This is a genomic window from Namhaeicola litoreus, from assembly GCF_042679565.1.
Taxonomy (GTDB): Bacteria; Bacteroidota; Bacteroidia; order Flavobacteriales; family Flavobacteriaceae; genus Namhaeicola; species Namhaeicola litoreus.
In genome coordinates this window covers 1-115,343 of sequence record NZ_JBHTMY010000004.1, presented here as the reverse complement: position 1 = coordinate 115,343, position 115,343 = coordinate 1, and the positions used below count along the sequence as shown (strand labels likewise).

The following is a 115,343-nucleotide window of genomic DNA, read 5'->3' as shown; positions in this document are numbered from 1 at the left end:
TATTTTTAGGAGGTTTATTACCGTTTATTGCGATTTCACTTATTTTAGTCTTTAACAATAAAGTTGAAACTATTGAGGATATAGAAAAAGTTCTAAACCTTCCGGTATTGGGGGATATACCAAATTCTTTATCTCAAAATAAAGTCATTGTGAATGAATTCGACGCGAGCAGTATAACGGAAGCTTTTAGAATTTTAAGGACTAATATTGACTTCATGTTAAAGAAAAATTCAGAAGAGGGTAATTGTATTTATATTACCTCCACTGTAGCTCAAGAAGGCAAATCATTCATAGGATTGAATCTAGCTGCTACTTTTGCCTCAACCGGCAAAAAAGTTCTGTTGATAGGTGCTGATCTTAGAAAGCCAAAAATCCAGGAGTATTTGGATTTGAACGAAAAGATTGGATTAACAAATTTTTTGAGCAACACGGACATAAGTATAGATGAAATTATACTTAATCAAGTTTTAAATAATTGCGATGTGATATTATCTGGTCCAATTCCACCTAATCCATCAAATTTATTAATTAATGAGCGGTTTGAAGAAGTTATTTCTTTTGGAAAATCAAACTATGATTTTGTAGTCGTGGATACACCACCAGTCAGTTTAGTGACCGACACAATGATAATAAGTCATTTAGCAGATTTAATTATTTATGTAATCAGAGCAAATTTCTTAGATAAAAGATTATTGAGTACACCATCAAAATTAGTGGATAATAAAAGGCTAGAAAATGTTGCCATATTGCTAAATGACACCAACACTAAAAAATTGGGTTATGGTTACTCTTATGGTTATTCATAATAAAGACTGATTTATATCGTTTCAAATATATATTTTTGTTTTTTGATAATGAATCCTTTATTTTAGCCTGTTTAAAAGATATATCGATTATCAACCCTTAACGAAAATAGATTACTGTTCCATTATTATAGCAGACTATTTCTGGTTTATAATAAAAATCAACTAAAACAATAACTTTTACCAAACTAAATTCATGAACGACAATTTAAGAACTGCAATAATGGCTTCTATTGATGGAGGCAAAGAAATATTGAAAATATATAAAAATGATTTTGAGGTAGAATTTAAAGAAGACAATTCTCCCTTAACGATTGCCGATGAAAATGCAAACGCAGTGATCAATAAATATCTACTAAAAACCAATATTCCCATTATTAGTGAAGAAAATAAACAAATTGATTTCCAACAAAGAAAATCTTGGTCGAAATGCTGGATTGTTGACCCATTGGATGGAACAAAAGAGTTTGTAAAACGAAATGGTGAATTCACCGTCAATATTGCCTTAGTCGAAAATGGCAAACCCTTGTTTGGAGTCATTTTTGTTCCGGATCAAAAAGTCTTATATTTTGGAGATGTACGGGCTCATAAATCATTTAAAGCGACGGTTGATTTAGATCATATCAATATTGAAAAAATTCTAAAAGAGGCATTAGAAATAAGCCCGAGAAACCCAAACCCAAAGAATAAAATTATTGTAGGAAGCCGTTCTCATATGAATGACGAAACGCTTTCTTTTGTAGAGTCTTTCAAAAAAGAAGGGGTAAATGTCGATATTGTTTCTAAAGGGAGTTCACTCAAATTTTGCCTGATAGCAGAAGGTGAAGCTGATATTTATCCGCGCTTCGCTCCTACTATGGAATGGGATACCGCTGCCGGCCAAGCTATTTGTGAGGCAGTTGGATTAAAAGTTATTTCGCAACAGACAAAAGAAACTCTGTTGTATAATAAAGAGAATCTGTTAAATCCAGGCTTTTTAGTTTCTAAATGAAAGACAATACAAAACTCCGACATATAGCAAAAACATTCTCATGGAGATTTGTTGCCACTTTAGACACCATTTTATTGTCTTGGATAATTACAGGAGATCCTTGGCTCGGTGTTAAAATTGGATCAGCAGAAGTTTTGACAAAAATGCTGTTGTATTATTTTCATGAACGTATTTGGTTTAAAATAAACTTATCCAAAGATGGTAAAACACTTGAAAGTCGGAAAAGACATATCGGTAAAACGATCACATGGAGAGTTGTTGGCACATTAGATACTATGATTTTATCTTGGGTTATATCCGGCAACCCACTAACTGGTCTCAAAATTGGACTAGCAGAAGTTATTACTAAAATGTTACTTTATTACTTTCACGAAAGATTTTGGTACCACATTAACCTGGGATTGCCAGACAGGAAACATTAAATAGAATGAAAGAAAATATAATTAAACACGAGTATCTGGTCGATAAAACCTCCAGAAATAAATTAAATAAACATCCCTCCTTTTTGATATGGTTCACTGGTTTATCTGGGTCGGGAAAGTCCACGATAGCCAATGCTTTGGAAAAAAGACTTCATGAAGAAGGTTTAAAGACCTACTCTTTGGATGGCGACAATATTAGAAAAGGAATCAACAGTGATTTAACTTTCTCGCCGGAGGATCGTGCAGAAAACATTAGGAGAATTGCAGAAATTGGCAAATTAATGGTCGATGCTGGACTCATAACCTTGGGTGCATTTGTATCACCCTACAAAAAAGATAGGAAATTAATAGAAAATATCGTTGGAAAAAATAACTTTGTTGAAATTTTTGTCGACACATCTATAGAAGAATGTGAAAAAAGGGATGTCAAAGGTTTATATAAAAAGGCTCGTAACGGAGAAATTAAGGATTTTACAGGTATCAATGCACCTTATGAAATTCCAGATCATGCGGCCCTTACAATTGTTACAGACCATTTGACTATAGATGAGGCAGTCGAGCAAGTGTACAGTTTAATCAAGCAAAAAATTAATCATGAATAAATTTTATTTAAATTATCTAGAAGAATTAGAAGCGGAAGCCGTTTTTGTTTTGCGCGAAGTTTATGCTCAATTCGAAAATCCCGTGATCCTGTTTTCTGGGGGAAAAGATTCAATTGTCTTAACACATTTAGCAAAAAAAGCTTTTTACCCAGGTAAAGTGCCATTTCCCCTATTACATATAGACACAGGACATAATTTCCCTGAGACTATGAAATTCAGAGACGACCTAGTATCAACCCTAGGGACTCAGCTATTAGTAGGGTCCGTGCAGGAAGCGATAAATAATAAAAGAGTAATAGAAGAGACTGGTAAAAACGCTTCGCGGAACGAATTACAAATCACTACGCTATTAGATGCTATAGAATCGTACAAAGTGGATTGTGCGATTGGTGGTGGTAGAAGAGATGAAGAAAAAGCCAGGGCGAAAGAACGTTTTTTCTCGCATCGAGATGATTTTGGCCAATGGGCTCCTAAAAACCAACGTCCTGAATTATGGAATTTGTTCAACGGTAAAATGCATATGGGTGAGCATTTTAGAGCTTTTCCAATTAGTAATTGGACAGAAATGGATGTTTGGAATTATATTAAACAAGAAAATATTGCCATTCCTTCTTTGTATTTTGCTCATGAAAGACAAGTAGTAAAAAGAAATGGGAGTTGGATTCCAGTGTCAGAGTATTTGGTAAAACAGGAAGGAGAGGAAATTCACACTAAAAAAATTCGATTTAGAACTTTAGGTGATATTACCATTACTGGAGGTATAGAAAGCGAAGCAGACACTTTAGCTAAAATTGTTGAAGAGGTTGCAGCTATGAGAGAAACCGAAAGAGGAAATAGAGCAGATGACAAAAGATCTGAGACATCAATGGAAGACAGAAAAAAACAAGGATATTTTTAAGAAATCACTATGGAAATTACAAATAACCAATTATTAAGATTTACAACGGCAGGTAGCGTTGATGACGGTAAAAGCACCTTAATCGGACGTTTGTTGTACGATTCTAAATCGATTTTTGAAGATCAAATTGCATCTATCGAAAATACAAGTAGAAAAAGAGGAATGGAAACCATCGATCTTGCCTTGTTTACAGATGGTCTTAGAGATGAACGAGAACAGGGTATCACTATTGATGTGGCCTATCGCTATTTTACAACCCCCAAAAGAAAATTTATCATTGCTGATACTCCTGGGCACATCCAATATACCAGAAATATGGTTACAGGTGCATCAACAGCCAATGTGGCTTTAGTTTTGATTGATGCTAGAAAAGGAGTAATTGAGCAAACAAAAAGACATAGTTATATAGCTTCTCTTTTACAAATTTCTCACGTCATTGTTTGTGTCAATAAAATGGATTTGGTCGATTTTAAAGAAGATGTTTTTAACAATATCGTAACGCAATATGAAGAGATGTCTTCGAAAATGGCAATTAAGGATGTGCGCTATATTCCTATAAGTGCACTTCTTGGAGACAACGTAGTGCACCGTTCAACAAATATGGATTGGTATCAGAATGCACCTTTGCTGCACACCCTAGAGACTATTCACATTACAAGTGATAACAATATGATCGACGCACGTTTCCCCGTTCAGACCGTTATAAGACCTCAAGATAATGAGTTTAGAGATTTTAGAGGATATGCAGGAACCGTCGCTGGAGGAATTTTTAGAGTTGGTGATCCTATAAAAGTACTTCCATCAGGTTTTACTTCAAAAATTAAATCCATTAATAACTATGATAAATTTGAAGACTCTGCTTTCGACGGAATGAGTACGGTGATCGCTTTGGAAGATGATATCGATATAAGTCGTGGTGATATGATTGTTAAAACCAATAATATTCCTGAAATGACACAGGATCTCTCAGCCATGATCTGCTGGTTCAACGAAAATCCTGCAAGAGACAGAGCAAAATACACCTTAAAGCATACTTCTAATGAGCCTAAAGCCATGATCAAAGAAATAGAATATAAAGTGAATATTGACACCTTGAAACGAATTGATGACGACAAGCAAATCAACATGAACGATATTTGTAAGGTAAAACTAAGGACCACGGCACCAATTATGATGGATGAATATGCGAAAAACAGAAGAACAGGTAGCTTTATTCTGATAGATGAAGCAACAAACGAGACGGTTGCGGCCGGCATGTTATACTAATTAATTTCAAGAATTAAGACTAAACCTCGTATTTGTTGCGGGGTTTTTTAATTTTAAATAAAATATAAATGATGAATTTGTATCCCTTAAAATTTGACCCAATTTTTCAATACCGCATTTGGGGTGGCAATAAATTGAAAACTTTTTTAAACAAAAATATCTCCACTGATCATATCGGTGAATCCTGGGAGATTTCTGATGTTTCTGAAAATCAAACTCTCGTTTCGAATGGACCGTTGAAAGGTAGAACCATTCGTGATTTAATTAATACATTTAAAGGAGATTTGGTGGGCAAAAAAGTATATGAAAGGTTTGGTACTGAATTCCCCTTGTTGATCAAATTTATTGATGCCAAAACCCCACTATCCATTCAAGTTCACCCAAGCGATGAATTGGCAAAAGAACGTCATAATTCATTTGGAAAAAATGAAATGTGGTATATCATGGATGCCGAAAAAGATGCTGAAATTATTGTGGGTTTTGAGAAAGAAACAAATATAGAAGAATACCAAAAAGTCTTAAAAGAGGATAAAATACTTGACCTACTTCATATAGAGAATCCAAAAAAAGGAGACACATATTATATCCCAACAGGAAGAGTACATGCCATTGGTGCAGGAATTCTATTGGCAGAAATACAACAAACCTCAGATATAACCTATCGTATTTACGACTATAATAGAGTTGATACAAAAACTGGTAAAAAAAGACAATTACATACTTCAGAAGCAATAGACGCTATCGATTTCTCCGTAATTAATAGTTACAAAACATCATATACGAAAAAAAGAGATTTTAAAAACGAATTAGTAAATTCTAAATATTTTAAAACCAATTTTTATACCCTAACAAAAAATAGAAGTTTTGACTATACTAATCTGGACTCTTTTGTTATTTTAATCTGCGTGGAAGGTACATTTGAAATACTAGAGTTAAACAAAAATATAAAAGTTATAGCGGGAGAAACCATTTTAATTCCTGCCAACATTGCGAAAATATCCCTTTTAACAACTAACACATCTATCATAGAAGTTACCTTGTAAAACAGTTTATCTACCTTTTAAATCTTCATAAATTTAAGAACAAAAAAAACCGGGTTATTCCCGGTTTTTTTTATAAAAATTTGTGACTATTTCAATCTCTAATTTGAACATATTACCGCATGTGCGATTACCCAGACACCATCGCCATCAGTATCTTTTACGTTAAAATCATACGTAAAAGAATCTGTTCCAGGACTAAATACTTTGGTAAAACCAAATTGACCTGGGGCAATTGTTGTTGGTTTTAAATCATTCGCATAAATATGTAATTCGGACATAGTATAATCAGGAAATATGTTATACGTCACTCTTAAAAGACCAGTCGCACTAACACTTCTCACGATAACATTTCCTACATGAACACCTTTGCTTGTGTCATTTTTACCTGCACCTGCCCAAAGCTCAAATTTTTCTTGCCACCAACCGGGGGCAATATTTGCAGCCCATCCCCATCTTCCTGGAGACAAGTCAAGTGTTGGATAGCCTTCTGGATTACTATTGCTATTGGAAGCGAATACATAACCATCAAACTCACAAATGTCGATAAATTTGGCAAATGCTGTTTCGCAGCCATTAACGTCTGCAGATTCAGTTTTTAACGATTCTTTTTTATTCAACAATTCTTGGTTTTTAGATTCACTTAGGTCCAACGAATCTGATTCACATGCGCTAAACAAAGCTATGATGCTTAGTCCAGCAATAATTTTGAGGGGTTTCATAACAATAATTTTTAAGGGGTTAATAAACAATTACTAATAGTAAATATAATTATTATTTTTTAAAAACCAATTTTATAGAGCATTACAAAATAGATAGAAGAAACGTTATCGAGAATGTGTACTAGAAAACCTCCATTCTTCATTAGTAGATAGCGATACAAAAGATTATTCCAAAAAAAATCTCAAAAACAAATTGGTAAATTCTCCAAAACCAATTTTGATACCCTAACAAAAAGTAGGAGTTTTAACTATACCAATCTGGATTCCTTTGATATTTTAACCTGCGTGGAAGGTATATTTGACATAGTAGATTCAGACGAAAATATAGAAGTTACAGCAGGAGAAACCATTTTAATTACTGCTAAAATTCAAAATATCTCGATTTCACCCATAAAACTACCATCATAGAAGTATCTCTTTAAAACGTACTTAAAAAAGTGATGTGCAGCCCAAAAATTCACTTATCCTAATGGATATGTAAAGTTGGATAAAAACTCCATGTAAAGTATTCTTATTTTGTTAATAAATAATTTCCGAGTACCAAAGCATCTAATCCATTTGAATAGAAACACCTAATAGCATGCACCGGAGATTCTACAACCGGTTCTCCTTGAATATTAAAACTAGTATTTAAGACCACTGGAACTCCAGTCCTTTTGCCGAGCGCAGTAATCAACTCATGATATCTTGGGTTTATTTCCTTTCTTACCGTTTGAAGTCTTGCTGATCCATCGACATGAGTCACAGCGGGTATAACCGTCTTCTTATCCTCTTTAACAGGACAAACCTTAAGCATAAATGGAGCCTCAACTTCCAAATCAAAATAATCTTGATAAGATTCTACTGTGGCAGACGGTGCAAAGGGTCGATAAGCTTCTCTAAATTTAACTTCTGAATTAATCTTGTCTTTCATATCAGGAAAAGCTGGATTTGCTAGAATACTTCTATTTCCTAAAGCCCTTGGACCTATTTCCATAGCACCTTGAAACCAACCTATTATTTTACCCTTAGCCAAAAGATCTGCTGCAACTTCGCAAATATCCTCGTGATAGACATGCTTAAGTTTTGCTCCGTTGAGCACTTTCTTTATTTCCTCATTCGTATAGCTCGTCCCTACGTAAGGATTGTCGTGAACAAATACTCTGGGCTTATTTAAGATTCCATTGTATAAATAATAGGCTGCTCCAATGGCGGTACCATTATCTCCAGCTGCTGGCATTACATAAACATCTTCAAATTTACTTTCTCTTACGATTCTGCCATTCATGACGCTATTCAATGAAACGCCACCACCTATAACAAGATATTTTGTCTTGGTCTTTTCATAAAGAATATCACACATTTCCAATACTCTTTCCTCCAAAACTTTTTGAAATGCAGCGGCCATATCCATATGTCGTTGTTCAAAAGGCCCATTTTTATCGCGTCTTTCACCAAATTTTTTAAAAAACTTTTCAGATAGCAGATTTTTCCATTTAAAATCTTGAAATTGAAAAAGATCTAAATCAATTTTTATATCCCCCTCTTTTGTAACTTTTACAATAGAGGCTATTTCATTAAAATAAGTATCAGGATTACCCATAGGAGCGAGCCCCATGGTCTTTCCCTCATCATAATTGGGTTTAAAGCCACAAAATTGTGTAACTGCTTCGTAAAGTGAGCCTAAAGAATTTGGAAAAAAACTTTCGCCAAATTTTTCAATTGAATTGTTCTCTCCATAGCCAATCCAACTTGTTGCCCATTCACCGGAACCATCTATGCCTAAGATAGCTGCCTTGTCATAGGGTGAAACAAAAAATGTTCCGGGTGCATGACATAAATGGTGTGGAATAAAATGAACTTTCGGTTCTTTTACTCCATTAATAAATATTTTATCATACCAAACATTAAACTCCTTTATTTTGCCTTTATTTCTTAAAATTTCCCACCTGTAATAATGTCCCCACCGCCTTTTGCTTCCAAGGTAATATTTTATTTTTTTGTCTAAGTTATGTGAGGGTTTTATTGAGATTGCAATATGATCGATATCCCCATAATTAATACCTGCGATCTCTAAACATTTGTCGATCGACAAATATGGAAAAGCTTGTGTATGTTTATCTCGATTAAGCCTTTCTTCCTCAATGGCAGCAACAAGCTTTCCATCAATTACAATACAGGCAGTAGAATCGTGATAATAAAAATTCAAACCAAGTACAATCATATAAAATAAGATTTAAACACGAACATTTAGTATTGCCGTAAAAATAGTTATTTTAAAACAATAATTTATCTGGATTATTGTCTGCTTTCTAAAATATCGTATATATTATTTTTCAGTATTTCTTGGATTCGCCCTTCAACATCTGACTTTCTGAAAGGTGAAATGGAGAAAGAAAATCACTTTATACTCAAAAATAACTTAAACTTTTAATTAGCATTAACTTCGATCTATAATTATTAAAATTATAGATTCCAATTTACTCGGTATTTACTTTGAAGATCAATAAGACAATCCATATAGTTAATGTTTAAGCTATTTACAACATCTTTGTTAAATTTATATCTAAAAATAACTTTATCTTTATTTTATATAATTTATTGAAAAATTATTTCTGATTAATTACCACAATATGATAAAAACATTTTTGCACTATACATATCTCTCACTGCTAACTAGATGAATATATGCCAAACGGTAAATCAAAATATTTTTTTATACCTGTTTTACTCATCGATATTATAATACTATCGATTTCTTTTTTTATCGCACATAATTTGTTCAAAAGTGAAATTCTTAGTTTAAACCATTATAAATTAAGTTTTACAATTGCTGCTTTTACATGGATTCTAATCGTCCTAAACCGAAAGATCTATGATATACCGCGATTTTTAAGAATGGATCATATTATGATGGAAAATGTAAAAGCCCTCATACTATACTTTCTTTTAATTAATACACTTTTGCTTTTTTTTGGCATTGCTATATCTCCTAAATTTTATATTTCAATGTTCTTGTCATTTTCATTTTTACAATTAGCGTGGCACATTGCCGTCCTTTTCCAAATAAAAAAAATGAGGATCCGCGGACTAAATTATAGAAAAGTTTTATTGGTCGGCATGAATAAGAATATGGAGGCGATGATAAAAAGAATCCAGTCATCACCTGAAGTCGGATATCAAATTTCTGCTTTATTTACCAACGCTGCTCCAAATGAATTTACCAAAAATCTATATCAGGGCAGACTTGAAGAAGTAAAATCATATTGTGAAAGTAATATAATCCACCATATGATAATAAGTCTGCCTCATAAACAAAGTGCTTTTATTAATGATTTATTGCATTTTGGTGATAATAATTTGATTCGGGTAAAAATAATTCCAGAGTATTCCGAATATCTTTCTCAATCCTTCTATATTGATTATGTAGACTTAATACCAATTTTAAAGTTTAGACAAGAACCTTTAGAGAGCTTATCAAATAAACTGATTAAACGATCTTTTGATTTAATCTTTTCATTTTTTGTCATATTATTTATCTGTTCATGGCTCTTCCCCGTAGTCGCCGTATTTATCAAACTTTCTAGTGATGGTCCTATTTTTTTCGTACAAGAGAGATCAGGAAAACGAGGTAAAATTTTTAATTGTTTCAAATTTAGGACCATGAAAATTAATCGTGAAAGCGATTTAATACAAGCTACAAAAGATGATGATAGAATAACTCCTGTTGGCAGATTTTTACGGAAAACCAGTTTAGATGAATTTCCGCAATTCATCAATGTATTTAAAGGCGACATGTCGGTGGTAGGACCAAGACCCCATATGCTTAAACATACAAAAATGTATAGTCAATTAGTCAATAAGTTCATGGTCCGTCATTTTGCTAAACCTGGAATTACAGGGTGGGCACAAATAAAAGGCTTTAGAGGAGAAACAAAAGAAGTAGAAGATATGAAAAAACGAGCAGAAGCAGATATCTGGTATTTGGAAAACTGGAATTTACTCCTTGATTTTAAAATAATAATTCTTACTGTCTGGAACATTTTTTCGGGTAAAGAGGAAAATGCTTTTTGAAAGTGTTTTTTTAATTACACTTTATATAAATAAATTAATCGCTTCGGCTGCATCTTTATTATATCTTCCTTCCAAAGCTATAAATTGATTGAATACACGATTAAATTACTATTTACCTCCTCCCCAAAAACACCTCCGCCATCATACACCTGGCGCTGCCTCCTCCCGCGGTTTCTATCGTGCTTAAATCACTATATAAAATTGTAGAAGATTTTTCTATGATTGCAATTTGGTGAGGAGTCAAGCATCTAAAAGCCGCTTCGCTCATTACTGTAAACCGCTCTTCATTATAGCCAATAACCTGAAGCATATTCCCGGCAAACTGGTTTACCTGTGCTTCGGTGATGGCGATGATATCTTTTCCAGACTCTTTCAAATGCGCGACGACATTTTTCTTTTCGCTTTGATCATCGATCGAATCCAAACAGATCACGGCAAATTTTTCACCCAAAGCCATCATCACATTGGTATGATAGATCAATTCTCGTCGACCTTCAACCGTTTGATAGGCATGAAATAAGACTGGTGTATATTCAAAATCTTCGCAGAACTCGATGAACAATTCTTCATCGGCTCTGGGCGACAAAGCACAATAGGCTTTTTTATTGACCCTGTCCAGTAATAAGCTACCCGTACCTTCCAGAAAGGTATCTTCATCTTCTGCAGATGTGTAATCTACCACTTCGTCGATCACAAATCCTTGCTCTTCGAGAATTTCTAGAATATCCTCTCTCCTTTCCAGTCGCCTGTTCTCTGCAAACATCGGATAAATGGCCACTGTGCCATTCTCGTGAAAGGAGATCCAGTTGTTGGGGAAAATAGAATCCGGTGTATTCGGGAATGGTTCATCATTCACCACGACCACATGTACCCCGGCACCTCTCAATTTTTTTACAAAATCATCAAATTCTTTCAAAGCTCTTGCTTGCACTTCTTTCGCATCAAGACCGTCCAATTGTTGCTGGTAAAAGTTATTGACAGCAGTTTGTTCATTCATTCTGAATGCCACAGGACGGATCATTAACAATGTATTGGTTATTTGTTGCATCACAGTAGTGGTTTTTTATTTTTATTGGTCATGTTAGTGTCTGTTTCAAACCGTGTTGCCCGAAGTTTACAACTTCGGGAGTTCTACCCTACTTTTTGCTTGATCAAAAAGTAGGCAAAAAATCAAGGCTGATTTTCATTTTCTATGACTTTTGCCATAAAATTTTTATCCGCCGCAGCCTAAGGACGCTTCGCTCTCTGGCTGCTCCTTCGCCTGCCGATGCCGATAGCTATCGGCATCTCTAAAATTTTCTGGAAGCCAGGACGAAAAATAAAATAGGCCAGGCTTTAAAATTCGCAAATCATGCAAAATTGAACAATCTACATTAATCATTCGTATTTCTCTCCTTCTAATTTTCAATCTTTCTCATAAACTGACTCTATCTCCGGCCTCAAAGAAAAAAGTGCTGAGATCAAAATCAAGGCTTAGTAAGACGGAGAAGCTTCGATCCGCTATGAGAAGATCACTCCGCCGCACTTAGCCCTGATGAAGGGCGAAGTACTTTTTTCTTTGCAGCCTTGAATTTTTGCTTCTTTTGTTTCAAGACAAAAGAAGAGAAACAAAATCCCGAAGTCAAAGACTTCGGGTAATACATTAATCACAGTCCAGTTAATCGTAGCCTATACCCACAAGGTGTTTTTTTCTTCGAGACCGGGCTTATAAATCCCTGATAAATAATCATTTCACTATTATCGAACTGAATAACACAGCTCCATTCCTCGCTTTAATGTACCTGTATTTAACGACATCGCTTTCTTCACTCTGTCACTACTTCACTTCTTCACTCTCCCACCGCATAACTGTATAACCGTAAAACCCGCCGAAGGCTGCAATCTCAATTCTAAATTCTCCCATCAACGTCATTTAGGTATCAAGATCAAATCATTCAATATTCATCATTCAACAATTATCATTAAATTCTGCCCTTTCACCTAAACTACCTTCCCCTCCTTTTAGGAGGGGTGGCACAAAGTGCCGGGGTGGTTACGTTTTTAAACGATCTAAATTTTAACCACCTCCCCCTTCGGGTACCTGACTGCCGCAGGCTGGCTCCTCCTAAAAGGAGGAGACGCTTTTTCACTTACAATTCGCACCATTCATCTCACTTCCCACTTCAAACCTCTAACTTCAACAATCAAAATTCAACCTTTGCCAGTACAACTGTAAATCCGCATAACTGTATCACTACAAACTCCCAAACACAACTCAATCCCTTATTAACGGTAAAGTAGAACATCTCAACAGCCCTTCTTGTTTGGATATTTCGGCGAATGGGATCTCCTCGACAACAAAGCCATGTGAGCGAAGCCAGGTATTCAATCTGGTAAAATTCTGTTCTGAAACAACGACCTCTTCAGAAATAGAAAATACATTGGAATTCATTTGATACATTTCTTCCTTGGTGATTTCAAATACATTCTCCTTTCCAAATAAATCTATGAGAAATTGGTATTCTTCTTCTATCAAAAATCCATTTTTGTGAATAATGGCTTTCCCTTTTCCCAAGGGTTGGAAACAACAATCCAAATGCAAGGCATTTTCTTTTGCATTTATATTCGATTTGCGCAATTCAAATTTGACAACTTTTTTATCTGGAAATAGATTTTTCAAAAATTCGATCGCCTCCTTATTCGTTCGCGCTGTGATGAACTGTTTGTAATCTTCTCCCGTATATGTACCTACAAAAATATACTCATTCCAGGGCATCACATCACCTCCTTCCACATGTACCTCCTCCGGTGGAATGATGATATCATTCGGGTCGAGATGGTTGACTATGTATTCAATCGATTGAAATTCTTCCTCCCGATCGGGCAAAATATTTGACTTAATAAATCTGTTCTCAATGACAAAGCCGATGTCACGTGCAAAAATTTGATTGACATCCTCCATAATCTCTGGTCGAAAAACGATCACGTCATATTTTTTTAGCACATTTTCAAAAGCATCCAACTCTAGAATCATATCCTCTTCCTTGGGATATGTTCCTGCAATTACATGTTCTCTCGACTTAGGATCATAACAGTCTTCAACCTTAGGCGTTGGTCCATTAGATTTCGCCGTTCCAAGCACTACAGCTTTAAGCCTGGAAGTCTCATTTTTGATATTTAAATAAAATTTGTCCAAAAAAATAAGTTTTTCACAAAATTAGCTAAAAAAAAATCGCAAAACGAAAATGGTTCGCCTTGCGATTTGTTAAAATTTAGTGAATCTTTATCTTTTGTCCATTGGAACAAACGGACGTAAAGGTTCTCCAATATATAATTGTCTTGGTCTTCCGATCGGTTCTTTATTTAAGCGCATTTCTCTCCATTGAGCAATCCATCCGGGTAAACGACCAATGGCAAACATCACAGTAAACATTTGTACAGGTATGCCCAAAGCGCGATAGATAATTCCGGAATAGAAATCCACATTTGGATATAATTTCTTCTCAGCAAAATACTCGTCTTCTAAGGCTACTTTTTCCAAATGCTTGGCGATGGCCAATACCGGATCAGAAGTACCTAAGTCTTCAAACAACTCATCGGCAGCTTTCTTGATCAATCTCGCACGTGGGTCAAAATTTTTGTATACCCTATGACCAAAGCCCATCAATCTAAATGGATCATCTTTATCCTTCGCTTTAGCGATATATTTCTCAACATCTCCTCCATCGTTCTGAATAGCTTCAAGCATCTCTAAAACAGCTTGATTTGCTCCTCCGTGTAATCTTCCCCAAAGCGCCGATACACCTGCTGAAATTGAAGCAAATAACCCTGCCTCTGAAGACCCAACAATTCTAACAGTAGAAGTAGAACAGTTTTGCTCATGATCTGCATGCAAAATCAATAATTCATCCAAGGCTTTCACGGCAATAGGATTGATCTTATAAGTTTCTGTAGGGATCTTAAACATCATATTCAAGATGTTCTCCACATAACCCAATGAATTATCAGCATAGTTTAATGGCATTCCATGGGTTTTACTATGCGCCCAGGCAGCCAAAACAGGAAATTTCGCCATGATCTTTACGATCCCCTCATAAAGAGCTACTGGATCATTTACATTGACTGTTATAGGGTTAAATGCTGTCAATGCACAAGTCATGGATGAAAGAATACCCATCGGGTGAGCACTTTTAGGATAGCCGTCAATGATGTTTTTCATTTCCTCGTTCAAAAGGGTATGTCTCTTGATATCCTTTTCAAACTTTTCATATTGCGCTTTAGTCGGTAATTCACCAAAGATGACCAAATAAGATACTTCGAGAAAATTAGAACCTTTGGCAAGGTCTTCAATCGAATAACCCCGATGCCTTAATATTCCTTTTTCACCATCGAGAAATGTAATCTTACTCTCACATGCTCCGGTATTTTTGAACCCTGAATCTAGTGTAATTAATCCACCTGTATCTGATCTTAAATTTTTAATATCGATGGCGACTTCATTCTCTGTACCACGAACTACAGGTAATTCATAGCTTTTACCGCCTATTTCTAATTTTGCTATTTCTGACATTCTATGACTATTATTTTATGAGGGTCTAATTTACAAAAATTAACACAGTTTCTTTGTAATGATTGTAGCTAATTTTAACATAAAAAAAACCGGTAAAAACCGGTTTTTATCATTATTATTTTTTCACTTTAAAAGCTTTGAGTTGAGGGAAATAAGCCACATCAGCTAATTCCTCTTCAATTCTTAGCAATTGATTGTATTTTGCCATACGATCACTTCTTGAAGCTGAACCTGTCTTAATTTGCCCTGTATTTAAGGCTACAGCAAGATCCGCAATGGTATTGTCTTCTGTTTCACCTGACCTGTGAGACATCACAGAAGTATAACCGGCATTATGTGCCATGTTAACTGCGGCAATCGTTTCAGACAAAGTACCGATTTGGTTGACTTTGATCAAAATTGAATTGGCAATTCCTTCTTTGATTCCTCTCGATAAACGTTCAACATTGGTTACGAATAAATCATCTCCAACCAATTGAACTTTATCTCCGATTTTATCAGTCAAATCTTTCCAACCTGCCCAATCATTTTCATCCATTCCGTCCTCGATAGAAATAATTGGATATTTTGCTACCAATTCAGCCAGATAATCTGCTTGCTCCTGACTGGTTCTTACTTTTCCATTCGGCCCTTCAAATTTTGAATAATCGTATTTTCCATTTTCATAAAATTCTGCAGAGGCACAATCTAAAGCCAACATAACTTCTTCTCCTCCTTTGTATCCGGCCTTTTTAATTGCGGCTAAAATGGTTTCAATAGCATCTTCTGTTCCGTCAAAAGTTGGGGCAAAACCGCCCTCATCACCTACTGCAGTGCTTAAATTTCTATCGTGAAGTATCTTTTTCAAATTATGGAAGATCTCGGTCCCCATTTGCATAGCATGGGTAAAACTTTTTGCCATGACCGGCATGATCATAAACTCTTGAAAAGCAATGGGTGCATCAGAATGCGAACCTCCGTTTACAATATTCATCATGGGTACCGGTAAAGTATTACCACTTACACCACCTACATATCTAAACAAAGAAACTCCTAATTCATTAGCTGCAGCTTTTGCCACTGCCAAAGAAACACCCAAAATAGCATTGGCACCCAATTTTGATTTATTTGGTGTACCATCTAATTCTATCATTAATTTGTCTATCGCATTTTGTTCGAATACAGAAAATCCTAATAAATGCTCAGCGATGATTTCATTTACATTTTCAACGGCCTTTAAAACGCCTTTACCCATGTAATCTTTTCCTCCATCTCTCAATTCTACTGCTTCATGCTCTCCGGTGGAAGCACCTGAAGGTACTGCGGCACGACCAACATAACCATTTTCTGTAGTGACATCAACTTCTACTGTTGGATTTCCTCTTGAATCTAAGATCTGTCTGGCGTGGATATTTACTATAATACTCATATTTTCTAGTTTTTATTTTATATTGTAAATTTAAGGAACTAAACCCGTTCTGTCCCTGTTTTCATATAATTTATACTCAAACGATTTCGACTGCTATGTGTTTTTTAAACAGTTTTTGTCACATTCATTCGTTCGATAAATTCATCAAACAAATAAGATGAATCATGTGGCCCAGGGCTAGCCTCAGGATGATATTGTACTGAAAAACAATTCTTATTCTTCATTCTCATCCCGGCAAGGGTATTGTCATTTAAATGGATGTGGGTTACATCGAAAAGATCTCCCTCTTCTACTGCCTTTCTATCCACCACAAATCCGTGATTTTGAGATGTAATTTCTCCTTTTCCTGTCAATAGATTTTTTACGGGGTGATTAATCCCTCGATGTCCGTTATGCATTTTATAAGTTGGAATTCCATGTGCCAAGGCAATCACTTGATGTCCAAGACAAATACCAAATAAAGGTTCATCTAACTCTATAATTTGTTTGGCAATTATCTGAGCATTGGTTAATGGAGTTGGATCACCCGGACCATTCGATAGAAAATATCCGTCAGGTTCAAAGGCCTGCATTTCTTCAAAACTCGTATCAAAAGGGAAAACTTTGATATAGCAATCTCTTTTCTCAAAATTTCTCAGGATATTTCTTTTAATACCCAGATCTAAAGCAGAAATTTTATACTTTGCTTCAGGATTTCCAAAGGTATATGCTTCTTTCGTAGACACACTCGAAGCCAGCTCTAAGCCTTCCATTGAAGGTACTTTGGCAAGCTCTGATTTTAAAAAACCCATATCTAAATTAGTAGAAATTACCGCATTCATAGCTCCTTTATTGCGTATATGCCTTACCAAGGCTCTGGTATCAACATTAGAAATTGCAAAGAAATTTTGATTCTCAAAATACTCCAACAAGGATCCGTCAGAATCAACACGTGAATGTTCATATGAAAAATTTCTACAAACTAATCCCGATATTTTGATAGAATCTGATTCTTGTTCTTGATCGTTCACACCATAATTTCCAATGTGCGCATTGGTCGTTATCATGATCTGACCAAAATAAGATGGGTCTGTAAATATTTCCTGATAGCCTGTTGTACCCGTATTAAAACATATTTCACCAACTGCTGTACCGTCTTGACCAACGGCCTGTCCTTCGAATATAGTTCCATCTTCCAAAAGTATAACCGCCTTCTTTTTTGTTTTAAATTCCATTAGCTGTTTGATTTTTTTAAATTGTGTTGTAAAAATTAAATGCCCGTATCATATCAGATTCATCCTTATAAGAAAGTTTATTTTCTTTGATAAATTTTTCAACCTTACCCTTATCATTCCCAAAAAAATCTTCCAAATTCTTCTTGTTGAGCGATATTTTTTTGGGGATGCCACCTTTGATCACATAATAATCCTCAATTATTTTATACCTCGATGGTTTTGTAGTCCCGTCTGTCGGATTGAACATACCTTCAATAATTTCGACTTCATAGTGCTTGATCAAGCTTCCATTTTTCCCTTCAGAAAGTATTTCCTGGATTTTTCCTGAATAATTTGGTTTCAAAAGTTTGTTGTTAATTTTAACCGAATCAAGGCTAGATTTATCAAAGATAAAAATAGAATCATTTGATTTCATCTGACTGAATTCATATGTAGATAGGTCCAAATTGATATTATTAAGTCTTAAGATTTTTCCATTTGCATATAATTCACCTTGATTCTGCCAATTGGGCATAAGGAATCTCGACCCTTCAATTTCCTTTCCGTCAATATGATAGGAAGATTTTCTAAAAAACCCACCTACAACATCATTTGCACTTCCTACCTGACCAGGTGTTTTTCGTTCTTGGGAAGAAGCGACGCAAAAGCTTATCAGCAGGATAATAACTAGAATATGTTTCATAATTTCAATATAAAAAAAAAGGATAAGCTTTTAACAGCTTACCCTTTAATTAATTTAAACACAACCAATAACATAATTATGCTTCATCTTTAGCATCTGTATCCTTTGTTTCAACTTTGCTGTTTTCTGGTTTTGAAGGAGCAGCAGTCTCAGCAGTTTCTTTTGAAGACTTCTTACCTCTTCTTCGGGTAGTCTTCTTCTTAGTTCCTCCTTTAGGATTGTACAACTCGTTATAATCAACAAATTCTACCATCGCCATGTCTGCGTTATCTCCTAAACGACTACCTAATTTGATTATTCTTACATAACCTCCAGGTCTGTCTCCAACTTTTACAGCAACATTTCTAAACAATTCTGTAACTGCTTCTTTGCTTTTAAGATTTTTAAAAACAATTCTTCTGTTATGTGTAGAATCTTCCTTCGATTTGGTTACCAAAGGCTCTACAAACTGACGCAATGCTTTTGCCTTTGCTACAGTTGTATTAATGCGCTTGTGCTCGATTAATGAACAAGCCATATTAGAAAGCATTGCTTTTCTATGCGCAGTTTTTCTACTTAAATGATTTATTTTCTTTCCGTGTCTCATTGTACGCTCAGTATTAACTTCATTCCTTTACGCGGAATAACTATTCTTTATCTAATTTGTATTTAGTCAAATCCATGCCAAAGGTCAAACCTTTCACATTTACCAATTCATCTAACTCAGTCAATGATTTCTTCCCAAAGTTTCTGAACTTCATCAAATCACTTTTGTTAAAAGAAACCAAATCACCCAAAGTATCAACTTCTGCAGCTTTCAAACAGTTTAATGCTCTTACAGAAAGATCCATATCGATCAATCTGGTTTTTAATAACTGACGCATATGCAATGATTCTTCATCATAAGTTTCAGTTTGAGCAATTTCATCTGCCTCTAATGTAATTCGCTCATCTGAGAATAACATAAAGTGATGAATTAAGATTTTAGCTGCTTCGGTTAAAGCATCCTGAGGATTAATAGACCCATCGGTGGTGATATCAAAAATGAGTTTTTCGTAATCTGTTTTTTGCTCTACCCTATAGTTTTCAATGCTGTATTTTACATTTTTGATTGGCGTATAGATCGAATCAACAAAAATAGTACCTAGCGGTGCTGATGCTTTTTTATTTTCTTCTGCCAATACAAATCCTCTTCCTTTGTCTATAGATATTTCCATATCTAGTTTAACAGATTTCTCTAAATTACATATTACCAATTCAGGATTTAAAATTTGAAAACCTGAAATAAAGTTTTGAAAATCTCCGGCAGTAATTTGCTCCTTTCCACTCAATGATACAGATACACTTTCACTTTCTGTATCTTCAATTTGCTGTTTAAATCTAACCTGTTTCAGGTTTAGAATAATTTCAGTAACGTCTTCAACGATTCCTTCAATGGTAGAAAACTCATGCTCTACTCCTTCGATACGTAAAGAGTTGATTGCATAACCTTCTAAAGAAGAAAGTAAAACACGTCGCAAAGCATTCCCTATGGTTAAACCATATCCAGGCTCTAGGGGTTTGAATTCGAATTTACCTTCATAGGCATTCGATTCAATCATTAATACTTTATCCGGTTTTTGAAAATTTAAAATTGCCATAAGTTTAGAATCTGTCTTTAATTATTTAGAGTACAACTCTACAATAAACTGTTCGTTAATATTTTCTGGAATTTGAACTCTTTCAGGAACTTTGATAAATCTTCCTTCTCTGGTTTCAGAATTCCAAGCAAGCCATTCATATACACTTTTGTTGGCAGCTAATGAACGGTCAATCACTTCTAACGATTTCGACTTTTCTCTTACACCTATAATATCTCCTTCTTTTAACTGATAAGACGGAATGTTAACTATTTCACCATTAACTGTAATGTGACGGTGCGATACCAACTGACGTGCACCACGACGTGATGGGGAAATTCCCATTCTGTACACCACATTATCTAATCTACATTCGCAAAGTTGCAATAATACTTCACCGGTAATACCCTTTGTACTTTGAGCTTTCTCAAAAAGGTTGCGGAATTGACGTTCTAAAATACCATAAGTGTATTTTGCTTTTTGCTTTTCGTTCAACTGAATAGAATATTCAGATTGTTTTCCTCTTCTTCTGTTTGAACCATGCTGCCCCGGAGGGTAGTTTCTTCTTTCAAACGATTTGTCTTCTCCAAATAAAGTCTGACCGAATTTTCTGGAGATTTTTGTTTTTGGACCTGTATATCTTGCCATTTCTTTAAATAATTAAGGGATTATGAATTAAGGCAATCCTTCGATAATCTTAATCCTCGTTATTAAAATTTATAATTATACTCTTCTTCTTTTTGGAGGTCTACATCCGTTGTGTGGGATTGGTGTAATATCCACTATTTCAGTTACTTCAATACCACTGTTGTGGATCGTTCTGATTGCAGATTCTCTACCATTACCCGGACCTTTTACGAAAACTTTTACTTTGCGTAAACCAGCCTCATGAGCAACTTTTGCACAATCTTCAGCAGCAGTCTGCGCAGCATAAGGAGTATTCTTTTTTGAACCTCTAAAGCCTTGCTTTCCTGCACTAGACCAAGAAATAACATCTCCGTTTTTATTCGTTAACGATATGATGATGTTATTAAAGGTGGCATTGATATGCGCTTCCCCAACAGCGTCAACTATAACTTTTCGCTTTTTTTGAACTTTCTTTGCCATTTTCTCTAATGATTATTTAGTTGCTTTCTTTTTGTTTGCGACAGTTTTCTTCTTACCTTTTCTGGTTCTCGAATTATTTTTCGTGTGTTGACCTCTCAATGGTAATCCAGATCTGTGTCTGATTCCTCTGTAACAACCGATATCCATTAAACGTTTGATGTTTACTTGGATCTCCGATCTCAATTCACCCTCAATTTTGACTTTGGCTACTTGTTCACGAACTTCTGCGATGTTGTCATCTGTCCAATCCTGAACTTTAATATTCTCGTCAACTTGGGCATTCGCTAAAATCTCTTTAGCCTTACTTCTACCGATACCAAAGATATAAGTTAGTGCTATAGCACCTCTTTTGTTCTTTGGGATGTCAATTCCTGCTATTCTTGCCATAACTTATCCTTGTCTTTGTTTAAATCTAGGATTACTTTTGTTGATTACATATAATCTGCCTTTTCTGCGTACAATTTTGCACTCGGCACTTCTTTTCTTAATTGATGCTCTAACTTTCATAAGTTCTAGTCTTTGTTAACAACCACTATTGTATATTACAACTCCCAATATAACAAGCAGTTAAAAAAATTAATATCTATAGGTTATTCTTGCTTTACTTAAATCATATGGACTCATCTCCAACTTCACTCTATCACCGGGTAGTAATTTGATGTAATGCATCCTCATCTTTCCCGAAATATGCGCCGTTACAATATGCTCATTTTCTAGTTCAACACGAAACATTGCATTAGACAACGCTTCTATAATTGTTCCATCTTGTTGTATTGCAGCTTGTTTTGCCATATACTTTAAACAGTTGTTTTTCTTTTTGCTCCGGTTTTCATCAAACCATCGTAATGTCTATTTAACAAATACGAATTGATTTGTTGCAGTGTGTCTATTGCTACACCCACCATAATCAATAATGAGGTACCTCCGTAAAACAATGCCCATCCGGGTTGTACACCAAATTTGGTAATGATAGCAGGCAATACCGCTAACAATGCCAAGAAAATAGATCCGGGCAATGTTATTTTAGATAATATACCATCTAAATACTCCGCAGTATCTTTACCAGGTCTGATACCTGGTACAAATCCTCCACCTCTCTTTAAATCATCCGCCATCTTATTGGTTGGAATTGTAATGGCTGTATAGAAATAACTAAAAATGATAATCAGAATAGCAAAAACCACATTGTACCAAAATCCAAACATATCTGTAAACGAAATACCGATAGATTTTAAAGTGTTATTCTCAGAATTTGCCAATAAACCTGGAACAAACATTAATGCTTGTGCAAAGATAATGGGCATTACACCAGATGAATTTAATTTCAATGGAATATATTGCCTAGCTCCTGCTACATCTTTTATATTACCTGCAGCTGTTCTTCTTGCGTATTGAACCTGAATTTTTCTAACAGCTGTAACCAATAGTACAGAAGCTAAAATAACAAGTAACCAAATGATCACTTCGATCAATATCATTAATAATCCACCGTTAGATTGAGTTACCCTAGAGGTAGCTTCTTGCATAAAAGATGCAGGAAATCTAGCGATGATACCGATCATAATTAACAAGGATATTCCGTTTCCAATTCCCTTGTCAGTAATTTTCTCGCCCAACCACATAGCAAATACAGTACCTGTAGTTAACAATAGGATTGATGAGAAATAGAACAAAGGACCTCTTCCTAATAAAAATGCACTTTCAGGAATACCCAAACTCGGTAAACTTACAATATAAGCCGGTGCCTGAATGATCAAAATACCAATGGTTAACCATCTTGTAATTTGATTGATCTTTTTCCTTCCACTTTCTCCTTCCTTCTGTAATTTCTGTAAATAAGGAATCGCTATACCCATTAACTGCACTACAATAGATGCTGAGATATAAGGCATAATTCCCAAAGCCATTACCGAAGCATTAGCAAAAGCGCCTCCGGTAAATGCATTCAACAGACCTAACAAACCTCCGGATGTTTTGTCGTTTATACCCGATAATTGTGTCGGGTCGATTCCAGGTAATGGTAAATGAGCTGCCAAGCGATACACCACCATCAAACTTAATGTAATGATGATTTTGTTTCTTAACTCGTCAATTTTCCAAATATCCTGTAGGGTACTAATAAATTTCTTCATTAAACAATACTATTTAAATCGTTTCAGCTTTACCTCCTGCTTTTTCAATAGCGGCTTTGGCAGTTGCTGTAAATTTATGTACCGTGATATCTAATTTTGCGGTGAGTTCTCCACGCCCCAAAATCTTTACCATATCGTTCTTACTTGTCAATCCATTTGCGATCAATACTTCCATATTCACTGTATCAGTGATCTTGCCATCATCAACCAATTGTTGAAGTTTGTCCAAATTGATTCCTTTGTATTCTTTACGATTGATATTTGTAAAACCGAACTTAGGTACTCTTCGTTGTAAAGGCATCTGACCTCCTTCAAATCCTATCTTCTTAGAATATCCTGAACGAGATTTTTGTCCTTTATGTCCACGAGTTGCAGTTCCACCTTTTCCAGAACCCTGACCACGTCCGATTCTTTTTACCGATTTTACTGACCCTTTTGCCGGTTGTAAATTATTAAGTTCCATAACTCTAATACCTTATTAAATTTCTTCTACAGAAACTAAGTGATTAACTGTTTTTACCATTCCTAAGATTGACGGAGTTGCCTCGTGCTCAACCGACTGATTCATTCTAGTCAAACCAAGTGCTTCTAAAGTAAGCTTCTGGTTTTTAGGTCTTCTTATTTTACTTCGAACCTGTGTAATTTTTAATTTCTTCATCACAAATCTATTATCCGTTAAACACTTTTTCTAAGCTAATTCCCCTTTGTTTAGCGATGGTATGTGCATCACGTAAATTTAACAAAGCATCAAATGTAGCTTTTACTACGTTATGTGGGTTAGAAGATCCTTGTGATTTTGATAGTACATCATGAACTCCTACTGATTCTAATACCGCACGTACAGCACCACCGGCAATAACTCCGGTACCGTGTGAAGCTGGTTTCAAATAAACTTTCGCTCCTCCGTATTTACCTTTTTGCTCATGTGGTAATGTCTGGTTCAAAATCGGCACTCTTACCAGGTTTTTCTTCGCATCTTCAATGGCTTTTGCGATGGCAGTCGCCACATCTTGAGATTTACCTAGACCGTATCCTACAACGCCATTCCCGTTACCTACAACCACGATTGCGGAGAATCCAAAAGTTCTTCCTCCTTTGGTCACTTTGGTCACACGTTGTACCCCTACCAAATGATCTTTTAATTCTAAACCGCTTGGTTTTACTCTTTCAATATTTTTATAACTCTTGAACATGACGTCTTGTTAAAATTTTAAACCACCTTCTCTTGCTCCATCAGCAAAAGATTTAACTCTTCCGTGAAATAAATATCCATTTCTATCAAATGAACAAGTTTCAACACCTGCCTTTACCGCTTTTTCAGCAAGCAATTTTCCAACTGCATTTGCCACTTCCACTTTTGTTCCGGCAGTTACACCTTTTTCTCTTGAAGAAGCCGAAGCAATGGTCACACCGCTAGCGTCATCAATTAATTGGCCGTATATTTCTTTGTTACTTCTGTATACAGACAACCTTGGCTGACTTGCAGTTCCTGTAACAATTTTTCTGATTCTCTGTTTAATTCGAGATCTTCTTTCTAGTTTTGATAATGCCATAACTATCCTCTATTAAGCTGTTTTACCTGCTTTTCTTCTTAACAATTCTCCAACAAATTTAACTCCTTTTCCTTTGTATGGTTCAGGCTTACGGAAAGATCTGATCTTAGCCGCCACATGACCCACCAATTGTTTATCATGCGAAGTTAATTTTATGATAGGGTTTTTCCCCTTTTCTGTAATCGTTTCAACTTTTACTTCCGGAGCAATATCAAATATAATATTGTGAGAGAATCCTAAAGCTAAATCTAATCTTTGTCCTTGGTTCGAAGCACGGTAACCTACACCCACCAACTCTAGGTCTTTAGACCAACCTGTTGATACACCTACCACCATGTTATTGATCAGAGCACGGTATAAACCATGTGCTGATTTTTGTGCTTTACTTTCGTCGCTTCTTTCTAAAACCAAAGTATTATCTTCTTGTTTCACTGTAATCCCAGTAATATCCTGAGATAACTCGCCGAGTTTTCCTTTCACTGTGATGTGGTTGTCTTTGAGCTCAACTGTCACACCAGCGGGAATAACTACGGGATTTTTTCCAATTCTTGACATCTTACTAATCTTACAATTTTATTAATAAACGTAACATAATACCTCGCCACCAACATTCTCTAAACGAGCTTTCTTGTTCGTCATTACCCCTTTTGAGGTAGAGACGATGGCGATTCCTAAACCATTTAATACCCTTGGCATTTCAGAAGCACTTGCATACTGACGTAAACCCGGTGTACTTACTCTTTGTAATTTTTTAATTACTGATTGTTTAGTAATCTTGTCATACTTAAGTGCAATTTTAATTTTGTCTTGCACTTTGTTTTCTTCAAACTTGTAGCTAAGAATATAACCCTGATCAAACAAGATCTTGGTCATTTCCTTTTTCAAATTTGAAGCTGGAATTTCGACCACTCTATGCCCTGCTTTTGCGGCATTTCGAATCCTGGTCAAAAAATCTGCTATAGGATCTGTATACATATAAAAAATTTGCGGTTTTGGTTTTTAAGCCCGAGTACTAGGACTTAAACTTCAAACCAATTAATATTCAATTCTAAATTACCAACTCGCTTTTTTAACACCAGGAATAAGCCCGTTGTTAGCCATTTCACGGAATAATACACGCGAAATACCAAACTGTCTCATATAACCTTTTGGTCTACCTGTTAATTTACATCTGTTGTGCATGCGAACAGGTGAAGCATTTTTCGGTAATTTTTGCAATAGCTCAAACTCTCCGGCTTCTTTCAAAGCTTTTCTCTTCTCAGCATATTTTGCAACCGTTTTTGCTCTTTTTACTTCGCGAGCTTTCATTGATTCTTTTGCCATCTCTTAATTCTTTTTAAATGGTAAACCCAATTCGTGTAATAATGATTTCGCTTCTTTGTCGGTATTTGCTGTTGTCACAAAAGTGATATCCATACCTCCAATTCTGTAAATCTTATCGATATTGATTTCAGGAAATATAATTTGCTCAGTAACTCCTAAGTTATAATTACCCCTTCCATCAAATCCTGTGCTTTTCACACCTTTAAAATCTCTTACCCGTGGAAGCGCTACAGTGACCAATCTATCGAGAAATTCGTACATTCTATCAGCGCGTAAAGTTACTTTAACGCCAATCGGCATTCCTTTTCTCAATTTAAAAGACGCAACGTCCTTTTTTGAAATGGTTGTTACTGCTTTCTGACCTGTAATAGCAGTTAATTCGTTAGCGGCATGCTCGATTAATTTCTTATCTGCAATGGCTGCACCAACTCCTCTACTGATCACAATTTTTTCCAATTTCGGAACTTGCATCACATTTTCGTATCCGAATTCTTCTTTCAAAGCATTTTTGATTCTGCTTTGATATTCTTCTTTAAGTCTAGGTGTATATTCCATAACTATATTACTTCATTCGTTTTTTTAGAGAATCTAACCTTATTATCTCCATCTTTACGGAATCCTACTCTCGTAATTTTTCCGTTTTCAACTAACATAAGATTAGAAATGTGAATAGCCGCTTCTTTTTTTACGATACCACCCTGTGGATTTTGTGCACTGGGTTTTGTGTGTTTAGAAACTAAATTAACGCCTTCGACAATTGCTCTGTTCTTATCTTTAATTATCTCGACAATTTTCCCTTCTTCACCTTTGTGATCACCAGAAATTACCTGAACCGTATCTCCGGTTTTTAATTTTAGCTTTGCCATAGTTTTCTATTTTTAAAGCACTTCAGGTGCTAGTGATACAATTTTCATGAATTGTTTTTCGCGTAATTCTCTAGCGACAGGACCGAATACACGGGTCCCTCTCATTTCATTGGCTGCAGCATCTAACAATACACATGCGTTATCATCAAATCTGATGTAAGAACCGTCTTTACGTCTTACTTCTTTTTTGGTGCGCACAACTACTGCTTTCGCTACCTGACCTTTTTTCGCTGTACCATTGGGTGTCGCTTCTTTTACAGAAACCACAATTTTATCTCCAACAGATGCATAACGTCTATTTGTTCCACCTAGGACACGAATTACTAATACTTCTTTTGCTCCGGTGTTATCAGCTACTTTTAATCTTGACTCCTGTTGTACCATGGTTATTTAGCTCTTTCTATAATTTCAACTAATCTCCAACGTTTGTTTTTGCTCAACGGACGAGTTTCACTGATCCTTACCGTATCACCTTCGTTGCAATCATTTTTTTCATCGTGTACATAATACTTTTTTGTATTCAACACGAATTTTCCATAAAGAGGGTGCTTTACTCGTCTAACTTCAGAAACAACAACTGTTTTCTCCATTTTTGCGCTAGACACTACACCTACTCTTTCTTTTCTAAGATTTCTTTGTTCCATCTTTAAATTGAAATAGAATTATTGTAATTCTCTTTTTGTTAATTCTGTAGCCAATCTGGCACAAGTTCTTCTCAACTTTCTTAACTGTATTGGATTTTCTAATGGTGAAATCCCGTGGGCTAATTTCAAGTCGGTATAATTCTTCTTGAATCCTGCTAATTTCTCTTGTAAATCTTCTACAGATAATCCTTTAATTTCAGATTGTTTCATGGTTAAATTTTTTGCAGATTCTTAATTATGCGTTTTCGTAATTACGCGCAACAACAAATTTTGTTTTTACAGGTAATTTTTGAGCGGCCAAACGTAGAGCTTCTTTTGCTACATCCATAGGCACTCCACCTACTTCAAACATAATTCTACCAGGTTTTACCACTGCCACAAAATATTCCGGTGCTCCTTTACCTTTACCCATACGAACTTCTAATGGCTTCTTGGTAATCGGTTTATCCGGGAAAATTTTAATCCATAAACTCCCTTGACGTTTCATATAACGAGTTGCAGCAATACGCGCCGCTTCGATTTGTCTTGAGGTAAGAAGATCTTGTTCTAATGATTTTATTCCAAAAACTCCATTAGAAAGTTGGTGTCCTCTTTGAGAAATACCTTTAAGGCTTCCTTTACCTTTCTGAACTTTACGAAATTTAACTCTCTTAGGCTGTAACATTTTTTATTATTTAAAAAATTATTTTTTACGAGGTTTATTTCTTCCTTCGTTTGCTTTGCCTTTTTTAGACATACCTACCAAAGGAGATAATTCTCTTTTTCCATAAACCTCACCCTTCATAATCCAAACCTTAATACCTAATTTACCATAGGTAGTATCGGCTTCATCAAGTGCATAATCAATATCAGCTCTAAAAGTAGAAAGAGGAATTCTACCTTCTTTAAAAGATTCTGAACGCGCCATTTCAGCTCCGTTCAATCTTCCTGAGATCTGAACTTTAATACCCTCGGCATTCATACGCATTGTTGTAGAGATGGCCATTTTGATCGCTCTCTTATAAGAGATTCTGCTTTCAATTTGTCTGGCGATACTCGCTGCAACCAATTTAGCGTCAAGCTCAGGTCTTTTGATTTCAAAAATATTGATCTGTATTTCTTTCCCGGTGATCTTTTTGAGCTCTTCTTTTAACTTGTCTACCTCCTGACCGCCTTTCCCGATAATAATACCAGGTCTTGCAGTAGTGATAGTAACGGTTACAAGTTTAAGAGTTCTCTCAATGATGATTCGAGATACACTTGCTTTACTCAATCTAGCATGAACATACTTTCTGATCTTGTCATCCTCAGCAATTTTATCGCCGTAGTCATTTCCGCCGTACCAGTTAGATTCCCATCCTCTGATAATACCTAAACGATTTCCTATTGGATTAGTTTTTTGTCCCATGCTATTCCTTAATTGCTTAAATTATTTGTTCCTAATACCAACGTTACATGATTTGAACGTTTTCTAATACGATGTGCTCTACCTTGAGGGGCTGTTCTCAATCTCTTAAGAACAGATGCGCTGTCTACATAGATCTCTTTTACATACAATCCTGCATCCTCGATATTTGCATCCTCATTTTTTGCTTGCCAGTTGGCAATCGCAGATAACATCAATTTTTCTAGGTTTATAGAAGAGTGCTTCGGGTTATACTTTAATATTGCCAAAGCTTTTTCTACTTCAACTCCTCTGACCAAATCTGCAACTAATCGCATTTTTCTTGGTGAAGAAGGACAACCTTTAAGTTTAGCTACATAAGTTTCCTTACGAGCCTCTTTTAATTGCTGTGCTCTCATGTTTTTACGAACTCCCATAACTCCTATTTTTTACCTTTATTTTTAGCACCAGCATGACCTCTAAAAGTACGTGTTGGTGAAAATTCTCCCAATTTATGTCCTACCATATTTTCAGTAACATACACAGGTACAAATTGTCTTCCGTTGTGTACACCAATTGTTTGACCTACAAAATCCGGAGTAATCATAGAGGCTCTAGACCAGGTTTTTATTACTGATTTATTGCCGGAATCTATATTTTTTTGAACCTTTCTATCAAGTTTAAAATGAACAAAGGGTCCTTTTTTTAACGAACGTGCCATAATCAATTCTTATTTTTTTCTACGCACAATAATGTGTTTATTACTCGCTTTTGTTTTAGATCTTGTTTTGAATCCTTTCGCAGGAATACCATTTCTAGATCGTGGATGTCCTCCGGTAGCTCTACCTTCACCACCACCCATTGGGTGATCGACAGGGTTCATTACAACCGGACGTGTTCTTGGTCTTCTTCCTAACCATCTGCTTCTACCAGCTTTACCAGATACAACCAATTGGTGGTCAGAATTGGATACAACGCCTACAGTCGCTTTACAAGTCAATAATATAAAACGAACCTCACCTGAAGGTAATTTTACCGTAGCATATTTTCCTTCTCTCGCCATCAATTGAGCAAATGTTCCGGCACTTCTCGCTAAAACAGCTCCTTGCCCAGGATGTAGCTCGATGCAAGAAATCACTGTTCCCAAAGGAATATCACTTAAATAAAGTGAGTTTCCAACTTCGGGAGCTACTTTTTCTCCGGATACAATTACCTGTCCAACTTTAAGACCATTCTGTGCTACGATATATCTCTTTTCACCATCTGCATAATTCAACAATGCGATATAAGCAGATCTGTTTGGATCGTATTCTATCGTTTTAACAGTAGCAGGAACTCCATCCTTATTTCTCTTAAAATCGATAATACGGTATTTCTTTTTGTGACCGCCACCTAAATAGCGCATGGTCATCTTTCCATCGTTATTTCTACCTCCGGATCTGGTTTTTGATGCCAACAAACTCTTTTCAGGTTTTGAAGTTGTAACCACATCAAAATCAGTAACAACTCTAAAACGTTGTCCCGGGGTTATTGGATTTAATTTTCTTAATGCCATCTCTTTATCTTAGATATTGCTATAAAAATCAATATTTTCTCCTTCAGCCAATTGTACCATGGCTTTCTTATAAGCTCCTTTCATACCGGTCACTAAACCTTGTTTAGTGTACTTTGTATTGCGCTTTACAGGATAATTAACTGTTCTTACACTATTTACCGACACACCATATGCACTTTCAACAGCGTTCTTGATTTCAATTTTATTGGCTTGCTTATTCACCACAAATGAATAACAGTTTCTCAACTCACTGAGGTCTGTAGCCTTTTCCGTAATAATAGGTTTTATTAAAATACTCATAACTATTACTTACTAAAATTTGATTCAATTTCTTCTAAACAACTTTCTGAAAGTACAACTTTATTTGCATTCAAAACTTCGTAAGTTGCTATTTTTGAGCCGTTTACGATATTTACACCTTTCAAATTTCGCGATGACAAATATACGTTTTTATTTGACTCATCCAACACAAATAGAGATTTTTTGTTCTCTATTCCCAATGATTTCAACACATTAACAAAAGATTTAGTCTTTGGCGCCTCGAAATCAAAGTTCTCTACAACCACAATATTTTCTTCTTTTGCCTTCAAAGAAAGTGCTGATTGACGAGCCAATCTTTTCAAACTCTTGTTCAATTTGAATGAATAGTTTCTTGGTCTTGGACCAAAAACTCTACCTCCACCTCTAAAAACAGGAGATTTGATACTTCCCGCTCTCGCAGTTCCTGTACCTTTTTGTTTCTTGATCTTTCTGGTACTTCCAGAAATTTCCGCTCTCTCTTTAGATTTATGAGTTCCTTGACGTTTGTTAGCCAAATATTGCTTAACATCCAAATATATAGCGTGTTTATTTGGCTCTATACCAAATATAGCATCTGAAAGCTCAACGCTTCTTCCAGTATTTTTCCCGTTGATATCTACTACCGCTACTTTCATTATTTCTCAATAATTAAATATGAATTCTTATGACCAGGAACTGCACCTTTTACTACTAAAAGATTTTTATCCTTCACCACCTTTAACACCCTTAGGTTTTGAACTTTTACCTTGTCTCCACCTAATCTACCTGCCATCTTCATTCCTTTGAAAACTCGAGCAGGATAAGAAGCAGCACCAATAGAACCAGGAGCTCTTAAACGGTTGTGCTGACCGTGAGTTGCTTGGCCTACACCACCAAACCCATGTCTTTTTACAACACCGTTAAATCCTTTTCCTTTTGATGTACCGCTTACATCAACAAATTCGCCTTCTTCAAAAAGTTCTACAGTGAGTTCATCACCTAAATTGTACTTTTCTTCAAAATACTTGAATTCAACAACACGCTTTTTAGAAGAAGTTCCCGCCTTTTTAAAGTGACCATTGGCCGCTTTAGTCGAGTGCTTTTCTGCTTTGTCATCGAAACCAAGTTGCAACGCTTCATACCCGTCAACCTCTTTGGTTCTGACTTGGGTAACTACACATGGACCGGCCTGTATTACTGTACATGGAATATTCTTTCCATTTTCATCGTAAATACTGGTCATTCCAACTTTTCTACCTATTAACCCAGACATAATTACATTAATAAATTATTAAACATTCTATTTAAAAAAACAGGGTTAAAATACTTCAACCCTGATGTATTTTTACCGTTTTTCCCTCGCCTAATACTCGGGACATGTCATCGAAAAATTCATTTTCGACGCTTAGCTATTCCAGACGACTCTGGAATCTAACTATACTTTGATCTCTACTTCAACACCACTTGGCAACTCCAACTTCATCAACGCATCAATTGTTTTTGAAGATGAACTGTAGATATCTAAAATACGCTTGTGTGCATTTAATTCAAACTGCTCTCTAGACTTCTTGTTTACGTGAGGAGATCTCAATACTGTGAAGATCTTTTTGTTTGTAGGCAATGGAATTGGACCATTGATTACAGCTCCTGTATTTTTTACAGTCTTAACAATTTTATCAGCCGACTTATCTACCAAGTTATGGTCGTAAGATTTTAATTTTATTCTAATTTTTTGACTCATCGCTTAAATAATTAAGGAATTACCCTATTGCTTTTTTAATCACTTCCTCTGACACATTCGATGGAGTTTCTGCATAATGTGCGAATTCCATAGACGATGTTGCTCTACCTGATGATAATGTTCTCAAAGTAGTTACGTATCCAAACATTTCTGAAAGAGGTACCAAAGCTTTGATTACTTTTGCCCCGGCTCTATCATCCATTGAGTTTACTTGTCCTCTTCTCCTGTTCAAATCACCTACGATATCTCCCATGTTTTCTTCGGGTGTAACCACCTCAAGTTTCATGATTGGCTCAAGGATCACTGCTCCTGCCGCCTTTGCCGCAGCTTTGTATCCTAATTTAGCAGCCAATTCAAAAGATAATGCATCAGAATCAACAGGGTGATAAGAACCATCGATAATTCTCACTTTCATAGAGTCCATTTCGTAACCCGCTAAAGGACCATTTTTCATGGCCGCTTTAAAACCTTTCTCAATGGCAGGTACAAATTCTCTAGGAATATTTCCACCTTTGATCTCATTGATAAATTGTAAACCTGGACCTTTAAAGTCTGCATCTGCAGGACCCATTTCAAACACCACGTCTCCAAATTTACCTCGACCACCTGATTGTTTCTTATAAACTTCTCTATGATTTGCATTTCTCGTAAGTGCCTCTTTGTACTCAACCTGAGGTTGACCTTGATTCACTTCTACCTTAAACTCTCTCTTCAAACGATCAACAAGAATTTCTAAGTGTAATTCACCCATTCCTGAAATTACTGTTTGACCACTCGCCTCATCAGTCTTCACCACAAAAGTCGGATCTTCTTCAGCCAACTTAGCCAAGCCCATACCCAATTTATCAACATCTGCTTTCGTCTTAGGCTCAACGGCAATACCGATAACCGGCTCAGGGAAAGACATTGATTCAAGTACAATAGGTTTGTTTAAATCACAAAGCGTATCTCCTGTTTTAATATCTTTAAAACCTACGGCAGCTCCAATATCACCTGCTGAAATTCTATCAATCGGCTGTTGTTTGTTAGCGTGCATTTGATAGATTCGAGAAATTCTTTCCTTATTTCCTGAACGTGTGTTCAACACATAAGAACCTGAATCTAACTGCCCTGAATATACTCTAAAGAAAGCCAATCTTCCTACAAAAGGATCTGTGGCAATTTTAAAAGCTAAACTAGAAAAAGGTTCAGAAGCGCTAGGCTTTCTCTTCTCTTCTAACTCTGTATCAGGATTCACTCCAACGATCGCTTCAATATCCAATGGTGAAGGCAAGAATCTCATCACACCATCTAACATGGCTTGAACACCCTTGTTCTTGAAGGCAGAACCACAGAACATTGGAATAATCGACATGTCAATTGTCGCCTTTCTCAAAGCAGCAATAATCTCTCCCTCAGTAATTGAATCTTCATCTTCAAAGAATTTCTCTAATAAAGCTTCATCGTATTCAGCCACGGCTTCAACTAATTCAGCTCTTTTCTGAGAAACCTCCTCTTTTAATTCTGCAGGAATTTCGATTACTTCATAAGTCATTCCTTTGTCTTCTTCATTCCATACAATTGCTCTGTTAGAAATCAAGTCAACAACTCCTTTAAAATCAATTTCATCTCCGATTGGCACTTGTAATGGAACAGGATTTCCTCCCAACATTTCTCTGATTTGCGTACAAACATTATAGAAATCAGAACCTTGACGGTCCATTTTATTTACAAAACCAATTCTTGGCACTTTATATTTATCGGCTTGTCTCCATACTGTTTCTGATTGAGGCTCAACCCCATCCACAGCACTAAACAAAGCTACCATACCATCTAAAACCCTTAACGAACGCTCTACCTCAACGGTAAAATCAACGTGACCAGGGGTATCGATGATATTTACAACATAATTCTCATCGTTATATTTCCACTCACAATGTGTTGCAGCAGAGGTAATTGTAATTCCTCTTTCCTGCTCCTGCTCCATCCAATCCATGGTAGCCGCACCGTCGTGAACCTCACCTATCTTATGCGAAACACCAGTATAATATAAAATACGCTCTGTAACGGTAGTTTTACCGGCATCAATATGCGCTGCAATACCAATATTTCTTGTATATTTTAAATCTTTTGCCATTTTATCTTTACCTTAAAATCTAAAGTGAGAGAATGCTTTGTTTGCCTCTGCCATCTTGTGCACATCTACACGTTTTTTAACTGCCGCTCCTTCTTCTTTAACCGCGGCTAAAATTTCACCAGCAAGTCTTTGTGCCATTGATTTTTCATTGCGCTTTTTAGAATAAAGGATCAACCATTTGATGGCCATAGATATTTTTCTATCTGGTCTAATTGGCATCGGGATTTGAAATGTCGCCCCACCAATTCTGCTACTTCTCACCTCTACATGAGGCATCACATTAGACAATGCTTCTTTCCACAACTCTAAAGCTGTTTTCTCTTCGTCTTGCTTTCTTTGCTCAACAATATCTAATGCATCGTAAAAAACCTTAAAAGCAATTGATTTCTTTCCATCAACCATTAGGTTATTTACAAAACGTGTTACCAACTGGTCTCCAAACTTCGGGTCCGGTAAAAGAATCCTTTTTTTAGATAATTTTTTTCTCATTGTTCTCTACATTAAAGTATTTACGTTATTTCTTTGGACGTTTTGTACCGTATTTTGATCTACGTTGGGTACGCCCATTAACTCCTGCTGTATCTAATGCTCCACGAACAATGTGATATTTCACACCAGGTAAATCTTTTACTCTTCCGCCTCTAACCAATACTATCGAGTGCTCTTGTAAGTTATGTCCTTCTCCCGGGATGTAAGCGTTCACTTCGTTACCATTGGTCAACCTTACCCTTGCTACTTTTCTCATAGCTGAGTTTGGTTTCTTAGGCGTAGTTGTGTAAACACGTGTACAAACACCGCGACGTTGAGGACAAGAACTCAAAGCAGCCGATTTACTCTTCTTAGTTATTGTGGCCCTTCCTTTTCGTACTAATTGTTGAATAGTTGGCATTCTATTAATTTAATTTTTTAAAATTTTTTACCTCTTTTTTAAGAGTGTGCAAATGTATAACAAATTTCTATTTATTCAAACTATAATGAATTGATTTTTTTGACTTTAATTTCAACAATTGACTAAAAAATGAAATTTGAGTAATCTAATTATCGCATCGCACTTTTTTTATTTAGCTTTGATTCAAATATATTTATCCCCAAAAATCAGATCAAAAAGCTTTAATTCACTTTGAACTTATTCAAAAAATTGTCACCATTTAAGAATATTTACACCATATATATATATAGTTTTTTCTTCCTTCCTTCTTATCTGGTATATGCACAACAAATGCAATTGCAAATTTTACCTGAAAAACTTCAAGACACGGTCATTTTAAATACCATTGACTTTGAGCAGTTTCATCAGGACAAAGCATCTGTTGTCCAAGAAACCAATTCCATTCTAAGCAAACTGGTTAAAAAAGGTTTTATAGCCTGTGAACTTAAAAATCTAGATCTGAAAGAAAGACTGTATACCGCTTATTTCGATGTAGGATCAAAAGTAGATTCTGTTGTTTTCCAAAGTGAATCCATACTCGACACAAAAACTTTAGAAAAGTTTCAAATAAAAAAAACAAAAAATACATATACCATAACTTATAGTTTACTTGAAGACTTTTTAAACCATCTAAGCAAAAGCTTTTATCAAATAGGTGATCCTTTTGCAACAGTTAAATTATCCAATATAAGGCAAGAAGATAACTTTCTTTTTGCCGACCTTCTCATATCACTTTCAGAAAAGCCCAGAAGGATCGATCAGATTTATATGAAAGGTTATGACAAATTCCCACAGGGTTTTATTGAGCATGGCTTAGGTCTTTCAAAAGGCGATTTATTTACTGAAGAAGTTTTAACAAATTCTGAAGCAATTGTCTCTAGCATTCCTTTTGTTGGGCAGATTAAATCTCCCGAGGTTTTATTTTCAAAAGACTCAACCTATCTCTATTATTTTCTGGAAAAGAAGAAAAGCAGTTTTTTTGATGGAATGATAGGATTCACTTCTGATAATGAAGAAAATAACCTCATTTTTAATGGCTATCTCGATTTGAGATTAGTCAATATTTTTAATTCCGGCGAAACCACCCAAATATTCTGGCAAAACAATGGTCAAAATAGAAGAGAGTTTAAGTTTTACTCCCAATGGCCCTATGTTTTCAAATCAAAATTTTCAACCGAATTACATTTTGATCTTTATCAACAAGACAGTACTTTTAATCAAATTGCGACTTTGGCCGGCCTTAGTTACCCCATTAAACAACATGCCAGGATTGGATTTCTTTTTGATTACTCAAAATCAAACAAATTAGCGTCAACCACCACAGACCAAGTACAGTCTTTCGATAGAATCGGTTTCCGAATACATTATAATTTCCATAGACCACTCGAGAATAATTTATTGTGGAACAAATATTTTCTGGAAACCGAATTGCTGTTTGCCAATAGAAAAGCTGAAACAACAAGCAACGAACAACTATTGTTGCGTTTAAGAAATAATTACACCTTTCAATTGTATCCAAGAGTATATTTATTTACACAATTTCAAGGCGCCTACTTATTTTCGGATGAATTAATTACCAATGAACAATTTCGGATAGGAGGCACAGAAACAATCAGAGGTTTTCAAGAACAAGTTTTTTTTACTGATGTTTATGGTATTATCAATCTCGAAGCCCGTTTCAGAACGAATACTTCAGATTATTTTCATACCGTTACAGATATTGCCTATCTTCAAAATAGTATACTGAACAGCAACAACACACTACTTAGTGTAGGACTTGGATATGTGTTGACAACAAAAATTGGCAAAATCCAACTGATCTATGCCATTGGTAAAACCGACCAACAATCTTTCGATTTCTCAAGATCAGCCTTTCATATCAAAGTACAAAATAACTTTTAGTGAATTATAATTAATGATAGATCAAACATAAAAAATGTTTAATTTTTTAACATTATTATTAAACGCAACCATTGAGATATAATCGTATCTATATGATATTGTGTTAATTTCTTTTACAAAAGTTTAACAACCTTAATACTATTTTTGTTAAATAGTTTGCACTTTAACTTTTTTTTTAGATTTTTGACACCGAAGTATTTCATATTAATTCAAATAATAACAAATGAAAACAAAGTTTAATGGGATTTTAACGCTCTTCTTAGCGTTAATTGTGCAAATCGGATTTGCACAGGAAAGAACTATTTCAGGTACTGTTTCGGACGAAAGTGGTCCGCTTCCTGGAGTAAGTGTTCTGATAGACGGTACAACAAGAGGTACCGAAACTGATTTTGATGGGAATTTCTCTCTTCAAGCAAAATCAGGTGATGTTTTGAGATTTAGTTTTGTAGGTATGACACCTGTTTTAAAAACTGTTGGTACTCAAAACATGATCAATGTAACAATGGTAGGTGCTGACAATACCTTAGATGAAGTGGTTTTAACCGCTTTAGGTCTTCAAGTGAAGAAAGAAGATGACCTTTCATCTTCTACTGCCATCGAACCGGATGTATTAACAAGATCTGGTGAATCAGGTTTGATTCAAAGTATGGCAGGTAAAACATCAGGTTTAAAAATTACAAGAAACACAGGTGATCCTGGATCAGGAGCATTTATCCAGATCAGGGGTCAAAACTCTGTAAACGGTTCTGCTTCTCCATTGATCGTGGTAGATGGGGTTCCTGTTTCGAACAACAGTGTCAACATCAACGGAAATACGGGTGGTGTTGCTGAGCAATCTCGTTTGAATGACTTCAACCCTGAAGATATTGAAAACGTGACGATCTTAAAAGGTGCTGCTGCGGCTGCAGTTTGGGGTACTGGTGCTGCCAACGGGGCGATCATCATCCAAACTAAAAAAGGAAAAGCTGGTAAAATGAGTGTTGACATTACGAGTGCCATCTCTATGGATAGAATCAATGTTGAATTCGAAAAACAAGGAATTTTCGGACAAGGTTCTGGAGGTGCTTATGGAGGTCTTGGTACAGGTGGAAAAACGGGTAACTCTTGGGGAGATAAAATCTCTGAAAGAGCCGGTGGTTCTGACTTATATACAGTTGGTAATGTACGATTTGAGTCGAACACTGGGAACGTGATTTATCCTATCGCTCAAAAAAATGACAGGACTGTTTATAATAAAGCCAATAGAAACCAGGTATTTGGAGACGGTTTTACCTATAACAATGGTGTAAGTGTTAGTTTCTCACATGAGAAAAGCAACACGTTCATGAGTTTCGCAGATTGGACGCAAAAAGGTATCATTAAAGGAAGATCTAACTATAATAGGAGAAACCTTCGTTTAAACCATGAAGTATTCCTAACTGATAAATTTTCTGCCAGATTTAATGCAAGTTATGCCTACATTTCTTCTGACAGGATTCAGCAAGGGTCTAACGTAGCCGGTTTATATTTAGGTTATTTAAGAACTTCTCCTGACTTTGACAACAGAGATTATAAAGGAACTTATTACAACGAAGATGGTGTACCAACACCAAATGCTCATCGGGCATACAGACTACCTGTGGGAGGTACAAACACGTCGGCTTCAACTCCGGTATACAACAACCCTGGATGGACCATCAATGAACAAGATAACCCAAACAAAGTGCACCGTTTCAACATTGCACCTGAATTAAACTACAAGATCACAAACAATGTGACAATCACCGGTAGATATGGTTTGGATTACTACACTGATTTTAGAGGAACTTTCTTTCCAAGATATTCATCTGGTTCTGAACAATTAGGTTCTTACCAGGAAGATAATATTTCTGAAAAAACAGAAACGTTTAACATCTTCGGACAAGGTCAACATGAAGTTTCTGATAATTTTGGTTTCGACTGGATCTTAGGTACGCAATTAGACAGAAATCTATACCAACGTTTATCTGGATATTCAAACGGATTTACTAACGTGGATGTAGGTGACCTAAGAATTTTTGGTAATGCTGAGGCTGCGAATGAGGTTCCAACATCATTCAAATCTGAATCGAGAAAAATGGGAGTTTATGCCGTAGCCAACTTCAATTTATGGAATCAATTATTGATCAGTGCTACAGGACGTTTAGAAAGACCTTCTACTTTAGAAGACAACGTTTTCTATCCTTCTGTTTCTGCGGGATGGAAATTTACTGAGGCTTTTGGCGAAAGTAACTTCCTTTCTTTTGGTAAATTAAGAGCGAGTTATGGTGAAGTAGGTATCGAGCCTGGTGTATATGACAGTAGTACAGTATATTTCCCTGGTGGAGTAACTTCATCTTGGGGTGATTTCTTAGATGCTGCAGCCTATGGTAACCCATTTACAAGAAGTGGAACACTTGGAAACCCAGATCTAACCATTGAAAGAGTAAAAGAATGGGAAGTTGGTGCCGACTTTAGATTTTTTAGAAATAAATTAAGTTTAGGCGTGACTTACTACGATAGAATTACAGAAGATGTAATTTTAGACTTAGATGTTCCTTCTTCTACAGGGTTTAATACAAAACCATCCAATGCAGCTGAAATTACCAACAAAGGTTTGGAAGTTGACATGAACTGGAACATAATTACCTCAGGAGATTTCTCTTGGGATCTTAATGGATTCTATTCATTTAACCGTAACAAAGTAACTGATTTGGCAGGTGTACAATCTGTTTTCTTAGCCGGATTTACCGGAACTTCTTCTAGAGTTGTGGAAGGTGAAGCGATGGGTGCTCTTTGGGGTACTGGTTTCTTGAGAAACGATGCTGGAGACATTGTTACAGATGCTGACGGTTTCCCTGTACTTGACCCGGTAGAAAGAGTTTTAGGAGATCCTAACCCAGATTGGATTGGTGGTCTAGGTACTACTTTGCGTTTTAAAGGATTTAGCTTAAGTGCACAATTTGAAACTTCTCAAGGTAATGACCATTGGGCAGGTACTTCTGGTGTATTGAACACTTTTGGTATTAGTCCTGAAACAGCAAACGAAAGTGTTGCGCCTGTCGATTTAAAAACTTATTTTGGAAGTACTATCCCTGCAGGAACTACCTTTAGAGGTAATGTTGCTGACTTCGGTGGTGGGCCAGTTGCCTTAAACCAAGATTGGTATTCTACTGATGGTGGTGGATTTGGTGGACAGAGTGAACAATTTATTGTAGATGCATCTTGGACAAGACTAAGAGAATTGACCTTTGGTTATGCTATTCCAACAAATTTAATTTCAAGAACTGGATTGAACTATTTTGAAATTTTATTAACAGGTAGAAACTTGGTTTTATGGACAGATGTTGATGGTTTTGACCCGGATATCAACTTAACCGGAGCTACAAGAGGTAGAGGTTTAGATTACTTTACGAACCCTGCGACACAATCATATATTGTAACGCTTAAATTTGGATTTTAATTAATAATCATATATAATCATGAAAAAATTAAAAAATTATATTCTGTTATTCTCTACCGGATTGGCGATGTTGTCTTGTAGTAGTTATACAGATGGGATCAATGTTGATCCGAACAACTTTACAGAAGCCCCAGGGAATTTGTTGGTTGGACAAGCTGAGTTAGAAGTAGTGAAACTAACTTCTAGTAATGCATCTCGCCTTTCAGGTATTTTTACTGACCAGTTTACCGGATCAGACAGACAATACGAAACCATCAATAACTACACTGTTACTGCAGGTGATTTTGATGATGAGTGGGATGATGTTTATGTACAAGGAGCTGCACAAGCCATTCTTGCAAAAGAAGCCGGTTTGGAAAGTGGCGATGACTTATTGGTTGGGGTTGCTTCAATTATGGAAGCATTATTAATGGGAGAAAGTGCTGCCCTATGGGGAGACATTCCTTATTCTGCTGCTTTCGACGTGGTAGATAACCCAAATCCTACTTACGATAGTCAAGCAGAGGTTTTTGCAGATGTACAAGCCTTATTATCTGATGCCGCTTCTAGATTAGGAACTGCTAAAGTAGCTAATGTCTACAACTCTGCATTTGTTTCAAACGGAGCAGTTTGGGCCCAAATAGCGCATTCTCTAAAAGCGAGATATTATTTGATCGCTAAAGATTATACCAATGCTTTGGAACAGGCTAAGTTGGGTATTAGTTCAGCCAATGGAGATTTATTATCTCTTCATTCAACAGTAAATGGTTCAGAGAATTTATACTGGCAGTTTGAGGAAGAGCAAAGAGGTGGTTATTTAACTGCCAATGGTTCTAATTTGGTAAAATTATTGTCTGGAGAAAGAGCTAGATTGTTAGCAACTCCTGGTGATGCAGCTCGTTTAAACGATTATTTCGTTGCAACTCCTGCAGGTCATAGTTTAAATACGGATAGTTACTTTGGTGTTGATGCTCCTTATCCAATTGTTTCTTTTGTTGAAACCAAGTTGATCGAGGCAGAAGCTGCTGCCAGAACAAGTGGTGATGGTCTAACGCCATTCAATGAAGTTAGAGCTTATTTAGCAGAAAAATACAATGGATCTTTCCCTGCCTCTACAGCAAGTGGAGATGCTTTGATCAACCAAATTTTGGAAGAAAAGTATTGTTCTATGCCTGGTTCAATCCAGATATTTAACGATGTGAGAAGAACTAAAAATGTTTTAGGTGTTCCTGTAAAAAATACTACAGCTCCATCTATTCCTCAAAGATTCTTATACCCACAAATTGAAATTAACTCTAATGCAAGTTTCCCAGGTTTGATCGATTTATTCGAACCAACTCCTGTGAATAAATAAAAAAGAGCGAAAGTCACCCTTTTTTAGGCTGACGAATACCTTGATCATTAAAAAACCTGAGAAGCTCGCTTCTCAGGTTTTTTTTTATGCTTCCAAACAACCAAATAATTTTTCTTTTCGTAAAAAATACTTTCATTCAATCATATTCAGAACAAGAGCTTATCAATTTAGTTTAGCGAGACCCTCAAAATTTGATGAGAGCGCACTGAAAGCGCACTGAATGCGCACTGAGATTGCACTGAGATTGCATGAAAAGTGCTTTACAATTGCATATTCCCTGCCATTTGAATACCAATACCATCCTATTTCAATAATGTCTCTATGCAGTGTATGATATACCCGCAATGTTTTTGAGTTGTGCGTTACATCACCACACCAATACAATCGACGGTATATAAACCGATTTAAGCTACATTATTGGATTATGGATGTAACTTAAGTTACTTTACCACCACTCAAAATTCATCGTAAAACGCCTCATTTTTTTAATTTAGCTATTAAAATTAACACTTCAAACCAATATGATTCTCGCGTAAAAAATGGATAAGCATTTAGGCAATTTAAAATGGGCAAGTCTTATACAGAAACGCAAAGATTCAATTGTTACTTGACTTATAGGCGTAAGCCGTAAATAAAAAGTTTTTATGAGTAAAGCGTCATATCAACATTTCCACCCCTCAAAAACAGTTAAAAACCCATGCTTTTCTGTAACATTCGTTAACATTATTTTAAGATTTAGGCGCTGTATTTATTTTCTTTGTCATAAAATAATTTTTGCCATTATTAAGCAACCATTTCATATATGCTGCATCACTTAATTATGTTCACATTTCTTTAACATGATTAACAGTTTTTTTGTTAATAATCTTGCCTGTTTATACTTTTTTTCAGATTTTTGGACACAAATAATTCATATTAATTAAATCATCATAGAATGAAAACAAAGCTTAGTGGAATTTTAACGCTACTTTTAGCGTTAGTGGTGCAGATTTCTTTTGCACAACAGAAAACTGTTTCAGGAAATGTATCGGATGAAACCGGTCCTTTACCTGGAGTTAGTATTCTTATAGACGGTACAACCAGAGGTACCGAAACAGATTTTGATGGTAACTATACAATTTCAGTAAACCAGGGCGATGTATTAAGATTCAGCTTTGTGGGAATGGAAACTGTCACAAGAACCGTTGGAGCAGACAATACAATTAACTTAAGTATGGTTGCTTCAGCCAATACTTTAGATGAAGTTGTGATCGTAGGTTATGGTTCTTCAACTAAAAAGTCTTTTACAGGTTCTGTTAAAACAGTGGATGCTGAAATTTTAGAAATGAAATCAGTATCTAACGTAGCTCAGGCTTTAACCGGTGAGGTTGCAGGGGTTACTGTAATCAATACTTCCGGACAACCTGGTACAGTACCAACGGTTAGGGTTAGGGGTTTTGGTTCTGTAAATGGTAACAGAGATCCATTATATGTCATTGATGGAATTCCTTTTTCGGGAGCTTTAAACACCATCAACCCTCAAGATATTGAGTCTACAACAGTTTTAAAAGATGCAACTGCAACCGCAATTTATGGTGCTAGAGGTGCGAACGGGGTAATCTTGATCAATACAAAAAGAGGTCGTTCAGGTACTTCAACGATTGAAGTTGATTTAAAATCGGGTGTCAATATGCCTTTATTAGAGAGACATTCTCGTATCAAATCTCCTGAAGAATACATGGAAATCGGATGGAATGCTTTGTACAACCAAGGTGTTGTAACAGGTGCTACAGATCCTGCACAATACGCCAATGATAACCTTTTTGGCGGTAGAGGTATCGACCCAAAATACAATATGTGGAATCAAGCCGGTCCAGACTTGATCAATCCTGATACAGGTTTGTTCAATCCGGGTGTTACCCGTAAATACGACCCTGAGAACTGGGAAGATTACGGTTTTCAGACTTCTTTTAGAAGTGAGTTAAACTTAAACTTAAGTGGTGGAACTGAAAAAAGCAATTACTTTGCCTCTATCGGATACTTAGATGATCAAGGTGCGATTATCAACTCAAACTTCGACAGACTTTCTGCTCGTTTGAATGTAAACAGCGAAGTAAAACCTTGGTTAGATGCCATTTTTAATATGGGCTTTGCACGTACAGAGTCAAACAACAACGGTCAATCTGAAGACTCAGGTAGTATTTTCTGGTTTACAGATAACATTCCTCCGATTTTCCCATTATACGAAAGAGATGCAAATGGAAACTTTATACCTGAACCTATCTTTGGTGGTAATAAATATGATTACGGTATCGGTAGAAGTTTTGGTGCTTTGACCAACTCAATTGCAGATGCTCATTATGACAGAAGTAGAACAGAAAGAAATTCTGTTGACGGTAAAGTAGCTTTGAACATCAACTTTAGCGATCACTTATCTTTTGAAAATAGTTTTGGTGGACAGTACTACAGCAGTATTTTTAACAATTTGAACAACCCATTTTACGGTTCTGCAGAAGGTACTTTGGGATCTATCTTTAAGCGTCACGAAGAATTTACAACCTATACCTTGTTAAACTTGTTGCGATACAAAAACGATTGGGGCAACCACAATTTTGAAGCTTTGGCGGCGCATGAAGCAACAAATTGGTTAAGAAAAAGAAGCGACATTTCAAAAGCAAAAGCTGCTGATCCAAATCTAGATGATTTGACCAACTTCATCATCGTATCTTCTCCACCACTAGGGTATACAGATGAGTGGAGTTTAGAGAGTTATTTTGGACAAGTAAATTACGATTACAACAGTAAATATTTCTTATCAGCCTCATTAAGAACAGATGGTTCATCAAGGTTTGTTAACGACAAATGGGGTACATTCTATTCTTTAGGTGCTAGCTGGATTGTTACAGAAGAAAATTTTGCCAACAATTCTGGTTTCTTAAACTACTTAAAAGTAAAAGGTAGTTATGGTACTGTGGGTGAGCAAGCCGGTGTTGGTTTCTACCCTGGATACTACCTATATCAAACAACACTTTTGGGTGATTCATATGCAACGACTGAGCAAGTAATTGGTAACGCAGATTTAACCTGGGAAACTTCAACCATGTTCCAAACGGGAGTTGAATTTACATTGTGGAATTTCTTAGACGGAGCAATCGATTATTATATCAAAGATACTGACGATTTGCTATTCGACAGACGAGTAGGGCCTTCTGTAGGTTATGCATTATTAACCGTAAATGATGGAGCTCTCAGAAACAGTGGTCTTGAATTTGACTTGAATTTTAGAATTATCAATCAACAAGACTATAAATTCAATGTCGCAGTAAATGGTGCGTTCTTGCAAAACGAATTGACCAGAATGCCAATTGACCCTGCAACAGGAGAAGAAAAACTAATTGATATTGCCGGAACTTTTGGTAGATCTAAAGGTCACTCTTTGTATGATTTCTATATCAGAGAATGGGCGGGCGTTGATCCTGCTGATGGAGCTGCTATGTGGTACCAGTATTTCAATGATGAAAATGGCAATGGGGTAGTAGATGCAGGAGAAGGAATTCTGTCCATGTTAGACTTCCAAGATGCAAATCCAGATGCAGAAATTAGCAAAACAACAACGAAAACTTATTCTGCAGCAACTCAGAAATATGTGAACAAATCTGCGATTCCAACCGTAAGTGGTGGTTTTAGATTAAATGCACAAATCAAAAGATTTGATATCAGTACTCAATTTATTTATAGCTTAGGGGGTTACGGTTTTGATGGCAACTACCAAGATTTAATGGATAATGACCAAATTGGTAATAACAACTGGCATACTGATATGAGAAATAGATGGCAAGAACCAGGTGATATTACAAATATCCCAAGACTAGACAACGGTACTTCTACCAATTATGTTTCTACGTCTACACGTTTCTTGACAAAAACAGATTATCTCGCTTTTAACAACTTTAGGGTAGGATTTACTTTAACTGAAAGAGATTTTCCAAAGAGTGGAGTTGATAATGTGAACATTTGGGTTTCTGGAGATAACTTATTCTTAATGTCTGAGAGAGCTGGTTTTAACCCAACACAAAGAGAATCAGGTGCTTCAGAGCGTTATGCCTATGCACCTTTGACAAACTTCAGTTTAGGTTTGAGAGTTAAATTTTAATTAGAAAAATTATAGATCATGAAAAAAATATTTAATTATATCCTAACACTTCTTTTCCTAGGAGGCTTAGGATGGAGCTGTAGCGAAGACTTCTTAGAAGTTTACCCAACAGAGTTTTTATCTGCAGAGCAGTTAGCAGCTGCTTCAGAAAATAACCCGGAACTTTTAGCTGGAAGTTTGAACGGTATTTACACTTTAATGTTTGAAGCAGGAACGGGAGGTACCACAGGTCATGACGATTTTGGTCAAAAAGGTTATGATATTTATGGAGATATGTTGTGTGGAGACATGGCACTTTCTGTAAGTACCTATGGATGGTACAGAACAATAACCCAATTCCAAACGACTACTGACTTTACTTTCCAAGACAATTATCAGGTTTGGAGATATTACTATAGAATTATCCGTTCTGCCAACTTGGTTATTGACGCAGGTGGAGGAAATGATGTGGTGCCTGAATTGGAAGAAAATAAACACATCTTAGGCCAGGCAAAAGCGCTTAGAGCTTATGGGTATTTCTATTTAACTCAATACTTTCAAGAAGCTTATGACCCAAGTGAAGCCATTTTACCCATCTATACAAATCCTAGTGATCCAAATCAGCCTAAAAGTACAGCTGGTGAGGTTTATGCTTTGATCGAAAAAGATTTGACTGATGCCATTAGTTTATTAGAAACTTTTTCTAGAACACAAAAGAATCAAATAAATAAATCTGTAGCACAAGCCTTTTTAGCTTATACCTACGCGGTTACAGGTGAAAATGGTAAAGCTGCTGATTTGACGAAAGATATTATCGAAAATGGTGGGTACACTTTAATGAGTGCAGAAGAAGTTTTAGGAGGATTTACTGATGTTAACACACCAGGTTGGATGTGGGGTCACGACGTTGTTCTTGACAATGGCCTTGATTTGATCTCTTGGTGGGGTCAAATGGATGTCTATACTTATAGCTATGCTTGGGCAGGAGATTACAAAGCAATTGATGCAGATCTATATGCAGCCATTCCAGCGAATGACGTAAGAAAAGGACAGTTTTTAAATAACCCTGCTTCTGGTCGTAATTTACAACCAATCAATAAATTCTATGACTTAGATAGAGTAATTGGAGGTCAGAGAAATATTGAAACAGATTATGTTTACATGCGCGTTGCTGAAATGTATTTATTACATGCAGAAACTGCCGCAAGAAGTGGTGATGAGGGATCTGCAAAAACTGCGTTAAAAATGTTACTGGAAAAGAGACTTGATGACGTTTCATACGTAGACGGCCTTTCTGGACAAGCCTTGTTAAATGAGATTTATTTCCAAACAAGAGTTGAACTATGGGGTGAAGGAAAGAGTTATTTGGCCATGAAGAGATTTAAGGCTACAACCAAAAGAGGTCCTAACCACTACTCTAACATTGGTGAGTCTATTTCTTATGACGATGACAGAATGACTTTTGAAATTCCACAATTAGAAATTCAAAACAATCCATTTATAGATTAAGCAAAATAAAAACCGAGGATAGTATCACATTACTACCTCGGTTCTCAAATTTGCTATTATATCGATAAGATTTACATATCAATTTAAATAATTAGTAAAAATGAAAAAACTCAACATATTAATACTTTTAGCAATTTCATTGATTGCTTTTAGCAGTTGTAGTGATGATGACGAAACACTTAATTACGTCACCTTTGCTGACAAAACCACCACTTTTGGTGTTGATTTGGATGGAACAAATACCAATACATTCAAAGTTTACACAACCAAAATAATGGGTTCAACCAGAACTTTTGACATTCAAGTTTCTCCTTCTTCAACGGCAGATCCTGCATCTTACACGGTACCTTCTTCAGTTTCAGTACCCGGAGGTAGTAATGAAGGATCTTTTGACGTGACTATTTCTGATATCAACATTGGAGAAAATGGTAAAACTCTAATTTTAGAACTAGTGCCTCAAGATGGCGTATTTTTAGGACAACGTTTGGTTCTAAATGTAAAACAAGTTTGCCCTAATAACGAAGTAATTTTAGCCATCGTTTTTGATGAATATCCTGAAGAGTCATCTTGGGCTTTATTCGATGCAAATGACGTCGAAATTGATGCAGGTTCAGATTATGCAGGAGCAGAATCCTTTACTAAGGCCTTTTGCTTGGAAAATGGAACCTATACTTTTGTGATGTATGATGCCTATGGTGATGGTATTAACGCTCCTGGATATTACAGGTTAACCAATAATGGTAATGTGATTGTTGAAGGTGGCGGATTCGAAACTATAGAAAGCACTACTTTTACTGTAAGTAAATAAGTAGTTCAAAAAATAAAACTAAAAACAGTCCAACAATATGTTGGGCTGTTTTTTTTATGGTCTAAACTCTTACCTTTGCCTTATGGAAGAAAGCACTACAATATTTGGCATCAGAGCGATTTTAGAAGCCATTAAAGCGGGAAAAGAGATAGAAAAATTATATCTTTTACAAGATCTAAAAGGTGATTTAGCGACACAATTAAAACAGAGTATTGCAGAAAATAAGATCACAAAAAGCTATGTACCTATTGAGAAACTCAACAAACTCGCAAAAAATCAAAACCATCAAGGGGCAGTGGCCAAAATTTCCGTGGTTAAAACGGTAAATCTGGATAGTCTAATCGAAAATCTGCTCAAGAAAGAAAGTACCCCTCTTGTACTATTGCTCGATCAAATAACGGATGTACGTAATTTTGGCGCCATTTTAAGGACAGCCGAATGCACAGGAGTGGATGCTGTCATTTTTCCTAAACAAGGAAATGCACCTATTAATGCCGACACAGTAAAAACTTCCGCAGGAGCGGCGTTTAACCTTCCTTTATGTCGGGTAGATCATTCTTTAGATGCCATTTATGCCTTTCAGCAATCTGGTTTTAAAGTAATTGCTGTTACCGAAAAAACAGATACATCGTTTTACACATTGACCTTTGAAGAACCTACCGTATTAATTATGGGTTCTGAGGAAAAAGGTATTTCAAATGGCATTTTAAAAATTGTAGATGCCAAAGGAAAACTTCCCTTGTTGGGAAAAATAGAATCGCTCAATGTCTCTGTAGCATGTGGAGCTGCGCTCTACGAAATTGTCAGGCAAAGAGCATTACTGGCCTAATTATTTAACTTTTTTTTTATACTTCTTGCACTTTTACGCACAAAAACAGGCATAAATAGATATATACTAGGTATTTTACTTTGTAAACATTATATCATTTATAACCATAAATAGCTATCCATTGTATTAAATATATATTATTAGCACTTATTTTAAAGAATACCTATTTTTTTTTAGTATTTATTATATAGTGCATTAATTTGCGTATTATTTCTTTAAAAATTGCTTAGTTAACATAAATTTCACATATTTGGCACTTATAAATTTTCTAATTTAAATGTTAAATAATGAAAACAAGGTTTAATGGAATCTTAACGCTAATTTTTGCGTTATTAGTGCATATTTCTTATGCACAAGAGAAAACAGTTTCCGGAAATGTCTCCGATGAATCGGGACCTTTACCGGGAGTAAGTGTTATTGTAGATGGAACTACAATGGGTACAGAAACTGATTTTGATGGGAATTATTCTATTTCTGTCAAGCAAGGGGATGTGCTTCGGTTTAGTTTTATCGGTATGACTTCAGAAACCCGCACTGTAGGGTTGGAAAATGTGATTAACGTAGCCATGGTATCGGGGCAAAACACACTTGATGAGGTGGTTGTAACGGCCTTCGGTTTAACCAGAGAGAAAAAATCTTTAGGTTACGCTACACAAGAAGTAAAAACAGACGAACTAGCAAAAAACCCTGCAAACAACGTGAACAACGCTTTAGCAGGTAGAATTGCCGGTATTCAGGTTAAAGGTGCCAATGGAACCATTGGTGGATCGACCAGAGTTCTGATCCGTGGGGTAAACTCAATTTCTGGTGACAACCGTCCGCTTTATGTGATCGATGGTACTCCAATTCAAAATTCAAACTTTAACTCGGTTTCAACGCAAAGAAGTCAAGGTGGTATAGATTATGGGGATCTTTCTGCTGATATTAATCAAGACGACATTGAGTCTATCAACGTGTTAAAAGGACCTGCAGCTTCCGCTTTGTACGGTTCAAGAGGTGCCAATGGTGTGATCATGATCACGACCAAAAAAGGAAAAGCGAACAGAACAACTGTTGAGTTGAACACAAGTTTAACTTTTGATAACGTTTATGTTTTGCCTGAGTATCAAAATGAATACGGTGGAGGTTATTCTCAAACCTTTTCAACTTTTGATTTTGACCCTTCTCGTCATCCTGCAGAATGGGCTGCTTTTCAAGGACAAAAAATTCCAAATTACGGTGCTGATGAAAGCTGGGGACCTAAATTAGATGGTACTTTGGTAAGACATTGGGATAGCTGGTTACCTGGAGACCCTTCTTTTGGAGAGTTGAGACCATGGACAGCAAACCCAGATAACGTAAGAGATTTTTACGAAACGGGAATTACGCAAAATTACAATGCTGCCATTTCAGGTGGTACAGAAGGCACACAATACAGATTGTCTATGGGCCGCACTGATGAAGACGGCATTATGCCTAATTCTAGCAGAAAAGTAAACTCAATTTCATTGAACGGAACGCATAAAATCAATGATAAATTTACTACCTCTGCCAGTATCAATTATATCTACACTAAAATTAAAGGTAGACCTACTGTTGGTTATGACTTTAGCAACGGTAAAAACGTAGCGGTATCTTTTAACCAATGGTTCCAACGCCAGGTAGACATGAATCGTTTGCAGAGAAAATACAAATCACCAACAGGTGTGGCGCAAAGCTGGAACATCAGAAGCCCTACGGATACAAGACCAAACTACTGGGATAACCCATACTGGATTGTAAACGAATCATTTACAGAAGATGTGAGAGACAGGGTTTATGGTAACGTGAATTTGACATACAATTTGACAGATCATTTAACAATGTCTGTGATTGGTAGAACAGATTTTTACACCTTTACTGCTGAAGACAGAACCGCTTCAGGTTCTTTAGCAACTGAGTATTATTCAGAATATGTGAGACAAGGTCGTGAAGATAACTTCGAATTTTTGACTACTTATAACAACAGCTTCAATGATTTTGACGTAACTGTAAATTTCCAAGCGAATAACAGAACGAACAAATACAAAAATAATGGTGGTGAAACTGTTGGTGGATTTACTGTGCCGGATTTTTACAACCTGAATGCCTCTTTAGATCGTCCAAATATAACTGATTATAAAGAAAAGAAAATCATCAACTCTTTAACAGCTTTTGGTTCTTTCGGTTACAAGGGTATGCTTTATTTGGATTGGTCTGCTAGAAATGACTGGTCATCAACACTTCCAGATGGAGAAAATTCTTATTTCTACCCAGCTGTGAGTGGATCTTTTGTGTTTAGTGAATTGTTACCAAATGACATATTTTCTTTTGGTAAAGTGAGAGCGGGTTGGGCAAAAATCGGTAATGATACCGGACCATATCAGTTATACAATACATATGATTCTGGCACTCCTGTAGGTGGAGATCCAACTTTCTCTGTGCCAAATAACTCTAATAACCCATTATTAAAACCTGAGAATATTGAATCTTGGGAAATTGGTTTGGAGACTGCATTCTTTCAGAACAGATTGTCTTTTGATCTGACCTATTACAACAAAGTTTCTACAGACCTTATTTTACCTATCAGTGTATCGGGTACAAGTGGTTTTACTTCGGTTTGGGTAAATGCAGGTGAAATGACGAATGAAGGTTGGGAATTAGCGGCAAGTGTAACACCAATAAGAACAGATAACTTTAACTGGAACATCGGTTTTAACTGGGCAACCAATAAGAACGAGGTTGTAGAATTAGTTGAAGGCGTTGATAATTATCAAATTACTTCTTACGGACGTTCTATCAATGCCAGAGTAGGTGAAACTTATGGTTTGATGGCCGGTAGTGGTTTTACTTATGACGAGAATGGAACTCAGATATTTCAGCAACTAGCGAACGGAAATATTGAAACAGTGAGAACTTCCAGTAAAACGATTGGTTCTACCATGCCTGATTATACAGGAGGTGTGATCAACTCATTTACTTTTGGAAATTTCTCTATCAATGCTTTGGTTGACTTTTCACAAGGTGGTGATATTTATTCTATGTCTCAGAGATGGGGTACCAACTCAGGTTTAATCAAAGAAACTGCCGGTTTAAACGATAAAGGAAATCCAAAAAGAGATCCAGTTTCTGAAGGAGGTGGTGTGCATATCGTTGGAGTTGATCCTAATGGCAATCCTATTGACGGATACACAGATGCGCAACAATGGTATGGCCATTTAGCAAACAGAGATGAGGCCTTTGTCTATGATGCTAGTTTTGTTAAATTAAGAGAAGCATCCATTACATATAGATTAGATAGAAAATTGCTTGAAAATGCAAAAATCAGCGATGTTTCTTTCTCTGTCATTGGAAGAAACTTATGGTTGATCCACAGCAATGTACCTAATATTGATCCTGATGCTGCTCTGGGTAGTGGTAACATTCAAGGAATGGAATCAGGTCAAATTCCAAGTACAAGATCCATTGGTTTTAACGTGAATTTGAAATTCTAATCAAAAAAGAAATTAAAATGAAAATATTTAAAAACAGAACATCTAGAAAATTGATCAGAAATTTTGCTGCGATGTCCTTGGTAGTAGGTCTTACTGCCTCGTGTAATAATTTTACAGAGAATATCAATGTCGACCCTAACTCGGTAAGTGAGGTTCCAACCTCCTACCTATTGACAAGCGCACAGTCGAATTTGACATTTAACATACTTAACATTGCGGGTTACGACGTATTTGGGTCGATTTACAGCCAACAAATGGCCAATAACACGTATACAGGTACTGATAGATATGATGGTGACCAATCTAGTTTTATTGGATTTTATTCAGGTGGTTTATACAACCTTGAAGACATCATCCGATTAAACACAGAGGAAGCAACCAAGGAAGATGCTGCAGCCTCTGGTGATAATAACAATCAAATTGCTATTGCCAAAATTTTGAGAGCTTGGGCGTTTATGACAATAACAGATACTTGGGGAGATGCGCCCTATTCAGAAGCGCTTCAAGGAACTGAAAATTATCAACCCAAATACGATGCTCAAAAAGAGATCTATCAAGGTGCCATTGCAGAATTAAAAGAAGCGGGTACTTTGATTACTTCTGGTTTAAATCCTATTTTGGGAGATCGCTTTTATGACGGAAATATGGCTAGTTGGAAAAAATTAGCAGGTTCATTATTATTGAGAGCCGGAATGCGTTTTTCAAATACTGATGCAAATTTAGCTCAAGATGCCATCAATGCAGGACTTGCTTTAGGTGTGATTGAGAGCAATGCAGAAAATGCAGGGTTTCAATATGGAGGTGATGCCAGTAGTGCGAGTCCTTGGTACGATGAATTCAATATTGCTCCTTTTAGAATTGACTACAGTTTAAGTCATACAATGGTTAACTTTTTAGGTGATAGAAAAGATCCAAGATTACCTGTATTCGGTAAACCGGTTAGAAATATTAGTTCAAGAGACGATAATTCGAATGATTTCTGGTTGAAATACAAACCTTATGAAGTTAATGGAAACACCTATGCAGGTCAACCTTATGGTTATTTCGAAGCTACGGCACAGTTAATTGCAGCTGAAGAAACTTCATTAATCGGTGATTACTTTACAGAAAATATCGATTTGCCAAGTTACATCATTACATATAGTGAAGTGTTATTCATTATGGCAGAAGCGAAACAGAGATGGGGTATTGGTAGTGGTTCTGCAGAGGACTATTACAATGCTGCTATTGAAGCGAGCTGGGAACAATATGGTATCAGCACAGCCGGTCTAGATACTTATTTGGCTCAGCCTAGCGTGGCCTACAATGCTGACATGTTTGAAAAATCAATCGGAGAGCAAAAATGGGTTGCCATGTTCGCACAAGGATTAAATTCATGGGCAGAATGGAGAAGATTAGGATATCCTGAACTTCAAAGAGCTCCAGATGCTGCAGGTGATGAAGAAATTCCAAGAAGAAGAGCCTATACACAGTCTGAATTTGATTTAAATGAGGATAATGTAAATGCTGCTATCTCAAGAATGGGTGGTAACGAATTGAGTACCAGAACCACTTGGGACGGAGGAAATTAATTTCCAACCTACATTGAAATAAAAGCCATGGTAAAATTACCATGGCTTTTTTTATTTGTTTGGCGTAAAGTTCTCACTAGAAGGATCAATTTCCCAATACCTCTCATCCCCTTCTTCTACCTCCCCCTCTTCTATTTCCCAGCTAAATTGATTTCTTTGCGGACCTTCATTTCTAAAAATCCAAGCAAAGACCAAACCTACCAAAAAACCCGAAAGATGACCTTCCCAGGAGACATTTTCTTCAATAGGTAAAATATACCAAACCATGCTGCCATAAAGAAATATTATGGCCAGAGAAACCGCAATCAACCGGTAATACTTTCTAAAAATACCACTAAAAAATATAAAACTAAAGAGCATATAGACAACCCCACTCGCTCCAATATGGTACGATTTTCGACCAATAAGCCAGGTTAAAAATCCCAGACAAATCATTCCATAGATAAATATTTTGAGCGCCACATCTCTGTAAAAAAACCACAAACTCAGCATAAATAAAAAAAGAGGCACTGAATTATTGTACAAGTGATTGACATCTTTATGGATAAAAGGACCAAAAACAATTCCTCTTAAACCCATAAAATCACGAGGAAGTATCCCATATTTATTAAAACTGACACCAAATTTCAACTCGAACCAATACACGATCCATAGGAAAAGAACGAAGTAAAGTGGCACAGCCAATATCATCGGACTAAATTTAAATGTACTCATACTTCTTTAAAATCATTACACACTAAACAAAATTACACGATCAAAACTACAGTTAAAATATCTATTTTTACCATATGAATGCACCTTTGGCAGAAAGAATTAGACCCAAAACCCTGGAAGAATATATAGGACAGGATCATTTGATCGGGAAAAATGGCATCTTATCCAAACAAATGAATACTGGTTTAATACCCTCAATGATTTTATGGGGTCCACCGGGAATAGGGAAAACTACTTTGGCAAATTTGATAGCCAATAAATTTGACAGACCTTTTTATCAACTTAGTGCCATCCAAGCGGGCGTAAAAGAAGTAAGAGAAATTATTGAATCTGCAAAAAGAAACGAGGGAATTTTTACAACACAAAACCCCATCTTATTCATAGATGAAATTCATCGTTTTAGTAAATCGCAACAGGATTCTCTGCTAGGTGCAGTTGAAAAGGGTATCGTAACTTTAATTGGAGCCACAACAGAAAACCCTAGTTTTGAGGTTATCCCTGCCCTACTTTCGAGATGTCAGGTCTATATTTTAAATTCGTTCGACAAAGAGGCATTGAATGCCATATTATTGAGGGCGATAAACACGGATGAACTCATTAAAAAGAAGCAAATTAACTTAAAAGAAACCGAGGCCTTGATACAAATTTCTGGGGGTGATGCCAGAAAACTACTGAACATCTTTGAAATATTGGTAAGCGATGAAGCAGAAAAAATAGAAATCACGAATGATCTAGTATTAAAAAAAGTGCAAAAGAATGTAGCTCGCTACGACAAAAGTGGTGAGCAACATTACGACATCGTATCCGCTTTTATTAAATCCATCCGCGGAAGCGATCCTAATGGCGCGGTTTATTGGTTAGCCCGCATGATTGAAGGTGGTGAAGATGTAAAATTCATCGCAAGGAGAATGTTGATTCTTGCCTCCGAGGATATTGGCAATGCCAATCCTACAGCGTTCATTTTAGCCAATAATACATTTCAGGCTGTCGCCCAAATTGGATATCCCGAATCCAGATTAATCTTGAGCCAATGCGCTATTTATTTGGCCAATTCACCCAAAAGTAACGCCTCTTATGAGGCCATAGGAAAAGCCCAAGAATTGGTGAGAAAAACAGGTGATCTTTCTGTTCCACTTCATCTGCGCAACGCTCCTACCAAATTAATGAAAGACCTGGATTACGGAAAAAATTATAAATACGCCCATAATTACGAGCACAATTTTGCAGAACAAGAATACCTGCCGGATGAAATTAGTGGCACAAAACTTTATGAACCGGGAAATAATTCACGCGAAAACAGTTTTAGAACTTTTCTAAAACAATTGTGGAAAAATAAATATGGTTATTGAATTATTTTTTGGTAAAAACAACTGTTTCGATATTTCCGTTTTTGTTCACGTCAATTTTCAACTTACCTGACTCATCAAAATAACCGGTAGTCGATTCCATTTTCCCCTCAGGATTTTTCCAATTCACACGAAAAACATTAGGTAAAGAAGTTTGTTGAAAATCTCCAATGACCTCGCCAGGTTTTAATCCATCAACTTTACTCTCTGTGATATATGCCTGGTAGCCATTACTTTTAGGAATAAGCATAAAAGAGACATTGTCATTGGCATAGGTATGTGCAAACGACGCTACTTTTTCTTCTTCCTCTGGTATAGCCGTCACAACTACTTCAGGTTGCAATGGGGCTTGGGGCTGCAATACCTCCTCAGGTTGAGCGAGAACAGTTGGCGCAGCCACTACAGCAGGAAGCTGAGAACTAGTAGATTGCGTATTTTTAAGCGTAGGATTATATTGATAACCTAATTCTTGGACAGACTCAAAAGCATTGCGAAAAGCTTCATGATAACTCTTTGTATAGTCCTTTTCCTTACTTTTTCCCTCACCTGATTCAAAAACTAACTGTTGTTGACAGTCTTCTAACTTTAATTTAACTTTCGTTGTAAATAAATTCGAATCGTCTAACATAGACAAGTGAAGGGCAGAACAAGGGTTTTGAGCAAGATCACCGGGAAACGCCTCCCCTTCTTTTAAAGTTTTAAATCCTTCTTTTTCAAATAAAAACTGAGCCAAAGAATTGACTTGGTATTTGTCTTCTTCTTTTAAACTTTCAAATGTCCTTGGTACAATAATATACTCGTAAGCATCTAAAACGCTCTGAGCGTTCATACTTAGATAGGAGATAAAAAAAACTAGAAATATTTTAATTTTTGACATGTTTTTAATTTATGATCATATTTAAACCTACTTGAACTGATTGATAGTTACTTTCTTTGTAATTGAAGAGTCCTATTAAATTGTCTGCAGTCACAAAAAAGTTAAAGGTATTGAAATGGGTCGAAATTCCCAAGCCAAAATTCGTGTAGGAAAAACTATCTAGGGTATAGGTAGCTTTGGCCGATATATACTCATTTAAAGATCTTGCATAAAAACCGGTTACACCCCATTGAACACTTGCCGGGTGAAACTCTGTAAAAGTCTGAATACCAAATTCTTCGTACAATTCATATTGATCGAAATTGTAAATGGATCGCACATTTCTAAAAACAGAGTTGCCATTTCGTCTATAATTGGTAAGTATATTTCTGCGCTTGATTTCTGTATATAATTTTGGTGATCTGTATACCTGGTAACTTTTATTCAATTTTTGGAGAGGAAGTTGTCCACTCTCATAGTATTTATCATAAAGGTTAAGCCAATAACTCGGCTCACCTTCAAAAGGAGGAGTAAATGCTTCATCTGAAATTTCAAAGTCTTCAGTCACCTCAAAATTTTGGGCATCTGAAGAATATTTCAAATAATCCAAATCCAGCAAACTAGCGCTAAACAACATATGCTCACTAAATTTTCCGGATAAACCCAAATCAATTCCTACCCCATAATTTCCACCAAGAAAAAACAAATCCTGCACTATTTTAGACGGATCATCTCCTACGAATGCATAATTCTCATCCACTGTTCCATAGGAATTAAACACGGCATTTATACCGTTTAGCCTATGCTCATAATCGCCAAAAGCATCTTCTCCTAAACTATAGTTGCCTTCCACATTTCTAAAATCGACATCCATCGCGCCTGAAAGAAATTTGATTTTTGCACCCACTGTAAAGTTTTCGCTTACTTTCTTATTGATCCCTACATAAAATACATTCACTAATTCACCTATCACGAGCAATTCACTCAGATCTCTTCCCACACCAACATCCGGCAAACCATCTTGGTTTACATCGTCTCCATAAAAAAACATCTCCATGGTTGTTTTGGGATATTTTCCGTAAAATTTTGAATCTGTGGTAATTCCAAAAGACAAATAGTAATCGGGATCTCTTAGTCTAAAACCCAAGTTGAGCAATTCCATTTGCGCATTTCCGGTAAAAAAATCATCTTTACTTAAACCTAGGTTAAATATATTCCGAAGTTTACTCAAATTACCATCTATACCTTCCAGTCCTTGATTGATGGCGTTGTAATTAAAATCGCTGTTTGAAACTCCAACCTGAAAGTAAATATTTGATAGTAAAGGAATTCCAAAATGCTTTTCCATCTGAACCTCAGCTCCGGGATTCAAATTTAAAGTTTGAGGTAATCCGTCAAATCCATACAGAATTTGATTGTTTTGCGCAGAAACAAAGTATGAAAATATTAGGCAAGAAATAAATAAAAAACTTTTCTGCATCAGGGGATTTTAGCAGTTTTAAAATCTAAAAATAAACAATATTTTTAAAACTTATTCCGATTGATTTATAAGAACTTCTTCAATTCGATCAAACTTTTAACAGAAATGTTGCCATTGATATTCTTTTCTCCGTTTAATCTGCAATGGATGGCTTGCATCCCTACCATTTTTGCGCCTTCTATATCTGCTTCTGCATTGTCACCCAACATCATGCTTTCTTCCGGTTTTGCTTTAGCCATTTCTAAAGCATAATGAAATATTTTAGGGTTTGGCTTTTTCACACCTACCTGTTCACTCGTAATTACTTGTTTAAAAAAAGGGGTCAATTTAGAACTTTCCATTTTTCTGTACTGGATTTCATTAAATCCATTTGTAATGATGTGTAGTTCGTATCGTTCTACCAAATAAGCTAAAACCTCATAGGTATGCTCAAAAACATGGTTAAAATCCGCCAGATGTTCTATGTAATCAACAGCTAAAATGTCAATCAATTCATCAGACACAGCATAGCTCAAAAGGTCAAAACTTTCCTTTAATCGACCATACCTCAATTCAGCTTTAGACACTTTTTCTTCGCGATAAAGCTTCCAATACCTTTCATTTATCGGATGGTAAATCTCGTTAAAATCATGAACCTTTACCCCTATCGCGTGTTTTTGAAATACCTTTTCAAAAGTCAATCTTGAATTTTTTTCGAAATCCCAAAGCGTATGATCTAAATCAAAAAATATATGTTTTATTTTCATCGGTTCTTATTTATCAAAAAGTGTCTTACTTTGGTGCACTAAAGTAGGACTTAGATTTTGAAGAAAAAAAAACTACACATATTATTCTTAAACAGTTGGTTTCCCTCAAAAATATTTCCATATAACGGAGATTTTATTCAACGCCATGCCAATGCAGTGGCTTTAAAACATGAAGTAACAAGTCTTCATTTTGTAACAGATAAAAATCTAGGTAAAAAATATGTTTCTGAGGAAATTTTAAACCATGTGAGAACCATCATTGTCTATCTTCCAGAAACAAAATTTTTATTACAGAAAATTCTACTGTTTTATAAGGCTTATGTTGAGCAATTGAATAGATTAGCTCCTTATGATTTGATTCAGGTCAACCGGATTCACCCTATTGGCATTTTTGCTTTAATCACGAAAGCATTTAGAAAAAAACCTTTACTATTAATGGAGCATTTTACAGGATATGCCTATCCAAACCTGATTAAAATATGTGGCATTGAAAAATTATCATTAAAATTAGTGGGTAATTACGCCGATGGAATTCTCACTGTCTCTGAGCATCTGGCTCAGGGTATGAGAAAACTGGGTGTTCAAAACAAATTCTATACTATCCCAAATGTAGTTGATACAGCTGTATTTACACCCCGAAATCATCAAAATACTGTTTTTCAGATTTTACATGTCTCTAGTTTAAATGATGCTCATAAAAATATTAGTGGTATTCTCAATGTGGCGCAAAAACTTCTATCAGATAATATAAATTTTCATCTTACCATGTTGGGCGGTGAAGGCAACGAATTTTATATAAAAGTGGATGAATTAGGCCTGCAACACCATATTACCTTTATTCCTCAGGTCGATCATAACAAGGTAGCCGAGTTTATGCAGCAGTCTGATCTTTTACTTTTATTTAGTAACTATGAAAATTTACCCTGTGTCATCCTCGAGTCATTTGCCTGCGGATTACCGGTTGTGAGCACTAAAGTGGGTGGAATTTGCGAATTTTTTCCTGCTGATTTTGGTATTTTGGTAGAGGCGAATAATGAAATCGAACTGTTTAATGCGATTAAAGCCCAAATTAATAAAGGTGCTACAAACAAACAAATCATGCATTCCTATGCTAAAAAATATTTTTCTAAGGAGGTAATCGCAAGTAAGTTTACCGAAGTCTATTTGAACTTAGTGAAAAATGGATAGCATAAAAACCTATATCAAAAACTTTTTATCACGTAAAGGTGGATGGGTTTTCTCATCTATGATCATTGGTAAATTATTTATCTTTTTTAGTTCCTGGATAGCCTTAAAACTGTTACCTCAAGACGATTTGGGCTATCTACTTTTTGCCTTGAATATCATCTTGTTTTTTGTACCCATATCGGGACTTGGTGCAACACATGGCTTGTTGCGATTTGGTTCATTTCAAGAAACTAGTGATTCTCGACAAAATCTGTTACGTGAGGTTCTAATAAAGGGATTCATATTTTCCACGATATTAATGGGTAGCATCATCGTAATGAGTCGTTTTTTAACCATAAAAATGCCAGGGTCCCAGTTTTATCTTCTGGGCCTTTCATTCCTCATTCTCACTTTGTTTTTTTTAGAAGCCATAAAAACATATTACCGAATTATCGGAAAAAACGAGATCTATGCAAAAATCGAAATAACTAATGCCCTCATTTTACTTCCAGCTGTTTTTATCACCTGTTATTTTTTCGGGATTTGGGGTTATCTAAGCACGCTCGTCCTAACACCCATGTTGGCTACCTTGGTCTATTTTCCTAAAAACATAATTCAAACTTCCACTTCAGGAAATAAATTATTAGGAATCGATTTTTGGAAATATAGCGTCTTTACAGGACTATCAAATTCAGTCACTCAACTACTCGCTATAGCCGATATATTCTTGATTGGTTATTTATTGAAAGATCCAGCTCAGGTAACATTCTACAAGTATTTAAGCCTCATTCCTCTTAGTTTGGTGTTGTTGCCAAATGCTTTTTTGATGACAGATTTTGTTTCATTAACCACTCATATAAAAAATAGTCGGTATATTTCTCAGTACATCAAGCAATATATTTCATTATTAATTATAATCCTATTAGGAATCTGGACGATTCATTTTATTTTTATTGAGGATATTTTGAAGTTTTTAGGGCGAGATTTTCTTCCTTATAAAAAAGTTTATCTGTTCCTGCTTTTTGGCGTAACCGCAGTCATATTGTTGAGAATTTTATTTGGAAATTTACTTTCAGCCTTTGGCAAAGCGCGAATTAATTTTTGGATTGCCAGTTTTTCAGTAGTCATCAACCTTTTATTAAATCTGTATTTTATTCCTACACAAGGAATTTTGGGTGCGGCAATTACATCATGCCTTACCATGTGGATAAGCTCCTTACTTTCTATGTTTTGCGTTTACTATTTTTTGAAAAAGTCGGGTAAGTGAAGATTGGTAATGAAAATAGATCTCCTCTTCTACCCCAAAACTCTTAAAAAATGTGGCGATATTTTGGTTCATCGAACCTTCAAAGTCAAAAATTTCAAATTGCCGACTGTAAAAATGCAATGCAAAATCTATGAGAAAAGATAGCGCTTGCTTTTCTCTTCCCTCCACACTTTGAACTGAAAACAAGTAGGTTACACGATTTTGGTGTTTGATAAATATTGCTCCTCCCAATAGATGACTATTCTCGTCAAAAACTCCCCATTGATCAACCATTTGTTTTTTTTTCAAAACCTCAACTAATTTTCTCAATTTTCTCAAATCAAGTTCAGATCGCAACTGATCTTTATGGTAATATTTTTGATGAAGTTCAATTAAGTCTTTACATTCTTCCATCTTAGTGCAATTAAGACCATTTTTTGCACCCTGATTTACTGCACTTTTTCTACCTTTTGAATAACTCCTTATAAAGTACTCATCCTTATTTATAAACTTGATAAAATTCTTTCTTTGAATAGAATCTTCTAATATAAATTTGTTCTGTGCATTGAAAAATACATCGACAAAAAGAAAGTGTCCAGTTAATTGTTTTACAAAAATTTGAAAGATTTTATGAGTAATTGAATTTCGATAAAAAATACCCAATTGTTGCACCCAGGGAGGTAAAAAAACATAGGTGATGCCAAATTTCTTGTGCAGTGGTAAAGGCAAAACCGCTTCATAATTATTTAAAACCAAACAGCCCCATTCTTCACAGACCACATCCAGGTACCAGCTAAAACCATAAATCAGCGAATTTTGAGCGTCAAAAATACAAGCATCATATTTTACCGTATCTAACTCATTTCTGGCAACAAAATTGATTTGTATTTCCTCATTCTTTCTCCCCATTCGCTTTCGCTAAAAACTCTTCAAACTTTTTGTTCCAACCTTTCCACCTACCTGTTCCACTCAGCGATTCGTTGTGAAAAATAGTAATCATTGTTCCATCAACTTTTTTGACTTCATCCAATAACTTACTCATCGTGTCAAAAGATCTTTTTGTAGTGTAATTTAAATAATCCTTGAGTGTACCATCCATCACTGCAAATGGGAAAATTTTCAACGGAGTCTGAATTTCAAAGTCCAAATCATAAAAATAAAATGGCGTACAAGTTCCCGCCCTAAAACCATAATGCTTTGCAAAACCCATGGTGTAATCTTCATTTATCTCTAAATCCAATAAATATTGATACGTTTCCGGCAACTCGATACGCAAATAATGATGTCGTGATTTTTTTACAGGATAGTTCAAAATATTGTCTAAGCGTTTCTTTTCTTCTTTTATTTTTTGTTCATCTTTCATAGAAAAATAAGAGGGATGCAAACCAATAGAAACATAATCCGCCAGATCTTTTATCAATAGTTTAAACCGGCTGTTATTCACAGAAATATTTTTATCGAATGAGGTGTAATTGCTCAGTAAAAAGAAAAATATTAGTTCAATGTCATACTTTTTATGCAGTTCAATTAGATCTTCGTAAATATCATAGGGATCTTTTCTCAAATTAAAGACAATTAATAATCTCTCAACTATTTTTTGAAACTGCAATTGGGCCAAATCCTTTAAAAGGCCTCCCAAATTTCTAATAAAACCTTTATGTCTATAGCAATAGGCCATATCTACATCAATAGTGGAAATAAGTTTAAATTCTCTTTTCTCAAAAACAAAATCAGGAAACCTTTTCTGTAATAGATCCCTTAGTTTATATGACCAAATATCAATAATGGGTTTGTGTAAAAATTTTTGCTGGTAAGCAAAACTTTCTGATGCCGGAAAACGCTCGAACTCATCTTTTACATGCGGTAAATACTCTTCATACCTACTCAATAAATAAAAACTCGCTGAAAATATATCAAAAGGCATCATAGAAGGTGCTGACACCTGAAAGAAAATAGGGATCTCCTCCCATTCTGTTATTTGTGGATCCCAATAATCAATTCCTTGATCAAACAAAAGATCTGTCGAACGGACAAAAAACTCATTCCCTAATTGTTGTCGTCCATAAGACATTTTAAGTCCTTCATGCGCTATAAAATCTTCAATTTTTAAGGTAAAATTTACTTGAACATTTAAAATTCTGGTAAAAATATGCTTGAAAATATAAGTAAGTCTGGGTGTAATTTTATGTGTATATACAAGCAACATAGGGTAATTTCTTTCGCTCAAATGTACGGTTTATTTCAACTTTGGTCTACACTTTAGTCTCTTGGCTCATATTCTTCCTTCATCGGCAAAACTATAAAAATGATTACCTGAAATGATTAGATGATCTAATACCTTTATATCCAGAACCTTGCCTGCTTCTGTTATTTTTTGTGTAAGATTTATATCTGCTTGACTAGGTTTTAATCCCCCTGAAGGGTGGTTATGACATAAAATAATAGCAGTAGAAAAAAGCTCTAACGCCATTTTAAACACAAGACGAACATCCACCACGGTTCCCGTAATTCCTCCAGAACTTATTTTCTGTTTTGAGAGAACTTTGTTCGAATTATTCAAAAAAACTATCCAAAATTCTTCTAATTCTAATTCTCCAATGATAGGTTGCATCAACTCAAAAACGTCTTTGCTCGAAGAAATATTCGCTTTTACCAAAGCATCTTCAAGTCTTCTTCTCCTTCCCAATTCTAAAGCCGTAATGATACTAAGTGCTTTTGCTTCCCCTATCCCTTTGAACTTCATCAGATCAGAAATACCCAATTTTCCTAATTCGAGCAAATTGTGGTTTACACTTCCTAAAATTCGCTGACAAAGTGATACGGCATTTTCCTCTCTGTTACCTGATCCAATTAATATGGCAAGCAATTCTGCATCGCTCAAGGCCTCTTTTCCTTTACTCATTAATTTTTCCCGAGGTTTATCATCGGCCTTCCATTCTTTAATACCTAAAGATTTGTTTGAGAGGATCATACTTTTTTTATGATAAAGATATAAAGGAAAAAGTATACATTTGTACGATATAATCTTTGAGTTTTCAAATTTCATGAAAATTATTATTGCCGGAGCAGGTGAAGTGGGATACCATCTTGCCAAACTTCTTTCTTACGAATCGCACGAGATCACTTTGATCGACGAAAACAAAGAACGTCTGATTTACTCCGACACTAGACTCGATATCAAAACAATTCAAGATAATGCCACTTCTGTATCTTGTTTAAAAAATGCTGACATCAGGAATGCCGATTTGCTTATTGCAGTAACATCTTCTGAAACCACCAACATTGCCATTTGTGTCATTGCCAAACAATTAGGTGCTAAGAAAACGATTGCCCGTATTTCTGATCCCGAATTAATCAGTAATAAAGAAGAAATCGATTTTGCCGCATTGGGTATAGATGAACTTATTTCTACAGAGGAATTAGCCGCGCATGAAATCCAAGGTTTGATTGATAATACAGCCTTTCAAGATTCGCACGAATTTGAAAACGGTGCCTTGATCATGCTTGGGATGAAAATCGCGAAAACAGCGCCGATTGAAGGGAAAACGGTAAAAGAGGCTGCTGATATGTTTGGCGAAATAAATTTTATGCCGGTGGCCATTAAGCACAAAGATTCTCAAGAAACAATTATTCCAAGAGGAGATAGCGTATTTAATCGTGAAGATATTTTATATTTTATCACAACACCAGAAGGGGTTGAGCAAATCCAAAAAATATCGGGTATTTTTAACGAAGAGATCAAAGATGTAATGATTCTCGGTGGAAGCGGAATTGGATATATTACTGCCGTTGATCTGGCAGAAAATGATTTCAACGTTAAACTGATTGAAAGAGATAAATCGAAGGCCATTGGTTTGGCAGAAAAATTACCTGATACACTTGTGATTTACGGAGACGGGCGTGATGTTGATTTATTGACGGAAGAAAATGTTGATGAAATGGATGCTTTTATAGCCGTTACCGGAAGATCTGAAACGAATATTATGGCCTGTCTTGTAGCCAAATCTAAAGGAGTTAAAAGAACCATAGCCCTCGTAGAAAATATCGACTTTTTTAAATTGTCAAAAAATATAGGTATAGATACACTCATCAATAAAAAAATTCTCGCCGCAAATAGCATTTTTAGATATATCAGGAAAGGAGAAGTCTTAGAAATGACCATGTTAAATAATGTTGAAGCAGAAATTTTAGAATTTAATGTACATGAGGACTCAAAAATTACTCGGTCTATCATTCGAGATCTGAGTTTTCCGAGAGATGCCATTATAGGTGGTGTAGTTAGAAATAAAAAAGGACTTATTCCTTTAGGAGGATTTCAAATTCAAAAAGATGATAAAGTAGTCGTTTGTTGTTTACCTACAGTAGTTCCGAAAGTAGAAAAATTCTTTAATTAAGTGCAACGAATAATTAGAAAACTCAATATAAAAATCATCATTCAAATGATGGGTTTTTTACTCATTTTTAATGGTGGTTTTATGCTTATTTCTGCCTTGGTTAGTTTCGTAAATCACGAAGCTGCCACCAGAGGAATCTTGATTTCCGGTTTACTATCTATTGCCATTGGAGGAATTTCTCAATTTGCCACCAAAGGTTTTAAGAAAGAAATCAAAAAAAGGGAAGGGTATTTGGTTGTTGCTTTGGGTTGGATTGTGATGTCTTTTTCAGGAGCTCTTCCATACTATATTACAGAAAATATTCCCAGTTTTACCGATGCTTTCTTTGAGACGATGTCGGGATATACAACCACAGGTGCAAGTATATTAAATGATATTGAATCTCTGCCAAAAGGTTTGTTATTATGGCGCAGCACAACGCATTGGATTGGAGGTATGGGAATTATCGTTATGGCCATCGCTATTTTGCCATTGCTGGGCATTGGAGGTATGCAAATGTTCGCCGCGGAAGCCCCGGGACCTTCTACAGATAAATTACATCCCAGGATTACCGATACAGCAAAACGTTTATGGGTATTGTATTTCAGCTTAACACTTATTGAAACATTTTTGCTGAAACTGGCAGGTATGAATTTTTTCGATGCGATTAATCATGCCATGAGTACCCTTTCCACAGGTGGTTTTTCTACTAAAAATGCGAGTATTGCCTATTGGAACGATCAACCATTGATTCAGTATATTATTATCGTATTCATGTTTATAGCGGGTACAAATTTTGTCTTGAGTTATTATATCGCAAAAGGAAAGTTCAAAAAAGCCTTTCAAGATGAAGAATTTAAGGTTTATTTAATCGGGGTATTCATGCTAACGGCGATTTCCACTTATGTCATTTATAACTTTGCAAATGTTTCAAAATTACCAACCGATATTCAGTTGATAGCGCATCCTATGATTTATGGCGAATTGGAAAGTTCTTTCCGACATGCACTTTTTCAAGTGCTCGCTGTGATTACTACCACCGGATTTGTTTCAGCTGATTTCACCATTTGGTCACCATTTTTAACTGTCATGTTTTTCGTGATGATGTTCTCCGGAGCTTCGGCGGGATCAACTGCCGGTGGTGTTAAAATTGTACGCCATATCATCATGATTAAAAATGGATTTTTAGAATTCAAAAGAACCATACACCCCAATGCAATTATACCTGTTCGCTATAACGACAAACCTGTAACACGAGGCATTGTATTTAACATCATGGCTTTTTTCATTTTATATTTAGTGGTATTTGTCTTTGGTTCCTTAGTTTTTAGCGCCATGGGCATAGATTTTATTACTTCCTTAGGAGCGGCAGCATCGTCCTTGGGTAACGTTGGTCCAGCTTTTGGAGATTTGAGTCCGGTAAACAATTACGATAGTCTGCCTCCTGCAGGCAAATGGTGGTCTTCCTTTTTAATGCTATTAGGAAGGTTAGAGCTTTTTACAGTTCTAATAATTTTTACGCCTGCTTTCTGGAAAAACATCTAAACTTCTGCTTTTTTTTAACATTTTTTTACATTATTATCAACCTGCGACTAATTTTAGGAGCTTTAGGATGGTCAAATTTTGAGTAAATTGCACTTTTAAATTTTCAAGTATGAATACAATGAAGCCCTACCAGCCCAAGCATAAAATTAGAATTGTTACTGCTGCTTCCCTTTTTGATGGTCATGACGCCGCAATTAATGTCATGCGCAGAATAATTCAAGCCACAGGGGTTGAAGTGATTCATTTGGGGCACGACAGGAGTGTAGAGGAAGTGGTGAATACGGCGATACAAGAAGATGCAAATGCCATTGCCATGACATCCTATCAAGGGGGACACATGGAATATTTCAAATATATGTACGACCTTCTACAAGAAAAAGAAGCATCGCAGATAAAGATTTTTGGTGGTGGGGGTGGTGTAATTTTACCTCATGAAATAAAAGAATTGATGGATTATGGCATCTGTCGAATCTATTCGCCAGATGACGGCAGAGTCATGGGACTTCAAGGAATGATCAACGATCTAGTAAAACAATCAGATTTTACTTTGGACAGTTTGCAAATAAATTCGTCTTTAGAAAATTCACTACGAGACAATCCTTCAGGGACCATTGCCAGACTCATCACTTTAGCTGAAAACTATCCTCAAAAATATAAAACTGCAGAGGTTCAATTTAAGAAGAAAGATACGCCCATTTTAGGAATAACAGGAACGGGTGGGGCTGGCAAATCTTCCTTGGTAGATGAATTAGTGAGAAGATTTCTGAATGATTTTCCAGACAAACATATCGCTATACTTTCTGTAGACCCAACCAAAAGGAAAACTGGAGGAGCTTTATTAGGAGACAGAATAAGAATGAATGCCATAAATAATTCCAGGGTTTATATGCGTTCAATGGCCACACGTCAATCCAATTTAGCATTATCAAAGAATGTAAGTGAAGGATTGGATGTACTTAAAGCCGCAAATTTCGATTTAATCTTATTGGAGTCTAGTGGTATAGGTCAATCGGATACCGAAATATTAGATTTTGCTGATGTTGCTTTATATGTGATGACACCGGAATATGGTGCCGCAACCCAGCTCGAAAAAATTGATATGATCGATTATGCAGATGTGATCGCTTTAAATAAATTCGACAAGCGCGGTGCATTGGATGCCTTGAGAGATGTTAAAAAACAATACCAAAGAAATCACTTGCTTTGGACAACAAGTTTTGATCACATGCCAGTCTTTGGTACCATTGCTTCACAATTTAACGATCCTGGAACGCAAAATCTCTATGTAGAAATTTTAAAAAAGATTGAAGCCAAGACAGGGAAAGCATTTCATACTCATCTTAAAACTACCGAAGACAGTAGCGAAAAGCAGTATATAATTCCACCTAATAGAACGCGATATTTGTCAGAGATTGTAGAAAACAATCGAAACTATGACAAACAAGTAAAATTGCAAAGCAAAATCGCCGATCAGTTATTTGGCATCCATCAAACACTACAAACCTTTACAGGCTCTGAAATTTCTTTGAATGAACATGGATTGGACAAAGAATTTTTAAAAGGTATTAAAGAAAGTCAAACTGAACAGATTTGCACCGTTCTTTATGATACTTTTCAGAAATTAAAATTCGAATTAAATCAGACTTATTGGAAAGAAATTTACAATTTCGAAAAAGAGAAAAAACGATACCTCGATAAGGTTTTTTCGTTTCAGGTGAGAGATAAAAAAATTGAAGTTAAAACGCATACCACCTCTTTATCACATATAGAAATCCCTAAAATTTCGGTGCCCAGGTTTAAAGCTTGGGGAGATATTTTATCTTGGATTCAGCAAGAAAATTTTCCCGGAAAATTCCCCTTTACCGCAGGAATTTATCCCTTTAAAAGAACGGAAGAAGACCCAACCAGAATGTTTGCCGGTGAGGGTGGACCAGAAAGAACCAATCGCAGATTTCATTATGTAAGCAAAGATTCTAAAGCAAAGAGGTTATCAACTGCTTTTGACAGTGTGACCTTATACGGAAATGACCCTGATCGAAGACCTGATATTTACGGGAAAATCGGCAATTCGGGTGTGTCGATTTGCTGTTTAGACGACATGAAGAAGTTGTATTCAGGCTTTGACCTTAGTGATCCATTGACATCGGTCTCAATGACGATCAATGGTCCGGCACCTATGTTATTAGGTTTTTTCCTGAATACAGCCATTGATCAAGCCTGTGAAAAATATATTTTTGCTCAAGGACTAGAAACAGAAATCGAGAAAAAAATCTTTCAAGCATACCATAAAAAAGGGATAGAAAGACCTGTTTATCAAGGAGAGTTACCACCTGGAAATAGTGGATTGGGACTATTTTTATTGGGCACAACCGGAGATCAAGTTTTACCTCAACCTATTTATGAAAAAATCAAAGCGGAAACAATTTCTAAAGTAAGAGGAACTGTTCAAGCAGATATTTTAAAAGAGGATCAAGCACAGAACACCTGTATCTTCTCTACCGAATTTGCCCTAAAAATTATGGGCGATGTACAAGCTTATTTTATCGAAAATAATATCCGCAATTTTTATTCTGTCTCAATCTCAGGTTATCACATTGCGGAAGCAGGAGCCAATCCCATTTCACAACTCGCTTTTACTCTTTCAAACGGATTTACCTATGTGGAGTATTATTTGAGTCGGGGCATGGATATCAACAAATTCGGCCCAAACCTTTCATTCTTTTTCTCTAACGGTGTAGATCCGGAGTATGCTGTGATTGGCAGAGTTGCGCGTAAATTATGGGCAAAAGCGATGAAACTAAAATATGGAGCCAACGAAAGAGCTCAAATGCTCAAATACCATATCCAAACTTCCGGGAGAAGTTTACACGCGCAAGAGATTGATTTTAATGACATCAGAACTACCTTACAAGCCCTTTATGCTATTTATGACAATTGCAACTCTTTACATACCAATGCCTACGATGAGGCCATAACAACTCCTACAGAGGAGTCGGTGCGCAGAGCCATGGCGATACAACTGATTATTAATAACGAATTGGGCTTGGCAAAAAATGAAAATCCTTTACAAGGTGCTTTTATCATTGAAGAATTGACCGATTTGGTTGAAGAGGCGGTATATGCCGAGTTTGATAGAATTACAGAAAGAGGCGGTGTTTTAGGGGCTATGGAGACCATGTATCAGCGTTCAAAAATTCAAGAGGAAAGCTTGTATTACGAAGAACTTAAACATTCAGGTGATTATCCGATCATCGGTGTAAATACTTTTTTGAGCAGTAAAGGTTCACCTACCATATTACCACAGGAGGTGATTCGCGCAACTGAAATAGAAAAAGAACAACAAATTAAAACAGTTGGAAATCTTAAAAAATTTAGAGAAGAAATTACTCAAATTCAAATTGAAAAACTCCAGAAAAGTGCCGTTAATAATCACAATTTATTTGAAGAATTAATGGAAACTACCAAATATTGTACATTGGGCCAAATAACCCATGCTCTTTTTGAAGTTGGAGGTCAATACAGAAGAAATATGTAAAATTTTTGTGTAATATATTACATTTGAAAGATCAACTAAACCAATTTCTCACGATGGACAAACTTTATGAATTCCTGAATATCGCCATAGAAAAACTCATTTTTTTTATACCTAAACTGGTTCTGGCAGGAATTATCATTTGGATTGGCCTTAAAATCATTGCCAAATTAACAGAGATGTTGAGATTAGTTCTCGAAAAAGCAGATTTTTCTCCAACCATCTCTCCGTTCATTGTTTCGGTTCTGAATGTTCTACTCAAAATTGGTTTATTGTTTATCGTAGCAGCTATCATTGGAGCAGATCTAACTGGTTTTATTGCCATTTTGGCTGCGGCAGGATTTGCCATAGGTATGGCCTTGCAAGGCAGTTTAGGAAATTTCGCTTCAGGAATTTTGGTACTATCATTTAAGCCATACAAAGTGAACGACTGGATAAAAATTGAAGATAATTTTGGCAGGGTAGATGAAATTGGCATCTTTAATACAAAAATTATCACACGTGATTTCAATACACTCATTGTGCCTAATTCAAAAGTTACTGATTCGATACTTACAAACTATTCTGAAATAGGTACAAGAAGAGTAGCTGTTACCATTCCCATTCCATATACAGAAAGTTTTCCGAGAGTTAAGGAGCTTTTATTGGAGGCGATAAAAGAAATTCCGACCGTCTTAAAAGACCCTGAACCCCTCATAGAAATTGAAAATTTCGATACACACAATGTCATGATTGCCATCAGGCCCTATGCTGAACCCGATAATTATTGGGAAACTGTTCGCGAAACCTATGCAACCGTGAAAAGGGTCTTTCATGAAAACAATATAAAAATTGCTTATGTTGAGGGTTATCAGTTAGGCGAAATTGGTGAGTAGGTTAAATAAATTATCCCAAATATAAAACCATTATTTATGCTTAGAAAAGTACTTTCAATTCTCCTTGTTTTTCTTTCATTGTTCTTTGTCAATTGTACGAAAACCGAAAAAAAATCAGCCACAGAAACTATAAATTTTGTTCAAGAAAACTACACAAAAAAGGAAGTAACTATTACCATGCGGGACGGGGTTAAACTATTTACTTCCATTTATTCCCCTAAAGACAAAACAAAAACTTATCCCATTTTAATGCAAAGAACACCTTATAGCTGTAAGCCCTATGGATTGGATCAGTTTAAAGATAAAATCGGGCCCAATGAGCATTTGATGAAAGATGGCTACATTGTTGTATATCAAGATGTAAGGGGTAGATGGATGAGTGAAGGTATTTATGACAATATGAGAGCCTATATTCCTAACAAAAAAAGTGAAAAAGACATAGATGAGAGCAGCGACACCTATGACACCATTGATTGGTTGGTGAAGAATGTGAAAAATAACAATGGTAAAGTGGGGATTTGGGGTATTTCTTATCCCGGATTTTATTCGACATATGCCACCTTGGATGCCCACCCCGCATTGGTTGCCGCTTCTCCACAGGCTTGTATTGGAGATTTCTTTTTTGATGATTTTCACCATAATGGAGCGTATTTGTTGAGTTATTTTAGAGCGACATCACTTTTTGGTACGATCAAAGACACGCCAACAGATTCCGCATGGTACAGTATGCCCGATCTAAAGACCAAAGACCAATATCAATTCTTTTTAGATGCCGGTCCTTTAAAAAATTTAAACCACTTTTTTCAATATGAAACACCAGATCAAGCTGCTATTCAAGGGAAAGAAAAAATAGATGATATTTTTTGGAAAGAACTCACAGAACATCCAAATTACGATAGCCTTTGGCAGAGCAAGGGTATAATTCAACATTTAAAGAATATCAAACCACACGTAGCTACAATGGTGGTTGGAGGTTTGTTCGATGCTGAAGATCTTTACGGACCTCTTGAAACATATAAAACCATAGAGGCAAATAACCCAGATAATTATAATACATTGGTTTTTGGCCCCTGGGATCATGGGGGTTGGTCTAGAACTAATGTCGACAATAAAGTAGGTAATTATTATTTTGGCGATTCTATCTCATTGAATTTTCAAAAGCATATAGAAGCTAAATTTTTTGATCATTTTTTGAAAGGCACGGGTTCAAAGGAAACCGGTCTTCCCGAGGCATATGTATTTGATTCCGGGAAGAAAGTTTGGCGTAATTTTACCTCCTGGCCTCCCACAAATATTTCTGAAAAGCGTTTTTATTTAAATGAAAAGAATGAATTATCAGAAAATAAGCCTGCGTTAAAAGAAGTTAAATTTTACAGTGATCTCACAAAACCTGTCCCTTATTCAGAAGACATAAAAACCGTATTTACACCCAGAAAATATATGACGGATGATCAAAGATTTGCTGCGAGAAGACCTGATGTTCTGATTTATGAGACCGATGTATTGTCGGATGACTTTACCATTATCGGTGATATAACAGCAGATCTAAATGTAGCTACTACAGGTACAGATGCTGATTGGGTCGTAAAAATAATTGATGTCCACCCACCAGACGCAGAAGATTATGAAGGAATGCAAGACCATTTAAAAATGAGTAATTATCATTTAATGGTGCGCAGTGAGGTAATGAGGGGTAAATTTAGAGATAGTTTTTCTCAGCCAAAACCTTTTGTTCCAAATCAGACCACAGAAGTGCACATCAAGCTCCAAGACGTATATCATACTTTTAAAAAAGGGCATAAGCTTCAAATTCAAGTGCAAAGTACTTGGTTTCCCCTTATCGATCTCAATCCGCAAACGTTTGTAGAGAATATTTTTCAGGCAGATGAAAATGATTTTGTGAACCAGACACACACTGTTTTTACATCGAGCTCAATTAGATTTAATGTTTTAAATGAATAGTCTTGACAAAAAAGAATAGTCCTGACATCATGGGTTCGGCCATGCTAGATTTTTATAGAGGACGGCACAAAGAAGATATCATTACCTATTCATCTATTTCCGGAGAAGATGTATTGCCCCTGGCACATTTATTTCGAAGCTTTGACCAAATGCCTCTTTTAGAGCAAACCGCTTTGTCTTTTGCCAAGGGAAAAATTCTTGATATTGGCTGTGGAGCCGGGATTCATTCGCTTTACCTACAACAAAAAGGTTTTGATGTACATGCCATTGATACATCTAAAGGTGCTATAGAAGTATGCAAATTACGCGGCATAAAAAAGGCTGATCAATGCGATATTTATTCATTAAAAAAAGTAAAATACGACACCATTTATGCTTTGATGAATGGCATTGGGATTTGCGGTAAAATATCAAAACTCACCAACTTTCTCATTCATTTGAAATCATTGCTCAAAGAAAATGGGCAGATCATTACAGATTCATCCGATTTAAAATACATGGTTGAAAATGAAAATTATTTCCTCGAAAAAAGCAATCATTACTACGGTGAGGTCGAATTTGAAATGTTTTACAAATTAGAACAAGGAAGACCTTTTGATTGGCTGTATGTAGATTTTGATACTTTACAAGAGCATGCCCGTAAGGCAGGGCTTTCCTGTACGATGCTAAAAAAAGGCAAACATTATGATTATCTGGCTAAATTGACAGCTAAGAAATAATCATTAACTTTATGCTTTAAAATTGATGATTATGAAACAATGCGAATGTACTTGTGAAGCCTGTAAAAATGGAAATTGTCGAGATTGCACTTGTTCAAATTGTACCTGTGAAAATTGTACCTGCTAATTTTTCAAAGCCAACTGATCGAGTCTTTTGACTATTAAAAATAGAACCATGGCGATGAATAACAGTCCTGCCATCACCATCCATGTTGTTCTAAACTCAAACTTTTCTGTCAATTGCATGCCTATATTCGGACCTAAAATATGAGCAACAGAAAAACTCATGCTGTAAAGCGCCATGTATGCGCCTTTGTTTCCTCTTTGTGCTCTCTGTAAGGCATATGTGTTGGAAAATGGAAAGTTTAAGATTTCTCCTAAGGTCATCAAAACTATCCCCAAAACAGGAATTCCTATCCAAAAAGGAAAATTCATCACTAAAAAACTCAGTAGTAAAAGCAAAGTTCCGAGAATCGTCATGTTCATCATATCTGTTTTTTTAACGACCAGGTGATGAATGATAGGCATTTCAATCAAAAAAATAATTAAGCCATTTAATGCCAATATAGATCCTATTTGTTTTTCAGAAAGATTGTACTCCTCATGAAAGTATAAGGGTACAGTAGCAAAATATTGCATAAAACAAAATCCGATCAAAAACATCCCTAACCAAAATAAAAGATAGGGTTTGTCGCGATAAGGTGATTGATTTATACGTTGAGGTAACTCTTCTATTGGAGCTGTTTTTTTTGGTTTCAACAATTTGAGCAAAAGGACTCCTGCAATAATACAAGTCAATCCATCTGCCCAAAACAATCCCTTGTACCCGATTGCCACAATAATTAAACCTCCCAGTGCCGGACCCAATGAAAAACCCAAGTTAATGGCCAGACGGATCAAGGTTACCGAACGAGTTCTATTTTCTTCTCTACTATGTGTACTCAGTGCAACCCAAAGCGCAGGTCGAAAAACATCGGCGACTAAGGATAGTGCAAAAAAACCGATACAAACCGCCAATAAACTCTGAAAATACTGGAGAATTAAGAATACCAGACCACTCAATAATAAACTGCTGTACATCACTTTATAATAACCTATTTGATCAGACAGCTTACCCCCTAAATAAACTCCCAGCAATGATCCGAAACCAAAGCAGCTCATGATCCAGCCAACCTGGCTTAAAGAAAAGCCGAGATCCTTTGTGAGGTATAAAGACAGAAATGGTATTACCATGGCTCCTGCCCTATTCACAAATGTGATTAGTGCTAAGAACCAAACTTCTTTTGAGAAGCCTTTGTAAGGTGTAATTAGTTTGTCAAACATCTCGCAAAGATAGAAAAGAAACGTTCAGTTATTTAGTCACGATAGGATGGAATGATTGGATGATCAATAAATTATTATCTTTGATAAAATCATTGATATGAAAGCTTTTTTATTTTTATTTTTTGTTTGTATTTATACGATTCAAGCACAACAAAGTACCATCAAAGAGATAAAAAAATTTCAAAAAAAATTAAACGAAGAATTTAAAAATCCAACTGAGAGTCCGCTTACTAAAGAAGGTCTAGCAAACTTTACCGAACTCTCTTTTTTTCCAATTGACACAGCCTATGTAGTGAAGGCAAAAATTGAAAGAATTAAAGATGCTATACCCTTTAAGATGCAAACAACAACAGATAGACTTCCTATTTACGTTTTATTTGCCAAAGCACATTTTATCTTACATGGGAACAGCTACAGTTTAGAGATTTATCGAAACGAAAATTTGATGAATTCTGCCGTAGATAAAGATTATATTTTTCTTCCGTTTACCGACGAAACCAATGGAAAAACAACTTATCAAGGAGGGCGTTACATCGACTTAAAAGTGCCCAAAGGAGATGAATTAATTATTGATTTTAATAGAGCTTACAATCCTTATTGCGCCTACAATGGTAAGTTTTCTTGTCCAATTCCACCAAAACAAAACCATTTAAATACTTATATAGAAGCCGGGGTAAAAAAATACAAATAGTTACATTAATTTGGCGAGATAAATGCCAAAGAATACAGCTGAAATTCCCACAGCAAAGGTTAGTATTAAATAAGGTAGCATCGTAAAATAATCGTTTGCTTTAAAAAATAAATGGTTTTCATAAGCAAATGTGGAAAAAGTTGTAAATCCTCCACAAAACCCTGTGGCTATAAATAAAGTGTGATTTTCATTTAATGTACCGTATTTCGTTAAATAGCCAAAAAAAATACCAATCATTAAACTGCCTAATATATTTGCTAAAAAAGTGCCATATGGAATACCACTTTCGAGATTATTAAGTTTCAGACCGAGAAAATAGCGAAAAACACTTCCCAAGCCTCCACCCAAAAAAACGAGAAGAGCAGCCTTCATCTATCTTAATTTTATTTCGTTAAAATCTCTAAAATTCCACTTACCAATCACTGTACCCTTATTTAGTTCTACAATACCCGGGTTAGCGCGTATGATTGTTTTCAAAGTTGTTTCGTCGCAAAAAAGCAAGTCAAAATCCCAATGATAGGTTTCTTTCAATTTATTAAAATCTTCTTCGGTAGAAGCAGAAAATCCATAAACTACATAGCCTTTTTCCATGGCCTTATCGGTAAATTCCTTTACTTTCTTTAGTCCCCTTTTTTTAGACTTGTCTAAGTTATACATCACAACAAGAAGCAATTTTTCCTCTTTCAATAAATCCTCAGCAATATCTACGCCTTCCTTTTGCATGGTGAAATCATGTATGGGAGGTACATAACCTTCACTAATTAATTTTGTCTTTCTATCAACGAAGGTAGCGCCTTCAATATTCCATGGTTTATCTTCTGAAGTATATTCCTTTACCTCACCATTCACTTCGTACATCCAGGTATCTTCATATACCGCCTCTGGTGCTCCTTCAGGAATAGCCATCCCTTCTACAATACTATTTCCAATGGCATAAGGTCTGAAATCGATCATAGGCAAGTGTCTTAACACATGAAATATGATCCACATACAAATGAACAAAATTACTACGGCCATTCCGTTCACAAATGCCGGACTTAAGACAGATTGAATTTCAAACAACCTAAAAATAAGGTAGATAATAAGTATAATGAGTATAACATTCTTATAAAAAGTTTCCCAGGGTGTTAGGGTTACGGCATCTCCGAAACAACCACAATCTGTTACTTTATCAAAATAGGCAGAATACCATGTTAAAAATAAAAAGATAAGGGTAAGGGCAAATAAGCTCCAGACGGTAAATTTGGGAGCCACACCTAACAATAACATTACGCCGAGCATTAACTCTGCAAGAATTAACAAAACGGCCAAGGGTAATGTATAAGGAAGCAAGAATTCGAGATTCAATACATTTTCTGCAAAATAATCCTGAAACTTATACGCCGAACCTATAGGATCTACTAACTTAACAAAACCTGAAAAAACAAAAGTTATCCCAACTAGTATCCTAATAATTTGTGTGAGAATGTTTAACATGATGGGATCTAGGATTTATTTTCTGACAATAATATCAAAGCAAAAACAGCGTAATTTACCATATCTTGGTAATTCGCATCAATGCCCTCAGATGCAATTGTTTTTCCTTGGTTATTTTCTATTTGTTTTACGCGTAATAATTTTTGCAAGATCAGATCAGTTAATGAACTCAAGCGCATTTCTCGCCAAGCCTCACCATAGTCATGATTCTTATTTTCCATTAATGCTTTCGTCATTTTTACTTGTTCATCATATAATGTTAGAGAATCATCCAAACCTAAATCGGGTTGATCTACAACACCAATTTTGAGTTGAATCAAAGCCATCAAACTATAATTGATAATTCCTTTAAATTCTGACACCTCATCTTCTTCTACCTTTTTTATTCCAGACTCTTGTAATTGTCTAATTCTCTGCGCTTTGATAAATATTTGATCCGTTAAAGAAGGAAGTCGAAGAATCCTCCACGAACTACCATAGTCTTTCATTTTTTTGACAAATAATTCTCTGCACTCATTAATCACAGCATCGTACTGTTGGGATGTCTTTTCCATAAAGGGATCTCGTAAATTGAGGAATAATTCAAAAAACGAATTTATAAAAATTTAGGTAATTAACTATCTTAATCCCTATTTTTACCAACAAATCAAAAACCCGTCGATCAAATTTTCAAGCGTAGCACAAGTCAGAAATAAGAAACCATGTCAACCATCAATTGTAAAGGAAAACTAATCGATCTTTCTCAACCCAGAGTAATGGGAATTCTTAATTTAACGCCAGATTCATTCTATGATGGTGGAAAGTATTCTTCCGAAAAATCTATTCTAGAAAAAGTTGAAACAATGTTGTTAGAAGGTGCTACTTTTATAGATATTGGCGGTTATTCTTCAAGGCCCGGAGCCAAACATATCGAAGAAGAAGAAGAGTTGAAACGAGTGTTATCTGGTATAAACTTAGTGTTAAAACATTTTCCGGAAACGATCATTTCTATCGATACTTTTAGGGGATCTGTCGCGAAAAAAGCAATTGAGGCCGGAGCCGCTTTGGTGAATGATATTTCTGCCGGAAATCTGGATGAAAAGATGTTTAAAACTGTTGCCGAATTGCAGGTACCTTATATTATGATGCATATGCCGGGATCTCCCCAAACGATGCAAAAATTTACGCATTACGAAGACATCATTCAGGACATCATTCTATACTTCTCGAAAAAAATTGTCGAATTACGTGAATTGCAATTAAATGATTTGATTATAGACGTTGGTTTTGGCTTTGGAAAAACCCTAGAACAGAACTACTTACTTTTAAAGAAATTATCGGTGTTTAAAATCCTGGAAGTACCTATTCTGGCTGGTTTGTCGCGTAAATCTATGTTGTATAAAACAGTAGCTATCAATCAGGAAGAAGCTTTAAACGCTACGAGCATAGCCAATACTTTGGCACTTACAAATGGTGCCAATATTTTGCGTGTACACGATGTAAAAGAAGCTGTTGAATGCATTAAAATATTCGAAAAATACAATGCGTAGTTATTATTTAATTTTGTTATTACTTACCCTTTTGGCATGCAACCAGAAGACTGTTGAATTACCTAAATTATCTGTAAAAGGTACAACTGACTTATACAATACCTCACAGATTTGGTTTTTCCTTGAGTTGAACGGACCAGATACGATTGCCAAAGTGAACAGTAAAAATAAAATAACAAATACACATCTTATTTTCAATATTGATAAAAAACTTAGGCTCAAACACATTATCAATCCAATACAAGAAATTCAAGAAAAAGTAAATGCCAGCTCTGTTCATAAAATTGAGGGGATGCACCAATATTTTAGCTATGCCGATACCCTTCATCAAGAATTTTCTCTCTTTGATTTTACAGATACTATTTATATGCTAGATCAAGATTCAATTTCGGAGGCAAATCAAATATTATTGGTTTGCGGAAATGAAATTTTATATAGAGATCAAAAAATTACTTTGAACGAATTAACTAAGCTCAGTGTCGAAATAGGTAATGATACAAATGAAATTGAGTTAAGATTCTGTCAAAACACTTTATATGAAGATTATTTATTTGTCTTAACCACCTTAAAACAATGCAATGTACCGACTAGAAAAGGTCAGGTGATTATCTCAAAAGAATAATTATTACATTTACAAAAACAAGACAATTTGGAATTTTTCGATTTTTTAAACCTGCGATTTTTAGATATACTGGACATCGTCTTGGTGGCTGTACTCCTTTTTTATATCTACAGGCTTATTCGCGGTACAGCGGCATTCAATATTTTTTTAGGAATTGCCATGATCTACTTGATCTGGAAATTAACAGAAGCCCTTCAAATGGGGTTGTTGAGTGATATTTTAGGAAAATTTTTAGGTGGAGGTTTTATTGCATTGATCATTGTTTTTCAGCAAGAAATCAGAAAGTTTTTGTTAATGTTAGGCTCTACAAGTTTTGGATCTAAAAAAGGATTTTTAAAAAATCTCAAATTGTTTAAATCAGATTTTATTCAAACGGCCAATGAGGTAGATGAAATTGTATCATTTTGTGAAGAAATGTCTGCTGCAAGAATAGGTGTGTTGATTGTTTTTGGAAAGAGTAACAGTTTAGATTTTGTAAAAGTAACCGGAGATCCACAACAAATTTTGGTAAACAAACCTATCTTAAAAAGCATTTTTTACAAAAACAGTCCGTTACACGATGGTGCCGTTATTATTGAGGAGAATATGATTACAGCGACCCGTGTAATTTTACCTATCGAAAACTCGGCAGACATCCCTTCTCATTTTGGTTTACGCCATAGAGCTGCATTGGGAATAACCAATAGAACAGATGCTATCGCTTTGATTGTTTCTGAGGAAACCGGTCAGATATCGTATGTGAATAACGGAGTTTTTGTGCTCTTCGAAGATGCCGAAGATCTAGCTGAAATCATTAAAGAAGATCTTACTTATTAACTCGCTTCTTTCTGCAAAAACTGAATGTTGTACAATTTACTATAATAACCCCCTTTTTCGAGTAATTCTGCATGTGTGCCTTGTTCTACAATCAGACCTTTGTCCATCACAACAATTTTATCGGCTTTTTTAATGGTTGCCAATCTATGTGCTATAACAATAGAAGTTCTGTTATTGGTGATTTTTTCTGTAGCTTCTTGAATTAAAATTTCCGAATGAGAATCGATCGATGAGGTAGCTTCATCCAAAATCAAAATACTAGGATTACTTACTGATGCTCTTAAAAAAGCAATTAATTGCCTTTGTCCTGAGGAAAGCATCACACCGCGTTCTTTTACGTTATAATCATAATTGTTAGGCAAACTCATGATAAAATCATGGATACCAATTTCTTTAGCTGCTTTTATTACCTGCTCTCTGGAAATGTTTGGGTTTTTAAGAGTGATGTTATTGTAGATCGTATCTGAAAATAAAAAGACGGTCTGCAATACCACGGCAATATGCTCTCTCAATTCGTGTAATTTGTACTCATTTATAGGAATATCATCAATTTCAATGACACCTTTATTGACAGCATAAAACCGATTTAACAGATTAATAATCGTTGATTTACCCGCTCCGGTTGCCCCAACAATTGCGACGGTTTCACCGGGTAGCACCTCAATATCAATTCCTTTTATCACTTCTTCATCTTTGATATAACTGAAGTGAAGATTCTTTATCGTGATCTTACCCTCAATATTTTCCTTTACAATTTTCCCTTCATCCCACTCTTCATCGTTATTTTCGAGTACATCAAAAACTCTATCAGCAGCTACCATACCCATTTGCAAAGAAGTAAATTTATCTGCGATCTGTCTTAGTGGACGAAATAACATAGTGATCATCATAATAAAACTGATAATGGCACCGGGTTTTATGGAACTATCCGAAATAGCTTGCAAACCGCCATACCAAACAATCAATCCGGTAGCAATAGAAGGCAATACTTCAGCAACAGGAAAAAAAATGGAGTTGTACCAAACTGTTTTTATCCATGCCTTTTTATGCTTATTATTAATTTCTTTAAACTTTTCATATTCAATCTTTTCTCTTGTAAACAATTGAATGATAGCCATACCCGTTAATCGCTCTTGTACAAAAGTATTCAAATTAGCCACTTGGGCCCTTACATCTTGAAAAGCAAATTTCATTGCTTTTTGAAACAATCTTGTGGCGTAAATTAGTATGGGTAAAAGTGCAAAAACAATCAAAGCCAATTTCCAATTGATATAAACCATTACACCGGCTATAACAAACATTTTTAATAAATCGCTGATGATGGTAAAAAGTCCCTGACTAAAAATACTCTCTATGGTTTCAATATCAGAAACAACTCTCGTAACTAACTTACCTACTGGCTGTTTGTTAAAAAAGCTCATTTTGAATTTTACTAGATCATCAAAAAGTTTGACTCTGATGTCATTCACTACATTTTGTCCGAGCCAATTTGCGTAGAAAATAAACAGAAACTGAAAAATAACTTCGCCAAGCAAAACAGCAAACATGATCAATGAAAAATTGAGTAACATTTCCCAGTTTTTATCGGCCAAATAAACATCTATTATTTTTTGAATCAAGAGTGGGTTTACAGCCCCGAGAATAGCCAAGAGCAGAACAGAGATAACCGAAATGGCAAATTCCAGTTTATATTTTTTGGCAAAGGCCATTATTTTTTTAAACACCTGATAATCGAATATTTTACCAGATATTTTTTCTTTAGACTTCTCCATTTGTTGTATAACTATTAAAAGGATACACAATTTTAGTCAAAAAAAGACCATGCGCCTTTACTGATGCTCCTGCTCTACTTCTATCTCCGCTCCTGATTATATTTTCTAAATCCTCCAATGCTAATTTATTTTGTCCGATATCCAACAAGGTTCCAACAATTGCTCTAACCATATTTCTTAAGAATCGATTTGCGGAGATTTGAAAAACAAGCAAGTCGCCTTTTTGTAACCAAAATGCTTCAGAAATATCGCAATCAAATGTTTTTACATCTGTTCTGGATCGAGAAAAACATTTAAAATCAGTATAATTTAATAACGTTTTAGCAGCTTTATTCATCAAAGATACGTCTAAATTCTTAAAAGGAAATTGAAGTAATGTATCCTGATGAAAAGGATCTTTTGTCAACGAAATCCGGTATTGGTACGTTCTTGAAAGCGCACTAAATCTGGCGTGGACATCATTTTCGGTTATAAAAATGGATTTAATGGCAACATCAAGAGGCAAGAAAACATTCAACCTATACTTTAAATCAACCAAATCCATCGGGCTATCAAAATCAAAATGCGCAAAAAACTGTTCGGCATGCACTCCGCTATCCGTTCTTCCGCAGCCAACGACAGAAATTCTATTTTTCAGTAAAATAGTGAGTGCGTATTCTAAAATTTCCTGAACACTTAGCGCATTTGGTTGACTTTGCCAACCGTGATATTTGGTTCCGTTAAAAGAAAACTCAATAAAATATCTCAAAAGCTGTATTTTTATTTGCTGGACAAAGATAAGTTTAATTGTATAATTTAGTCGAATTGAAGATACTACTCCTTTCAGATACCCATGCTTATATAGACGATAAAATTTTGAAATATTGCGCTATGGCGGATGAAGTTTGGCATGCCGGAGATATTGGAAACAGGATTGTTACTGATAGAATAAAAGAAATCAAACCTTTAAGAGCTGTTTATGGGAATATAGATGACAAAGATCTGAGAGCGGAATATCCCATAGATCAAATTTTTACTGTGGAAGGTGTAAAAGTTTGGATGACACATATTGCGGGTTATCCAAAAAGATACAGTGAACGAGTTAAGAAACTACTTAAAGAGATCCAACCCAAATTGATGATTTGTGGTCATTCTCATATCCTAAAAGTACAATTTGATCAAGAAAACAAAATGCTACATATGAATCCTGGGGCGTGCGGAATTTCAGGGTTTCATCAAGTGAGAACTTTATTGCGGTTCGACATAGAAAAAGGAGATATAAAAAATCTTGAGGTCATAGAACTAGGTAAAAGAATCTGAAGTCGATTTTGCAAAAATGGGCACAGAAATAAAGATACTTGTTCCTTCTCCTTTTTTTGTATTGATATTAAAAACGCCATTCATATATTTTAGCCTGGCTTCAATATGACTCAATCCAAGCCCATCCTTTGTTCTTGCTTTTTTTAGATCGAAGCCTTCGCCATCATCAATAATTTGAATGACCAGGGTATTTCCATTTCTTTCTGATAGACTGATGGAGGCATTTTTTGCCTCACTGTGTTTGATAATATTATTGACCAATTCTTCTATAATATTATAAATTTTGATTTCAAATTTTTGATTATAGCGTTTGATTCCATGGTCATCACTTATAAATTCTAATTCTGAATTAGAGTATTTCTGACATAAATCATGAACCGCATATGCTAAACCGAATTTCATCAAGACAGATGAAATCAATTGATGTGAAAGATCTCTAATTTTTACAGCAGCTTCATCAATTATGCCTTGTGCTTTGGTAATTTCGACTGGCACAGTTCCTTTCATATGAGGTTTAGAAGCCTGCAAGTGTAAATTGGCCGAGGATAATAAAGCACTTACACTGTCATGAAGTATTTCTGCAATTTTCCTTCTTTCTTTTTCTTTGGCATCAATGGTTGCGTTAATCACCCTTGATTGGGTTTCGTATTGCAATTGATCAATCTTATTTTGTTGTTTTAATTTGTAGTTTTTATAAAAAATGATTCCTAATATAATAGAAATTAACGTTAAAAAAGCCAACCCATAAAACAGGATTCTTGCTCTTAAAGCTTTATTCTTTTCAATCTCTGTTTCGTGCTCTTGTCTTTCTACATTGTACTTGGCTTCCACCTCAGCAAGGGTTTCAGACAAATTACTATTATTTATTTTATCATTCAAAACATAACTTCTTCGAAGATAGTTGTATGCCTCATCAAAATTACCTAGAGAGTCATACGCAATTGCCAAATTATCATAAATGGTTCTTCTTATTAATTCCGTTTCATAGGTCGTATCGTTCCTCAAAGTTGTTATAGCTACATCATAATTTTTAATGGCTTCTTTAAAATCACCCTGAAAGTGATACAGATTAGCCAAATTTGCTGTTAGCATTGCCACACCAACAGTGTCATTCACTTTCTCCTTAATTTCTAAGGCTTCACGTGCATATCCTTTTGCTAAATCATAATTATCTTCAACTTGTGCAATAACGCCCAAGTTATTAAATGCGTTAGATATTCGATTTTCAGTATTGGTATTAACAGGATAATAAATAACACGCTTAAAATAATATTTCGCACTGTCTAAATTGCTCTTTTTATAGTAAAAACTCCCCATCCTATTAAGGGCAATTAAAAACCCTATAGTATCTCGTTTTACCAAAGGGATATTTAAAACAATCTTATTAAATTGAATTGCTTTATCGATATTATCTGAATTCGCAAATACCTTCGTTAAGAAGTTTAAATAATCGATATATATTTTCTCATTATTATAATTGCTTAATTTTTCAATGTTTCGTAAACAAAGTTCAACAGCCTTTTCTTCTTTATTACTTAAATACAGTACCTGAGCATAACGAAAATCTACTTCGTATTTTTTGACTTCACTATTTCTAAAGGAAAAAGTATTTTCTAAATTGCTAATAGTAGATAAAGCTCTATCATATTGACCAATTTCTATTAAGGAATCTATTACGATTAATTTTTTATCAATATATCGAACCGAAGCTGATTCTTCCTGCGCAAAGATTTGTAATTGGAAAATGAAAATTGAAACACAAAGAATTCGATAGAATGCTAAATGAAAGGTACTAGAAGGTGAATAACTAAAACGAGTCTTATATAACTTCATTTTTTAGGGCAAATATAGCTAGACCAACACTATTTTTTACTTTTAATTTTTTCATTAAATTTTTACGGTGGGTCTCTACGGTGCTTTCACTAATGTGCAACTCTTCTGCAATTTCTCTGGTACTGTATTGCTGGGCAACAAACTTAAGGATCTCTTTTTCTCGTTTGGTCAGGGAGGTCATTAACACGCCATCCTGACTACCCTTGTCCTTTACCGGCCTGTTGAGTAAAGCTTGCATCATTTTTTCTTTGATATCGTCTGTGTAATATTGCTCATCATTGGCAACCTTATTGATCGCGTTAACAATGTGTTCACCGGCAGATTTTTTCGGCACAAAACCCTGGGCTCCGATTTGAAGCACCTCCTTTACCAACTTCACATCATCGTAGCTGGAAAGCACAATAATTTTGGGTTTAACGGATTTTGTTTCTAATACTTTCAACACCTCAATTCCGTCTAATTCAGGCATATTGATATCCAGAATCAATACATCCGCATCGCTTTTTTCAAACCAATCCAATACTTCCTGACCGTTTAAAGAATAGCCAACAACTTCAATATTTTCTTCAAAATTTAATACGGCAATGATTCCATCTATCAAAATTTGATGGTCATCGGCAATGTGGACGGTAATTGTTTGATTCATAATTTTATCGAGTTAGGGCAATAAAAAAATCCGAGTCTGTGTTTGCCCCGGATTTATTCTAACGTAAAATTTTTGAAATTATTGTTATTCCCAAATAATAATACCCCTTGGTCTTTTATCTGGTTCTGCTGCAACTGATAAACCTTCGATAGTAGCTACATCATAATTTCTTTCATAAATATTATTGAAAGCTGTTTCTACTTTTCCATTCACTGGTTCTAGGTCTAAAGTAACCGTTTTTGCTACATCAGATCTACCGTTCTCTAATAAGAAGATCTCGTTAGATTCTCCGATCAAAGCATTGGTAACAATAACGTTCTGATCTACTGAAAAAGTCACAGAAAATTGTCCGTCATTATTTTCAATTACGGCAGGTGATTTTAAAAGTGTTCCATCAATGTCATCTAGAACAGTAGTTGTTTTTCCGGCAAAGTTCACCGTGAATGATGCTAGGATAAGGGCCATGGCACCAACAATCATAAATGTAAATTTTCTCATAATAAATAAATTTAAAGTTGAATGTAAAATTGATTAACATCAGTAAAACTGACTAACCAAATATACTAGCTACAAACAATGATGTCAATAGCGGAAAACAGTATATTAAAGCCTACCCATTTACCATGAATTCTCTACCTAAAAACCACTAATTTATTCGGCTTAAAGGTAGAGAAAAAATAATCAAACATTCAAATTTATATTTATCTCATATGTGTGTTTTAGAACTTTAAAAATTATTAATCAAACAAAATTTGGTCATTATGTTTTTTTTAATTAATTTTACTTTCTATCTTTTAATAGTTTAAATATTTACATTATAGTTTAGAGAGAAGTTATTTGTAAGTTGAAACTATTTATCACTTCTCTCTATCTCCCTTTTTTCCTTTTTCCCCTTAAGAAATAACTTTCCAACAAGAAGGTTATTTCTTTTTTTATAAAAGAGTTAAATAGTAAGGAGAGAAGTTATTTGTAATTTAGCTAATCTTCGAAACTAGGTTCACTCCTCTCCTTTCTCCCCTGTATTTTTGACTCAGTTGAGTATATGTGTTGTTGGAAATTTCGCTTGAAGTCCTTTAAATTTTATAGTAAGGAGAGAAGCTATTTGTAATTTAGCTAATCTTCGAAACTAGGTTCACTTCTCTCCTTTCTCCCCTGTACTTTTTTCATTTATACTTTAAATGAAATGAATCTTTGAAAGAAATAAGCTTCTATAAAATTTGGATTCAAAATATTGTTCGTGGAATTCATAGCAATTTTTTCCAATGTAATTTTGAACTTTTTTTTGAGTTAGGAGAGATGCTTTAAACAAATTCATGTTTACATCTCTCCTCTCTCCCCCCTTTTTTTAATTCTCTATTGAGAATAATATTTTAATGATCGTATACTTATTAACTACATGACAAATATAGGCCCGACATATAAGTTACACAATAGAGGAAAAAAGGATTTTTAAAAATACCCGAAAACCGTTAGTTAAGTTTTTATCAAAAAAAAGCTACTTGATTTTACTCAAGTAGCTCACACACTATAACTAAGATGTTAAGAATTAACGCAACCTATCTACAGATTTTACAAGTCTTTCATCCTTTATAACGGCCTTGTTCGCCAATGATAGCAAAACAATGATCAATAAAGGTAGGAAAGCCCCAATACCCTTCTCTGTTGCCGAAGCTTCTCCAGGTAAAGCTAGTAATTGGTATACAATAATTCCTAATAAAAAAAAGTTGATCAAAATATTAACTCTCGTTAAAACGATTTGATTTTTTCGATTTGAATACAAAAAAACAGTGATGAGTGATAAAAGGGACGACAAAATAAAAAGTCCTCCAATTAAAACAAACCAACTATTTTCGCTTACCAACAATTCAGTTAATTTAAATTCAACACCATTATATATATATGTTGTTAGAATATAACTCAAAACTCCGCTACAAATTGCAGCCATTAGAAAATATAAAGTTTGAATTCTTTGAATCATTTTCGCTTTTAAAACGGCAAAAGTACATCAATCTTTTTAAGAAATAAATATTTTGTTTTAAATTTATTTCGTAATATTGCCACATCGAATCGAAAATTTTTGTAATTTACTTCATCTTACAATTTTTCTTTTACTATTATTATAATACTCAAACAAACTCCCCCTGGTAGTTCATTTCTCAATATATTATTTAACACCTTTTATTTATGATGTTTGAAATCGAAGAGCTCAAAGACAAAAAGCTTTTAGAATTACAAGAAATCGCTCAGAGTGTCGGGGTCCCGAAATTCCGACAATTAAAGAAAACTGATTTAGTTTATCAAATTCTAGACTTACAAGCGGCTAATCCGCAACCCCTTAAAAAAGAGGAATCCATCAAGCCAAAATCGAAAAGGAAAAGAATCCTCGGTTCTGAAGAAAAAGTACCTTATCAGAATAAAGTTTCAGAGCCAAAAGTTGAATATGAGCCAAAAGTTGAATTAGAAATAAAGGAAGAAAAGAATTCTGCTCCGATGAATGAGCCTAATAAACCTGTTGCAAAGGAGTTCGTTCGTCATCAAAAAAGACAAGGAGTTTCAGAAAAAAAATCTTCTGAACCTTCTTCAGAAAAAACTGAAAACAAACCAGTGAGCCACAGAGAATCTCAAAATTCCAATCAGGCCGACAACAGAGAACCAAAGCACCAGCACCACAATAAAGATCAGAAACAAAAAAAGCAGAATCAAGATTATAAAAGTCGAAATAAATACCGCGATCCTGATTTTGAATTCGATGGTATCATAGAAAGTGAAGGGGTTCTAGAAATTATGCCAGACGGTTATGGTTTTTTGAGATCTTCAGATTATAATTACTTATCATCTCCTGATGATATTTATGTATCCCAGTCACAAATTAAATTATTTGGTTTAAAAACAGGCGATACTGTTCGAGGAAATGTCAGACCTCCAAAAGAGGGAGAAAAGTACTTTCCTTTGATTCGTGTATTTCTTATCAACGGATTAGATCCGAGTATAGTAAGAGACCGCGTTTCGTTTGAACACCTCACTCCTCTATTTCCTACCTCAAAATTTAATTTAGCGGAAAAAGGAAGTTCCAAATCAACCAGAATTATTGATCTTTTTTCTCCTATTGGAAAAGGACAAAGAGGTATGATTGTAGCTCAACCAAAAACAGGGAAAACAATATTATTGAAGGATATTGCCAATGCCATTGCAGCCAACCATCCTGAAGTGTATCAAATTATTTTGTTGATAGACGAACGTCCGGAAGAGGTAACTGATATGCAGCGAAATGTTAGAGGTGAAGTAGTAGCTTCCACTTTTGACGAATCTGCAGATAAGCATGTAAAGGTTGCCAATATTGTTCTTGAAAAAGCAAAAAGATTGGTAGAATGCGGACATGATGTTGTGATTTTGCTCGATTCTATTACGCGTTTGGCCAGGGCCTATAACACCGTAGCGCCTGCCTCAGGAAAAATATTATCTGGAGGTATTGATGCGAATGCTCTGCACAAGCCCAAAAGATTTTTTGGTGCTGCCAGAAATATAGAAAATGGAGGGTCTCTTTCTATCATAGCTACGGCATTGACCGATACAGGTTCAAAAATGGATGAGGTAATCTTTGAAGAATTCAAAGGAACCGGAAATATGGAACTTCAGTTAGACAGAAATATTTCTAACAGAAGAATCTTCCCTGCCATTGACCTCGTAAAATCGAGTACAAGACGAGATGATTTATTGCTTGACGAAAACACGATCCAACGCATGTGGATTTTGAGAAAATTCTTGGCAGATATGAACCCCATTGAAGCAATGGAATTCGTAAGTGAAAAGATAAAATACACCCAAAATAATGATGAGTTTTTGATGTCTATGAACGGCTAATCATTAATTAGTATTTTTATTTAATTGAAAGCCAGCAAAATAATTTGCTGGCTTTTTTTATTTTCAAAAACACTTGCTTTCTATTATTTTTATTACGTATCTTTGCCGTCCATATCGCGGGATAGAGCAGTAGGTAGCTCGTTGGGCTCATAACCCAAAGGTCACAGGTTCGAGTCCTGTTCCCGCTACTATAAAGACCAATAAATATTCTATTGGTCTTTTTTTATACCCTTTTACGAATAAATTGCTAGCATAATTTTAAAAAATGTACTTTTATAAAAAAAAAACACTATGAAAAATATTCTATCTCGTTTAATTTTCCTTCTTATATCTGGAATATTCTTATTTTTTCAATCTTGCAGTAGCGATGGAACAGAAGATCTTTCGGGAAATGATCAAATTTTATCAAAGATAAGTATTGAAAAAAATACATGTACAAAAATTAATGATGGCGTTTTATTCTATGAAAAAGGCCATTATTTTGCCGGTGAACCTCTCAGTAATGGATTTGACGAATTTGGTTACAATTACCAAAGTCATCAATTTAAAGGTACATACGCCAATTTATATCTCGGTTTTGCCGGATTTCCTCCATACCAAGGAGATGATGAGGCATATCTAACCGAAAATCCAACAATTTTAAACAATAACTATATTATGACCTATTATTGGCCTTATAGAAAGGCTGAAGTCCATCAAAGTTGGAATGATGCCAGATGGTCAAATAAAGATTGTGATGGCGATGGTCTATTAGACAGACACTTTGGTTTTGAAAATTATCAGGGATCAGGGGCTTGGGAAACATTTACAGTGGTTGGTGAATATGAGGATGAAAATGGAAACACATGCGACTATAAATATAAATATACTTATGTGGCGCCCCCATTAGACGCCTATCAAAAGGATGGATCTTGGTATAATTCTGACGATGAATTGATTGGAAATGTTTTTTATTATTTAGCAGAAATCAAAGAAATAGCTCATGATCCTTGTGGTGGTTTAAATGGCGTTGTATTTAAAAGTCCGTTAGGTCCTGGTTTAGGAAAATTTAAATAATCCTTATCTTTCAAAAATTTAAAATGCCTCAAATGCAACAAGCAATTGAGGCATTTTATCTATAACCAACTAAAACCTAAACTAAACCTGTAAAGCCTAAAAATGCAAGAGAAAGCAAACCTGCTACAAGTAAATTGATAGGTACGCCTTTCAATCCATCAGGAATATTTGCCAACTCTAAATATTCGCGAATACTTGCAAATACAATAAGCGCTAAACCGAATCCAAGTGAATTAGAAAAGGCAAAGAAAACCGCTTTCAACAAACTAGCATTTTCCAAACCTAATGCCAGAATAGCCACACCAAGAACCGCACAATTCGTCGTTATCAATGGAAGAAATACACCCAAAGCCTGATAAAGTGGCGGACTAACTTTTTTCAATATGATCTCGACCATCTGAACCAAAGCAGCGATAACCAAAATGAATGTAATGGTGCGCAAATAATCTAAGCCGGCCGGAATCAAAATATAATTATGCAACAAATAGGTTACCGTAGTTGCTATGGTCATAACAAACAAAACAGCTCCAGACATACCAATAGATGTAGAGACTTTATTCGAAACACCCAAAAATGGACAGATTCCTAAAAATTGTGACAGTACAATGTTGTTGACAAATACCGCCGCTATGAGAATAATGATATAATCCATTTTAAACAGTTTTAACGGTTAGTTTATTAAATATCATTGCCAAATATGCCAAAGCAATAAAAGCGCCCGGAGGCAAAATAAATAAGATAAAAGTATTCGCATCTTCAGAAACGAATTTCATATCAAAGAGACTTCCATTTCCTAAAATTTCTCTTACCGCACCCAAAGCAGAAAGGGCAATAACAAAACCAAGCCCCATACCCAAAGCATCCAAAACAGATGATTTCAGATCATTTTTTGAAGCGAAAGCTTCGGCTCTTCCTAAAATCAAACAATTCACAACAATTAATGGTATAAAGATTCCTAATTGTTCATATAAAAATGGAATATACGCTTCTAATACCATCTCAACTATTGTTACAAAGGAGGCTATAATAATTATAAATGCCGGTATTCTCACTTTACTTGGTATTTGCGTTTTTACCATTGAAACAACTGTGTTTGACATCAACAAAACAAATAAAGTAGCAACACCCATCCCTAAACCATTAAAGGCAGATGAAGTTACCCCAAGCGTAGGGCACATTCCCAGCAACATTACAAACACTGGATTTTCTTTGACAATTCCTTTCAAGAAATTTTGCTTTTGATCTATCGTTTTAGCCATCATTTCTAATTCACAGATTGTTTTATCGATTCTTTATTCTTCATATACTCATCGAAAGCCATTTGCGTGGCTTCACTAAATGCTCTTGTGCTTATGGTAGCTCCGGTTAAAGCATCAACCTCTCCCCCATCTTTGGTAACTTTTAAATCAAAATTAGAGGGATTTTTACCTCGAAATTGCTTTAAAAATTTTTCATCTTTCATTTTAGTTCCTAAACCCGGTGTTTCTTTTTGTTCAAGTACGGCTATATTCTCAATAGATCCATCAGGCTTAAAACCAACCATTAATTTGACCAGACCGCTAAAACCTTTCTCTGATGACCCTGTAATTGCCGCGCCAACAAACTCATTTTCTTTAAAAGCAGGGTACATTTCAATGCTGTCCTTTACCTGTTCTGATTTAATTTTTAATACATCCGCAACTAAATTATTGTCGAAAACCGGTAATACCGTTTTGAGTGCATTGGTTTTTTTAAGCAACTTTGCCTTTTGTTTTGGCTCGAGGGTTAAATCGTTGATAAACCCCAAAGACAAGCCAGCGACGAGGGTAATGACAATTAACGACAATGCCATATTTAAAAATGAAGATTCCTTTTTACTCATAGCTACACAATTTTTACTTTAATTTTTGAACCAAATCTCCTTGGTTTAAAATATCTATTGATCAATGGCACAAAAGCATTCATGATTAAGATGGCAAATGATACACCCTCAGGATAAGCTCCAAATAAACGGATGACCACAGTGATCAACGCAATACCCATAGCAAAAATGACCATCCCTTTCTTTGTAACAGGGCTAGTTACTAAATCTGTGGCCATAAAAAATGCACCCAAAATAGCACCACCCGATAGAATATGAATTACCGGATTGGCGTAATGTTCCGGATCAATTCCCCAAAAAATCCCTGTCATTACGGCCATGGTTGCCAATATAACTACCGGGATATGCCAGGTAATTACCTTGCGTACAATAAGGTAAAATCCTCCTAATAACAAAGCAAGTGCACTCATTTCACCAATCGATCCTCCTGTAATTCCTAAAAACATATCTAAGCCTGAAGGCAAGCTCATTCCAATCTCGGTCATGGTTTGTCCGTATTGCAAACCTTCTTTGATAATGCCCAACGTTGTTGCGCCCGAAACCGCATCAGAAATACTCCAACTATTTTCTACAGCAGTAGGCCAAAGTGTCATTTGCACCGGAAAACAGATCAATAAAAAAACCCTGCCGACCAAAGCAGGATTAAATACATTGAACCCTAAACCTCCAAATGAAAGTTTAGCAATACCAATGGCGACTAAACTTCCTACCAAGACCATCCAAATTGGCAGACCGGCGGGCAAATTAAAAGCTAATAAAACCCCTGTGAGAAGTGCAGAACCATCAGAAATAGTCACATTTGTTTTTAATAGATACTTCTGAATTAAATACTCAAATAATATACACGATAATACGGCGAAAGCGGTTGTAATTAATGCATTAATTCCGAAAACATAAAGCGAAACTAAAAATGCCGGAACTAAGGCAATAATCACATCGTACATCAAGTTTTTTACACTTTTATCTGAATGTACGTGTGGTGAAGCAGATATAATAATTGGTGGACTATCCATACTTAATTTTTAGAAGATTCCAGTTTTTTTGTAATATTTTTTCCAAATCGGATATAATCCAAAAGTGGACGATGAGAAGGACAGATATAACTGCATGAACCACATTCTATGCATGTCATAATATCTTCTTGCGATGCTTTTTCATAAAATCCCTTTTCGGCAAGGTTCATCAATAAATGAGGTTCTAGCCCCATTGGACAAACCTCAACACATTGACCACAACGAACACAATTTTCCGGTTTACCCCTTTGCGCTTCATTTTCATGTATGACCAAAATACCTGAGGTCCCTTTGGTAACCGGTACATCGGTATTTTTGATGGCCTTACCCATCATAGGACCTCCATTTACAATTTTTCGAGTACCCTCTGGCAAACCTCCAACCTCTGCGATGAGATCACTAATCGGCGTACCTATTTTTACCCAAAAATTGGAAGGATCATTTAATTTCTTACCCGTAACGGTAACAACACGTTCTATTAAAGGTAAGTTGTGCTGTACCGCCTGATAAATGGCAAAAACTGTACCTACGTTGTTGACAACAACCCCTACATCGAGTGGTAAACCATTCTTAGGAACCTCTCTATTGAGCAAGGCTCTCACCAATTGTTTCTCACCTCCTTGTGGATATTTCACTTGTAATGCGGCAACTTGTATTTCTTTTTCTGTTGAGGTTAACCTTTTAAAGATATCTATTGCATCTCTTTTATTGTTTTCTATCCCGATGATCGCTTTGTGTACATGTAAAGCTTTCATCAATATTTTGATACCCACCAGAATTTCTTCTGCCTTTTCGAGCATTAGTCTATGGTCTGATGTTAGGTAGGGTTCGCATTCAACACCGTTAATAATCAGACAATCTATGGTCTTATCTGGCTTTACATTTAATTTAACATGCGAAGGAAATGTAGCCCCGCCTAAACCAACAATGCCATAATCTGAAATACGTTTTAGTAGTTCTTCGGCACTCAGTGTGATTTCTTTCTTTAAAGGAAATTCATTTTCCTGAAAATTCGATTCATCTTTTATATCAGTTCTAATGACAATACATTGTTTTTTATAACCACTACTATCAATAATCATATCTAGTTTGGTCACAGTTCCGGCAACAGGTGAATGGATGTTTGAGGATACAAAACCACCCGATTTGGCAATCACTTGTCCAATTTCTACTTTATCTTTTCTATCAACCACGATCTCAGCAGGTATCCCGATATGTTGGGCTATTGGCACATAAACTACCTTAGGTACAGGTAATCTTTTGATGCTTTTTGATGAAGTTAATTTATTTTCTGGGGGATGAATCCCTCCTTTTGGAAATGTCTTAAGCATCTGTTTTACTATTTATTAATTTTTCTTCTTCTGCAGGTTGAACAGGTACTTTTTTCTCTTTTTTAGGTGGAAAATTAGTCTCAATGATAGAATTTGTTGGGCAAACCGGTACACATTTTCTACAAAGCGTACAATATTTTGGATCTATATAGGCTAAATTATTAACCATTGTTATGGCATCTTTTGGACAAACTTCTTCGCATTTTGAACAACCGATACAAGCAACTGAACAGGCCTTTTTCGCAATTCCTCCCTTTTCCTCGTTTAGACAACCTACATATATTTTTAGATCCTTTTTGTTCTTAGGACGCATTTCGATAATATCTCTCGGACAAGCCTCTACACACATGCCGCAAGAGGTACATTTATCTGTAATCACGATGGGCAAGCCAGTAGATTCATCCATGAACATGGCGTCAAACTTACATACGGCAACGCAATCACCGTCGCCTAAACAACCGTATTGACAGTCTGTTTCTCCACTGTAAATCAAAGATGAAATGGCACAAGATTTTGGACCTTGGTATTCTGTGGTTTTTGGTCTTACTTCACAACTACCCTGACATCTTACAACAGCAACAGTCGGATCTTTTTCGGTCACTTCTTTACCCAAAGTTTCTGCTACCATTTTCATCACATCATTACCTCCAACGGGACAGAACAAATCGGAAATATCTTCAGTTACTACTAGTTTTTCTGCAAATGATTTACAACCCGGAAACCCACAACCTGCGCAATTCGCCGAAGGTAATAAATCTTCTACCTGGGCAATTAAAGGGTCTTCATACACATAGAACTTCTTGGAAACAACAAATAGTACAAATGCGATGACAGCCCCTAATGAAACCAGTAAAAGTGTGCTATATATAATAGAATCGGTTATCATTATCTATGCTTTTATGATTGAAATTTTAAAGTTTTTTTTGAAAGAATTCCTCGTCACATAAAGAATCAAATAATAGGGGATTAATATTGTTATGGACAGAATACCTGCCAACCATTCCGCTAAAAAAAATGAGGAAATCAGTAAAGTTAAAATCATGAGTAAAAAAGGAAAAACATAAGCCCAAAATACGGCCTGTAAGCCCAATTCCTTTTTTAACAACACATTGACTGTTTCATTTAGTTTAAAAGCCCCATCAGAAATGGGAACTTCAATTTCTTTTGAAGCGGAATCAGATACGCCACAAGTACCTTTTGCCCGGCAAGACTCACAATGAACATTTTCGCTCAATGAAACAATCAAAGAATGATCTGTCATCTTAGAAATAACACCCGAGTGGATAAATGAATTGGTATTTGATTGCGCTGAATCCATTAAAATTGGCTTTAATACTCTATTTCACCAGGTAAAATTACAATCTTCAATAGGCTTATTTTATGATTTATGTCAGGTGAAGTCTAGATCAAACCAATTTAAATTCAAGCTCATAACTTTATTAAAGTAAATGAAGCAAATCAAAAGTAAAATTAATCTCGAAGTATCATCAAAAATTACCAGATCATTTAAATAATTTCATAAAAAAACCTCGTAAAAACGAGGTTTGAAAAAAATATCTGACTAGCCGTGTAAAACTTTATAAAAATGAATTTTCAACACCTGGTATATATACTTTCTCAGCCTTATTAATTTGTTACCACTTGCTTAAAACACCAATATCTCGGGTTTTCTGGTAGAAAATGGGAATTGCAGGAGCAAGTGATAAATTCTTACATGCTATTAGCCTTTGGTTATTTTACTTTGATTTATTTGTTCAGAATTTTTCCTATCTAATTGTATAGAAGTTGAATATTTATTTTTTGAACTTTTTGAAAAAAGAATCCTCATTCCAAGTTGGTTTTTCTTCTGATACATTGATGAGGTAACTATTCATAAATTGTAATCTCACATAGGTTTTAGCAGCATCAAAATTAAATAGGTTATTTAATTCATCGGACGGTTTATGATAATGTTCTGCTGTAAACGCCTTTATAATAGAATCTAATCCGGTTTCAGAAGTTTCTGTTTTCAAACCATACTTCATTCGTAAGGCTGGTATTCCTTCCAAAACAAAATTTAAATTATCACTTCGTACAAACCTAACTTCCTCTGGAGCGTGGTCAGCATCAATAGTCAAATTCAACTGCTTAGCAGCTCTTTGAACCACATTCATTATGCTGCTTTGCTCTGCACCTAAAGGTTCAATGGATAATAAGGGTGCAATTAAGGTTGGCATATCGGTATTGACATTTGCAATGATTTTTTGTTGCTCCACCGGAGGATTTACAGCAAGGTATTTAGATCCTAACAAACCCATTTCTTCGGCAGTTACCGCAGCAAAAATTACTGAGCGTTTTGGTTTGGAAGGTAAGTTGCTGTATAATCTGGCAATTTCCAACATAGCACTAACACCGGATGCATTATCGTGTGCGCCATTATAAATTGAATCTCCAGCGATAGGTTTACCTATACCAATATGATCTAAATGAGCCGTATGCACAATATACTCCTCTTTTAGGTCGGCACCTTCTAAAAGTCCTACAACGTTGGCGCTTTCAATTTCTTTGAAACTTGTAACTACTTTTCCTTTTAATTGCTGGGTATTTGTTGGCTGCGGCAATGCTGCTCCATTTTCACTGTACGCTTTCCAATTTTCCGAAGTCAATCCGGTAAGTTCTAATAAAAAGGACCAATCTACAAAGCCACCGAATTTTAGATTTTCACCAAAATCAGTTCTTCCTGAAGCTTTACCATCGGGCATGATAACACTATTCGTTCCTTTTTGCGAAACGTTTTCGTAAGCGCCTTCAAAACTACCTCTTCCGTCTGGAGTGATCGCAAATAAAACGCCTGTGGCACCTAACTTGTCAAGAGTTTCTATTTTGGTATTTGTATTGCCTAAATAGGCTCTTTCGCTTGCTGGTAATGAAGTTGGTGCACCATTAAAAACGACAACAATTTTACCCTTTACATCAAGATTTTCAAAGTCGTTAAAGCCATATTCCGGAGCTAATACGCCATAACCTGCAATGACAAGTTCTGCTGAAAATTCGTTTTCTTTTTCATTGGCATTACCAAGATAAAAATATTCGCTGCCAACTTTCAAGGTATCTCGATTGTTTAAAATTAAATAAGATTGGTCCTTGTTTACCAAAGAATATCTTAATGTCAATGTTTGATAAAAAGTGCTTCCCTCCTTGTCGCCTAAAGGCTTAAGCCCAAATTTTTTATATTGACTAGCAACATAGACCATTGCTTTGTCATATTCAGGAGTTCCTGGAAGTCTACCTTTTAGACTATCATCTGCAAGCACCGCAATATGATGTCTAATATCAATAGGGTTTACAGATTCTGAAAATTTAGCCAAGTTTTCGTCATTAAATATGGTTTCCTTTCTACAACTAGTGAAAAGAATGATACTTAAAAAAGGAATCAGGTAAAGATTATTGCTGAATAAATTTTTCATTCTTGATTTTTTTATTTGTTATTCAAACTATCGATTGGTGAAGGGTTATTTACGCGGTTAACTGTTAAATCTTCAAAAACATATCTCATAAAAATTTCCAAGGATTTTGCTTCGCCAGTTCGCTGCCCTCGAAAAGTACGTTTAAAATGAAATTACTTATATCACTTGCTTTAAGGCATTCTTTATTCTATCCTTAAATTCATTTTTTTTGTCAATGTGAAACGCCAAATTCTTGTATTTTCTTTTTCTTCCATAAAGTCCGGACAACGTATTTTCTTCTTTTAAACGGATAACAATATTATGGCTTTCTAACTCTCCCAGAAATGATAGTTTCCTTGTTTCTTTGTTGAATTCTATATCTTTTGATGTAATTTCAATGCTGTCTATATCCTCTAATTTAATTGTTGTTTCCGCCATAATTCCATACCTCAGAAACAGCTGATCATTTTCGATGGATATAGGCCTCTTGTACATGGATTTTAAAAACCCGAAAAGCTGAACCCCAGAATAAATGCTTAAAAATGTCAAAATCCAAGCAGCAATGCTGCTCCATTTTGAAAGTAAAACATGAAATACCACGGTTTCAATTGCTACTATGAATATTATTGCAATAAGTAATGATATTGTTCCGGTGTCTCTGTGATAGGAAAATTCATTTTCTTTCAATTTTCTTATCCTCCAATACAGAAAACCATAATAAAAAACTGCAATTTCCGTAACCACAGGGAATACCGCAATTTTAGGAAGGATTTCATCGCAAGTATTCTTTAAAGTCGTGAAAAAATCAAACGATTCTGTTTTGTTTAACTTGTAGCGTTTTATTCCTTTTCTAACATTGTAGATCACAAATGAGAGAATTGATAATTCCAAGATTGGAAAACCCCAAGTTTTAAAAAGGTTGAGATAATATTGATTTTCTGTAGGAAGTATAAGTGTGCAAGTGACTAAACCTACAATTAAAAAAGGGACAACAGTTGTTTTTGGAATTTTAGTATTCCTGATCAGCAAGAAGTAAACCAAAGGAACTGTTAATAGCAAATCAAACGTTATTCCAATTGATATTTCATTCGGATTATTTACGAACATCGAAGATTTAGCAAGGATTACCATCAGTGCTATAATGAACATTGGTAACCCAAATATGATTAGGCTTTTTTGAATGGTTATTGCTTTGTTCATATTGATCTTTTAATGACTTAACATGATGGGCATATCAAAAATAGGTGATTTCGCTGCACCAGGCTTTCTTTTTAATATCATTTTTCATTTATGCTAGAGTCCATGGTTCTGCCTAATATTGACTATTTTGTATATGCATTGGTAGAAACAGTATTAATCCAATTTTCTATAGTTGTTAAATAATCAGGATGCAATTTGGACCAATAAGGGAAATCACTTTCCCCAACGTAATACATTGAATGAGAGCCCCCTTCTAACAAAACTATTTTAAAATTATCGTTATCTGCCTTTAACAGTGCCTCAGAAATCGTTTCATGACTATCTGTAGGAATTATTTCATCTTTTGTTCCCTGAATAATCAGCAGTGGTTGCTTTGTGTTTTCAAAGTACGGTATGGGACTATAAAGAAGTTTTTTATCTGTTTTGACTTCATCCAGGTTTGGCACCCATACATTGGGAAACCACGAATTTGACTTTTCATTATTTATCGCCATTTCCAAATCTGCTCGAGATAGTTTACCTGCTATAAATTCAAAAACCTTTCGTTGAAATTTACTTGCATCATCAATTTCATTTCCGATCACGCTTGCATTCCTATTTCTCCAATAATTTAAATCACTATCTAGTAATGAAACTCCGGGACAACTTGCGACAATCCCATATTTTAAATGCTTCAATTCACTTAAGATGTATGGTATTTTAGTAGCTCCTTGACTACTACCTTTTATCCCTATTTCATTAAGTGGAATTCCAGTCTTCTTAGAAAAATATTCTATAGCTGTGAGATCATCCGAGATTAGTTCTTCAATTGTTGCAATATTCCAATCACCCTCAGAATTTCCAGTCCCTCTTTTGTCATAATGAAATGTTGTAAATCCCATTTGTGCAAATAGTTTAGCTTCTGCACGTGAAGCACTTCGATCTGAATTTCCAGAAGAAGTTACAATGACAAGGGTTTTTCTGCTATTGCTATTAGGATACCAAATCGTTCCATTTAAAGAAAATCCATTGGATTTAAACCTAATCTCCTCACTTTTTGGAGAAGTGCTATGATCTAATAGTTCTTTTTCTAATGTGTAGTGCGTTATTATTGTGTCAATAGTAAGTGAGCCCTTAAGTTTGCTGTAATTATCAATCCATTTGTTCCTAAAAGCGTAAGTGTAAAAATCGCTTTGTAACTTAAAATTTATTGAATCTCCGTTTACCTCAACATTTTGAAACGGAATTCGATTGGCATTTTGCTCTAAACTCGTAAAGAAAACATTGAAACTTAAAGAATCGTATTCTATTTCAAATAGAATCTTGTCGGAAAAGTTTCCATGTTTAAATGTTCCATTAAAACTCCCTGTCTTTTCATTTTTTTTAATTTCCGAATTGGGGTTACATGACAATATTCCAAATAATATGAATATGACTATTATTCTATTCATGCTATTTTTTTTCTAAATTGTTGTGTATGGTTTCTGTTGTAGAAAAACTAAGTTAGCAAAAAAGTAAGGAAGACACAGTATTTCGTTACAAAACCAAAATCAACCTTTAAACGACATTGACTATTCACAATGTTGGGCATCGTTTATTTTGTTAATTTATCAACGAAATGATCGACCTCTACAATTTAAAAATCATTCTTGATGATTATTGTTGACCTAATAATTTGGCTGGAGTCAACTCCGGAATGATAACTAGGATGTCGTAACCCTTGATGGCTCTAATTAAATTGATATTATCTATTTTTAGCTTATCGCGTTCTATCATTTTACGAATAGGTTCTAGATCAAACATATACCATTCTTCACCCTCTGTAATATTAAAAAATGGTTTTAGGTAACTTAGATAAAATCCACTTTCCGTATCTACTGGATTAGGAGGAAATGATTTAAAAATGGAACCTGTCATTCCACTTTCACCTACAATCATCATGTGGAAAGATTCTTGATAATTACTTTTGGTAATATTTGCCACCATGTTTCCCACATCATAAACCGTAAGAAAGCTTTCTCCTCTGGTCATGTGATTAGCTCCGTATTTAAATAAGTTTTTAGAATCTTTCCATATGGGATAATCTTTCATCAATTGGTTTAGAATCAACTTTATTCTTAAACTATGATTTTGCTCTTTATAAATAGTAATTGACTTTTTCATGTCTGCGATGATTTGATTCTCGGTTTCACTTAAGTCTAATTGTTCAAGTTGAGCAAGATCTTCACCGAAATTGGGCGTCATAAAATACATGGTCATTGGGTTTTTGGTGACCTTGTGAAATTTCTCCAAATACAACTTGGACTGCTCCATTATTTTGGTATAGATTATTTTGGCCTTTGCATTTGTGGTCGTAGTTATCATGTCTTGAAATATCAATTGGTCAGCGAACATAACCACCTGATCTGACCCCAATATTTTTGTGCCTAAATTGGACAAGTGATGCAATAGATCATATTCAGGTTGAAAGGAATAAAAAGAAAATAACTCACCATATTTATTATTAAATGCCTGACGTTGTTCCTCTGTATATTCTGTTAATGATTTCTCAATTATCCTCGTACTATATGGATCTACCTCGATGTAGAAATTATCAAAAGAGGTAACGTCACTTAATGATTTAACGAACAAAGGAATTTCATTGGAAAAATGATCTTCTCCTATTAGTATATTTCTTCTAGTAATTACCTTTTCTTTTATAAAATCCCAACCTTCGCCGCTAAATTGCTTGTTTTCTAATTTGAATATTTTATGATTTTTATAAATAACGTCTAGTAAAAGACTGTCTTGAGCTAGTAAATATTGCGACCAACAACAGAGTAGCAGGGCAACATGCAGTATTTTTAATATTTTCATGGTATGTTCATTTAAATTATGCCCAACGGTCTCGGCTATGATTTCGTTGTGGAATCATCCGCAGGATTATTCCGCCGAAATCCAGCCGTTTGATTTATACTTTTACTTTGATGTGGCACAAAACCACAATGAATTATAGCCATTGTTGCCATTAGTGTTTTATTCCCAAATTAATTCGTCAGTTCCTTTAAGTTTACCTTCTCTAATTATTCCTTTCGTCAATTTTCCTTCATCGAATCTGAAATTGTAACACGTTATTGAAAGACACTTTACAAATTCCAATTTGTCCAATGACTCTGGAAATAAAGCTACATTTTCTGCTCTATATTTATGGGCGACACTTGGATATAGAATTCCATCAAATTTGACCCTCGATAAGTCGTTCACGTTTTTTATATAATCTGAAAAAAAAGATGAAATTTTATAGTCATTTGGACTTTTAATTTCTGATTTAGCGAATTGCTCCGCAAAAAATTCGGAAATCAGTTTAGAGCCTTTTTTTATCTTTTCACTCGAAAGCTGTTCAGCTATAAGTTTGTCGCTTAACTGATTTGCTTTTTGTATGTCTGGTCGATTGTTTTGTGCTAATTCGCTGTCAACAATTGGGACAAGTCTTATTTTTTGATTGTCTTTAACTTTCCAAACTCCCATAGTGAAGTTTTGTGGCTCAAAACGCTGATTTTCTTTGAGGTTTTGGCAACTCTCAAAGAGTGCTAAATCTCCCTCATTTGAACCATAAAATACTGCTTGATTTTCGTTGTTCGCTCTTCCAAATGGTGTTCCCTCTGCTGGTCTTAATCCAATCTTTTTTAACGATTCAAAGGGTTTGTCAAATGTATTATTTAAGTTTCTCCTAACTCTAAAAAGATGATATCTGCTGTCCCATTTTACCTCACCAAAATTAATTATAGGAAAATAGTCATTGATTTTGTCCCGAAGTTCTGCAACAGAAATTTTACTCAAGTCCATTGAATTCAATTCGGCAATTCGTTTTTCCAAAATTTCTAATTCGGGAAATCTGCTTTCTAATTGTTTTTCAAGGTCTGTCATACATTAATGGCAACGGTTATGGTTATGATTTCGGCGCGATTAAGTCTTTGCGTTTGAGCGGCAAGCTGACGAGTTACTATTGTGCTGCGAAAATGCAAAATTAGTTTTGCTCGCTACCTTAATTTTTATTGATTTCTAATTTTTCTACTTTGCTCAAAAACGCGCTGAATTATAACCAGTGTTGTGCATAGTTTACTCAATAACCAAGTTCCTGTTTTTTGGATACTTTACCGAATATTTCAAGTCGAGATCTATTTCTTCGCTTGGATCCAGATCAAGACTCCAGCTTATCTCTCCTGAATTGTCATTAATTTTAGCCTTAGACTTTTCCAGTAGCTCCACTTTGATCTCGTCCATGCGAGATACGGGTACCTGATCGAGGACCAGCATATTGATTCTTTCTGCTTTATTGTTCCTCACGCTAATACGATATTCCCTCAGTTCTTCTTTCTTCGTTCCTACGAACTTTTTGGAGGAAAAATCAGATGTCCTTTCCCTTTTGACTTGTACATTTTTATCTATGCCAAGGGAAATTTCAAGCGTGTCAGATGCATATCTGGTATCGAGAATTGTTTTCCCCACAAAAGTGTTTTCAAAGAAAATATTGGCCTCTCCTTCCAACAAATGGTATTTCTGCCAATCGGTTATACTGGCCAGCAAGAAAGCCTCATTCTGGATCTTGGGCACGCTGTAGTATTGATAATCCGCAGGCAGGTCATAGCGCACCATGTCCACACTGAAGCTTTGGTTGTCGGAGTTTACCGTGTAAGGCTGGTCAATGGCAAAATCAACCGAGGTCTGATTTTCTACCTGCAGAAGTGGAATTTCTTCGGATTCATTCACTTCTAACTCCTGCATGCTGACCCCCGATGCCTTTCCTCTAAGTTTGGAGGACACCCGGGAATCATTACCGCTCGAATAACCCATCACGACGACTTCTTCCAGAGCGTTAGCGCTTTCCTCCAGATAAATGTTCTGGACAGCGGAATTGACCGGTACCGATTTGGTTTCAAATCCGACAAATGAAAATTCTAAAATGCTCGATTCGTTCGGAACCGATAGGGAAAAGAATCCATCAAAATCAGTAGACGTTCCAATAGTGGTACCTTTAACGATGACGCTCGTCCCAGGCAGGGGAAGACGGTCAGAATCGGCGTAAACATGACCTGATACTTCATTGATAGCTTTGTCATATCTTGGCGGTGACGAATAGTAGTCCAGGAAATAGGTTTTCAATTGTGGGGCAACACCCGAAACACTTGGGTTGGCGGATGAGAATTTCAGTTTGACGTCTTGCCAATCGATCTTAGTGTCTTGTCTGACATTCGCCTTGTAAACTACTTTGATGGGTTCGTTCACATTTTTGGCACGGATGTCATAGGATGGATACCAGCTGGCATTGTCTACAAGGTAGGTCAGCTCCAGATTTGGTGAAGTCGACATTTTGGATTCGATTTTCACGTGTACCTCACCCTTGGCGAAGATCTTGCTACTGCTCAAGTTATTGATTTGATCTTCGATATCCTGTTTTTCCCAGTTGATCTTTTCGATTTTTTCCTTTCTTTCAATTTCGGCCATTTTGAGCTCGGTCATTTTTTGACCGTAATAGTTCGTGGCTGATTGCAAGTTTCCAACATCAACGGCCTGGTTTTTCCCCCCAATGTTCTTATTCTCTTTGAGAAAATCAATTTCCTCGCTGATCACTTCCAGATAGGCCTTTTCCTTAAGTAGTTCCTTTTTTACCAACTCAAGCTTGCCTTCTAAATCGACCAGGGCATCGGATTTTTCCAATTTGTCGACGAAGTTCTGATGGTGATTCACAGAAAGAACAGTCACATCTCCCATGGCCTTAATCTGGACGCTTTTAGAGCGAATGAAAGGAGACAAGTCGGTAAACTTCAACAGATGGGTTCCGGGTTGCAGCTGAACTTTCTTTTTTCTTGTGATCTGCGCCCCGTCTAGGTATACGGTGACCTCGTCTACTCTGGATTTTATTTCTTTTTCTTTTATCGATTCCTGGGCATTTGAAAAGGAAACGGTCAATACCGCAATAAGGATGGAAAAGGTTTTTCTCATGTTCAATTTTATATAATTAAATGATCTTGTTTAAATTATGCACAACGGTTTAGGCTATGATTTCGTTGTGGACTTGACAGTTTTGTATGGCGTGAGTTTGGCTGTGCCGAAAGCTGACCGCACCAACATGTGAGGCACAATTAGGCAGACATACAAAACTGAATTTAACATTTTTCATAGCTTTATTAATGTTTCTTTTGATTCTAATTTATCTTTTAAACGATAAACCACAATGAATTATAGCCTGTGTTAGCGGTAGTTTTTTTCATATCGAATTCTATATGTTTTAATCAAATTTTCCAATTTTTTTGGGGTAATATTGAAATCATCTGTTTTGATTTTTTCATAACCCTCATTATATTCATAAATTAGAAAAGTTGTTGATCTTTTACCCGAAATTTCATAAATAATTTCTTCTCCTTTAATTTCTTTCCAACTCTTAAAATCTGTTTGAATCGTTTTGATACCTTTATTGTCAATAATAATTTGAGGTTCCGTATTTGTTGCCTGTTTATATTCCTTAATAGCAACTGAACCACCAATAATAGTAAAAAGAGTTCCAATGATATAACTGTCGGATGCTAGGATTAAATATATTCCAAAACCAAAACAAAACAACATACTACCCATTTCAATTAAGTTAGTAGTCTTTGAATAATAAATTGTGGTTGACATTGGAATTGAAAAGTCCTCTTTATGGATATCTTTTTTTAGAAACTTCTTATTTAATTCTTTTAGCTTGTGTTTGTCATTTGATGTCCTAATTTCGGTTTTCTCAAACCAATTACCATCTTCCCAAATGAGTTTTTCTTGAATTGCTCGCTTCTTTAATTCATGAACATTTCTAACATTTTCAAATGCCCATAATCTCCATTTGGTGATCATAAAGCTCCATATAATCCAAGAAACTACAAATCCAACAACAAAACTTACAAGAATACTCCAATTTGGAATTATTTTTAAATATGAAAAATAAATAGCTAGTACTGGAATTCCTAAAATAGCTATGAAAACAGGTACATTGACAATTAAATGTCCTCGTTTAATAGCTTTATCTACTGATATATTTTCTTTCATTAGGTTAAATTACCGCTAACGGTTATGGTTATGATTTCGGCGCGATTAAGTCTTTGCGTTTGAGCGGCAAGCTGACGAGTTACAATTGTGCCGCGAAAATGCAAAAATAGTTTTGCTCGCTACCTTAATTTTTATTGATTTCTAAATGTTTCTAACTTGTAAAATGCGCGCTGAATTATAACCAGTGTTGTGCTGCGTTTATATAACACTTTTATAATATAATTTATACCCAATCCCGAAGCTTAACTCATTAAAAGAATTCAATTTATAATATTTAAGGAACATCAAAAATCGTTTGTAACTTCCTTGAATTTTACCTTGATACTCAATATTATCTTTATAAATTGAAATTTTGCCTACTAATTCTGGATATAGGGGTCTTCCTAATGTAGTTCCAAATCCAATTAATAATCCAGAAGAATTATACTTAGTTTCAGTATTTAAACTATTGAATTCTAAATGACTGTACCCTGCTATTAAACTGATTCTCGATAGATTAAAGTCAGTCTCAAATGAATAACTTTTGCTATCTAATTTGTCTGCAAATTCAAAATGTCGATAACTCGCTCTAAAGTCAATATCAAAATCGCAATTAGATATTGGATGTTTAAATTCTAGGCTACCTTCTTGGAAAATATTTTCTTCTGAATTTGTCTGATAACTGTAACTAGCTGCTAATACTCCTCCAAAAAATATATAAGGTGAGGATATATCAATTTGTCCGCCAATAGGATTATTAATTAGACCTGACTGTCCATAGATTTTAATTTCATCTGCATCAAAAAAATCTTTGTTACAATCCCATTTTGTTTCTACAATAATTTCATTTTCTCTTTCGAGTTTGTACTCTTGGTTTACCATTCCAACAAAAGAAAAAACTAAAGTTGCGTTAGGATCTGACACCTCAAATTCAAAGTGACCATCTAAGTCCGTTTCAGTTCCATTTTTTGTTCCCTTTTCAATAATTATTACTCCAGGTATTAAATCTTTGTCTGTTTTAGATTTTACAACTCCAGAGATTTTGAATTGACTCCAACCTAAAATTGGAATTAAAAGAAAGACTAATAAGAAATAATTTTTAATCAAATTTTTCTGGTAAATGCTGCACAACGGTCTCGCATAACCGTCAGTTACGGATTTATATGTCTTACTTTTCGGTTAAGAACTGGCGTTAGCAATTCCCAGTGGATTCGGACGTAGTCGAATCCGCCGTAATTGCGGTTATACATTGTTAGCAAACGTTTTTTTATTTCCATTTTGTTCTTAACTCAGTTCCGATTGGGAACTTTTTTGGTGTAAAATCATACATATAGGTCATTCCAAAACTTCTGTTAGTCAAAACAGAATCGACCTCGATAAAAAACTCGCCATCTTTTGTTTCCAAGGTCAGCCTATTATTCATTCTGTCATTTTTTCCTTTGTCCAATTCTATTAACCAAGAGATATTTTCTTCATCGTTTGGGTCAACAACTTTTTTGATGTATTTAATTTTCGCAGATACAGGTTCTTTTAAAAAATAACTTTGCCATTTTTCAGGTATTTGTTTTAAATCAAATTCAGACGTAATTGAATCTTTGGTTTTTCTAACTAAATACATTCCACTCGTTTTTGGTTCTAAACCACTATTTATATAGTCCGCAAATCGGATATAGTCATTTTCTTTTTCCAAACTCCAACCAAAATCAAAGAATTCTGAAAACAGATATTCATTATTTTCCCATTTTATAACTTGAAATTCCGTTTTGATTTTTAATGAGTCAATTCCATAATTTATTTTGGTTGTTTTCGGTTTTGATTCCATATCCTCAGGATATTCAATAAATTCAATTCTTTCGGGATTCAAGGTCAGTTTCAGACTGTCCATTTTATATGTTCCGAATACTTTTTTCCTTTCTCCGCCACCAAAGCAACTGAATAGATAATTTTCGGTAATAAAACGTCCATTACTTAATAAGTCCAGTTTTAGCCCATTATTAAATCCGTTATACCCATATCTCAGTGTGTCTATTTTCTGCGAATCAAATTCTTGGTCATTCGATTTGGTTTTATTATTCGAACAACTAAAAATGAAAATCAATATGAGAATTTGAATATATTTCACGGTTTTTATCAAATGTTTGCTAACGGTTTAGGCTATGATTTCGTTGTGGATTAGACAGTTTTGTATGGCGTGAGCTGGGCTGTGCCGAAAGCTGACCGCACCAACTTATGAGGCACAATTGGGCAGGCATACAAAACTGTGTAGACCACTTTTCATAGCTTGATTAATGTTTCTTTTATTCTTAATTTATTTTCTGAGCAACAAGCCACAATGAATTATAGCCTGTGTTAGCAACAGTTATTTTCTTCTTCCAAAAATTCTAAGTAGATATAAGAACAGATTGATAAAGTCCAAATATAGGGTTAATGCTCCCATAATTGCTTCCTTTTTATCTTCGTCTGTTCCTTCATTACCAATAATATTGTATTCCTTTATCTTTTGTGTATCATAAGCTGTTAATCCAACAAAAATGAGAATTCCAGCATAAGTGGTAATCCAATATACCGTTTCACTATAGAAAAGTAAATTAAAAAGTGAGGCAATAATTAAACCGATTAACGCCATAAAAGTCAAATTTCCAATTGAGGTTAAATCACGCTTAGTATAATATCCATAGGCACTCATTATTCCAAATGTTCCGGCTGTAATAAAAAATGTTGATGCGATCGACTCACTTGTAAATCTCAGAAATATTAACGCCATTGTTAATCCATTCAGTATTGAGTAGCTTATAAATATAGATGTGGCTACTATAGAAGATATCTTTTCGATTATTGAAACTAGATAAATTACACATAGTATTTCAGAAACTAATAAACCATAGAATACATACCGATTTCCAAAGATTAATTCTACTAATTCTGGTGTAGTAGAAACCCAGTAAGAAACAAGTCCTGTAATAATTAATGCACCAGTCATCCAGAAATAAACTTTGGTAATAAAATTGGCTTGTTCAATGGTGATTTGATCTTTTGTTTGTTGAGTTGAATTCATATTCTATAGGTATGATTTAATTTGAAATTAGCGAATACAATAAAATGAAAAGTATAAAGGAATTGAATATCCAGATGTTTAAATAAGTATTATTAGTGATTTGTTTTTTAGAACTAAAAATATAAACACTTACGCCAAGTGAAATGAGAAACACCAAATGAAAATACTTTATTACACCATTTAAATTTGAGATTAGATATTTTGAATAATCTCTTTTTTCAGTTTTTATAGATGTTACAGTTTTAAATAATAAAGTATGTTTCAATTTTATTTTGTTTCCCTGAACGTATTTGTCTTCAAGGGCAAATTTCAAATTTCTCTTCGTAACATATTTAAAACCTCTAGAATGACCTTTAATATTTTTTAATCTTCTAAAACTTGTTATTTCATCTGACATTTCTTCTCCAGAAGTTAAATAGAAGTCAAGGAAGTTGATTGTAGATAGAATTATTAATGGAATTGATATAATTACAAAAACTTTTTTTGGGTTTTTCTTTGTAAAATGTATAATACCTAGAACTTGTTTTTCTAAAAACTCTTCAATCATTAAATTATGTAGATTCTAATTGTTGCTAACGGTTTGGGTATGAGCAGTAGCTCCCCCCTAATGTTGATTCTGTTTTATTTGTTTGTTCTTACTTTGATTTTCGTTGTATTTCGAATTAAAGCTATTGCTTATACCCGTTGTTGTAGCAAGTAATTTAACTTTCAATATCATCTTCATTTCCTAATTCTCCATCTTTACCTTTCGATAAAAGAACATAATTTAACCCATTAGTCAAAGACTCATAATGAAATTCATTTCCCCAAGAATCCAAAGTGATATTCTTTCGTAGTGGGTTGTTTCTAATAATCATTTTTAGCTCTTTTGGATATTTACCTGTATGCTTCTTATTTTCTTCCAGCAAAATCTGGATTTCGTTCATTTTCCGTTTGGTTTCATTTTCATAGCGATCTGAAATATAGATTCCACCAACAACTAATTTAACTACTACTGCTAATACCAAAGTAAAAAGTACAACTTTTGTTAATGGGTGAACTAATACCTTTTTTGGCAAATTATTCTCCTTTTCATACTTTCTTCGTTCCTTTTTCTTTTTCCAAAACTGAAAGTCAGATACTAATTCCAATAAGTAACTTAGTACTTCACTCATGCGGAGTTTTATTTGCTACAACGGTTTTGTTTATGATTAGTTGCTACGTTTAACAACTAAATTTTTCCTTTAAATTTTTGGTTTGTTTTGTATTGAATTTCTCTGGCCACAATTCAGCTAGCAATTAATTATAAACAGTGTTGTGGGTAGTGCTTACAAATTCACAATATCTACAGATTTACTGTCAAGTTCTTCCTCGGTAGAATAAATTGTTTCAATTATTAATTGACAATTTTCTAAATCAAAACGTGTATTAATTTCTTGAAAGTATTCCACGTAATCTGAGTAATTAATTAATATTGAATCATTTTCCGTTTTACTTTCAACTATAAACCAAACGTGATTTTCATTTTCCTTAATGTCCATTACAGACGAATACTTTATATCATTCAGTTTTATGCTTTCAAGGGCTACAATAGTATCTTTTTTTAATGATCTAACTTTTTCAATTTCTTTCTTGTATTCGACTGTTCTTTTCAACTCATTTAAAGGACAATCTTTTCCATTTTCAATTCCTCCAATTTGGGGATTGTTAAATCCAATTAAAAACAATATGCTGAATAGAATTATATATTTCATCGCATTACCCACAACGGTCTCGGCTATTAACAGTTGGGGATTTTTGCCCTAACTTTTCAGTTAAGCACTGACCTTTGTTATATGTTTATACTTTCGTTTTATCACTTTCGCCCCAATTGTTTATAGCCATTGTTGTAACACGTTAATTTTGAATCACAACGCCGACTAAATCATTTTCATCAATTAATCCAATATATCTTGAATCATTAGAATTATCTCTATTATCTCCTAAAACAAAGAATTTACCTTTTGGAATTATAATTTCTCCAAAATTATCTTTATTCCAATCTCTTTTAAAGGTTTTTTTGATTTCGTTTGAAACTTCATTTTTAGGAGTAATATCTCTCTTATTCTGAACTCCATATTTAATAGCGATTTTGTCTTTTAAATTAATTAAATACAAATCTTTTTCAATCAAATTGTTGATTGTAACTTCCGTAATTTGATTATCTACTTTTAATTTTTTGAATTCATTTTTATTAATTCTATAAAAATGCATTAAATCAATACTTTTGTCAAAATTCTCCCCATTTACATACAAAATTCCATTGTCTATTAAGATAGTATCTGTTTCTTTTGCAACCAATCGATGAATCCAGACTCCGTGACCAAACATTTCATCATTACGTTCGAAACAAATAAAATTCCCTCTTTTGGGGGTAATTAAGTTGGTGACAAACATTTTAGAATTTATTTTCAATCCTGGCTCATTGGCAGATGTTGGATTGTGATATAATTTCAAAAAACCAAATTGACCTAAAAAGGCATATAATAATAAGAATGAAGTTAGTACAATTAATATTACTCTCATTTTCTTATTTAGACTTCTTACTATCATCAAATTTTGTTATCTCTTGTTTGCTCCTCTTTAAATATCGACTCTATGGATAATTTTGATAATCATCTTTTTTGAAATTCTATAAATATTTAAATTAATAGAATAAACCAATCTCGATTTTCCGTGATATGAGAATGTGTTACAACGGTTATGGTTATGATTTCGGCGCGATTAATTGTTTGCGTTTGAGCGGCAAGCTGACGAGTTACTATTGTGCCGCGAAAATGCAAAAATAGTTTTGCTCGCTACCTTAATTTTTATTGATTTTTTGATGTTTATACCTTGCAAAATGCGCGCTGAATTATAACCAGTGTTGTAAATACGTTGCGAGACATTTGTGTAAGCACGTTCAGTTTTGTTTCCGTTTTCAAATATTCTCTGTTATATAAAAGTCAATTGCAAAATGTAAAAGATAAATTATTGCAAATAGACTAATTATCCAATTGTACTTTTTAATAAAAATCCGAGAAACATAATAAAGTCCGATAAAAAATATTCCAATTATCGGTGGAAATACTAAGGGAATAAATCCTCCGTGACCAGAACTTGGCGATAAATCAGTTGACATTGCGATAATCCACGAAATCATCATTCCAGCCAGAATTCCGATAATATTATTATTCGGTTTGTCTATCAGGTTAATTAATTTTTCCATTCAGAGTTTTGCTTTTTTTCAATCCGAAAACTTGCTGAAATTCCGATTCAATATTTAGTTTTTAAAATCTGTTTTATTATATTAAAAATTCAGTTTAAATGAATTTCGGTTTTTTCAGAGCAATTATTTACAACGGTTATGGTTATGATTGCGGCGCGATTAAGTCTTTGCGTTTGAGCGGCAAGCTGACGAGTTTCAATTGTGCCGCGAAAATGCAAAAATAGTTTTGCTCGCTACCTTGATTTTTCTTGATTTCTTGATGTTTCTACTTTGCAAAATGCGCGCTGAATTATAACCAGTGTTGTAGCATGTAATTTTCCGTTATTATTATCATTCCTTTTTCTAAATTAATCGACTTGGTTTTGATTGATAAATTATCCAGTCGATTATTCCAAGTACTCCAAAGAACACAAAAATTTGTATCAATTGCGTTACATTCCAGTCAATTGCTTTCACATGATTTCCGCTTCTGGTTATTGCATTACTTATTACCATTATTAAACTTGTAAGAATGTAGATTGTAAAGAGTCCAAAAGTCAGCCCCCAGAGAATTTTATTATTTCTTATAATTTGAATTAATAAGATAATTGCAGGAATTAAGTAGAGTGTTATGTTAGCTATTCCTAATGACGTTTCAGAATTTGGGTTTTTTATTATTCCATTCCAATTTATAAAAGTCCATAATATTAGTCCTATTCCAAATAACACTCTTTGAATTAAATCTTTAGCTAATATTACTTTAATTTTCCTTATCAAACTGTATGTTTATTTTATATGCTACAACGGTTATGGTTATGATTAGTTGTTGACTTGGCAGTTTTGTTGAAGCTTTGAGTGCGAGTGTGCCGACATCTTACCGCA

Annotated in this window: 113 protein-coding genes and 1 tRNA gene (1 of these 114 running past the window's edge); 34 read left to right on the top strand and 80 right to left on the bottom strand. The window is 35.2% G+C overall.

Annotated features, from left to right (window positions below; translation table 11 throughout):
* The 7 genes from ACFQ39_RS14500 to ACFQ39_RS14470 form a co-directional block, all read left to right on the top strand.
* Window positions 1-806, top strand: the 3' end of a protein-coding gene (locus ACFQ39_RS14500) for a GumC family protein (protein WP_377180263.1). 1,504 nt of this gene lie to the left of the window's left edge; only the last 806 of its 2,310 coding nucleotides appear in the window; its start codon lies beyond the left edge, outside the window; the stop codon is at window positions 804-806.
* Between the two features lie 193 nt (window positions 807-999).
* Window positions 1,000-1,794: a 3'(2'),5'-bisphosphate nucleotidase CysQ gene (gene cysQ / locus ACFQ39_RS14495; protein WP_377180261.1), complete on the top strand. Its 795-nt coding sequence runs from the start codon at window positions 1,000-1,002 to the stop codon at window positions 1,792-1,794.
* Window positions 1,791-2,216 (top strand): DUF2061 domain-containing protein, encoded by a 426-nt coding sequence (locus tag ACFQ39_RS14490; RefSeq protein ID WP_377180259.1) that lies wholly within the window; start codon window positions 1,791-1,793, stop codon window positions 2,214-2,216. Before cysQ ends, ACFQ39_RS14490 begins: the two co-directional genes overlap by 4 nt.
* Before the next feature lie 5 nt (window positions 2,217-2,221).
* Window positions 2,222-2,818 (top strand): adenylyl-sulfate kinase, encoded by a 597-nt coding sequence (cysC, locus tag ACFQ39_RS14485; RefSeq protein WP_377180257.1) that lies wholly within the window; start codon window positions 2,222-2,224, stop codon window positions 2,816-2,818.
* Window positions 2,811-3,716, top strand: a complete 906-nt coding sequence (gene cysD / locus ACFQ39_RS14480) for a sulfate adenylyltransferase subunit CysD (protein ID WP_377180255.1) — start codon at window positions 2,811-2,813, stop codon at window positions 3,714-3,716. Before cysC ends, cysD begins: the two co-directional genes overlap by 8 nt.
* Window positions 3,717-3,725: 9 nt before the next feature.
* Complete coding sequence (locus tag ACFQ39_RS14475; protein ID WP_377180253.1) at window positions 3,726-4,982, top strand: sulfate adenylyltransferase subunit 1; 1,257 nt, start codon at window positions 3,726-3,728, stop codon at window positions 4,980-4,982.
* 71 nt (window positions 4,983-5,053) lie between these two features.
* Complete coding sequence (locus ACFQ39_RS14470) at window positions 5,054-6,025, top strand: type I phosphomannose isomerase catalytic subunit (RefSeq protein WP_377180503.1); 972 nt, start codon at window positions 5,054-5,056, stop codon at window positions 6,023-6,025.
* Window positions 6,026-6,123: 98 nt separating this feature from the next.
* Here the strand turns inward: ACFQ39_RS14470 and ACFQ39_RS14465 are convergent, their stop codons facing one another.
* Both ACFQ39_RS14465 and ACFQ39_RS14460 read right to left on the bottom strand, forming a co-directional pair.
* Window positions 6,124-6,744 carry a hypothetical protein gene (locus ACFQ39_RS14465; RefSeq protein WP_377180251.1) on the bottom strand — a complete coding sequence of 207 codons (621 nt, stop codon included), beginning with the start codon at window positions 6,742-6,744 and terminating at the stop codon, window positions 6,124-6,126.
* A 511-nt stretch (window positions 6,745-7,255) separates the two neighbouring features.
* Window positions 7,256-8,947 (bottom strand): carbamoyltransferase family protein, encoded by a 1,692-nt coding sequence (locus ACFQ39_RS14460; protein ID WP_377180249.1) that lies wholly within the window; start codon window positions 8,945-8,947, stop codon window positions 7,256-7,258.
* Window positions 8,948-9,411: 464 nt separating this feature from the next.
* On the opposite strand from ACFQ39_RS14460, the gene ACFQ39_RS14455 reads away from it, so the two are divergent.
* Window positions 9,412-10,797, top strand: a complete 1,386-nt coding sequence (locus tag ACFQ39_RS14455; RefSeq protein WP_377180247.1) for an undecaprenyl-phosphate glucose phosphotransferase — start codon at window positions 9,412-9,414, stop codon at window positions 10,795-10,797.
* Between the two features lie 112 nt (window positions 10,798-10,909).
* Here ACFQ39_RS14455 and ctlX read toward each other — a convergent pair whose 3' ends face one another.
* The 38 genes from ctlX to rpsL all read right to left on the bottom strand — a co-directional run bounded on the left by ctlX (window position 10,910) and on the right by rpsL (window position 35,816).
* Window positions 10,910-11,845: a citrulline utilization hydrolase CtlX gene (ctlX, locus tag ACFQ39_RS14450; protein WP_377180245.1), complete on the bottom strand. Its 936-nt coding sequence runs from the start codon at window positions 11,843-11,845 to the stop codon at window positions 10,910-10,912.
* A gap of 1,206 nt (window positions 11,846-13,051) precedes the next feature.
* Window positions 13,052-13,972, bottom strand: coding sequence for a dimethylarginine dimethylaminohydrolase family protein (locus ACFQ39_RS14445; protein ID WP_377180243.1), 921 nt, complete (start codon window positions 13,970-13,972; stop codon window positions 13,052-13,054).
* 87 nt (window positions 13,973-14,059) lie between these two features.
* The gene (locus ACFQ39_RS14440) at window positions 14,060-15,346 is read right to left on the bottom strand and encodes a citrate synthase (RefSeq protein WP_377180241.1); all 1,287 of its coding nucleotides are present in this window, start codon (window positions 15,344-15,346) and stop codon (window positions 14,060-14,062) included.
* Between the two features lie 115 nt (window positions 15,347-15,461).
* Window positions 15,462-16,754, bottom strand: coding sequence for a phosphopyruvate hydratase (gene eno / locus ACFQ39_RS14435; protein WP_377180239.1), 1,293 nt, complete (start codon window positions 16,752-16,754; stop codon window positions 15,462-15,464).
* Between the two features lie 104 nt (window positions 16,755-16,858).
* Window positions 16,859-17,968: a glutamine-hydrolyzing carbamoyl-phosphate synthase small subunit gene (carA, locus tag ACFQ39_RS14430; RefSeq protein WP_377180237.1), complete on the bottom strand. Its 1,110-nt coding sequence runs from the start codon at window positions 17,966-17,968 to the stop codon at window positions 16,859-16,861.
* 16 nt (window positions 17,969-17,984) lie between these two features.
* Entirely contained in the window at window positions 17,985-18,650 is a 666-nt protein-coding gene (locus ACFQ39_RS14425) for a hypothetical protein (RefSeq protein WP_377180235.1), read from the bottom strand.
* Window positions 18,651-18,726: 76 nt separating this feature from the next.
* Window positions 18,727-19,236, bottom strand: a complete 510-nt coding sequence (gene rplQ / locus ACFQ39_RS14420; RefSeq protein WP_377180233.1) for a 50S ribosomal protein L17 — start codon at window positions 19,234-19,236, stop codon at window positions 18,727-18,729.
* A 40-nt stretch (window positions 19,237-19,276) separates the two neighbouring features.
* Window positions 19,277-20,269, bottom strand: coding sequence for a DNA-directed RNA polymerase subunit alpha (locus ACFQ39_RS14415; RefSeq protein ID WP_377180230.1), 993 nt, complete (start codon window positions 20,267-20,269; stop codon window positions 19,277-19,279).
* Window positions 20,270-20,290: 21 nt separating this feature from the next.
* Window positions 20,291-20,896 (bottom strand): 30S ribosomal protein S4, encoded by a 606-nt coding sequence (rpsD, locus tag ACFQ39_RS14410; protein WP_377180228.1) that lies wholly within the window; start codon window positions 20,894-20,896, stop codon window positions 20,291-20,293.
* 75 nt (window positions 20,897-20,971) lie between these two features.
* Window positions 20,972-21,355 carry a 30S ribosomal protein S11 gene (rpsK, locus tag ACFQ39_RS14405; RefSeq protein WP_377180226.1) on the bottom strand — a complete coding sequence of 128 codons (384 nt, stop codon included), beginning with the start codon at window positions 21,353-21,355 and terminating at the stop codon, window positions 20,972-20,974.
* 12 nt (window positions 21,356-21,367) lie between these two features.
* The gene (gene rpsM / locus ACFQ39_RS14400) at window positions 21,368-21,742 is read right to left on the bottom strand and encodes a 30S ribosomal protein S13 (RefSeq protein ID WP_377180224.1); all 375 of its coding nucleotides are present in this window, start codon (window positions 21,740-21,742) and stop codon (window positions 21,368-21,370) included.
* A 3-nt stretch (window positions 21,743-21,745) separates the two neighbouring features.
* Complete coding sequence (gene ykgO, locus ACFQ39_RS14395; protein WP_377180222.1) at window positions 21,746-21,862, bottom strand: type B 50S ribosomal protein L36; 117 nt, start codon at window positions 21,860-21,862, stop codon at window positions 21,746-21,748.
* A gap of 69 nt (window positions 21,863-21,931) precedes the next feature.
* Window positions 21,932-22,147 carry a translation initiation factor IF-1 gene (gene infA / locus ACFQ39_RS14390; RefSeq protein ID WP_377180220.1) on the bottom strand — a complete coding sequence of 72 codons (216 nt, stop codon included), beginning with the start codon at window positions 22,145-22,147 and terminating at the stop codon, window positions 21,932-21,934.
* A gap of 5 nt (window positions 22,148-22,152) precedes the next feature.
* Window positions 22,153-23,487 carry a preprotein translocase subunit SecY gene (gene secY / locus ACFQ39_RS14385; RefSeq protein ID WP_377180218.1) on the bottom strand — a complete coding sequence of 445 codons (1,335 nt, stop codon included), beginning with the start codon at window positions 23,485-23,487 and terminating at the stop codon, window positions 22,153-22,155.
* 13 nt (window positions 23,488-23,500) lie between these two features.
* Window positions 23,501-23,950 carry a 50S ribosomal protein L15 gene (gene rplO, locus ACFQ39_RS14380; RefSeq protein WP_377180216.1) on the bottom strand — a complete coding sequence of 150 codons (450 nt, stop codon included), beginning with the start codon at window positions 23,948-23,950 and terminating at the stop codon, window positions 23,501-23,503.
* Between the two features lie 15 nt (window positions 23,951-23,965).
* The gene (gene rpmD / locus ACFQ39_RS14375; RefSeq protein ID WP_377180214.1) at window positions 23,966-24,145 is read right to left on the bottom strand and encodes a 50S ribosomal protein L30; all 180 of its coding nucleotides are present in this window, start codon (window positions 24,143-24,145) and stop codon (window positions 23,966-23,968) included.
* A gap of 10 nt (window positions 24,146-24,155) precedes the next feature.
* Entirely contained in the window at window positions 24,156-24,680 is a 525-nt protein-coding gene (rpsE, locus tag ACFQ39_RS14370; protein WP_377180212.1) for a 30S ribosomal protein S5, read from the bottom strand.
* A 9-nt stretch (window positions 24,681-24,689) separates the two neighbouring features.
* Window positions 24,690-25,040, bottom strand: coding sequence for a 50S ribosomal protein L18 (rplR, locus tag ACFQ39_RS14365; RefSeq protein WP_377180210.1), 351 nt, complete (start codon window positions 25,038-25,040; stop codon window positions 24,690-24,692).
* A 12-nt stretch (window positions 25,041-25,052) separates the two neighbouring features.
* Window positions 25,053-25,595 (bottom strand): 50S ribosomal protein L6, encoded by a 543-nt coding sequence (gene rplF, locus ACFQ39_RS14360; protein WP_377180208.1) that lies wholly within the window; start codon window positions 25,593-25,595, stop codon window positions 25,053-25,055.
* Window positions 25,596-25,616: 21 nt separating this feature from the next.
* On the bottom strand, window positions 25,617-26,015 hold the full coding sequence (gene rpsH, locus ACFQ39_RS14355; RefSeq protein ID WP_377180206.1) for a 30S ribosomal protein S8: 399 nt from the start codon (window positions 26,013-26,015) through the stop codon (window positions 25,617-25,619).
* Window positions 26,016-26,093: 78 nt separating this feature from the next.
* Window positions 26,094-26,363, bottom strand: coding sequence for a 30S ribosomal protein S14 (gene rpsN / locus ACFQ39_RS14350; protein WP_377180204.1), 270 nt, complete (start codon window positions 26,361-26,363; stop codon window positions 26,094-26,096).
* A gap of 3 nt (window positions 26,364-26,366) precedes the next feature.
* Window positions 26,367-26,918, bottom strand: a complete 552-nt coding sequence (rplE, locus tag ACFQ39_RS14345; RefSeq protein WP_377180202.1) for a 50S ribosomal protein L5 — start codon at window positions 26,916-26,918, stop codon at window positions 26,367-26,369.
* Between the two features lie 2 nt (window positions 26,919-26,920).
* Window positions 26,921-27,229, bottom strand: coding sequence for a 50S ribosomal protein L24 (rplX, locus tag ACFQ39_RS14340; protein ID WP_377180200.1), 309 nt, complete (start codon window positions 27,227-27,229; stop codon window positions 26,921-26,923).
* A 12-nt stretch (window positions 27,230-27,241) separates the two neighbouring features.
* Window positions 27,242-27,613, bottom strand: a complete 372-nt coding sequence (rplN, locus tag ACFQ39_RS14335; RefSeq protein WP_377180198.1) for a 50S ribosomal protein L14 — start codon at window positions 27,611-27,613, stop codon at window positions 27,242-27,244.
* A gap of 2 nt (window positions 27,614-27,615) precedes the next feature.
* The gene (gene rpsQ / locus ACFQ39_RS14330) at window positions 27,616-27,873 is read right to left on the bottom strand and encodes a 30S ribosomal protein S17 (protein WP_377180196.1); all 258 of its coding nucleotides are present in this window, start codon (window positions 27,871-27,873) and stop codon (window positions 27,616-27,618) included.
* A gap of 18 nt (window positions 27,874-27,891) precedes the next feature.
* Window positions 27,892-28,083, bottom strand: a complete 192-nt coding sequence (gene rpmC, locus ACFQ39_RS14325) for a 50S ribosomal protein L29 (protein ID WP_377180194.1) — start codon at window positions 28,081-28,083, stop codon at window positions 27,892-27,894.
* Between the two features lie 25 nt (window positions 28,084-28,108).
* The gene (gene rplP, locus ACFQ39_RS14320) at window positions 28,109-28,537 is read right to left on the bottom strand and encodes a 50S ribosomal protein L16 (RefSeq protein ID WP_377180192.1); all 429 of its coding nucleotides are present in this window, start codon (window positions 28,535-28,537) and stop codon (window positions 28,109-28,111) included.
* Between the two features lie 18 nt (window positions 28,538-28,555).
* Window positions 28,556-29,260 carry a 30S ribosomal protein S3 gene (gene rpsC, locus ACFQ39_RS14315; RefSeq protein ID WP_377180190.1) on the bottom strand — a complete coding sequence of 235 codons (705 nt, stop codon included), beginning with the start codon at window positions 29,258-29,260 and terminating at the stop codon, window positions 28,556-28,558.
* Window positions 29,261-29,268: 8 nt separating this feature from the next.
* Complete coding sequence (rplV, locus tag ACFQ39_RS14310) at window positions 29,269-29,673, bottom strand: 50S ribosomal protein L22 (RefSeq protein ID WP_377180188.1); 405 nt, start codon at window positions 29,671-29,673, stop codon at window positions 29,269-29,271.
* Window positions 29,674-29,678: 5 nt separating this feature from the next.
* Window positions 29,679-29,957 (bottom strand): 30S ribosomal protein S19, encoded by a 279-nt coding sequence (gene rpsS / locus ACFQ39_RS14305; protein ID WP_377180186.1) that lies wholly within the window; start codon window positions 29,955-29,957, stop codon window positions 29,679-29,681.
* Window positions 29,958-29,966: 9 nt separating this feature from the next.
* Window positions 29,967-30,791: a 50S ribosomal protein L2 gene (gene rplB / locus ACFQ39_RS14300; RefSeq protein ID WP_377180184.1), complete on the bottom strand. Its 825-nt coding sequence runs from the start codon at window positions 30,789-30,791 to the stop codon at window positions 29,967-29,969.
* Window positions 30,792-30,800: 9 nt separating this feature from the next.
* Window positions 30,801-31,091 (bottom strand): 50S ribosomal protein L23, encoded by a 291-nt coding sequence (gene rplW / locus ACFQ39_RS14295; RefSeq protein ID WP_377180182.1) that lies wholly within the window; start codon window positions 31,089-31,091, stop codon window positions 30,801-30,803.
* 5 nt (window positions 31,092-31,096) lie between these two features.
* Window positions 31,097-31,726: a 50S ribosomal protein L4 gene (gene rplD, locus ACFQ39_RS14290; RefSeq protein WP_377180180.1), complete on the bottom strand. Its 630-nt coding sequence runs from the start codon at window positions 31,724-31,726 to the stop codon at window positions 31,097-31,099.
* Complete coding sequence (gene rplC, locus ACFQ39_RS14285; RefSeq protein ID WP_377180178.1) at window positions 31,726-32,343, bottom strand: 50S ribosomal protein L3; 618 nt, start codon at window positions 32,341-32,343, stop codon at window positions 31,726-31,728. Before rplC ends, rplD begins: the two co-directional genes overlap by 1 nt.
* A 162-nt stretch (window positions 32,344-32,505) precedes the next feature.
* Complete coding sequence (gene rpsJ / locus ACFQ39_RS14280) at window positions 32,506-32,811, bottom strand: 30S ribosomal protein S10 (protein WP_377180176.1); 306 nt, start codon at window positions 32,809-32,811, stop codon at window positions 32,506-32,508.
* Between the two features lie 19 nt (window positions 32,812-32,830).
* Entirely contained in the window at window positions 32,831-34,927 is a 2,097-nt protein-coding gene (fusA, locus tag ACFQ39_RS14275) for an elongation factor G (protein WP_377180174.1), read from the bottom strand.
* Window positions 34,928-34,939: 12 nt separating this feature from the next.
* The gene (rpsG, locus tag ACFQ39_RS14270; RefSeq protein ID WP_377180171.1) at window positions 34,940-35,416 is read right to left on the bottom strand and encodes a 30S ribosomal protein S7; all 477 of its coding nucleotides are present in this window, start codon (window positions 35,414-35,416) and stop codon (window positions 34,940-34,942) included.
* 25 nt (window positions 35,417-35,441) lie between these two features.
* A complete protein-coding gene (gene rpsL, locus ACFQ39_RS14265; RefSeq protein ID WP_377180169.1) occupies window positions 35,442-35,816 on the bottom strand; it encodes a 30S ribosomal protein S12 in 375 nt (124 codons plus the stop codon).
* A gap of 330 nt (window positions 35,817-36,146) precedes the next feature.
* On the opposite strand from rpsL, the gene ACFQ39_RS14260 reads away from it, so the two are divergent.
* The 9 genes from ACFQ39_RS14260 (at window position 36,147) to ACFQ39_RS14220 (ending at window position 54,869) form a co-directional block, all read left to right on the top strand.
* Complete coding sequence (locus tag ACFQ39_RS14260; RefSeq protein WP_377180167.1) at window positions 36,147-37,757, top strand: hypothetical protein; 1,611 nt, start codon at window positions 36,147-36,149, stop codon at window positions 37,755-37,757.
* Window positions 37,758-37,980: 223 nt separating this feature from the next.
* The gene (locus ACFQ39_RS14255; protein WP_377180165.1) at window positions 37,981-41,217 is read left to right on the top strand and encodes a SusC/RagA family TonB-linked outer membrane protein; all 3,237 of its coding nucleotides are present in this window, start codon (window positions 37,981-37,983) and stop codon (window positions 41,215-41,217) included.
* A gap of 19 nt (window positions 41,218-41,236) precedes the next feature.
* Complete coding sequence (locus ACFQ39_RS14250) at window positions 41,237-42,550, top strand: SusD/RagB family nutrient-binding outer membrane lipoprotein (RefSeq protein ID WP_377180163.1); 1,314 nt, start codon at window positions 41,237-41,239, stop codon at window positions 42,548-42,550.
* 934 nt (window positions 42,551-43,484) lie between these two features.
* Entirely contained in the window at window positions 43,485-46,682 is a 3,198-nt protein-coding gene (locus ACFQ39_RS14245; RefSeq protein WP_377180161.1) for a SusC/RagA family TonB-linked outer membrane protein, read from the top strand.
* A gap of 18 nt (window positions 46,683-46,700) precedes the next feature.
* Window positions 46,701-48,170 (top strand): RagB/SusD family nutrient uptake outer membrane protein, encoded by a 1,470-nt coding sequence (locus ACFQ39_RS14240; RefSeq protein WP_377180159.1) that lies wholly within the window; start codon window positions 46,701-46,703, stop codon window positions 48,168-48,170.
* Window positions 48,171-48,270: 100 nt separating this feature from the next.
* Window positions 48,271-48,978 (top strand): hypothetical protein, encoded by a 708-nt coding sequence (locus ACFQ39_RS14235; RefSeq protein WP_377180157.1) that lies wholly within the window; start codon window positions 48,271-48,273, stop codon window positions 48,976-48,978.
* A gap of 82 nt (window positions 48,979-49,060) precedes the next feature.
* Entirely contained in the window at window positions 49,061-49,807 is a 747-nt protein-coding gene (gene rlmB / locus ACFQ39_RS14230; protein ID WP_377180155.1) for a 23S rRNA (guanosine(2251)-2'-O)-methyltransferase RlmB, read from the top strand.
* 287 nt (window positions 49,808-50,094) lie between these two features.
* Window positions 50,095-53,298: a SusC/RagA family TonB-linked outer membrane protein gene (locus tag ACFQ39_RS14225; protein ID WP_377180153.1), complete on the top strand. Its 3,204-nt coding sequence runs from the start codon at window positions 50,095-50,097 to the stop codon at window positions 53,296-53,298.
* Window positions 53,299-53,315: 17 nt separating this feature from the next.
* The gene (locus ACFQ39_RS14220) at window positions 53,316-54,869 is read left to right on the top strand and encodes a SusD/RagB family nutrient-binding outer membrane lipoprotein (RefSeq protein WP_377180151.1); all 1,554 of its coding nucleotides are present in this window, start codon (window positions 53,316-53,318) and stop codon (window positions 54,867-54,869) included.
* 51 nt (window positions 54,870-54,920) lie between these two features.
* Here the strand turns inward: ACFQ39_RS14220 and ACFQ39_RS14215 are convergent, their stop codons facing one another.
* Window positions 54,921-55,583 (bottom strand): rhomboid family intramembrane serine protease, encoded by a 663-nt coding sequence (locus tag ACFQ39_RS14215; RefSeq protein ID WP_377180149.1) that lies wholly within the window; start codon window positions 55,581-55,583, stop codon window positions 54,921-54,923.
* Between the two features lie 74 nt (window positions 55,584-55,657).
* On the opposite strand from ACFQ39_RS14215, the gene ACFQ39_RS14210 reads away from it, so the two are divergent.
* Window positions 55,658-56,932: a replication-associated recombination protein A gene (locus tag ACFQ39_RS14210; protein ID WP_377180147.1), complete on the top strand. Its 1,275-nt coding sequence runs from the start codon at window positions 55,658-55,660 to the stop codon at window positions 56,930-56,932.
* Window position 56,933: 1 nt separating this feature from the next.
* On the opposite strand, the gene ACFQ39_RS14205 is transcribed toward ACFQ39_RS14210, so the two are convergent.
* The 3 genes from ACFQ39_RS14205 to ACFQ39_RS14195 form a co-directional block, all read right to left on the bottom strand.
* Window positions 56,934-57,758, bottom strand: coding sequence for a hypothetical protein (locus ACFQ39_RS14205; protein ID WP_377180145.1), 825 nt, complete (start codon window positions 57,756-57,758; stop codon window positions 56,934-56,936).
* A 52-nt stretch (window positions 57,759-57,810) separates the two neighbouring features.
* Window positions 57,811-59,265, bottom strand: coding sequence for a DUF5723 family protein (locus ACFQ39_RS14200; protein ID WP_377180143.1), 1,455 nt, complete (start codon window positions 59,263-59,265; stop codon window positions 57,811-57,813).
* A gap of 65 nt (window positions 59,266-59,330) precedes the next feature.
* Window positions 59,331-60,011, bottom strand: coding sequence for a YjjG family noncanonical pyrimidine nucleotidase (locus ACFQ39_RS14195; RefSeq protein WP_377180141.1), 681 nt, complete (start codon window positions 60,009-60,011; stop codon window positions 59,331-59,333).
* 57 nt (window positions 60,012-60,068) lie between these two features.
* On the opposite strand from ACFQ39_RS14195, the gene ACFQ39_RS14190 reads away from it, so the two are divergent.
* Both ACFQ39_RS14190 and ACFQ39_RS14185 read left to right on the top strand, forming a co-directional pair.
* Window positions 60,069-61,199, top strand: a complete 1,131-nt coding sequence (locus tag ACFQ39_RS14190; RefSeq protein ID WP_377180139.1) for a glycosyltransferase family 4 protein — start codon at window positions 60,069-60,071, stop codon at window positions 61,197-61,199.
* The gene (locus tag ACFQ39_RS14185) at window positions 61,192-62,445 is read left to right on the top strand and encodes a polysaccharide biosynthesis C-terminal domain-containing protein (RefSeq protein ID WP_377180137.1); all 1,254 of its coding nucleotides are present in this window, start codon (window positions 61,192-61,194) and stop codon (window positions 62,443-62,445) included. Before ACFQ39_RS14190 ends, ACFQ39_RS14185 begins: the two co-directional genes overlap by 8 nt.
* Here the strand turns inward: ACFQ39_RS14185 and ACFQ39_RS14180 are convergent.
* The 3 genes from ACFQ39_RS14180 to radC are packed head-to-tail and all read right to left on the bottom strand — an operon-like array spanning window position 62,395 to window position 65,395.
* On the bottom strand, window positions 62,395-63,333 hold the full coding sequence (locus ACFQ39_RS14180) for a hypothetical protein (protein WP_377180135.1): 939 nt from the start codon (window positions 63,331-63,333) through the stop codon (window positions 62,395-62,397). The genes ACFQ39_RS14185 and ACFQ39_RS14180 overlap by 51 nt on opposite strands.
* The gene (locus ACFQ39_RS14175; protein WP_377180133.1) at window positions 63,317-64,651 is read right to left on the bottom strand and encodes a polysaccharide deacetylase family protein; all 1,335 of its coding nucleotides are present in this window, start codon (window positions 64,649-64,651) and stop codon (window positions 63,317-63,319) included. The genes ACFQ39_RS14180 and ACFQ39_RS14175 overlap by 17 nt, the downstream gene beginning before the upstream one ends.
* 45 nt (window positions 64,652-64,696) lie before the next feature.
* The gene (gene radC / locus ACFQ39_RS14170; protein WP_377180131.1) at window positions 64,697-65,395 is read right to left on the bottom strand and encodes a RadC family protein; all 699 of its coding nucleotides are present in this window, start codon (window positions 65,393-65,395) and stop codon (window positions 64,697-64,699) included.
* 73 nt (window positions 65,396-65,468) lie between these two features.
* Here radC and trkA point away from each other — a divergent pair, with 73 nt between their 5' ends.
* The 6 genes from trkA to ACFQ39_RS14140 all read left to right on the top strand — a co-directional run bounded on the left by trkA (window position 65,469) and on the right by ACFQ39_RS14140 (window position 75,430).
* A complete protein-coding gene (gene trkA / locus ACFQ39_RS14165) occupies window positions 65,469-66,818 on the top strand; it encodes a Trk system potassium transporter TrkA (RefSeq protein WP_377180129.1) in 1,350 nt (449 codons plus the stop codon).
* Window positions 66,819-66,863: 45 nt separating this feature from the next.
* Window positions 66,864-68,342, top strand: coding sequence for a TrkH family potassium uptake protein (locus tag ACFQ39_RS14160; protein WP_377180501.1), 1,479 nt, complete (start codon window positions 66,864-66,866; stop codon window positions 68,340-68,342).
* Window positions 68,343-68,451: 109 nt separating this feature from the next.
* Window positions 68,452-71,877 (top strand): methylmalonyl-CoA mutase family protein, encoded by a 3,426-nt coding sequence (locus ACFQ39_RS14155; protein WP_377180127.1) that lies wholly within the window; start codon window positions 68,452-68,454, stop codon window positions 71,875-71,877.
* Window positions 71,878-71,930: 53 nt separating this feature from the next.
* Complete coding sequence (locus ACFQ39_RS14150) at window positions 71,931-72,749, top strand: mechanosensitive ion channel family protein (protein ID WP_377180125.1); 819 nt, start codon at window positions 71,931-71,933, stop codon at window positions 72,747-72,749.
* A 36-nt stretch (window positions 72,750-72,785) separates the two neighbouring features.
* Window positions 72,786-74,711 (top strand): CocE/NonD family hydrolase, encoded by a 1,926-nt coding sequence (locus tag ACFQ39_RS14145; RefSeq protein WP_377180123.1) that lies wholly within the window; start codon window positions 72,786-72,788, stop codon window positions 74,709-74,711.
* Between the two features lie 2 nt (window positions 74,712-74,713).
* On the top strand, window positions 74,714-75,430 hold the full coding sequence (locus tag ACFQ39_RS14140) for a class I SAM-dependent methyltransferase (RefSeq protein ID WP_377180121.1): 717 nt from the start codon (window positions 74,714-74,716) through the stop codon (window positions 75,428-75,430).
* 123 nt (window positions 75,431-75,553) lie between these two features.
* On the opposite strand, the gene ACFQ39_RS14135 is transcribed toward ACFQ39_RS14140, so the two are convergent.
* Window positions 75,554-76,753 (bottom strand): MFS transporter, encoded by a 1,200-nt coding sequence (locus tag ACFQ39_RS14135; protein ID WP_377180119.1) that lies wholly within the window; start codon window positions 76,751-76,753, stop codon window positions 75,554-75,556.
* A gap of 97 nt (window positions 76,754-76,850) precedes the next feature.
* On the opposite strand from ACFQ39_RS14135, the gene ACFQ39_RS14130 reads away from it, so the two are divergent.
* Window positions 76,851-77,444, top strand: coding sequence for a DUF1684 domain-containing protein (locus ACFQ39_RS14130; RefSeq protein WP_377180117.1), 594 nt, complete (start codon window positions 76,851-76,853; stop codon window positions 77,442-77,444).
* On the opposite strand, the gene crcB is transcribed toward ACFQ39_RS14130, so the two are convergent.
* From crcB to ACFQ39_RS14115, 3 genes are read right to left on the bottom strand one after another with little or no spacing between them, the layout of a single operon-like run.
* The gene (crcB, locus tag ACFQ39_RS14125; protein ID WP_377180115.1) at window positions 77,445-77,816 is read right to left on the bottom strand and encodes a fluoride efflux transporter CrcB; all 372 of its coding nucleotides are present in this window, start codon (window positions 77,814-77,816) and stop codon (window positions 77,445-77,447) included.
* Window positions 77,817-78,920 (bottom strand): BT_3928 family protein, encoded by a 1,104-nt coding sequence (locus ACFQ39_RS14120; protein ID WP_377180113.1) that lies wholly within the window; start codon window positions 78,918-78,920, stop codon window positions 77,817-77,819.
* A gap of 8 nt (window positions 78,921-78,928) precedes the next feature.
* A complete protein-coding gene (locus ACFQ39_RS14115) occupies window positions 78,929-79,474 on the bottom strand; it encodes a DUF1599 domain-containing protein (protein ID WP_377180111.1) in 546 nt (181 codons plus the stop codon).
* Window positions 79,475-79,621: 147 nt separating this feature from the next.
* Between ACFQ39_RS14115 and folP the strand changes: the two genes are divergently transcribed.
* From folP to ACFQ39_RS14100, 3 genes are read left to right on the top strand one after another with little or no spacing between them, the layout of a single operon-like run.
* Complete coding sequence (gene folP, locus ACFQ39_RS14110) at window positions 79,622-80,449, top strand: dihydropteroate synthase (protein WP_377180108.1); 828 nt, start codon at window positions 79,622-79,624, stop codon at window positions 80,447-80,449.
* A complete protein-coding gene (locus ACFQ39_RS14105) occupies window positions 80,442-81,071 on the top strand; it encodes a hypothetical protein (RefSeq protein WP_377180106.1) in 630 nt (209 codons plus the stop codon). Before folP ends, ACFQ39_RS14105 begins: the two co-directional genes overlap by 8 nt.
* A gap of 27 nt (window positions 81,072-81,098) precedes the next feature.
* Window positions 81,099-81,887 carry a diadenylate cyclase gene (locus ACFQ39_RS14100; RefSeq protein WP_377180104.1) on the top strand — a complete coding sequence of 263 codons (789 nt, stop codon included), beginning with the start codon at window positions 81,099-81,101 and terminating at the stop codon, window positions 81,885-81,887.
* Here ACFQ39_RS14100 and ACFQ39_RS14095 read toward each other — a convergent pair.
* Both ACFQ39_RS14095 and truA read right to left on the bottom strand, forming a co-directional pair.
* Window positions 81,884-83,659, bottom strand: a complete 1,776-nt coding sequence (locus tag ACFQ39_RS14095; RefSeq protein WP_377180102.1) for an ABC transporter ATP-binding protein — start codon at window positions 83,657-83,659, stop codon at window positions 81,884-81,886. The two genes, ACFQ39_RS14100 and ACFQ39_RS14095, sit on opposite strands and share 4 nt — an antisense overlap.
* Window positions 83,646-84,407, bottom strand: a complete 762-nt coding sequence (gene truA, locus ACFQ39_RS14090; protein ID WP_377180100.1) for a tRNA pseudouridine(38-40) synthase TruA — start codon at window positions 84,405-84,407, stop codon at window positions 83,646-83,648. Before truA ends, ACFQ39_RS14095 begins: the two co-directional genes overlap by 14 nt.
* 56 nt (window positions 84,408-84,463) lie before the next feature.
* On the opposite strand from truA, the gene ACFQ39_RS14085 reads away from it, so the two are divergent.
* Window positions 84,464-84,958, top strand: coding sequence for a metallophosphoesterase family protein (locus ACFQ39_RS14085; RefSeq protein ID WP_377180098.1), 495 nt, complete (start codon window positions 84,464-84,466; stop codon window positions 84,956-84,958).
* Here the strand turns inward: ACFQ39_RS14085 and ACFQ39_RS14080 are convergent.
* The 4 genes from ACFQ39_RS14080 to ACFQ39_RS14065 form a co-directional block, all read right to left on the bottom strand.
* The gene (locus ACFQ39_RS14080; protein WP_377180096.1) at window positions 84,941-86,791 is read right to left on the bottom strand and encodes a tetratricopeptide repeat-containing sensor histidine kinase; all 1,851 of its coding nucleotides are present in this window, start codon (window positions 86,789-86,791) and stop codon (window positions 84,941-84,943) included. The two genes, ACFQ39_RS14085 and ACFQ39_RS14080, sit on opposite strands and share 18 nt — an antisense overlap.
* Complete coding sequence (locus tag ACFQ39_RS14075; protein ID WP_377180094.1) at window positions 86,778-87,437, bottom strand: response regulator; 660 nt, start codon at window positions 87,435-87,437, stop codon at window positions 86,778-86,780. The genes ACFQ39_RS14080 and ACFQ39_RS14075 overlap by 14 nt, the downstream gene beginning before the upstream one ends.
* An 84-nt stretch (window positions 87,438-87,521) precedes the next feature.
* The gene (locus ACFQ39_RS14070) at window positions 87,522-87,935 is read right to left on the bottom strand and encodes a hypothetical protein (protein ID WP_377180092.1); all 414 of its coding nucleotides are present in this window, start codon (window positions 87,933-87,935) and stop codon (window positions 87,522-87,524) included.
* A 1,048-nt stretch (window positions 87,936-88,983) separates the two neighbouring features.
* On the bottom strand, window positions 88,984-89,415 hold the full coding sequence (locus ACFQ39_RS14065; protein WP_377180090.1) for a DUF4293 domain-containing protein: 432 nt from the start codon (window positions 89,413-89,415) through the stop codon (window positions 88,984-88,986).
* A 209-nt stretch (window positions 89,416-89,624) separates the two neighbouring features.
* Here ACFQ39_RS14065 and rho point away from each other — a divergent pair, with 209 nt between their 5' ends.
* From rho to ACFQ39_RS14050, 3 genes are all read left to right on the top strand, one after another.
* Window positions 89,625-91,298, top strand: coding sequence for a transcription termination factor Rho (gene rho, locus ACFQ39_RS14060; protein WP_377180499.1), 1,674 nt, complete (start codon window positions 89,625-89,627; stop codon window positions 91,296-91,298).
* A gap of 115 nt (window positions 91,299-91,413) precedes the next feature.
* Window positions 91,414-91,486 (top strand) — tRNA-Met (locus ACFQ39_RS14055).
* 103 nt (window positions 91,487-91,589) lie between these two features.
* A complete protein-coding gene (locus tag ACFQ39_RS14050; protein ID WP_377180088.1) occupies window positions 91,590-92,354 on the top strand; it encodes a hypothetical protein in 765 nt (254 codons plus the stop codon).
* A gap of 76 nt (window positions 92,355-92,430) precedes the next feature.
* Here the strand turns inward: ACFQ39_RS14050 and ACFQ39_RS14045 are convergent, their stop codons facing one another.
* From ACFQ39_RS14045 to ACFQ39_RS13935, 23 genes are all read right to left on the bottom strand, one after another.
* Window positions 92,431-93,006 (bottom strand): electron transport complex protein RnfA, encoded by a 576-nt coding sequence (locus ACFQ39_RS14045; protein WP_377180086.1) that lies wholly within the window; start codon window positions 93,004-93,006, stop codon window positions 92,431-92,433.
* A gap of 1 nt (window position 93,007) precedes the next feature.
* Window positions 93,008-93,613: an RnfABCDGE type electron transport complex subunit E gene (locus ACFQ39_RS14040; protein ID WP_377180497.1), complete on the bottom strand. Its 606-nt coding sequence runs from the start codon at window positions 93,611-93,613 to the stop codon at window positions 93,008-93,010.
* A 5-nt stretch (window positions 93,614-93,618) separates the two neighbouring features.
* A complete protein-coding gene (locus ACFQ39_RS14035; RefSeq protein WP_377180084.1) occupies window positions 93,619-94,215 on the bottom strand; it encodes an RnfABCDGE type electron transport complex subunit G in 597 nt (198 codons plus the stop codon).
* A gap of 2 nt (window positions 94,216-94,217) precedes the next feature.
* Entirely contained in the window at window positions 94,218-95,228 is a 1,011-nt protein-coding gene (locus tag ACFQ39_RS14030; protein WP_377180082.1) for an RnfABCDGE type electron transport complex subunit D, read from the bottom strand.
* A 2-nt stretch (window positions 95,229-95,230) separates the two neighbouring features.
* Window positions 95,231-96,559 (bottom strand): electron transport complex subunit RsxC, encoded by a 1,329-nt coding sequence (gene rsxC / locus ACFQ39_RS14025; protein WP_377180080.1) that lies wholly within the window; start codon window positions 96,557-96,559, stop codon window positions 95,231-95,233.
* Window positions 96,552-97,445: a Fe-S cluster domain-containing protein gene (locus ACFQ39_RS14020; RefSeq protein ID WP_377180078.1), complete on the bottom strand. Its 894-nt coding sequence runs from the start codon at window positions 97,443-97,445 to the stop codon at window positions 96,552-96,554. Before ACFQ39_RS14020 ends, rsxC begins: the two co-directional genes overlap by 8 nt.
* A gap of 3 nt (window positions 97,446-97,448) precedes the next feature.
* Window positions 97,449-97,877, bottom strand: coding sequence for a SoxR reducing system RseC family protein (locus ACFQ39_RS14015; RefSeq protein ID WP_377180076.1), 429 nt, complete (start codon window positions 97,875-97,877; stop codon window positions 97,449-97,451).
* Between the two features lie 475 nt (window positions 97,878-98,352).
* Complete coding sequence (locus ACFQ39_RS14010; RefSeq protein ID WP_377180074.1) at window positions 98,353-100,005, bottom strand: M28 family peptidase; 1,653 nt, start codon at window positions 100,003-100,005, stop codon at window positions 98,353-98,355.
* Between the two features lie 156 nt (window positions 100,006-100,161).
* The gene (locus ACFQ39_RS14005; RefSeq protein ID WP_377180072.1) at window positions 100,162-101,184 is read right to left on the bottom strand and encodes a hypothetical protein; all 1,023 of its coding nucleotides are present in this window, start codon (window positions 101,182-101,184) and stop codon (window positions 100,162-100,164) included.
* A gap of 122 nt (window positions 101,185-101,306) precedes the next feature.
* Window positions 101,307-102,614 (bottom strand): alpha/beta hydrolase family protein, encoded by a 1,308-nt coding sequence (locus ACFQ39_RS14000; protein WP_377180070.1) that lies wholly within the window; start codon window positions 102,612-102,614, stop codon window positions 101,307-101,309.
* A 205-nt stretch (window positions 102,615-102,819) separates the two neighbouring features.
* Window positions 102,820-104,019: a hypothetical protein gene (locus ACFQ39_RS13995; RefSeq protein ID WP_377180068.1), complete on the bottom strand. Its 1,200-nt coding sequence runs from the start codon at window positions 104,017-104,019 to the stop codon at window positions 102,820-102,822.
* Between the two features lie 159 nt (window positions 104,020-104,178).
* Complete coding sequence (locus ACFQ39_RS13990) at window positions 104,179-105,069, bottom strand: RES domain-containing protein (protein ID WP_377180066.1); 891 nt, start codon at window positions 105,067-105,069, stop codon at window positions 104,179-104,181.
* Window positions 105,070-105,261: 192 nt separating this feature from the next.
* Window positions 105,262-107,145, bottom strand: a complete 1,884-nt coding sequence (locus ACFQ39_RS13985) for a mucoidy inhibitor MuiA family protein (protein ID WP_377180064.1) — start codon at window positions 107,143-107,145, stop codon at window positions 105,262-105,264.
* Window positions 107,146-107,394: 249 nt separating this feature from the next.
* Window positions 107,395-108,222 (bottom strand): hypothetical protein, encoded by an 828-nt coding sequence (locus ACFQ39_RS13980; RefSeq protein WP_377180062.1) that lies wholly within the window; start codon window positions 108,220-108,222, stop codon window positions 107,395-107,397.
* 198 nt (window positions 108,223-108,420) lie between these two features.
* Window positions 108,421-109,308, bottom strand: a complete 888-nt coding sequence (locus tag ACFQ39_RS13975) for a carboxypeptidase-like regulatory domain-containing protein (RefSeq protein ID WP_377180061.1) — start codon at window positions 109,306-109,308, stop codon at window positions 108,421-108,423.
* Between the two features lie 160 nt (window positions 109,309-109,468).
* Entirely contained in the window at window positions 109,469-110,323 is an 855-nt protein-coding gene (locus ACFQ39_RS13970; RefSeq protein ID WP_377180059.1) for a hypothetical protein, read from the bottom strand.
* Between the two features lie 237 nt (window positions 110,324-110,560).
* Window positions 110,561-111,256, bottom strand: a complete 696-nt coding sequence (locus tag ACFQ39_RS13965; protein ID WP_377180057.1) for a Bax inhibitor-1/YccA family protein — start codon at window positions 111,254-111,256, stop codon at window positions 110,561-110,563.
* A 16-nt stretch (window positions 111,257-111,272) separates the two neighbouring features.
* Window positions 111,273-111,803 carry a hypothetical protein gene (locus ACFQ39_RS13960; protein WP_377180055.1) on the bottom strand — a complete coding sequence of 177 codons (531 nt, stop codon included), beginning with the start codon at window positions 111,801-111,803 and terminating at the stop codon, window positions 111,273-111,275.
* 154 nt (window positions 111,804-111,957) lie between these two features.
* The gene (locus ACFQ39_RS13955; RefSeq protein WP_377180053.1) at window positions 111,958-112,410 is read right to left on the bottom strand and encodes a type II secretion system protein GspG; all 453 of its coding nucleotides are present in this window, start codon (window positions 112,408-112,410) and stop codon (window positions 111,958-111,960) included.
* 153 nt (window positions 112,411-112,563) lie between these two features.
* Window positions 112,564-112,989 carry a hypothetical protein gene (locus ACFQ39_RS13950; RefSeq protein WP_377180051.1) on the bottom strand — a complete coding sequence of 142 codons (426 nt, stop codon included), beginning with the start codon at window positions 112,987-112,989 and terminating at the stop codon, window positions 112,564-112,566.
* 142 nt (window positions 112,990-113,131) lie between these two features.
* Window positions 113,132-113,827 (bottom strand): signal peptidase I, encoded by a 696-nt coding sequence (lepB, locus tag ACFQ39_RS13945; protein ID WP_377180049.1) that lies wholly within the window; start codon window positions 113,825-113,827, stop codon window positions 113,132-113,134.
* Between the two features lie 367 nt (window positions 113,828-114,194).
* Complete coding sequence (locus ACFQ39_RS13940; protein ID WP_377180046.1) at window positions 114,195-114,482, bottom strand: hypothetical protein; 288 nt, start codon at window positions 114,480-114,482, stop codon at window positions 114,195-114,197.
* Window positions 114,483-114,824: 342 nt separating this feature from the next.
* The gene (locus ACFQ39_RS13935) at window positions 114,825-115,238 is read right to left on the bottom strand and encodes a hypothetical protein (RefSeq protein ID WP_377180044.1); all 414 of its coding nucleotides are present in this window, start codon (window positions 115,236-115,238) and stop codon (window positions 114,825-114,827) included.
* Window positions 115,239-115,343 lie beyond the last annotated feature (105 nt).

What these genes read in the sequence shown, in the direction of transcription:
- ACFQ39_RS14010 (WP_377180074.1), bottom strand. Translation starts at nt 100,005, where the DNA reads ATGAAAAATTTATTCAGCAATAATCTTTACCTGATTCCTTTTTTAAGT.
- ACFQ39_RS14220 (WP_377180151.1), top strand. Translation starts at nt 53,316, where the DNA reads ATGAAAATATTTAAAAACAGAACATCTAGAAAATTGATCAGAAATTTT.
- ACFQ39_RS14020 (WP_377180078.1), bottom strand. Translation starts at nt 97,445, where the DNA reads ATGATAACCGATTCTATTATATATAGCACACTTTTACTGGTTTCATTA.
- ACFQ39_RS13940 (WP_377180046.1), bottom strand. Translation starts at nt 114,482, where the DNA reads ATGGAAAAATTAATTAACCTGATAGACAAACCGAATAATAATATTATC.
- cysD (WP_377180255.1), top strand. Translation starts at nt 2,811, where the DNA reads ATGAATAAATTTTATTTAAATTATCTAGAAGAATTAGAAGCGGAAGCC.
- rsxC (WP_377180080.1), bottom strand. Translation starts at nt 96,559, where the DNA reads ATGCTTAAGACATTTCCAAAAGGAGGGATTCATCCCCCAGAAAATAAA.
- ACFQ39_RS14150 (WP_377180125.1), top strand. Translation starts at nt 71,931, where the DNA reads ATGGACAAACTTTATGAATTCCTGAATATCGCCATAGAAAAACTCATT.
- ACFQ39_RS14235 (WP_377180157.1), top strand. Translation starts at nt 48,271, where the DNA reads ATGAAAAAACTCAACATATTAATACTTTTAGCAATTTCATTGATTGCT.
- ACFQ39_RS13955 (WP_377180053.1), bottom strand. Translation starts at nt 112,410, where the DNA reads ATGAGTGAAGTACTAAGTTACTTATTGGAATTAGTATCTGACTTTCAG.
- ACFQ39_RS14180 (WP_377180135.1), bottom strand. Translation starts at nt 63,333, where the DNA reads ATGGGGAGAAAGAATGAGGAAATACAAATCAATTTTGTTGCCAGAAAT.
- ACFQ39_RS14195 (WP_377180141.1), bottom strand. Translation starts at nt 60,011, where the DNA reads ATGAAAATAAAACATATATTTTTTGATTTAGATCATACGCTTTGGGAT.
- ACFQ39_RS14185 (WP_377180137.1), top strand. Translation starts at nt 61,192, where the DNA reads ATGGATAGCATAAAAACCTATATCAAAAACTTTTTATCACGTAAAGGT.
- rplQ (WP_377180233.1), bottom strand. Translation starts at nt 19,236, where the DNA reads ATGAGACACGGAAAGAAAATAAATCATTTAAGTAGAAAAACTGCGCAT.
- ACFQ39_RS14160 (WP_377180501.1), top strand. Translation starts at nt 66,864, where the DNA reads ATGATGGGTTTTTTACTCATTTTTAATGGTGGTTTTATGCTTATTTCT.
- ACFQ39_RS14490 (WP_377180259.1), top strand. Translation starts at nt 1,791, where the DNA reads ATGAAAGACAATACAAAACTCCGACATATAGCAAAAACATTCTCATGG.
- rpsK (WP_377180226.1), bottom strand. Translation starts at nt 21,355, where the DNA reads ATGGCAAAGAAAGTTCAAAAAAAGCGAAAAGTTATAGTTGACGCTGTT.
- ACFQ39_RS14455 (WP_377180247.1), top strand. Translation starts at nt 9,412, where the DNA reads ATGCCAAACGGTAAATCAAAATATTTTTTTATACCTGTTTTACTCATC.
- ACFQ39_RS14255 (WP_377180165.1), top strand. Translation starts at nt 37,981, where the DNA reads ATGAAAACAAAGTTTAATGGGATTTTAACGCTCTTCTTAGCGTTAATT.
- rpsS (WP_377180186.1), bottom strand. Translation starts at nt 29,957, where the DNA reads ATGGCACGTTCGTTAAAAAAAGGACCCTTTGTTCATTTTAAACTTGAT.
- rplR (WP_377180210.1), bottom strand. Translation starts at nt 25,040, where the DNA reads ATGGCATTATCAAAACTAGAAAGAAGATCTCGAATTAAACAGAGAATC.
- rpsE (WP_377180212.1), bottom strand. Translation starts at nt 24,680, where the DNA reads ATGTTCAAGAGTTATAAAAATATTGAAAGAGTAAAACCAAGCGGTTTA.
- ACFQ39_RS14005 (WP_377180072.1), bottom strand. Translation starts at nt 101,184, where the DNA reads ATGAACAAAGCAATAACCATTCAAAAAAGCCTAATCATATTTGGGTTA.
- rpsH (WP_377180206.1), bottom strand. Translation starts at nt 26,015, where the DNA reads ATGTATACAGATCCTATAGCAGATTTTTTGACCAGGATTCGAAATGCC.
- rpmC (WP_377180194.1), bottom strand. Translation starts at nt 28,083, where the DNA reads ATGAAACAATCTGAAATTAAAGGATTATCTGTAGAAGATTTACAAGAG.
- ACFQ39_RS14425 (WP_377180235.1), bottom strand. Translation starts at nt 18,650, where the DNA reads ATGAAACATATTCTAGTTATTATCCTGCTGATAAGCTTTTGCGTCGCT.
- rplX (WP_377180200.1), bottom strand. Translation starts at nt 27,229, where the DNA reads ATGGCAAAGCTAAAATTAAAAACCGGAGATACGGTTCAGGTAATTTCT.
- rpsL (WP_377180169.1), bottom strand. Translation starts at nt 35,816, where the DNA reads ATGCCAACTATTCAACAATTAGTACGAAAAGGAAGGGCCACAATAACT.
- ACFQ39_RS14250 (WP_377180163.1), top strand. Translation starts at nt 41,237, where the DNA reads ATGAAAAAATTAAAAAATTATATTCTGTTATTCTCTACCGGATTGGCG.
- ACFQ39_RS14415 (WP_377180230.1), bottom strand. Translation starts at nt 20,269, where the DNA reads ATGGCAATTTTAAATTTTCAAAAACCGGATAAAGTATTAATGATTGAA.
- ACFQ39_RS14130 (WP_377180117.1), top strand. Translation starts at nt 76,851, where the DNA reads ATGAAAGCTTTTTTATTTTTATTTTTTGTTTGTATTTATACGATTCAA.
- ACFQ39_RS14105 (WP_377180106.1), top strand. Translation starts at nt 80,442, where the DNA reads ATGCGTAGTTATTATTTAATTTTGTTATTACTTACCCTTTTGGCATGC.
- radC (WP_377180131.1), bottom strand. Translation starts at nt 65,395, where the DNA reads ATGATCCTCTCAAACAAATCTTTAGGTATTAAAGAATGGAAGGCCGAT.
- rplN (WP_377180198.1), bottom strand. Translation starts at nt 27,613, where the DNA reads ATGGTACAACAGGAGTCAAGATTAAAAGTAGCTGATAACACCGGAGCA.
- ACFQ39_RS14215 (WP_377180149.1), bottom strand. Translation starts at nt 55,583, where the DNA reads ATGAGTACATTTAAATTTAGTCCGATGATATTGGCTGTGCCACTTTAC.
- carA (WP_377180237.1), bottom strand. Translation starts at nt 17,968, where the DNA reads ATGGAATTTAAAACAAAAAAGAAGGCGGTTATACTTTTGGAAGATGGA.
- ACFQ39_RS14240 (WP_377180159.1), top strand. Translation starts at nt 46,701, where the DNA reads ATGAAAAAAATATTTAATTATATCCTAACACTTCTTTTCCTAGGAGGC.
- ACFQ39_RS14200 (WP_377180143.1), bottom strand. Translation starts at nt 59,265, where the DNA reads ATGCAGAAAAGTTTTTTATTTATTTCTTGCCTAATATTTTCATACTTT.
- folP (WP_377180108.1), top strand. Translation starts at nt 79,622, where the DNA reads ATGTCAACCATCAATTGTAAAGGAAAACTAATCGATCTTTCTCAACCC.
- ACFQ39_RS13985 (WP_377180064.1), bottom strand. Translation starts at nt 107,145, where the DNA reads ATGAGAAAAACCTTTTCCATCCTTATTGCGGTATTGACCGTTTCCTTT.
- ACFQ39_RS14245 (WP_377180161.1), top strand. Translation starts at nt 43,485, where the DNA reads ATGAAAACAAAGCTTAGTGGAATTTTAACGCTACTTTTAGCGTTAGTG.
- ACFQ39_RS14035 (WP_377180084.1), bottom strand. Translation starts at nt 94,215, where the DNA reads ATGAGTAAAAAGGAATCTTCATTTTTAAATATGGCATTGTCGTTAATT.
- secY (WP_377180218.1), bottom strand. Translation starts at nt 23,487, where the DNA reads ATGAAGAAATTTATTAGTACCCTACAGGATATTTGGAAAATTGACGAG.
- ykgO (WP_377180222.1), bottom strand. Translation starts at nt 21,862, where the DNA reads ATGAAAGTTAGAGCATCAATTAAGAAAAGAAGTGCCGAGTGCAAAATT.
- fusA (WP_377180174.1), bottom strand. Translation starts at nt 34,927, where the DNA reads ATGGCAAAAGATTTAAAATATACAAGAAATATTGGTATTGCAGCGCAT.
- ACFQ39_RS14260 (WP_377180167.1), top strand. Translation starts at nt 36,147, where the DNA reads ATGCAATTGCAAATTTTACCTGAAAAACTTCAAGACACGGTCATTTTA.
- ctlX (WP_377180245.1), bottom strand. Translation starts at nt 11,845, where the DNA reads ATGCAACAAATAACCAATACATTGTTAATGATCCGTCCTGTGGCATTC.
- ACFQ39_RS14070 (WP_377180092.1), bottom strand. Translation starts at nt 87,935, where the DNA reads ATGAGAAAATTTACATTTATGATTGTTGGTGCCATGGCCCTTATCCTA.
- ACFQ39_RS14030 (WP_377180082.1), bottom strand. Translation starts at nt 95,228, where the DNA reads ATGGATAGTCCACCAATTATTATATCTGCTTCACCACACGTACATTCA.
- rplD (WP_377180180.1), bottom strand. Translation starts at nt 31,726, where the DNA reads ATGAAAGTAGCGGTAGTAGATATCAACGGGAAAAATACTGGAAGAAGC.
- ACFQ39_RS13990 (WP_377180066.1), bottom strand. Translation starts at nt 105,069, where the DNA reads ATGACAGACCTTGAAAAACAATTAGAAAGCAGATTTCCCGAATTAGAA.
- rpsG (WP_377180171.1), bottom strand. Translation starts at nt 35,416, where the DNA reads ATGAGAAAAAAATTATCTAAAAAAAGGATTCTTTTACCGGACCCGAAG.
- rplP (WP_377180192.1), bottom strand. Translation starts at nt 28,537, where the DNA reads ATGTTACAGCCTAAGAGAGTTAAATTTCGTAAAGTTCAGAAAGGTAAA.
- ACFQ39_RS14115 (WP_377180111.1), bottom strand. Translation starts at nt 79,474, where the DNA reads ATGGAAAAGACATCCCAACAGTACGATGCTGTGATTAATGAGTGCAGA.
- rplW (WP_377180182.1), bottom strand. Translation starts at nt 31,091, where the DNA reads ATGAGTATTTTAATAAAACCTATTATTACGGAAAAGGCTACAGACCTC.
- rplV (WP_377180188.1), bottom strand. Translation starts at nt 29,673, where the DNA reads ATGGGAGTTCGTAAAAACATGAGAGCACAGCAATTAAAAGAGGCTCGT.
- rpsN (WP_377180204.1), bottom strand. Translation starts at nt 26,363, where the DNA reads ATGGCAAAAGAATCAATGAAAGCTCGCGAAGTAAAAAGAGCAAAAACG.
- ACFQ39_RS14465 (WP_377180251.1), bottom strand. Translation starts at nt 6,744, where the DNA reads ATGAAACCCCTCAAAATTATTGCTGGACTAAGCATCATAGCTTTGTTT.
- rplF (WP_377180208.1), bottom strand. Translation starts at nt 25,595, where the DNA reads ATGTCAAGAATTGGAAAAAATCCCGTAGTTATTCCCGCTGGTGTGACA.
- ACFQ39_RS13995 (WP_377180068.1), bottom strand. Translation starts at nt 104,019, where the DNA reads ATGAAAATATTAAAAATACTGCATGTTGCCCTGCTACTCTGTTGTTGG.
- trkA (WP_377180129.1), top strand. Translation starts at nt 65,469, where the DNA reads ATGAAAATTATTATTGCCGGAGCAGGTGAAGTGGGATACCATCTTGCC.
- rpsQ (WP_377180196.1), bottom strand. Translation starts at nt 27,873, where the DNA reads ATGGAACAAAGAAATCTTAGAAAAGAAAGAGTAGGTGTAGTGTCTAGC.
- ACFQ39_RS14475 (WP_377180253.1), top strand. Translation starts at nt 3,726, where the DNA reads ATGGAAATTACAAATAACCAATTATTAAGATTTACAACGGCAGGTAGC.
- infA (WP_377180220.1), bottom strand. Translation starts at nt 22,147, where the DNA reads ATGGCAAAACAAGCTGCAATACAACAAGATGGAACAATTATAGAAGCG.
- ACFQ39_RS14470 (WP_377180503.1), top strand. Translation starts at nt 5,054, where the DNA reads ATGAATTTGTATCCCTTAAAATTTGACCCAATTTTTCAATACCGCATT.
- ACFQ39_RS13965 (WP_377180057.1), bottom strand. Translation starts at nt 111,256, where the DNA reads ATGAATTCAACTCAACAAACAAAAGATCAAATCACCATTGAACAAGCC.
- rpsD (WP_377180228.1), bottom strand. Translation starts at nt 20,896, where the DNA reads ATGGCAAGATATACAGGTCCAAAAACAAAAATCTCCAGAAAATTCGGT.
- rlmB (WP_377180155.1), top strand. Translation starts at nt 49,061, where the DNA reads ATGGAAGAAAGCACTACAATATTTGGCATCAGAGCGATTTTAGAAGCC.
- ACFQ39_RS14210 (WP_377180147.1), top strand. Translation starts at nt 55,658, where the DNA reads ATGAATGCACCTTTGGCAGAAAGAATTAGACCCAAAACCCTGGAAGAA.
- rplO (WP_377180216.1), bottom strand. Translation starts at nt 23,950, where the DNA reads ATGGAACTTAATAATTTACAACCGGCAAAAGGGTCAGTAAAATCGGTA.
- ACFQ39_RS14120 (WP_377180113.1), bottom strand. Translation starts at nt 78,920, where the DNA reads ATGTTAAACATTCTCACACAAATTATTAGGATACTAGTTGGGATAACT.
- ACFQ39_RS14075 (WP_377180094.1), bottom strand. Translation starts at nt 87,437, where the DNA reads ATGAATCAAACAATTACCGTCCACATTGCCGATGACCATCAAATTTTG.
- lepB (WP_377180049.1), bottom strand. Translation starts at nt 113,827, where the DNA reads ATGATAGTAAGAAGTCTAAATAAGAAAATGAGAGTAATATTAATTGTA.
- ACFQ39_RS14050 (WP_377180088.1), top strand. Translation starts at nt 91,590, where the DNA reads ATGAAAAATATTCTATCTCGTTTAATTTTCCTTCTTATATCTGGAATA.
- rpmD (WP_377180214.1), bottom strand. Translation starts at nt 24,145, where the DNA reads ATGAAGAAATTAAAAATTACACAGGTTCGAAGTAAAATAAGAAGACCT.
- ACFQ39_RS14205 (WP_377180145.1), bottom strand. Translation starts at nt 57,758, where the DNA reads ATGAACGCTCAGAGCGTTTTAGATGCTTACGAGTATATTATTGTACCA.
- rho (WP_377180499.1), top strand. Translation starts at nt 89,625, where the DNA reads ATGTTTGAAATCGAAGAGCTCAAAGACAAAAAGCTTTTAGAATTACAA.
- ACFQ39_RS14095 (WP_377180102.1), bottom strand. Translation starts at nt 83,659, where the DNA reads ATGGAGAAGTCTAAAGAAAAAATATCTGGTAAAATATTCGATTATCAG.
- ACFQ39_RS14045 (WP_377180086.1), bottom strand. Translation starts at nt 93,006, where the DNA reads ATGGATTATATCATTATTCTCATAGCGGCGGTATTTGTCAACAACATT.
- rplC (WP_377180178.1), bottom strand. Translation starts at nt 32,343, where the DNA reads ATGTCTGGGTTAATAGGTAGAAAAGTTGGAATGACCAGTATTTACGAT.
- rpsJ (WP_377180176.1), bottom strand. Translation starts at nt 32,811, where the DNA reads ATGAGTCAAAAAATTAGAATAAAATTAAAATCTTACGACCATAACTTG.
- ACFQ39_RS14460 (WP_377180249.1), bottom strand. Translation starts at nt 8,947, where the DNA reads ATGATTGTACTTGGTTTGAATTTTTATTATCACGATTCTACTGCCTGT.
- cysQ (WP_377180261.1), top strand. Translation starts at nt 1,000, where the DNA reads ATGAACGACAATTTAAGAACTGCAATAATGGCTTCTATTGATGGAGGC.
- ACFQ39_RS14145 (WP_377180123.1), top strand. Translation starts at nt 72,786, where the DNA reads ATGCTTAGAAAAGTACTTTCAATTCTCCTTGTTTTTCTTTCATTGTTC.
- ACFQ39_RS14040 (WP_377180497.1), bottom strand. Translation starts at nt 93,613, where the DNA reads ATGGCTAAAACGATAGATCAAAAGCAAAATTTCTTGAAAGGAATTGTC.
- ACFQ39_RS13950 (WP_377180051.1), bottom strand. Translation starts at nt 112,989, where the DNA reads ATGAAATATATAATTCTATTCAGCATATTGTTTTTAATTGGATTTAAC.
- ACFQ39_RS14440 (WP_377180241.1), bottom strand. Translation starts at nt 15,346, where the DNA reads ATGTCAGAAATAGCAAAATTAGAAATAGGCGGTAAAAGCTATGAATTA.
- ACFQ39_RS14080 (WP_377180096.1), bottom strand. Translation starts at nt 86,791, where the DNA reads ATGAAGTTATATAAGACTCGTTTTAGTTATTCACCTTCTAGTACCTTT.
- ACFQ39_RS14225 (WP_377180153.1), top strand. Translation starts at nt 50,095, where the DNA reads ATGAAAACAAGGTTTAATGGAATCTTAACGCTAATTTTTGCGTTATTA.
- ACFQ39_RS14015 (WP_377180076.1), bottom strand. Translation starts at nt 97,877, where the DNA reads ATGGATTCAGCGCAATCAAATACCAATTCATTTATCCACTCGGGTGTT.
- rplB (WP_377180184.1), bottom strand. Translation starts at nt 30,791, where the DNA reads ATGGCATTAAGAAAATTAAATCCAATAACCCCGGGACAACGTTTTAGA.
- rpsC (WP_377180190.1), bottom strand. Translation starts at nt 29,260, where the DNA reads ATGGGACAAAAAACTAATCCAATAGGAAATCGTTTAGGTATTATCAGA.
- crcB (WP_377180115.1), bottom strand. Translation starts at nt 77,816, where the DNA reads ATGAAGGCTGCTCTTCTCGTTTTTTTGGGTGGAGGCTTGGGAAGTGTT.
- ACFQ39_RS14155 (WP_377180127.1), top strand. Translation starts at nt 68,452, where the DNA reads ATGAATACAATGAAGCCCTACCAGCCCAAGCATAAAATTAGAATTGTT.
- ACFQ39_RS14000 (WP_377180070.1), bottom strand. Translation starts at nt 102,614, where the DNA reads ATGAATAGAATAATAGTCATATTCATATTATTTGGAATATTGTCATGT.
- ACFQ39_RS13960 (WP_377180055.1), bottom strand. Translation starts at nt 111,803, where the DNA reads ATGATTGAAGAGTTTTTAGAAAAACAAGTTCTAGGTATTATACATTTT.
- cysC (WP_377180257.1), top strand. Translation starts at nt 2,222, where the DNA reads ATGAAAGAAAATATAATTAAACACGAGTATCTGGTCGATAAAACCTCC.
- rpsM (WP_377180224.1), bottom strand. Translation starts at nt 21,742, where the DNA reads ATGGCAAGAATAGCAGGAATTGACATCCCAAAGAACAAAAGAGGTGCT.
- ACFQ39_RS14065 (WP_377180090.1), bottom strand. Translation starts at nt 89,415, where the DNA reads ATGATTCAAAGAATTCAAACTTTATATTTTCTAATGGCTGCAATTTGT.
- ACFQ39_RS13980 (WP_377180062.1), bottom strand. Translation starts at nt 108,222, where the DNA reads ATGAAAGAAAATATATCAGTAGATAAAGCTATTAAACGAGGACATTTA.
- eno (WP_377180239.1), bottom strand. Translation starts at nt 16,754, where the DNA reads ATGAGTATTATAGTAAATATCCACGCCAGACAGATCTTAGATTCAAGA.
- ACFQ39_RS14135 (WP_377180119.1), bottom strand. Translation starts at nt 76,753, where the DNA reads ATGTTTGACAAACTAATTACACCTTACAAAGGCTTCTCAAAAGAAGTT.
- rplE (WP_377180202.1), bottom strand. Translation starts at nt 26,918, where the DNA reads ATGGAATATACACCTAGACTTAAAGAAGAATATCAAAGCAGAATCAAA.